103 protein-coding genes and 7 pseudogenes (2 of these 110 cut by a window edge) are annotated in these 110,510 nt (G+C 72.7%); 46 read left to right on the top strand and 64 right to left on the bottom strand.

The window, feature by feature from the left end:
- From JNO44_RS37755 to JNO44_RS37715, 9 genes are all read right to left on the bottom strand, one after another.
- Positions 1–351: the 5' portion of an extensin gene (locus JNO44_RS37755; RefSeq protein ID WP_205368513.1), read on the bottom strand. Its footprint begins 525 nt before the window's first position; the window shows 351 of its 876 coding nt (coding positions 1–351); the start codon lies at positions 349–351; its stop codon lies beyond the left edge, outside the window.
- A gap of 3 nt (positions 352–354) precedes the next feature.
- Complete coding sequence (locus JNO44_RS37750; RefSeq protein ID WP_205368512.1) at positions 355–1,290, bottom strand: C40 family peptidase; 936 nt, start codon at positions 1,288–1,290, stop codon at positions 355–357.
- Complete coding sequence (locus JNO44_RS37745; protein WP_205368511.1) at positions 1,287–2,279, bottom strand: replication-relaxation family protein; 993 nt, start codon at positions 2,277–2,279, stop codon at positions 1,287–1,289. Before JNO44_RS37745 ends, JNO44_RS37750 begins: the two co-directional genes overlap by 4 nt.
- Before the next feature lie 36 nt (positions 2,280–2,315).
- A complete protein-coding gene (locus JNO44_RS37740) occupies positions 2,316–4,730 on the bottom strand; it encodes a type IV secretory system conjugative DNA transfer family protein (RefSeq protein ID WP_420882718.1) in 2,415 nt (804 codons plus the stop codon).
- Entirely contained in the window at positions 4,718–6,580 is a 1,863-nt protein-coding gene (locus JNO44_RS37735) for a VirB4 family type IV secretion system protein (protein ID WP_240167843.1), read from the bottom strand. The genes JNO44_RS37740 and JNO44_RS37735 overlap by 13 nt, the downstream gene beginning before the upstream one ends.
- Positions 6,580–7,527, bottom strand: coding sequence for a PrgI family protein (locus tag JNO44_RS37730; RefSeq protein WP_205368508.1), 948 nt, complete (start codon positions 7,525–7,527; stop codon positions 6,580–6,582). The genes JNO44_RS37735 and JNO44_RS37730 overlap by 1 nt, the downstream gene beginning before the upstream one ends.
- Positions 7,528–7,531: 4 nt before the next feature.
- A complete protein-coding gene (locus JNO44_RS37725) occupies positions 7,532–9,202 on the bottom strand; it encodes a TrbL/VirB6 family protein (protein ID WP_205368507.1) in 1,671 nt (556 codons plus the stop codon).
- 329 nt (positions 9,203–9,531) lie between these two features.
- Complete coding sequence (locus JNO44_RS37720; RefSeq protein WP_205371230.1) at positions 9,532–9,912, bottom strand: pilin; 381 nt, start codon at positions 9,910–9,912, stop codon at positions 9,532–9,534.
- Between the two features lie 346 nt (positions 9,913–10,258).
- The gene (locus JNO44_RS37715) at positions 10,259–11,080 is read right to left on the bottom strand and encodes a hypothetical protein (RefSeq protein ID WP_205368506.1); all 822 of its coding nucleotides are present in this window, start codon (positions 11,078–11,080) and stop codon (positions 10,259–10,261) included.
- Between the two features lie 1,148 nt (positions 11,081–12,228).
- Here JNO44_RS37715 and JNO44_RS37710 point away from each other — a divergent pair.
- From JNO44_RS37710 to JNO44_RS45370, 4 genes and pseudogenes are all read left to right on the top strand, one after another.
- A complete protein-coding gene (locus JNO44_RS37710; protein WP_205368505.1) occupies positions 12,229–12,885 on the top strand; it encodes a hypothetical protein in 657 nt (218 codons plus the stop codon).
- A gap of 16 nt (positions 12,886–12,901) precedes the next feature.
- Entirely contained in the window at positions 12,902–13,822 is a 921-nt protein-coding gene (locus JNO44_RS37705) for a TRM11 family SAM-dependent methyltransferase (RefSeq protein WP_240167842.1), read from the top strand.
- On the top strand, positions 13,819–14,025 hold the full coding sequence (locus JNO44_RS37700; protein WP_205368504.1) for a hypothetical protein: 207 nt from the start codon (positions 13,819–13,821) through the stop codon (positions 14,023–14,025). Before JNO44_RS37705 ends, JNO44_RS37700 begins: the two co-directional genes overlap by 4 nt.
- A gap of 392 nt (positions 14,026–14,417) precedes the next feature.
- Positions 14,418–15,365, top strand: a pseudogene (locus tag JNO44_RS45370) (recombinase family protein); the annotation flags it as partial.
- Between the two features lie 72 nt (positions 15,366–15,437).
- Here JNO44_RS45370 and JNO44_RS44130 read toward each other — a convergent pair.
- Positions 15,438–16,028, bottom strand: a complete 591-nt coding sequence (locus JNO44_RS44130) for a hypothetical protein (protein WP_240167840.1) — start codon at positions 16,026–16,028, stop codon at positions 15,438–15,440.
- A 52-nt stretch (positions 16,029–16,080) separates the two neighbouring features.
- Between JNO44_RS44130 and JNO44_RS44125 the strand changes: the two are divergent.
- Positions 16,081–16,377, top strand: a pseudogene (locus JNO44_RS44125) (DUF4442 domain-containing protein); the annotation flags it as partial.
- 314 nt (positions 16,378–16,691) lie between these two features.
- The gene (locus JNO44_RS37690; RefSeq protein ID WP_039630154.1) at positions 16,692–17,357 is read left to right on the top strand and encodes a DedA family protein; all 666 of its coding nucleotides are present in this window, start codon (positions 16,692–16,694) and stop codon (positions 17,355–17,357) included.
- Between the two features lie 134 nt (positions 17,358–17,491).
- On the opposite strand, the gene JNO44_RS37685 is transcribed toward JNO44_RS37690, so the two are convergent.
- Positions 17,492–17,701, bottom strand: a complete 210-nt coding sequence (locus JNO44_RS37685; protein WP_039630152.1) for a hypothetical protein — start codon at positions 17,699–17,701, stop codon at positions 17,492–17,494.
- 92 nt (positions 17,702–17,793) lie between these two features.
- The gene (locus JNO44_RS37680; RefSeq protein ID WP_205368502.1) at positions 17,794–19,725 is read right to left on the bottom strand and encodes an ATP-binding protein; all 1,932 of its coding nucleotides are present in this window, start codon (positions 19,723–19,725) and stop codon (positions 17,794–17,796) included.
- Positions 19,726–20,021: 296 nt separating this feature from the next.
- Between JNO44_RS37680 and JNO44_RS37675 the strand changes: the two genes are divergently transcribed.
- The 8 genes from JNO44_RS37675 to JNO44_RS37640 all read left to right on the top strand — a co-directional run bounded on the left by JNO44_RS37675 (position 20,022) and on the right by JNO44_RS37640 (position 27,857).
- Positions 20,022–21,035, top strand: coding sequence for an alpha/beta hydrolase (locus tag JNO44_RS37675; protein ID WP_205368501.1), 1,014 nt, complete (start codon positions 20,022–20,024; stop codon positions 21,033–21,035).
- Positions 21,036–21,739: 704 nt separating this feature from the next.
- Entirely contained in the window at positions 21,740–22,954 is a 1,215-nt protein-coding gene (locus JNO44_RS37670; RefSeq protein WP_205368500.1) for a sensor histidine kinase, read from the top strand.
- Positions 22,951–23,364, top strand: coding sequence for a roadblock/LC7 domain-containing protein (locus tag JNO44_RS37665; protein ID WP_205368499.1), 414 nt, complete (start codon positions 22,951–22,953; stop codon positions 23,362–23,364). The genes JNO44_RS37670 and JNO44_RS37665 overlap by 4 nt, the downstream gene beginning before the upstream one ends.
- Complete coding sequence (locus tag JNO44_RS37660; RefSeq protein ID WP_205368498.1) at positions 23,361–23,741, top strand: DUF742 domain-containing protein; 381 nt, start codon at positions 23,361–23,363, stop codon at positions 23,739–23,741. The genes JNO44_RS37665 and JNO44_RS37660 overlap by 4 nt, the downstream gene beginning before the upstream one ends.
- Complete coding sequence (locus tag JNO44_RS37655) at positions 23,716–24,306, top strand: GTP-binding protein (RefSeq protein WP_067344430.1); 591 nt, start codon at positions 23,716–23,718, stop codon at positions 24,304–24,306. Before JNO44_RS37660 ends, JNO44_RS37655 begins: the two co-directional genes overlap by 26 nt.
- Before the next feature lie 10 nt (positions 24,307–24,316).
- Positions 24,317–25,681: a cytochrome P450 gene (locus JNO44_RS37650; RefSeq protein WP_205368497.1), complete on the top strand. Its 1,365-nt coding sequence runs from the start codon at positions 24,317–24,319 to the stop codon at positions 25,679–25,681.
- A 222-nt stretch (positions 25,682–25,903) separates the two neighbouring features.
- Complete coding sequence (locus JNO44_RS37645) at positions 25,904–27,043, top strand: cytochrome P450 (protein ID WP_240167838.1); 1,140 nt, start codon at positions 25,904–25,906, stop codon at positions 27,041–27,043.
- A 49-nt stretch (positions 27,044–27,092) separates the two neighbouring features.
- Positions 27,093–27,857 carry an enoyl-CoA hydratase/isomerase family protein gene (locus tag JNO44_RS37640; protein ID WP_205368495.1) on the top strand — a complete coding sequence of 255 codons (765 nt, stop codon included), beginning with the start codon at positions 27,093–27,095 and terminating at the stop codon, positions 27,855–27,857.
- Positions 27,858–27,928: 71 nt separating this feature from the next.
- On the opposite strand, the gene JNO44_RS37635 is transcribed toward JNO44_RS37640, so the two are convergent.
- Positions 27,929–28,495 (bottom strand): gamma carbonic anhydrase family protein, encoded by a 567-nt coding sequence (locus JNO44_RS37635; RefSeq protein WP_205368494.1) that lies wholly within the window; start codon positions 28,493–28,495, stop codon positions 27,929–27,931.
- Between the two features lie 141 nt (positions 28,496–28,636).
- Here JNO44_RS37635 and JNO44_RS37630 point away from each other — a divergent pair, with 141 nt between their 5' ends.
- Positions 28,637–29,380, top strand: a complete 744-nt coding sequence (locus JNO44_RS37630; RefSeq protein WP_205368493.1) for an acyltransferase — start codon at positions 28,637–28,639, stop codon at positions 29,378–29,380.
- A 114-nt stretch (positions 29,381–29,494) separates the two neighbouring features.
- On the opposite strand, the gene JNO44_RS37625 is transcribed toward JNO44_RS37630, so the two are convergent.
- Complete coding sequence (locus JNO44_RS37625; RefSeq protein WP_205368492.1) at positions 29,495–30,364, bottom strand: DMT family transporter; 870 nt, start codon at positions 30,362–30,364, stop codon at positions 29,495–29,497.
- 119 nt (positions 30,365–30,483) lie between these two features.
- Between JNO44_RS37625 and JNO44_RS37620 the strand changes: the two genes are divergently transcribed.
- Positions 30,484–31,056: a helix-turn-helix domain-containing protein gene (locus JNO44_RS37620; protein ID WP_205368491.1), complete on the top strand. Its 573-nt coding sequence runs from the start codon at positions 30,484–30,486 to the stop codon at positions 31,054–31,056.
- A 51-nt stretch (positions 31,057–31,107) separates the two neighbouring features.
- On the opposite strand, the gene JNO44_RS37615 is transcribed toward JNO44_RS37620, so the two are convergent.
- From JNO44_RS37615 to JNO44_RS37605, 3 genes are all read right to left on the bottom strand, one after another.
- Positions 31,108–31,623, bottom strand: coding sequence for a GNAT family N-acetyltransferase (locus JNO44_RS37615; RefSeq protein ID WP_205368490.1), 516 nt, complete (start codon positions 31,621–31,623; stop codon positions 31,108–31,110).
- Positions 31,624–31,660: 37 nt separating this feature from the next.
- Positions 31,661–32,068 carry a CoA-binding protein gene (locus JNO44_RS37610; RefSeq protein ID WP_205368489.1) on the bottom strand — a complete coding sequence of 136 codons (408 nt, stop codon included), beginning with the start codon at positions 32,066–32,068 and terminating at the stop codon, positions 31,661–31,663.
- A gap of 147 nt (positions 32,069–32,215) precedes the next feature.
- Positions 32,216–32,995: a type VII secretion system-associated protein gene (locus tag JNO44_RS37605; protein WP_205368488.1), complete on the bottom strand. Its 780-nt coding sequence runs from the start codon at positions 32,993–32,995 to the stop codon at positions 32,216–32,218.
- A 249-nt stretch (positions 32,996–33,244) separates the two neighbouring features.
- Between JNO44_RS37605 and JNO44_RS37600 the strand changes: the two genes are divergently transcribed.
- Both JNO44_RS37600 and JNO44_RS37595 read left to right on the top strand, forming a co-directional pair.
- On the top strand, positions 33,245–33,871 hold the full coding sequence (locus JNO44_RS37600) for a YigZ family protein (protein ID WP_205368487.1): 627 nt from the start codon (positions 33,245–33,247) through the stop codon (positions 33,869–33,871).
- Between the two features lie 147 nt (positions 33,872–34,018).
- Entirely contained in the window at positions 34,019–35,497 is a 1,479-nt protein-coding gene (locus JNO44_RS37595) for an APC family permease (RefSeq protein WP_205368486.1), read from the top strand.
- A gap of 34 nt (positions 35,498–35,531) precedes the next feature.
- On the opposite strand, the gene JNO44_RS37590 is transcribed toward JNO44_RS37595, so the two are convergent.
- On the bottom strand, positions 35,532–37,937 hold the full coding sequence (locus tag JNO44_RS37590; RefSeq protein WP_205368485.1) for a glycoside hydrolase family 65 protein: 2,406 nt from the start codon (positions 37,935–37,937) through the stop codon (positions 35,532–35,534).
- Complete coding sequence (locus JNO44_RS37585) at positions 37,934–38,698, bottom strand: HAD family hydrolase (protein ID WP_205368484.1); 765 nt, start codon at positions 38,696–38,698, stop codon at positions 37,934–37,936. The genes JNO44_RS37590 and JNO44_RS37585 overlap by 4 nt, the downstream gene beginning before the upstream one ends.
- A 188-nt stretch (positions 38,699–38,886) precedes the next feature.
- Here JNO44_RS37585 and JNO44_RS37580 point away from each other — a divergent pair, with 188 nt between their 5' ends.
- Complete coding sequence (locus JNO44_RS37580; protein WP_205368483.1) at positions 38,887–39,753, top strand: universal stress protein; 867 nt, start codon at positions 38,887–38,889, stop codon at positions 39,751–39,753.
- Positions 39,754–39,783: 30 nt separating this feature from the next.
- On the opposite strand, the gene JNO44_RS37575 is transcribed toward JNO44_RS37580, so the two are convergent.
- The 3 genes from JNO44_RS37575 to JNO44_RS37565 all read right to left on the bottom strand — a co-directional run bounded on the left by JNO44_RS37575 (position 39,784) and on the right by JNO44_RS37565 (position 42,514).
- Positions 39,784–41,145, bottom strand: a complete 1,362-nt coding sequence (locus tag JNO44_RS37575) for a nicotinate phosphoribosyltransferase (protein ID WP_205368482.1) — start codon at positions 41,143–41,145, stop codon at positions 39,784–39,786.
- 76 nt (positions 41,146–41,221) lie between these two features.
- Positions 41,222–41,521, bottom strand: coding sequence for a DUF1876 domain-containing protein (locus JNO44_RS37570; RefSeq protein WP_205368481.1), 300 nt, complete (start codon positions 41,519–41,521; stop codon positions 41,222–41,224).
- Positions 41,522–41,644: 123 nt separating this feature from the next.
- Positions 41,645–42,514 carry a universal stress protein gene (locus tag JNO44_RS37565; protein ID WP_205368480.1) on the bottom strand — a complete coding sequence of 290 codons (870 nt, stop codon included), beginning with the start codon at positions 42,512–42,514 and terminating at the stop codon, positions 41,645–41,647.
- Positions 42,515–42,849: 335 nt separating this feature from the next.
- Between JNO44_RS37565 and JNO44_RS37560 the strand changes: the two genes are divergently transcribed.
- The 4 genes and pseudogenes from JNO44_RS37560 (at position 42,850) to JNO44_RS37545 (ending at position 48,489) form a co-directional block, all read left to right on the top strand.
- Entirely contained in the window at positions 42,850–43,083 is a 234-nt protein-coding gene (locus tag JNO44_RS37560; protein ID WP_205368479.1) for a hypothetical protein, read from the top strand.
- A 9-nt stretch (positions 43,084–43,092) separates the two neighbouring features.
- Positions 43,093–43,924 (top strand): annotated as a pseudogene (locus tag JNO44_RS37555) (hypothetical protein).
- 222 nt (positions 43,925–44,146) lie between these two features.
- A complete protein-coding gene (locus JNO44_RS37550) occupies positions 44,147–45,313 on the top strand; it encodes an exonuclease SbcCD subunit D (RefSeq protein ID WP_205368478.1) in 1,167 nt (388 codons plus the stop codon).
- A complete protein-coding gene (locus JNO44_RS37545; RefSeq protein ID WP_205368477.1) occupies positions 45,310–48,489 on the top strand; it encodes an AAA family ATPase in 3,180 nt (1,059 codons plus the stop codon). Before JNO44_RS37550 ends, JNO44_RS37545 begins: the two co-directional genes overlap by 4 nt.
- A 39-nt stretch (positions 48,490–48,528) precedes the next feature.
- Here JNO44_RS37545 and JNO44_RS37540 read toward each other — a convergent pair whose 3' ends face one another.
- From JNO44_RS37540 to JNO44_RS37520, 5 genes and pseudogenes are all read right to left on the bottom strand, one after another.
- Positions 48,529–48,975 (bottom strand): Lrp/AsnC family transcriptional regulator, encoded by a 447-nt coding sequence (locus JNO44_RS37540; RefSeq protein WP_102925228.1) that lies wholly within the window; start codon positions 48,973–48,975, stop codon positions 48,529–48,531.
- A gap of 74 nt (positions 48,976–49,049) precedes the next feature.
- Positions 49,050–49,409: pseudogene (locus JNO44_RS37535) on the bottom strand (ATP-grasp domain-containing protein); the annotation flags it as partial.
- 51 nt (positions 49,410–49,460) lie between these two features.
- On the bottom strand, positions 49,461–51,155 hold the full coding sequence (locus JNO44_RS37530) for a DUF885 domain-containing protein (RefSeq protein WP_205368476.1): 1,695 nt from the start codon (positions 51,153–51,155) through the stop codon (positions 49,461–49,463).
- A gap of 98 nt (positions 51,156–51,253) precedes the next feature.
- Positions 51,254–52,666 (bottom strand): GNAT family N-acetyltransferase, encoded by a 1,413-nt coding sequence (locus JNO44_RS37525; protein ID WP_205368475.1) that lies wholly within the window; start codon positions 52,664–52,666, stop codon positions 51,254–51,256.
- 83 nt (positions 52,667–52,749) lie between these two features.
- Complete coding sequence (locus JNO44_RS37520; RefSeq protein WP_205368474.1) at positions 52,750–54,354, bottom strand: alkaline phosphatase D family protein; 1,605 nt, start codon at positions 54,352–54,354, stop codon at positions 52,750–52,752.
- 210 nt (positions 54,355–54,564) lie between these two features.
- Here JNO44_RS37520 and JNO44_RS37515 point away from each other — a divergent pair, with 210 nt between their 5' ends.
- From JNO44_RS37515 to JNO44_RS37505, 3 genes are all read left to right on the top strand, one after another.
- Positions 54,565–54,987, top strand: coding sequence for a VOC family protein (locus JNO44_RS37515; protein WP_205368473.1), 423 nt, complete (start codon positions 54,565–54,567; stop codon positions 54,985–54,987).
- A gap of 214 nt (positions 54,988–55,201) precedes the next feature.
- Complete coding sequence (locus tag JNO44_RS37510) at positions 55,202–56,101, top strand: RNA polymerase sigma-70 factor (RefSeq protein ID WP_235096194.1); 900 nt, start codon at positions 55,202–55,204, stop codon at positions 56,099–56,101.
- Positions 56,102–56,546: 445 nt separating this feature from the next.
- Positions 56,547–57,284: a GntR family transcriptional regulator gene (locus tag JNO44_RS37505; RefSeq protein WP_235095227.1), complete on the top strand. Its 738-nt coding sequence runs from the start codon at positions 56,547–56,549 to the stop codon at positions 57,282–57,284.
- A gap of 85 nt (positions 57,285–57,369) precedes the next feature.
- Here JNO44_RS37505 and JNO44_RS37500 read toward each other — a convergent pair whose 3' ends face one another.
- Entirely contained in the window at positions 57,370–58,527 is a 1,158-nt protein-coding gene (locus JNO44_RS37500) for an ROK family transcriptional regulator (protein ID WP_205368470.1), read from the bottom strand.
- Between the two features lie 160 nt (positions 58,528–58,687).
- On the opposite strand from JNO44_RS37500, the gene JNO44_RS37495 reads away from it, so the two are divergent.
- The gene (locus JNO44_RS37495) at positions 58,688–59,287 is read left to right on the top strand and encodes a hypothetical protein (RefSeq protein ID WP_235095228.1); all 600 of its coding nucleotides are present in this window, start codon (positions 58,688–58,690) and stop codon (positions 59,285–59,287) included.
- A gap of 106 nt (positions 59,288–59,393) precedes the next feature.
- Here JNO44_RS37495 and mug read toward each other — a convergent pair whose 3' ends face one another.
- The 5 genes from mug to JNO44_RS37470 all read right to left on the bottom strand — a co-directional run bounded on the left by mug (position 59,394) and on the right by JNO44_RS37470 (position 64,495).
- Positions 59,394–59,942 (bottom strand): G/U mismatch-specific DNA glycosylase, encoded by a 549-nt coding sequence (mug, locus tag JNO44_RS37490; RefSeq protein ID WP_205368469.1) that lies wholly within the window; start codon positions 59,940–59,942, stop codon positions 59,394–59,396.
- Between the two features lie 12 nt (positions 59,943–59,954).
- Positions 59,955–61,388: an adenylosuccinate lyase gene (gene purB / locus JNO44_RS37485; protein ID WP_039630089.1), complete on the bottom strand. Its 1,434-nt coding sequence runs from the start codon at positions 61,386–61,388 to the stop codon at positions 59,955–59,957.
- A gap of 106 nt (positions 61,389–61,494) precedes the next feature.
- Positions 61,495–61,653: a hypothetical protein gene (locus tag JNO44_RS37480; protein WP_205368468.1), complete on the bottom strand. Its 159-nt coding sequence runs from the start codon at positions 61,651–61,653 to the stop codon at positions 61,495–61,497.
- 608 nt (positions 61,654–62,261) lie between these two features.
- A complete protein-coding gene (locus tag JNO44_RS37475) occupies positions 62,262–63,542 on the bottom strand; it encodes a methyltransferase family protein (RefSeq protein WP_205368467.1) in 1,281 nt (426 codons plus the stop codon).
- Entirely contained in the window at positions 63,539–64,495 is a 957-nt protein-coding gene (locus tag JNO44_RS37470) for a hypothetical protein (RefSeq protein ID WP_205368466.1), read from the bottom strand. Before JNO44_RS37470 ends, JNO44_RS37475 begins: the two co-directional genes overlap by 4 nt.
- An 84-nt stretch (positions 64,496–64,579) precedes the next feature.
- Here JNO44_RS37470 and JNO44_RS37465 point away from each other — a divergent pair, with 84 nt between their 5' ends.
- Positions 64,580–65,284 carry a TetR/AcrR family transcriptional regulator gene (locus JNO44_RS37465; RefSeq protein ID WP_205368465.1) on the top strand — a complete coding sequence of 235 codons (705 nt, stop codon included), beginning with the start codon at positions 64,580–64,582 and terminating at the stop codon, positions 65,282–65,284.
- A gap of 162 nt (positions 65,285–65,446) precedes the next feature.
- On the opposite strand, the gene JNO44_RS37460 is transcribed toward JNO44_RS37465, so the two are convergent.
- From JNO44_RS37460 to JNO44_RS37450, 3 genes are all read right to left on the bottom strand, one after another.
- On the bottom strand, positions 65,447–67,831 hold the full coding sequence (locus JNO44_RS37460; protein WP_205368464.1) for an ATP-binding cassette domain-containing protein: 2,385 nt from the start codon (positions 67,829–67,831) through the stop codon (positions 65,447–65,449).
- Between the two features lie 162 nt (positions 67,832–67,993).
- Positions 67,994–68,404: a VOC family protein gene (locus tag JNO44_RS37455; RefSeq protein WP_039630081.1), complete on the bottom strand. Its 411-nt coding sequence runs from the start codon at positions 68,402–68,404 to the stop codon at positions 67,994–67,996.
- 10 nt (positions 68,405–68,414) lie between these two features.
- The gene (locus JNO44_RS37450; protein WP_205368463.1) at positions 68,415–68,858 is read right to left on the bottom strand and encodes a helix-turn-helix transcriptional regulator; all 444 of its coding nucleotides are present in this window, start codon (positions 68,856–68,858) and stop codon (positions 68,415–68,417) included.
- Positions 68,859–69,079: 221 nt separating this feature from the next.
- Here JNO44_RS37450 and JNO44_RS37445 point away from each other — a divergent pair, with 221 nt between their 5' ends.
- Entirely contained in the window at positions 69,080–70,156 is a 1,077-nt protein-coding gene (locus JNO44_RS37445) for a hypothetical protein (protein ID WP_205368462.1), read from the top strand.
- Between the two features lie 39 nt (positions 70,157–70,195).
- On the opposite strand, the gene JNO44_RS37440 is transcribed toward JNO44_RS37445, so the two are convergent.
- Positions 70,196–71,032 (bottom strand): SGNH/GDSL hydrolase family protein, encoded by an 837-nt coding sequence (locus JNO44_RS37440; RefSeq protein WP_205368461.1) that lies wholly within the window; start codon positions 71,030–71,032, stop codon positions 70,196–70,198.
- An 89-nt stretch (positions 71,033–71,121) separates the two neighbouring features.
- Here JNO44_RS37440 and JNO44_RS37435 point away from each other — a divergent pair, with 89 nt between their 5' ends.
- Positions 71,122–71,745 carry a TetR/AcrR family transcriptional regulator gene (locus tag JNO44_RS37435; protein WP_205368460.1) on the top strand — a complete coding sequence of 208 codons (624 nt, stop codon included), beginning with the start codon at positions 71,122–71,124 and terminating at the stop codon, positions 71,743–71,745.
- Here JNO44_RS37435 and JNO44_RS37430 read toward each other — a convergent pair.
- From JNO44_RS37430 to JNO44_RS37400, 7 genes are all read right to left on the bottom strand, one after another.
- Positions 71,720–72,961 carry an FAD-dependent oxidoreductase gene (locus JNO44_RS37430; RefSeq protein ID WP_205368459.1) on the bottom strand — a complete coding sequence of 414 codons (1,242 nt, stop codon included), beginning with the start codon at positions 72,959–72,961 and terminating at the stop codon, positions 71,720–71,722. The genes JNO44_RS37435 and JNO44_RS37430 overlap by 26 nt on opposite strands.
- Positions 72,962–73,136: 175 nt before the next feature.
- On the bottom strand, positions 73,137–74,156 hold the full coding sequence (locus JNO44_RS37425; protein ID WP_205368458.1) for a hemolysin family protein: 1,020 nt from the start codon (positions 74,154–74,156) through the stop codon (positions 73,137–73,139).
- Positions 74,153–75,490, bottom strand: a complete 1,338-nt coding sequence (locus tag JNO44_RS37420) for a hemolysin family protein (protein ID WP_205368457.1) — start codon at positions 75,488–75,490, stop codon at positions 74,153–74,155. Before JNO44_RS37420 ends, JNO44_RS37425 begins: the two co-directional genes overlap by 4 nt.
- Before the next feature lie 265 nt (positions 75,491–75,755).
- A complete protein-coding gene (locus JNO44_RS37415) occupies positions 75,756–76,181 on the bottom strand; it encodes a GNAT family N-acetyltransferase (protein WP_205368456.1) in 426 nt (141 codons plus the stop codon).
- Between the two features lie 72 nt (positions 76,182–76,253).
- Positions 76,254–77,144, bottom strand: coding sequence for an LLM class F420-dependent oxidoreductase (locus JNO44_RS37410; RefSeq protein WP_205368455.1), 891 nt, complete (start codon positions 77,142–77,144; stop codon positions 76,254–76,256).
- A 148-nt stretch (positions 77,145–77,292) separates the two neighbouring features.
- Positions 77,293–77,709, bottom strand: a complete 417-nt coding sequence (locus tag JNO44_RS37405; RefSeq protein WP_205368454.1) for a phage tail protein — start codon at positions 77,707–77,709, stop codon at positions 77,293–77,295.
- Between the two features lie 202 nt (positions 77,710–77,911).
- The gene (locus JNO44_RS37400; RefSeq protein ID WP_205368453.1) at positions 77,912–78,607 is read right to left on the bottom strand and encodes a GntR family transcriptional regulator; all 696 of its coding nucleotides are present in this window, start codon (positions 78,605–78,607) and stop codon (positions 77,912–77,914) included.
- A 215-nt stretch (positions 78,608–78,822) separates the two neighbouring features.
- Here JNO44_RS37400 and JNO44_RS44120 point away from each other — a divergent pair.
- Positions 78,823–79,623, top strand: a pseudogene (locus JNO44_RS44120) (multidrug resistance efflux transporter family protein); the annotation flags it as partial.
- A 9-nt stretch (positions 79,624–79,632) separates the two neighbouring features.
- Here JNO44_RS44120 and JNO44_RS37395 read toward each other — a convergent pair.
- Positions 79,633–81,114, bottom strand: a complete 1,482-nt coding sequence (locus tag JNO44_RS37395) for an APC family permease (protein ID WP_205368452.1) — start codon at positions 81,112–81,114, stop codon at positions 79,633–79,635.
- A 195-nt stretch (positions 81,115–81,309) separates the two neighbouring features.
- On the opposite strand from JNO44_RS37395, the gene JNO44_RS37390 reads away from it, so the two are divergent.
- Entirely contained in the window at positions 81,310–81,597 is a 288-nt protein-coding gene (locus tag JNO44_RS37390) for a hypothetical protein (protein WP_205368451.1), read from the top strand.
- Complete coding sequence (locus JNO44_RS37385; RefSeq protein ID WP_205368450.1) at positions 81,594–81,965, top strand: fic family toxin-antitoxin system, toxin component; 372 nt, start codon at positions 81,594–81,596, stop codon at positions 81,963–81,965. Before JNO44_RS37390 ends, JNO44_RS37385 begins: the two co-directional genes overlap by 4 nt.
- Before the next feature lie 102 nt (positions 81,966–82,067).
- Here JNO44_RS37385 and bioD read toward each other — a convergent pair whose 3' ends face one another.
- The 3 genes from bioD to bioB all read right to left on the bottom strand — a co-directional run bounded on the left by bioD (position 82,068) and on the right by bioB (position 85,345).
- Positions 82,068–82,802 (bottom strand): dethiobiotin synthase, encoded by a 735-nt coding sequence (bioD, locus tag JNO44_RS37380; RefSeq protein ID WP_205368449.1) that lies wholly within the window; start codon positions 82,800–82,802, stop codon positions 82,068–82,070.
- Positions 82,803–82,887: 85 nt separating this feature from the next.
- Complete coding sequence (locus JNO44_RS37375) at positions 82,888–84,192, bottom strand: adenosylmethionine--8-amino-7-oxononanoate transaminase (protein WP_205368448.1); 1,305 nt, start codon at positions 84,190–84,192, stop codon at positions 82,888–82,890.
- On the bottom strand, positions 84,185–85,345 hold the full coding sequence (gene bioB, locus JNO44_RS37370; protein WP_205368447.1) for a biotin synthase BioB: 1,161 nt from the start codon (positions 85,343–85,345) through the stop codon (positions 84,185–84,187). The genes JNO44_RS37375 and bioB overlap by 8 nt, the downstream gene beginning before the upstream one ends.
- Before the next feature lie 229 nt (positions 85,346–85,574).
- On the opposite strand from bioB, the gene JNO44_RS37365 reads away from it, so the two are divergent.
- Both JNO44_RS37365 and JNO44_RS37360 read left to right on the top strand, forming a co-directional pair.
- The gene (locus JNO44_RS37365; RefSeq protein WP_235095240.1) at positions 85,575–86,789 is read left to right on the top strand and encodes an 8-amino-7-oxononanoate synthase; all 1,215 of its coding nucleotides are present in this window, start codon (positions 85,575–85,577) and stop codon (positions 86,787–86,789) included.
- 276 nt (positions 86,790–87,065) lie between these two features.
- Positions 87,066–87,488: pseudogene (locus JNO44_RS37360) on the top strand (ATP-binding protein); the annotation flags it as partial.
- Between the two features lie 156 nt (positions 87,489–87,644).
- On the opposite strand, the gene JNO44_RS37355 reads toward JNO44_RS37360, so the two are convergent.
- The 3 genes from JNO44_RS37355 to JNO44_RS37345 all read right to left on the bottom strand — a co-directional run bounded on the left by JNO44_RS37355 (position 87,645) and on the right by JNO44_RS37345 (position 89,481).
- Positions 87,645–88,118 (bottom strand): C40 family peptidase, encoded by a 474-nt coding sequence (locus JNO44_RS37355; RefSeq protein WP_205368446.1) that lies wholly within the window; start codon positions 88,116–88,118, stop codon positions 87,645–87,647.
- A 413-nt stretch (positions 88,119–88,531) separates the two neighbouring features.
- The gene (locus JNO44_RS37350; protein WP_205371214.1) at positions 88,532–88,840 is read right to left on the bottom strand and encodes a hypothetical protein; all 309 of its coding nucleotides are present in this window, start codon (positions 88,838–88,840) and stop codon (positions 88,532–88,534) included.
- Positions 88,841–88,845: 5 nt separating this feature from the next.
- Positions 88,846–89,481 (bottom strand): ATP-dependent Clp protease proteolytic subunit, encoded by a 636-nt coding sequence (locus tag JNO44_RS37345; protein WP_205371212.1) that lies wholly within the window; start codon positions 89,479–89,481, stop codon positions 88,846–88,848.
- A gap of 58 nt (positions 89,482–89,539) precedes the next feature.
- On the opposite strand from JNO44_RS37345, the gene JNO44_RS37340 reads away from it, so the two are divergent.
- A complete protein-coding gene (locus JNO44_RS37340; RefSeq protein ID WP_102925207.1) occupies positions 89,540–89,854 on the top strand; it encodes a type II toxin-antitoxin system Phd/YefM family antitoxin in 315 nt (104 codons plus the stop codon).
- A gap of 55 nt (positions 89,855–89,909) precedes the next feature.
- Here the strand turns inward: JNO44_RS37340 and JNO44_RS37335 are convergent, their stop codons facing one another.
- Positions 89,910–90,857, bottom strand: a complete 948-nt coding sequence (locus JNO44_RS37335) for a M28 family metallopeptidase (protein ID WP_205368445.1) — start codon at positions 90,855–90,857, stop codon at positions 89,910–89,912.
- Positions 90,858–91,389: 532 nt separating this feature from the next.
- Here JNO44_RS37335 and JNO44_RS37330 point away from each other — a divergent pair.
- From JNO44_RS37330 to JNO44_RS37305, 6 genes and pseudogenes are all read left to right on the top strand, one after another.
- A complete protein-coding gene (locus tag JNO44_RS37330; protein WP_039629940.1) occupies positions 91,390–91,692 on the top strand; it encodes an urease subunit gamma in 303 nt (100 codons plus the stop codon).
- A 17-nt stretch (positions 91,693–91,709) separates the two neighbouring features.
- A pseudogene (locus tag JNO44_RS37325) lies at positions 91,710–92,015 on the top strand (urease subunit beta); the annotation flags it as partial.
- Positions 92,016–92,130: 115 nt separating this feature from the next.
- Positions 92,131–93,852 (top strand): urease subunit alpha, encoded by a 1,722-nt coding sequence (locus JNO44_RS37320; RefSeq protein ID WP_205368444.1) that lies wholly within the window; start codon positions 92,131–92,133, stop codon positions 93,850–93,852.
- A 147-nt stretch (positions 93,853–93,999) separates the two neighbouring features.
- Positions 94,000–94,674 (top strand): urease accessory protein UreF, encoded by a 675-nt coding sequence (locus JNO44_RS37315; RefSeq protein ID WP_205368443.1) that lies wholly within the window; start codon positions 94,000–94,002, stop codon positions 94,672–94,674.
- Between the two features lie 58 nt (positions 94,675–94,732).
- Positions 94,733–95,428, top strand: a complete 696-nt coding sequence (gene ureG / locus JNO44_RS37310; RefSeq protein WP_073449168.1) for an urease accessory protein UreG — start codon at positions 94,733–94,735, stop codon at positions 95,426–95,428.
- Positions 95,425–96,276, top strand: a complete 852-nt coding sequence (locus JNO44_RS37305; protein WP_205368442.1) for an urease accessory protein UreD — start codon at positions 95,425–95,427, stop codon at positions 96,274–96,276. The genes ureG and JNO44_RS37305 overlap by 4 nt, the downstream gene beginning before the upstream one ends.
- 6 nt (positions 96,277–96,282) lie before the next feature.
- On the opposite strand, the gene JNO44_RS37300 is transcribed toward JNO44_RS37305, so the two are convergent.
- The 4 genes from JNO44_RS37300 to JNO44_RS37285 all read right to left on the bottom strand — a co-directional run bounded on the left by JNO44_RS37300 (position 96,283) and on the right by JNO44_RS37285 (position 98,582).
- Positions 96,283–96,657: a roadblock/LC7 domain-containing protein gene (locus JNO44_RS37300; protein WP_205368441.1), complete on the bottom strand. Its 375-nt coding sequence runs from the start codon at positions 96,655–96,657 to the stop codon at positions 96,283–96,285.
- Between the two features lie 157 nt (positions 96,658–96,814).
- Complete coding sequence (locus JNO44_RS37295; protein WP_205368440.1) at positions 96,815–97,240, bottom strand: roadblock/LC7 domain-containing protein; 426 nt, start codon at positions 97,238–97,240, stop codon at positions 96,815–96,817.
- A 70-nt stretch (positions 97,241–97,310) separates the two neighbouring features.
- Positions 97,311–98,189 carry a hypothetical protein gene (locus JNO44_RS37290; RefSeq protein ID WP_205368439.1) on the bottom strand — a complete coding sequence of 293 codons (879 nt, stop codon included), beginning with the start codon at positions 98,187–98,189 and terminating at the stop codon, positions 97,311–97,313.
- Positions 98,190–98,198: 9 nt separating this feature from the next.
- Positions 98,199–98,582 carry a hypothetical protein gene (locus tag JNO44_RS37285; protein ID WP_205368438.1) on the bottom strand — a complete coding sequence of 128 codons (384 nt, stop codon included), beginning with the start codon at positions 98,580–98,582 and terminating at the stop codon, positions 98,199–98,201.
- A 484-nt stretch (positions 98,583–99,066) separates the two neighbouring features.
- Here JNO44_RS37285 and JNO44_RS37280 point away from each other — a divergent pair, with 484 nt between their 5' ends.
- The gene (locus tag JNO44_RS37280; RefSeq protein WP_205368437.1) at positions 99,067–100,674 is read left to right on the top strand and encodes an alpha/beta hydrolase; all 1,608 of its coding nucleotides are present in this window, start codon (positions 99,067–99,069) and stop codon (positions 100,672–100,674) included.
- A 67-nt stretch (positions 100,675–100,741) separates the two neighbouring features.
- Here the strand turns inward: JNO44_RS37280 and JNO44_RS37275 are convergent, their stop codons facing one another.
- Positions 100,742–101,239, bottom strand: coding sequence for a YbaK/EbsC family protein (locus JNO44_RS37275; RefSeq protein ID WP_205368436.1), 498 nt, complete (start codon positions 101,237–101,239; stop codon positions 100,742–100,744).
- A 274-nt stretch (positions 101,240–101,513) separates the two neighbouring features.
- A complete protein-coding gene (locus JNO44_RS37270) occupies positions 101,514–102,236 on the bottom strand; it encodes a lysophospholipid acyltransferase family protein (protein WP_205368435.1) in 723 nt (240 codons plus the stop codon).
- Positions 102,237–102,538: 302 nt separating this feature from the next.
- On the opposite strand from JNO44_RS37270, the gene JNO44_RS37265 reads away from it, so the two are divergent.
- Positions 102,539–102,952 (top strand): SSI family serine proteinase inhibitor, encoded by a 414-nt coding sequence (locus JNO44_RS37265; protein ID WP_205371211.1) that lies wholly within the window; start codon positions 102,539–102,541, stop codon positions 102,950–102,952.
- Positions 102,953–103,004: 52 nt separating this feature from the next.
- Here the strand turns inward: JNO44_RS37265 and JNO44_RS37260 are convergent, their stop codons facing one another.
- From JNO44_RS37260 to JNO44_RS37240, 5 genes are all read right to left on the bottom strand, one after another.
- Positions 103,005–103,163: a hypothetical protein gene (locus tag JNO44_RS37260; RefSeq protein WP_039629920.1), complete on the bottom strand. Its 159-nt coding sequence runs from the start codon at positions 103,161–103,163 to the stop codon at positions 103,005–103,007.
- 152 nt (positions 103,164–103,315) lie between these two features.
- Positions 103,316–104,275: a cytochrome c oxidase assembly protein gene (locus JNO44_RS37255; RefSeq protein WP_205368434.1), complete on the bottom strand. Its 960-nt coding sequence runs from the start codon at positions 104,273–104,275 to the stop codon at positions 103,316–103,318.
- Positions 104,276–104,391: 116 nt separating this feature from the next.
- Positions 104,392–105,417 (bottom strand): 6-phosphofructokinase, encoded by a 1,026-nt coding sequence (locus JNO44_RS37250; protein WP_067344266.1) that lies wholly within the window; start codon positions 105,415–105,417, stop codon positions 104,392–104,394.
- 186 nt (positions 105,418–105,603) lie between these two features.
- Complete coding sequence (locus tag JNO44_RS37245; protein WP_039629914.1) at positions 105,604–106,332, bottom strand: type 1 glutamine amidotransferase; 729 nt, start codon at positions 106,330–106,332, stop codon at positions 105,604–105,606.
- A gap of 38 nt (positions 106,333–106,370) precedes the next feature.
- Positions 106,371–107,609: a MurT ligase domain-containing protein gene (locus JNO44_RS37240; RefSeq protein WP_039629912.1), complete on the bottom strand. Its 1,239-nt coding sequence runs from the start codon at positions 107,607–107,609 to the stop codon at positions 106,371–106,373.
- Between the two features lie 188 nt (positions 107,610–107,797).
- Here JNO44_RS37240 and def point away from each other — a divergent pair, with 188 nt between their 5' ends.
- Positions 107,798–108,367: a peptide deformylase gene (gene def / locus JNO44_RS37235; protein WP_205368433.1), complete on the top strand. Its 570-nt coding sequence runs from the start codon at positions 107,798–107,800 to the stop codon at positions 108,365–108,367.
- A 16-nt stretch (positions 108,368–108,383) separates the two neighbouring features.
- On the opposite strand, the gene JNO44_RS37230 is transcribed toward def, so the two are convergent.
- Positions 108,384–109,085, bottom strand: a complete 702-nt coding sequence (locus tag JNO44_RS37230) for a TetR/AcrR family transcriptional regulator (RefSeq protein WP_235095246.1) — start codon at positions 109,083–109,085, stop codon at positions 108,384–108,386.
- Positions 109,086–109,262: 177 nt separating this feature from the next.
- Here JNO44_RS37230 and JNO44_RS37225 point away from each other — a divergent pair, with 177 nt between their 5' ends.
- Positions 109,263–110,510 carry the 5' portion of an acyl-CoA dehydrogenase family protein gene (locus JNO44_RS37225; RefSeq protein ID WP_205368432.1) on the top strand. Its footprint extends 3 nt past the window's final position, so the window shows 1,248 of its 1,251 coding nt (coding positions 1–1,248); its start codon is at positions 109,263–109,265; the stop codon falls past the right edge of the window.

Raw genomic sequence — 110,510 nt, 5'->3', positions numbered from 1 at the left:
GGCTGCGGGGTCGGCGTGGTGGGGCCAGCCGATCTGCCCGTCAGGCCAGAGGCTTTCCCACGTGTTCATCAGCGCGGCGGTGGAGCCGGCGCTCCAGCGCAGGGTGGTGGACCAGGCCGGTGGGGTGATGCCCCAGGCGGCCAGGCGCGCGTCGACGTAGAGGACACCGGCCAGCGCCGTGCCGATCATCGGATCGAGGAGGACGGCGATCGGCAGGGGAACGTCGCGACTGGTGGCGAATCGGGTGACGTTGACCGTGGTGAAGGCCAGTGCCAGGACTCCGACGACGCACAGGACGCGGGTCATGGAGCGCAGGAGGCGAACGGCTTCGCGGGCGGCGATCTGTCTCACCGGTCACCGCCCCTTTGTGTGCGTCGCGGGCCTGGTTGCTCCTTGGAAGGCACGGGTGTTGGTGTGTGCGGGCCCTTGGCGGACGCCGGCTCCGGGGTGCGGGGCATCGATCGCTTCTCCACCGCCGGTGTAGAGCTTTACGTGGGTGATGTGGTGAGGGTTGGCGCCGAAGAACAGCAGGTCGCCTGGTGCGAGTTGCGTTCCCTTCGGGAGATAGGGACCGGCGTCGTATTGAGCTTGTGCGACGCGGGGCAGGTGGATGTTCGCGGCTTCGTAGGCGGTCTGGGTGAGGCCGGAGCAGTCGAAGCCTCCGTCGGAGGGGCCATTGCCACCCCATACGTACGGGGTGCCGAGCTGGGCGCGGGCGAAGGCAACCGCCTTGGCAGCAGCTCCGGTTGCCAGGGGTGTGGCAGCCGTATATCTGCGGGCGGTGGTGAGGACCGCGCTGACGTAGGTGTGGGAGTGGTTGTAGGCGAAGACGGCGGCCTGGAGGTCTTTGCCGTTCTTCGCGCCGTTGGCGCACAGTAGTCGTGCGGCGGCGTAGACGGCGTCGGCCGGGTCCCAGGGGGTGGGTGGCTGTTTGCCTCCGGGCGGTACGGGGTGCGCGTACGCCTGGAACGTGGCCGGCAAGAATTGCATCGGTCCGACGGCGCCTGCGGTCGAGACCATGGTGGGGTGGCGGGCGTGATCGGTCTCGACCTTGCCGATCGCGGCCAGGAGGGACCAGGACAGGCCGGGGCAGGCGAGGGCGGCGCGCTGGTAGAGGGCGAGCATGCGGGACGGAATGTCGTTCAGAGCGTGCCCGCTCGGGGCGGCTGACACGCTGCTGTCTGTGGAGAGGCCGCCGAACACTGCGGCGATGGTCAGGGCGGCGAGCAGCGGCAGAGCCACGACGGTGCACCCGATGCCGGTCGCCGCTTTCGTCAGCAGGGAACTCACGATTGGGCCTGGGGAACGGCGGGTGGCAGCGGGGAGATGGGGAGGGTGAGTGCGTTGTCGGCGGCGGTGGGTTCCAGGCCGGAGGCAGGGCTGAGGCCGGGCCATTGGTTCGCGAGATCAGTGAGGGTGAGGCGGCGGGCGCCTGGCTGGAGGGGAGTCCACCAAGGTCCCCAGGGGCGCACTGTGGTGAAGTCGGCGGATGAGGTCGCCACGTGCAGGTTCAGTTCGCGGGCGGACTGGGCCAGGCGGTTGCGGAGGGCTTGGTCCCGGGACTGGGTGCGGGTGTGGATCAGCAGTGCAGGGTGGGTGTTGGTGGCGGTGACGAAGGCGGCATAGCCGGTGAGTTTGGCTTCGACGCGGGCGAGGGGTTGGCTGCCGGTGTCGTATTCGAGAAAGAACGGCAGGAGGCGGTCGCCGTCGTGCCAGTGGGCGTAGGCGTCGGGGCGGATCAGATCGCTCCAGCGCCGGGCCGCGGAGCGTTCGGACAGCCAGACGGGAAGTCCAGTGTCGGGGGTGGTGCGGGTGTGGGCGGCGAGGTGGGTGAGGAGGTCGTTGACGCCGAGGTCGTGGCCGAGGGAGGGGGAGTAGGCGATGCGGCCGGTGTGGGTGGGACGCCAGCCGAGGGCGGCGGTGTCGAGTCCGGCGTGTGCGGCCAGCAGGGCGGCTCCGGCAGGACCGAGGGTGTAGTGCTCGGGGGCGGAGCCGGTGGCGGTCAGGGGGCGGAAGGAGTCCAGGATGGCGTGCTGGTGGAGGGCGCGCAGGCGGCGTTGGGCGGAGCGCAGTGAGGTGTAGGCGAGGCGGGCGATTTGGTGGGTGGTCAGGACGCGGTGTTCGTGGAGCATCTGGACCAGCCAGAGGTCTCGGTTGGTGAGGATGTGGGAGAGGGCCGCGATGTTGGTGTGGTGGTGGTTCGGGCGGCGGCGGGTGGTGGCGGCGCGGGCGGTGTAGCGGGAGCCGGGGCCGGAGGTGGGGCGTGGGAGTGCGGGCATGGCAAGTCACCACCAAGGCTTCGTGTTTCGGTTTGGTCAGGGGCGGGTGGCGGGACGGGGTCCGTTGCGGCCGTCGGCGGCTGCGCGGAGGTCTGCGGCTCGGCCGGGGACCGGGGGCGGTAGGGGGCGGGTGGTGAGGGTGAAGGCGGCCGATTCCGCGCCAATGGTGAGGAGGTGGGCGGCGGCTTGGTAGGGGCCGAGGTGGGCGAGGTCGTGGGCGGCCAGCGCGGGGAGGGTGTGGCGTTCCAGGGCGTTTGCGTCTTCGGGGGAGGCGTTGAAGAAGACTTTGTTGCGGGCGTTGGCGGAGATGCCTTCACGCAGGTCACGTGGGAGTTGGGCGAGGTGCTGGTGGGCCAGGAGCATGGACAGGCGGTAGCCGCGGGCCTCGGCGAGCATGTCCTCCAGTGGATACGGGAGGGTGAGGAAGTTGTGTGCTTCATCGACGTTCAAGGTGGCGTCGATCCGCTGGTGCTCGGGCATACGGGCGCGGGCTGCGGCGGCTTGCCAGGCGCCGGCGACGATGAAGGAGCCGAGCAGGCGGACGGTCTCCTCACCGAGGGCGCCTTTGGGGAGGCGGGCCAGCAGGATGCCGCCGTTGAGAACCTCGGTGAGGTCGAAGGTGGAGGGGCCGGCGGCAATCGCGCGGCGGGCGAAGTCGCGCAGCAGGAAGGCGCGCAGCTTGTTCATCACGGGGCCGACGACGGCGGCGCGGGAGGGTTCGGACATCGACTCGTACCAGGCCCAGAAACCCCGTAGGACCGGGTCTTTGAGGGTGGGGATGATGCGCAGGCGGTAGGCGGATTCGCCCAGGAGGCGGGGGATGTCGGCGAGGGTGACCAGTTGGCCTGTGTGGTTGCGGTGTTTGAGGAGGGTCAGGCAGGCGGCGCGCATGAGGTCGTCGGTGCGCGGTCCCCAGAAGGCGGTGAAGATCCGGCGGAAGATGCCGGTGATGTTGTCGACGACGACGTCGATGTCGGTGCCGTCCAGGACGTTCAGGCACGGCGGTCTGTGGGGGGCGTCGGGGTCGATGAGGACCAGGCGGTCGGCGCAGGTGTCGGGCAGGCGGTCCAATAGGTCGGTGACCAGGTCGCCTTTGGGGTCGATGACGATGACTCCGCGGTGATGGTGTACGTCGTCGAGGACGAGGTTGGCGATGAGGGTGGATTTGCCGGAGCCTGTTGCGCCCATGACGTGGAGGTGGTGGCGGGCGTCGGCGACGGCGAGACCTACGCTTCGGCGGGCGCCGGTGTCCGAGCGGCCCAGCGGCTTGACCCCCTTGCCGGGTGCGGGTTCGGGGATTTGCGGTGGTGGGAGGACGGAGCGGGCGCCGGCCCGTTGCAGGCCGGGGGCGTCGGCATCGGAGGGGAGGTGGGCGAGGGCGGCCAGTTCCGGCACCGACAGCAGTGCGGAGCGGGAAGAGGGGAACTGCCGGGCGGCGAGGTGAGATTCGGGGTGCCGGAGGCGGGTGCGGGTGAGGTAGTTGCGGTCGGCGAACAGACCGAAGGCGGACGCCAGTGCATGAGCCCGCCCCCGCGCCACATCACCGGCCCGATCCTGCTTGACGGCGCAGGTGGCGGCGTAGGTAAGGGCGCATTGCCACTGGGGGCCGGAGAGTTTCGCCGCCGACTGACGCACGACCAAGCCGTGTTCCGGGTCCTGCTTGCCGGTGGCAGAGGGCTGGGGGCGGTGGAGAAGGAGCGCCGCGAGGGCGGGCAAGCGGGCTGGGGTATGGCCGGCCTTGAGGCGTCGGGCCTGGCGGCGGGCGCGGCGCAGTGCGCTGCCGGTGGCTGGCCGGGCCAGGACCTGTACGCAGGCAGTCTCTCCTTCGGTCATCCCGGTGGCGGCTTGTAGCAGTGGGCGGAGGGGGTCGGTGGGGTGGTCAGTGCGTAGCGGCAGGACGTCGGGGCGGGCCGATCGCAGGCGGCCGGCAGTGAGGGGGTGACCTGGCGGGAGGAGGGGGGTGGGTTCGGTGACGCGGGTGTGGGCGCCCGGCCAAGCGGCCTCGACTGCACGGCGGACGAGGCCCAGTGGAATGGTGCCGGGGACCCATAGGCGGATGCGCAGTCCGGTGTGGGACCAGGTGTATTCGAAGGCCAGGTGGGGCTGCCCGGTGGTGATGCGACGCCACCACGGGCGAAGGAGGCCCGACAGCTGGGCCCACAGGACTTCGCCGCCCTTGGGGGCGACGTGGGGCGGCGCGAGGATGTCCACGCAGCGAGCGCCCTCGGTCAGGCGGCACTGACGCCACCGATGCAGGCGGTGGCGCAGTACGTAGCCGCCGGCCACGGCGACCGCGGCGCAGGGGGCAAGGAGCGGCGTCTGCGTCCCGAGCCAGGCGATGAATTCGCGGCTTGTGCATGACCAGAAGCCGCTGGGATCGGTGAGGAAGTCCACCAGCGGTCCGCCCGGCTGGTTCAGGGGCGTCAATGTAAATGTCGTCACGGGGCCCACTCCCCGCCCTCGCTGCCAAGCGTCTCATCGTTGAAGCAGCCATTGGCCTGGGGAGCGTCATCGTGGTTCTGGGCGGCGAGATCGCCAGGGTCAGTGGTGATCACCTCGTGTTCGCCGGGAGCCGCGACGCTGATCAGGGCAACCTTGTGGCGCCGGTCGCCGGTCAGGAGCAGGGCTTCGCCACGGCCGGCTGAGAGGAGGAACTCCCGCTCGCCGTGGCAGAGATGGAAGTTCTCGCTGATCACCTCGATGGCTTGTGGGGCTTGGCGGAGCAGGGTCTGGGTGGCGGCGTTGGAGACGATGGCGCGGCCCAGCGGGGAGGCGAGGACGTCGTCGGCATCCTGGGTGACCACCGCCAGGCCCGTCCAGTACTTGCGGGCGGCCTTGGCCATGCGGAACAGGAAGCGGGCGCCGGCCTCGTCGCGCATGAGCAGCCATGCCTCGTCCACCACGACCAGGTGGCGGCCGGCGCCCGGGCGGGAGGTGACCTGCCGCCAGATGGCGTCCAAGGCCAGCAGCATCGCCGGGGTCTTGACCTCGTCCGGGAGTCGGCGCAGGGCGAAGACGATGAGGTGCCCGGTAGTGGAGACGGTGCTGGGGCCGTTGAACAGCTGGGCGTGCGAGCCGGTGGTGTACGGGGTCAGCCGGTCAGCGAGAGCGGTTGCGGTGTCGGTGTCGACCTCGGCCAGGGTGGTTGCCAGGTCGGCGAGCGTGGGCGGGGTGCGCTGCCAGGTGCGCGGGTCCGCGGTGATCCCGGTGCTCGTATATGCGGCAAGGATTGCCTTGTCCAGCACCGCCTTCTCGGCAGCGGACAGGTCGGTGCTCAGCAGGGCGGCGAGGAAGGTATGCAGGAACAGCACCCGCCGCGTCAGGACATCTTCGCCATCGGGTGTGGATGGTGGGAGGTCGAAGGGGTTGAGACGTACGCCGTCGGCGCCGAGGGCGACCACGCGTCCGCCGACGGTTTCGGCGAGGCGGACGTACTCGTCCTCCGGGTCAATCACCGACGCGGTGACGCCGGTGAACAGCAGCCGCAGCAACTCCAGTTTGGTCAGATAGGACTTGCCGGCGCCGGAGCGGGCCAGAGTGATGGAGTTGAAGTTCTCCTGCGCGAAGCGGTCCCACAGCACCGGCGCGCCGGAGACCACGTTCAGGCCGTACAACACCCCTGACTCTCCGCCCTCCGCGCTGGTGGGGAGAGGGAGGTCGGGGCTGGTGAGGGGGAAGCACGCGGCCAGGGCGGCGGTGTCGAACGTCCGGCGGATCTTGAGGGTGTCGAGGCCGAGCGGGAGGGTGGCCAGCCAGCCGGGCAGCGCCCGGTAGGTGGTCGGCGCCACCGTCATCAGCAGGGACTCGGCGATGGCTCGAACAGCGGCGGCCTGATCGGCGAGGGTTTCTTCATCCGGGGCGTGGACGGTGAGGTAGAGGGCGAGGTGGAAGAGTTTCCCTTCGCCGCGGGCGATGCGGTAGGCCAGCTCCGCGGCGTCCGCGGCTGCAGCCTCGACCTCGGGGTCGTCCAGGTGTCCCTTGGAGAAGCCGGTGCGGCGGCCGGATTCGAGGCGGGCGCGCTGCTTCTTCAGTCCGGCTGCGGCCACCGGGTTGGGGACGGGCTCGATGTGTAGGGCGATGTCGAGGTGGCCGGGGAAGTTCAGAAGCGGGGCGAGCCAGCCGGGGGTGACCTCGGCCGGGTAGCCGGTGACGACCAGCGTGGTAGCCAGGTGGGCACCGATGGCGAGGGCTCGGGCGTGGACCTCAAGGGACTCGGGGCCGGCCACGTCCAGCAGCGACCCGACGTCAGTCACCGGGGCTGAAGCGTGGGGACGACGTCGGCTCGGGAGAAGTCGTGGCATCACAGGTCACCTTCCGGTCGGCCATCGGGTGGTGCGGGGGTGTCGGGGTTGCAGGCCGCGCTCACCAGGTCGGTGGTCCGCCGGCTGTCCAGGGGCGTGACAGTGATCTCCGCTGGCGCGAGGGCGCGGGCGGCCTCCTCCAGGCGCTGCCGAGCCCGCCCCTCACCTCCGCTGCGCCGCACCTCGTGCGCCGCAGGGTCTTCGCGGGCGACGAGCAGGATCTGCCGGCCCAGGAGGTCTCGGTTCAATGAGAGGTCGGCGAGGAAGTCGGCGTGGTCGCGGGCGGCTCGTTCCAGCGCCGGGTGCGGCAGCGCGGCGGCATGATGCTGCAGGCGCTCGATGGCTGGGGAGAGGTCAAACTGGTGGCAGCGCACCAGCAGTTGCGTCGGGCCGGTCAGAGAGTTGAGCCACCGGGCGAACGCCGCGCTCAGACCCTGCTGCTCGGATGCCGAACGCAACTCGAAGTTGACCGTTGAGCACTCCGCGACGGCTGCCTTGCCTTCGTCTCCCAAATCGAGCACTCCACCTGTGGTGACACCGTCGCAGGGCATGCGCATCGCGGTGGGAGGCGGTCCCGCGCTCTGCAGCCAGCGGCTGGGAACGACGCCTGGGAGTGGTGGAACGCCTTCCGGAGCGTGCACACGGCGTTTGGGCGTACGGGCGTGCTGGGCGGCAGCGACGAGGAAGCGGTCGAGGCCGATGCCCTCCCGTCGGCCGAGGGCGAGAGTGGCCGCCGCCCCGGCGATCGGAATCACCAGAGCCGCGTAGGCAAGTGGGGTGATGAGAGGGCGGGTGGCCCACCAGCCGCCGTACAACACCACCGCCGTGACGGTGAGGATCGCGGACTGTCGGGCGGTGAAGGGGCCCAGGATCCGGTCCGGGCGGGAGATGTCAGCGGGGATCCGCGTGGCATACGGCGCAGCCGTCGGGTCGTCGGGTCCTGCCATGGGATTACCTCCGAGGTGGTTCGAGGGGCAGGCGTAGTTGCATGGGGCGCGGTGGGCGCAGGCGGACGCGTTCGGCGGGGACGGGGAGAGCCAGCTGCCGGGTCCGCGGCGGCAAAGCCGAGCTGATGGTCGGCGGCGTGGGGAGCCGGGGGCGGGAGGCCGGCGGAGAGGTGGGAGTGCGCTGGGCTCTGCTCGGCAGCCCCATCTGGGCGGGCCGGGACGGCCGTGTCGGGACGCGTTCGGCAGGGATGGGAAAGGTGAGTTGGCGTTGCCGACGAACCGGGACGGCGTGGGGCAGGGCGCGGGGGCCTCTTGAGCCGGGAGCGGTGGCGATGGTGGTGGTGCTTGGGCTGCGACGCCGGGACGCCTGACCGGCTGGCACCCTGGTCATGGGGCTGAGGGAACCGATGGCGGCGGGCGCGGTGCCCATCCGCCCGGTGGGGCCTGCCCGACGGGCTCCCTCCGCCGCAGGGGCATCAGGCCCGGCCCGGCCGTCAACAGGCCCACCGGACCTCGCGGTAGACGATCTGACAGCGGCGCGGCCTGGGGCTAGAGGTGCCTGGCCGCGGCCCCGCACGCCTCCTCCGCCACGTCCCGGGCCAGGACGAGAGGGGCGACTGCCTCCTCCACCGCCGCGCCCACCGCTGCCTCCCGGACCGCCACGCCCTGGCCGGAACCCGGTTCCCCCACTGCCCCCTGTGCCTCCGGGGCGACGTCGCAGCAGGCGCGTGGCGGGGAGGTAGTGGTCCATGAGCCGGTACATCGCCAGGTGCTTGAGCACCCGCACCCCAGCCGGCGCATGCGGCTGGTGAACCGGCGTCCCCCGCAGCACGACCTGCAGCGTCCAGCCCGGAATCTTGAACAGCACCCAGAACAAGCCCAGCCCGGCCAGCAACGTGCCCAACTGATCGGACTTCGGAATCCCCAACGTCGACGCCCCGGGCGCGAAGAACAGCTTGAGGGCAAGGACGAACGTCACCGACTGCGCGACCTGAATGACCAAGCAGCCGGCCAACGCCCGCCACCACAACCGAGCCACCGGATCGGTCACCGGATGCGCATGACACGCCAAGGCCAGCGGCGCGCCCACGGCCAGCAGGGCCATCACCGCGACCCGCACCATGAAACCGATCGACACGGCCAGCACCAGCGCGACCACCGCGATCGCCAGCAAGATCAGGTACAACTTCAGCCCGGCCGCACCGAAGAGCGCGAACGGCAGGACCCGTTCGACCATGCCCTGCCCAGCATCGGCCAGATCGGTAGCCATGATCGCGTGGGCGAGCGCGTTGGCCAGGCCGATCGCCTTCCCCATCACGGTCAACGAGGTGGTGGCCGCAACCATCCCCACCAGCAGCCGCGGCAGGATCTGTTTGAGGGCATAGCGGGACTGGACGGTCTCGTAGCCCATGACGGTGATGCCGCCCGCGGTCACGAACAGTACGTAGATCCCGGCGGTGATCCCCAGCATGGCGGTCCACAACCGTTTGATGTCGGCGTGCTGGGTGACGTCGGGGGTGGCCAGCAGGGTGTCGGCGAGGAACTCGCGGAGCGGCTTCATGACCTGCTCGATCAGCGTGCCGAGGAACGAGGTGATCGCGTTCACGATCAGGCCGGGGATGTCGGTCAGTGCGTCCCAGCCGGAGGAGGTGTCCTTGACGCACTCCTTGCCCATGGCCTCACAGGCCGGAGGCGTAGGCCCCGGAGCCGGCCCAGGGGACGGCGGCCGCGAAGGCTGCGAGGACGGGCGCCCCGGGGCCGGAGTCGGCCCTGGTTTTGGAGCGGGCGGGGGCGATGAGGGCTGCTTGGGATGCGGAGTGGCAGCGGGGCCGGGTGCAGGTTGAGGTTCAGGTTGGGGTGGATCGGGAGTTGCCGGCGCCCAAGGCACGGCAATCGCTTCAGGCGCCGCTTGGGCGAAGGCCGGCTGAGCAGACAACGGGCCCAGGGCGAGGAGAACGAGGCCGAAGAACATGGGCAGCGAGGGGAGGTAGCGTCTGCGGTGGGTCACTGCCCGCCTCCGCCGCCCGCACCGACGATGCCCTGCAGCACGGTCACCAGGGCCGGGGCCAGGACCGCCAGGGCGTAGCCGATGGCGGCGGCCTTCAAGGCCCGCTTGGCGGCTTCGACTTCGCCCGGATCACCCCCTGCCGCCAGGTAGCGCAGCCCGCCGAAGGTGAGGAACAGGGTGGCGAGCCCGGCGAGGATGCCGGTGATCCAGTTCCGCAGATTGTTGATCACAGTCGGGATGGTCGCGACCGCCCACCCCTGCGACCCATCCACCAACAGCACGACGAGCGCGACTGCGGTGGTGAAGCCGAACCGGGCCGCCCAGCGGCCCCCGTGGCGCAGCAGGCGTCGGCACGGCCGGCGGATCGTTGCGAACATCACGGACGCCTCCAACGGCAGCTGGGGAAACGGAAAAGCGCGAGACAGGTCGGCGGCGCAGGTCATACCGCCGTGTACGGTGCTGTGCGGTGGGGTGAGCACAGATCCCGCTGTCCGGGGCCGTCCTCCTTCAAGGAGCGGCGGGAACGGGGCTCGGGTGTCAGCACGAGACGGACGTGCTCACCCCACCGGCGGCAACAGACCCCGTCAGCAACCGTGACGGTGCCTGGCTGAGTGCCACCGCCACATCCATGGCGCGGATCCGACGGTGACGCTCACTTGTAAAAGAGACTCAGGGCAGCGAAATTGACATCCGCCGCTGGAAAAGTCTCCGAACAGCCGACAGTCACCGCTCGCGCGACTGGTGGCGCAGATACGCGGCCAGATGCTGCTCGGCCGCGGCGCGGTGACGGTAGAGCTGACGGCAACTCACCTCTCGCTCAGCGGCGAGGCGTTGCATCGGCTCACCCTCCAGACGCGTACGGGCGATCAGCTGCGCCTCGGCGATGGTCACCGCACGGGCCCTGACTGCGAGGGCAAGCACCGTGTACTCGTCCTCCGCCTCACCACTTCCGGCTTCACTCGCGAGGGCTGGTGATGCGGCCGGGTCACCACCTTGGCCAAGGCGGCTTGCGCTGGCCTCCTCCGGCCCGGTTTCCCGCTGGGCGCGGCGGCGTGCGGCGTACTCCAGGCGATGCACCGCCCGGTCGGCCGCAGCGAACAACGCCCACCCCACACCAGAGCCATCGGCGTCCACGGCGTACAGGGCGGTGGTCACCGCAGCGAGCGCCTCCTGCTCCAGCTCTGCACGCTCCAGGTGATCACAGCGCCCCAGGCGGGCCAGCATCCGGTGCAACACCGGCACGGTCATGCCCAGGGCCACCGTGTCCCACGGCGCACCGAGCTGTCGGGCGCGGCGGACCACTTCACGCCAGGCCCGCTCATGCAGCACCTTCGGCGTACCGGGGTGGGCAAGGCGAGTGCGGACCTGGTCGACGGGCAGCACGGACTGCTCCGGCTCCTCGCAGACCAGGTGCGCGGGCAGCATCAGCGGCTCGGCCGCCGTGGCGAGGGCAAGGAAGGACCCCTCCAGCGTCTGAAGCGGCGAAAGGCCGCCAGGACGAGGGCAAGCGGAGTGGCGACGGGAGGGACGGGAGAGGTGGTGCATCTGAGCTCCTGGTGGGAGTGGCGGACAACATCTGCCGCCACCCCTGTCACCACCCCGTGCCGCCAACGGACCACCCGCGCGCCACCCCCGCGCGACACCCGGACCAATGGTCCGGGCTGTGCGATACCCCGCAGCTAGCCCGCCCCGATGACCAGCACCGCGCCTGCACCTTCGCCACCCGGAATCGAACAAAAAGAAATTTCCAAGCCGTACCAGCCGAACCCCTGCACCCCCCGCGCTATGGCCCGGCACTGGCTCACCACTGGCTCGCTGCGCCACAGCCTCGGAATACTTGAACGGGCCAGGGACGAGCCGTAGCTGGCGCTTGAGGGTGCCACTCCGAGAGGAAGCCAGGAATCCCGCCACGGCACGTTGGCCCGATGCGCTGACGGCAGCGGATCGCCGTCATCAGCCGCGGCCGACGTCCCCGTGGAGACTCCGTGGGTGGTCCTCTGCGGGCACGACGGGAATCGGCTGCGTGGGGTGTGCTGACAGCAGTTCAGTTCATGGACGGCTTCGTCCGTCTTCGTGCAGCGTCCCCGCGTTCGCTGGCGGAGGAATGCTGGGGCGTTCCTGTGGCACGAGACCCGGCTCAACCCGGACGACCCGACCACTCAACCGAGTCCTCAGCCCTCAGGCTCGGAGGCTACGCGGCCGAGCCGTTCCAGCGGGCGGCCACCACCGAGCGCCTGCACGGAGCCTTCGACCAACTCGTCAGCCCGAGCTGGTGGATACCACGCGCCGATCGGGACACACCTTCCCCATCCGCTTCCCGCACTCAGACGCCCCGGACGACGCGGCTGGCGCATGGACGCCAGCTACACCTGAAGAGGAAGCGGGATAATTGCCGTTGCGCCATTTGATACCGAACAAAGAAAATTTTTCGTGCTGTCCCAACCCGGCTGTCGGGTGGCTGGAGGGGTGGCTCGGCACTGGCTCGCCGATGGCTCGGCACTGGCTCGTTGCGCATCTGAACTGGGCAAATGCCACCAGATGAACGGGTCGGGTCCATGACGGCACGGGCAGCCTGCTGCCGCAGCAGTGAATCGAACGTTCCTGCCGTGGATGACAATTCCGGCCGGTCGTTTCTCTTTACTTCATGTCAGCACCAGACGGATTCGATCCCACTTCCCGGGTGCCACTCACCGATGCGCACCACTTCGCCCCGCACCCCGCACACCACCCGGCCTCGCGCCCCCCGCCCCTTGCCGACCACCATCTGGCTCCCCGCCCCCGACGAACCACAGGCCGCCCCCACCCCCGGCACCGTCCTCCCCGACTGGGCCATCGAGCGAGTCCGGACCGTGTTCACCACCCGGGCCGATCAACGGCCCGCGCCCCTGCTGAAGATCTCCGTACGGGACACCGAGTCGGGTATGGACGCCCGTATCCCCGTCCTCACCTACACCGACGGCGCCCCCAGCAGACTGTCGCTGCTGCTGGCCGAACTCCACCCCGACGTTCTCCCGGACCCCACCAACGTTCCGGTATGCGGCGGTGTAAGGGAGATGCCTGGCGGGATGGAGGACGGCTGGCCCGGGTTCTTCCACCGCGCCCACCGCCTCCTGCCCGCCGACGGCCTGCTCCTGCTGGCCACTCGTCAGCGCCGAGACGAGGGCATTCTCACCGACCCGCTCGGCTCCCTCATCGCCTGCGCCCGCACCGCCGGCTTCCGGTACCTCCAGCACGTCATCGTCGCGCATGCCCACCCCGCCGACGACCGCCTCATCCCCACCCCACCCACCGATGCCAGCCCCGGGGTGGCCCACAGCGACCTGATCGCCCTGGCCGCCATCCACGCCTGAGCCAAGGAGATCTCTCATGACGCGCTCTTCCTCGGTGTGGAACACCGCCCCTACCTCCGCCCCCGCCCAGCGCAAAGGCCGCTACGTTGCCGGCTCGGCGGCGCACCCGGCCAAGATGCACCCCGGCATCGCTACGCACGCCATCCGCACGTACACCCGCCCCGGTGATCTGGTCCTGGACCCGATGTGCGGCATTGGCACCACCCTCGTTGAAGCCCTCCACCTCGGCCGCAACGCCCTCGGCGTCGAATACGAACCGCAGTGGGCAACCCTCGCCTCCCTCAACGCCCGCACCGCCGCACAAGAAAGCGGCACGGGCACCGGCATCGTCCGATGCGGCGACGCCCGACGCCTCACCAACCTCACCCCCGCCGCCATGCGCGGCGAGGTAGACCTCGTGGTCACCTCACCCCCATACGGACCGAGCGTCCATGGTCAGGTCCGCTCCTCCCGCGAGACCGGCGAACCCGGTGTCGTCAAGAAGGACTTCCGCTACGGACACGACCGCGCCAACCTCGCCCACGTCTCCACCGCACACCTCCTGGAAGCCTTCACCACGATCCTCGCCCAGTGCCGCACCATGCTCCGCCTCGGCGGCATGGCGGTCGTCACCACCCGCCCTTGGCGCGAACGCGGCGAACTCATCGACCTGCCCTCCGCCGTGCTGGCTGCTGGCAAAGCCGCCGGCCTCGTCCCCGCCGAACGCTGCGTCGCCCTCCTCGCCGGCATCCGCGACGGCCGCCTCGTCACCCGCCCCTCGTTCTTCCAGATGAAGAACGTCCGCGACGCCCGCCGCCAGGGCATCCCCCTCTCGGTGGTGCAACACGAGGACGTGCTCATCTTCACCAAACTCGGAAGCTCATCGACAGGGAAGGTCCGGCACCGACCGGAGCCAGACACTCACGGCCGCTACTGCGCCCGGAGGGAGGCTCGATGACACCCATGGCTCCCGAACCCTGTTACCGGGACGAGAACATGAGCAAGCCCGACGCCGTGCCCGAACCGGTGCGCGATCGGCTCTCGTATCCCGCCGCATTGGCGGCTTGTGGACTCGTCGGTGAGGCCCTCCTCGTGGACGTCGGCGAGGGCCACCGCAGCGTGGCTCTCTCGCGGCTGGCTGCCTCTCGGCAGCGGTGGTGAGCCGGCCATCCGAGGGCCGTGGCAGCACAAGCAGCCACGGCCCTCACCTGGGCGCCGAGACAGAACGTCCACGGCCGTCGGCGACACCGCGGGTGGTTTCTGGCAAAAGACCACAACGGAAAGCACCAAAAGCGAATGTGATCCGAGTGCTGCTTCCTGCGGAGCCGCCATCGATTACCCCCTGTGCTGCAGGCATTCTGCTGCGCATCATTCTTGAGGAATATCGGCGTGAGCAGATTACTCAAGAGGCGTCGACCGGTTGGCTTGGAAGGAGATGAGAGGCCACTTCCCGGCGTTGCTGGCGCTCTGCATGAGATTCAGCTACGACAGGGACACCCGATGTTCCCGCCCACGGTCATTCCATCGCATGGCCGGACAACTTTGGAGCCATCATGGTTAATTTCGCCTTCGCTGGGCGCGTTTCCAGAGAGGACCTGCAAGACCCTGACGCCTCACGCGCCTGGCAGCGTCACCGAGCCGAAGCCCTCATCTCATCGGTGAACGGGGTGATCACAGACGAGTATTTCGACATCGGTCAGACTCGCGCCCTGCCGTGGCAGCGCCGACCGCGAGCCACCGCGTTGCTGAGTGAGCTGAAGAATCCTCACCGCGGTTTTGATGCAGTCGTCATCGGTGAACCGCAGCGCATGTTCTATGGGAATCAGTTCAGCCTGATCTTCCCGCTCTTCCAGCATTACGGGGTGCCGCTCTGGGTTCCCGAGGTCGGCGGCGCGGTCGACCCTGGTTCCGACGCGCATGACCTGCTGATGTCCATCTACGGTGGCACATCCAAAGCCGAGCGTAATCGCATCAAAATCCGAGTGCGTGCGACGATGGAGGCACTGACCGCCACCGAAGGACGGTTCCTAGGTGGTCGTCCCCCCTACGGGTACCGTCTGGTAGACGCAGGTCCACATCCGAATCCGGCGAGAGCTGCCGACGGAAAGCGGCTCCGCCGACTGGAGCCTGATACTGCGACAGCACCGGTGGTCAAGAGGATCTATCGAGAGTATCTCGCCGGCAAGGGGTTGCACGCCATCGCTGAGGCGTTGATCCGCGACGGTATCCCATGCCCATCCCGATACGACGTTGACCGTAATCGGCACCGGAGTTCGGCCGCGTGGTCGAAGAATACGGTGAAGAAAATCTTGGTGAACCCTCGATACACGGGACATCAGGTCTGGAACCGTCATCGGAAAGACGAAGTTCTGATCGACGTCGAGGATGTCACTCTGGGGCATCGAAACAAACTCATCGCTAATGCGCCCGACAAGTGGATTTACTCGATGGAGCGGATGCATGAGCCTCTGGTGCCGAAAGGGATCTTTGAGGAAGTACAACAAAGAATGGTAAACCGTCGAGACGGTGCCGTTGCCGAACGAAGCCCACGTGCGAGCTCTCGCCCTTATGTCCTACGTGGAATGTTGCGCTGCAGGATCTGTAAGCGCAAAATGCTGGGAGCTGCCAGTCATGGTCGGCTGTACTACCGTTGCGTCTATCCAGGAGAGTACGCCAAAGCCACTGGGGTGGATCACCCTCTGTCGATCCACTTGAGGGAAGAACTGATCGTACCGCCGCTCGATACCTGGATTTCGACAGCTTTCGAGGAGCCCCGGCTCAGCGAGACTCTCGGCGAGATGGTGCGGGCACAGCGGACATTGGCCGAAGATTCGGTAGTCGCCGACGAGGCTAGGCGCACGATCCATGTCATCGAGCAGAAACTCGCCCAGTACCGGGCTGCGCTCGATGCCGGGGCGGACCCAACGGTCGTCGCCGAATGGATCGCCGAAGCACAACGAGACAAGCGCCTGGCGGACCAGCGGTTGGCGCGACGGCTTGACCCGACAGCAGAGCGTCTGACGGTTGAGGAACTCCGCCGGATCGTAGCCGATCTCGGCGACATCAAGGGCCGACTCTGCCGCGCTGATCCTTCTCGGAAAGAGGAGCTGTATCGGGAGCTGGGACTGGAGCTGTACTACGACGCCAGGACACGTGTGCTCCACGTTGAGTCACGTCCGGCGCCCGCGTCCCTCGTGTGGTTAAGGACACATCCCCGGCGCGATGTTCACGCTGGCCGAGTCCGCCAGTGGCGCGATCGTGATGACGGCCTTCGGCGATCAGCTCGGCCGCGCCGTGCCGTTGGCCGTGGGTGCCGAGATCGGCTACAAGAAGCTCGCCATGGGGGCGGTCACCGCCACCGCCGAGCTGGGCCGCCCGATATCCGAGGTGATCGCCGAGCTGGACGCCGGGGGGCGCCCGGAGTTCCCGGTGAAGGTCGAGATCACCCGCGACAAGGACGGCGCGATCACCGGCGAGATGACGATCGTGTGGACGCTCCGCCCCAATCAGTGAGGCTGCTGAGCGAGGCTGCGGCCCGACGGTGACCGTGGGTGAGCGGATGGGGCCACCCCGCTGAGGCCCTCCGCCTCGGCCGTTTCGGGTCGGAGCGGAACTTTGACCGGTGTTGAGGCGTCTCCATAGGTGTCGTCGCGAAAGCCACCGCTCGTTCGGGGATTCGTGATCCTCGTTCGGGGATTCATGATCGGGACGATCCGGTCGAGTACGCTTCCCCGGCGCGCCGATGCGGCGCGCCAGGGAAACGACCGACCGGTGCCGCGGCACCGGGCAACGGCCCATGGGGCCCTACATCAGCGGAGGAAGCGGCCTTGCACATCCAGGAGTGGCTGGCGACGGTACCCGCCGTGAGCGTCTACCTCCTTGTGGGGTTGGTCATCGGGCTGGAGAGCCTGGGCATTCCGCTGCCCGGTGAGATCGTCCTCGTCAGCGCGTCGATCCTGGCCGCGACCCAGGACCACATCAACCCCTATGTGCTGGGTGCCTGTGCCTCCGCCGGCGCGATCATCGGTGACTCCATCGGCTACATGATCGGTCGCAAGGGCGGCAAGCCGTTGCTGGCCTGGGCCGGCCGGAAGTTCCCCAAGCACTTCGGTCCGGACCATGTCGCCATGGCGGAGGCGAAGTTCGAGAAGTGGGGCATGTGGGCCGTGTTCTTCGGCCGCTTCATCGCGCTGCTGCGGATCTTCGCCGGTCCGCTCGCGGGCGTGCTGAAGATGCCGTACTGGAAGTTCCTGATCGCCAACATCCTCGGCGGCATCATCTGGGCCGGCGGTACGACCGCGTTGATCTACACCGTCGGCATCGTCGCCGAGCCCTGGCTCAAGCGCTTCTCGGTGTGGGGCCTGGTCGCCGCGGTGCTGTTCGGCATCGGGTCGTTCCTGCTGATGAAGCACCGGGCGAAGAAGGCGGCCGCGGCGCGCGAGGCGGCGGCGGTCGAGGCCCAGGCCCCGGTCGCCGCGACCACGCGCGACTGAGCCGGCGGCCGGCGCACGCACACGGCGCCCCGGATGTCCTGACGTGGACGTCCGGGGCGCCGCGCTTTTCCCGTGCTCGGCCCGGGGGACGGAAGGGGATCCCGTTGTTGTGGCACCCGCCCGCTGGGTGCCCGCTACGGCATCTGCCAGGTGTCCGGCCCGCCGTCGCGCCACTCGATGACGCCGGTGTCCTCCCAGACGAAGCGTGCGGTGGAGAATCCGGCCCGGCGAAGGATCGCGGCCACGTCGCCGGGGCGCAGTGCCCGGCCCAGATCGTGTCCGTGGAGCGTGACGCGGCGGCCGCCGGTGGACGGCGGATGCACGATGACGGGGGCACGCTTCATGCCTCCAGGATGCGACGGCCCCGGCGGCTTCGCATCCCGAGCGCAGTTGCCGCGTCACGTACGGTTCCGGTCCCGAGGTCGATGGCGTGGGCTCACGGCCCGGTGCGCGGCCGGGAGAAGAACGGACGGTCGTCGGGGTCGGGGTCGGCACGGCGCCACCAGCGCGGCTCGCCGCCGGTCGGGCGCACCGGGGCGGCGGTGCGGACGCCGCGGCGCAGCCCGGCCAGCATGGTGCGGGCGCCCACGATGAAGAGCGGGTCGCCGATCAGCTTCTTGGCGACCAGGGCCTTGCGGCAGGCCCGGAGCGCGGCGGCCGGGTCGCCGTGGGTGCGTTCGATCAGCGCGCGGGCGTAGAGGATCGTGGAGTGCAGCCAGAAGTCGCTGTCGGCGTGGCGGGATTCCCAGGCGCGGCGGGCCGCGGTCCGGGCCCGGGACGCGTCGAGCGGGGCGAGGGCGAGGGCGAGCAGGGCCCAGCTGTGGGCGGGGCCGGGGCCGAACCACGGGTCGCGGGAGGAGTGTCGGGCGGCCTCTTCCAGACAGGCCACGGCGGTCGCGGTGTCCTCGCGGTGGAGCGCGAGGACCGCGTGTGCGTGGGCGATACGGGCCAGGCCGTCGGCGTCCGCGTGCATCACGGCTGCCTGCCACGCCTGGGCGAGCAGGGGTCCCGCGGCGGCGGGGGCGTTCTCCTGGGCCGCGAGGTAGCCGGCGAGCCACAGGGCGCGGGCCCGGAGCGCGGTGTCCTCCTGGGCGAGCGGGAGCAGTCGGTCCAGGTGGGCGCGGCCTTCGCGGCGGAAGCCGCAGGCCGCCCACTGGAACCACAGGGAGACCGCGATGTCCAGGGCGCCGAGTGCGTCCTCGGCATCCAACGGGGGCCGGGTCAGCGCCGCGTCGAGGTGGTGCTGCTCGTCCTCGACGAGGCGGACGGCGAGTTGCTGGCCGGTGCCCTGCCAGGTGATCTGGGCCTCGGCCGCGAGGGCAGCGCACCCCTGCCGGAACCGGCGCAGGGCCCCGGCCTCGTCGCCGGCCTCGCGCAGTCGGAGCCGCCCGAAGTCGCGGGCGCCGCGCGGAAGCCGGTAGCGGGGCGGCAGCGCGGTACCGGAGCCGGGGGCGCCCGCGGCGTCGCGTACGCATTCGAGGACGGAGGCGGTGCGCAGGCGTTCCAGGGCGTCGCCGACGGCGGCTGCAGAAACGTCACTGCTGGCACAGACGCACTGCGCGAGCCAGGGGTCGAAGTCGCCGGGGAGGGCCGAGAGGCGGGCCCAGACCCGGCGGTCGAGAGGGGAGCAGAGGGCGTAGCCGGCGGCGTGCGCGGCGTGCAGCGAGGTGTGGCGGGTGGTGGGGGAGGGGCCGGAGAAGTGCAGTGGGCCGTCCGCGTCCAGCCGGGCGGCGAGTTGGGCCAGCGTCGTCCGGTCCAGCTGCCGGGCGGCCAGTTCGATCGCCAGCGGGCAGCCCTCCAGCGCCCGGCACACCGCGACCAGCAGCTCCGGGGCGGCGGGGCCGGTGCGCGCGGCGAGGAGTTCGACGGCCGGTCCGGCGATGCCCTCGCCGAGGGTCACCGGCAGCGGGGCGAGGCCGACGGTCCGTTCGCCGGGCAGCCCCAGCGGGCGGCGGGCCGTCGCCATGATCCGCAGTGCGGGTTCGGTCCGCAGCAGCCGGCGGACCAGGGCCGCGCAGGCGTGGAGCAGCGGGTCGCAGTCGTCGAGGAGGACGATCATGCGGTGGGCGCGGCAGTGCCGGGCGAGTTCTTCGACGGTGCCTGCCGGCGGGAGGCCGGCCGTGCGACGGAGGGCGCCGGTCAGCTCGTCCGCGGTCAGTCCGTCCCAGCAGGCGATCCGGACGACGGTGCCCGGGTGGGCCGCGGGGTGCTCCTGGAGGACGGCCCGGGCCAGCAGGCTCTTGCCCACCCCGGCCGGTCCGGTGAGCGTGACCGGCCCGGGCCCGCCCAGCAGCCCGGTCACCTGCTCGTGCTCAACTGCCCGCCCCACTACGGCGGGCAGCGGCTCGTGATCGGCCCACGCGGTCATCGGTCATCCCCAACCACGGCACAGCGCCGTGCACTTCCCTAGGAACGACCCACGATGCCAGAGCTGACCGTGGGGCAAACAGCGGATGGGCTGCACCGTTAGGGGGAAACGTGTTCGGCGCGCTTGACGTGGGTGTTCGTCTTCATGGTGATACAGATCGGTAAACCCCAGGTCACGAAGGGCGGGGGCGGCGTTCGGCAGCGGCCGGGTCGATCTTAAAGTGGTGCCTTTCGACCGGTTTCGCGGTGGCACCGTGGTGTCCCGGCCGGCCCCAAGTGCCTGAGGAGATCGTTCCGATGAAGTCCCTGCGCGTCCGAGCTGCGGTGAGTGTGGTGGCCTTGGGGCTGCTGGCCGGATGCGGCGGGCCGGGGCAGGACGTCGTGGACGCGTCGAACGTGCCCCGGCTGCGGGCCCGTACCGCGGACGCGCTCAACGGTCGGCCGCAGGTGGTGATGCCGCGGGGCCCCCGCTCGGTGTTCACCACCTACCGCGCGACCGGGGAAGACGGCACCAAGGTGGTGCACACCAAGTGGCACGGGCGGGTGTCCGGCTACACCGGGGACATGTGGGCCTGGGTGCCGCCGCAGTACAACCAGGCCAAGTACGCCCGGAGCGGCTTCCCGGTGCTGATCGCGCTGCCTGGTGCCTGGGGGTATCCGTCCAACTACTGGACGGATGCGCCGTTCGCGCTGGAGGAGCGGCTGTCGGAGTGGGCGAAGGAGGGCAAGACGCTGCCCTTCATCCTGGTGATGCCGGTGCTCAATCCCCGCAAGACGTACTACGACGGCAGCGACATCCCGGGGCAGCCGAAGATGGGGAGCTGGCTGACGCGGGACGTGCCGGAGTTCGCCCGGACCAACTTCCGTACGTATGCGACGCGGGACGGCTGGGCCTTCATGGGCTCCTCGTCGGGCGGGTTCGCGGCGTTGAAGGCGGTGCTCAAGGAGCCGCAGCGGTTCAAGGCGGCGATCGTCAACGGTCCCGACACCGCTCCGGACTCGCCGCTGTGGAAGGGGCACCCGGCCGAGAAGCTGGCGAACGACCCGCGGCATCTGGCGCGGCAGTTGGCGGCGCGCGGCGGGCCGCCGGTCTACCTGGCCTTCGAGCTCGGGAGCAAGGAGGACGCGGTGCCCGATGTGAAGCGGTTCATCAGCGGTTACACCGGCGGGGTCCGCGGGCCGATCCACTCCACGCTCTTCGAAATACCGGATGGTGTGCACAGCGGTCACACCTACATCAAGCGGATGCCCGAGTCGCTGCACTGGATCAGCGAGCAGATGCAGGGGCCGGTGGCGGCACCGTCCGTCTGACGGTCCGTCGGCCGCGGTGCGCGGCGGGCCCGTTGGTGGGCGGCGCGACCGGGGTGGTGCCGAGGTCCGAGGACGCGCCGGTCGGCCTCGGGCCGTTTGACGCCGCCGTTGACGCCGTGCGGGACGCGGTGTGTTGACGGCGGCCGCGGCCTGCGCGCGGAGGGGCCGCTGCGCGCCGCTCCTCGCGGGACGCCGGCCCGCGGGTGACGGTGCGGGGTGCGGGCGCGGCGACAAGATCGCCTGCGTGCACGGTGTTCTGAATCAGCGATCCGGCCTGCGGTTTCGTGGTGTGTTGCGTTCGTTGCCGGGCGGTGGCGAAGTGCTAGCGGGTCGTCAGGAAGCGACCCAACCGGTTGCGCTCGGGAGCGGCGCCGGGAGCCAATGGCCCCAAAGGGAACCTTTGTTGAATCTCCGTCAGGTGTCAGAAGGTTACGGATCGCTGTTGGACTACCGTCGATGGCGTGATGCTAAGATCATCGCACTTGCCAACCGGGTAGTCACCTGCTATGGCAAAAGTGAATTCCGCGTATCAGCCTGAGAAAAACGCCACCCCGGGGAGAGCTATGCCATTATCCGGGCCTTCAGAGGCTTTCTGGCAGGCGACTGTGCGCGGCCGTTCGTCGAGTGTCTGGGGCCGCGTTTGAATATCCACACGGCAGCCGGGCACACGGCACCTGGTGGCTTCGTCATCCGAAGAGAGACCTATGACGCAATATCTCCAGGACCCAGCGCTTTGGGCATTGGTCGCTGGTACCCCTGTCGCCGCTACCGCGATTATTCGTGGCCGAAAAAAGATATCGGAGCTTAGAAAAGAAAAGCTTGAACTGAAGCAGCACTACGCCCAACTGGAAGAGCACTATGCGGAGGCCGTGGAGGAGGCCAAGGATCGCGCCGAAGAGGCCACCAAGAACACTCTGAAGGCCGCCATGCGGACCCTCCAGGGTCTGGCGAGCGAGCAGCAGCTGACGATCTCCAAACTTCAGGAGACATACGGCGAGCATAGGATTCTCCAGGATCTGCTCGATATCGACCACATGAACTCGCAGTTCGCGCGGCGCGCTCAGTCGATCGCCGTGCTCTGTGATGGATGGCTCGGTCGGCGCCGTAATGACGCTTCGCTCTACGACGTAGTCCGCAGTGCAAAGGGACGCATTCGTCACTTCACTCGCGTCGAGATCCGCTCGCAGAGCAATTTCGCCATCGTGAGCCGCGCCGTCGAACCGGTGGCGCTGGTCCTCGCGGAATTGCTGGACAACGCCACCAGCTATTCCGCGCCGGAAACGGTGATCGAAATCAACATCCGCCCGGTACCCAAGGGCGTGTGCATCGTCGTCGACGACGCCGGTGTCGGCATGAACGAGGAGGAAAAGGCTCGGGCCGGCCAGCTGCTTTCCGGCGGCAATGCGGCCAGCGTTTCCAGTCTCGGCAACCCGCCGCAGTTCGGTTTCACGGTCATCGGTGTGCTCGCCGCCCGCTACGGCTTCACGGTCTCGGTCGACTCCACCTCGCCGTACGGCGGTGTGCGCGCGGTCGTCCTGCTCCCCGACGAGTTGCTCACGTCCCTGCACGAACCCGAGGAGGCTCCTGCCGTGGCTGCCGCGTCCACCCCGTTGCCGCCCGAGAATCCTCCTGGTCAGCAGGGCGCCCCGCTCCCGGGGCGGCACCGCGCGACGGCACCGCCGCCGAGCTTCGGCGACTCCGGAGCGGACGCTCCGGCGGCGTCCGAGACGACCGCCGGCGGACTGCCGAAGCGCCGCCGCCGTGGCGCTATTTCGATCGTGCCGCCGGCGGCCGAGAGCACCCCCACTCCGGCTCGCGACAGCGCCCGGACCGCGTCCGCCATGGGCGCGTTCCAGCGCGGTACGCAATCGGGCCGTCGTTCCACCCAAGCAAGCAGTGAAGGGCATGAGGTTCCGTGAACTACGATCTGTCGTGGATGCTTGACAGTGCGCTGGAATTGCCTGAAGCACAGCATGCGATCCTCGTCTCCGCCGACGGCCTGCTGATGGCCCGTTCGAAGGAGGTCGGCCGGGACCACGCCGATACCGTGGCCGCCGCGATGAGTGGTATGCAGTCGCTGAGCCGAACGGTCGCTGATTTCTGCAACAGCACCGGTCCCGGGGTACGCCCGCAGTGGCGGCAGACGCTGGTGGAATTCGACCACGGCTGGGTCTTCCTCATCTCGGCCGGCGAGGGTGCCTATCTCGCGGTGTCGGCGTCGCCCGACGTCGACATGGGGGAGATCTCGTTCCGGATGCAGCAACTGGTCGGCCAGCTCGGCAAGGCACTGACCAGTCCTCCGCGTGAGAGGGCCGATATCCAACCATGACGACCGATGACGAGCCGGAGCTGGTACACGAGGCAGCGGAATTAGTACGGCCGTACGTCATCACCAACGGCCGGGACCTTGTCGACGACAGCGCCTTCTCGCTGCTGACACTGGTCACCGTCGCTCAGGAACCACCCCGGACCAAGCCGCTCGACCCGGAGAAGCAGAGCCTGTTGGAGCTGTGCGCCGGGGGTTTTCTGTCGATCGCCGAGATAGCCGGGCACGCCGGGCTGCCGGTGGGCGTCGTCAAAATTCTGGTGTCCGATCTCACGGAGGAGGGCCATCTCTATGTGCGCGCGCCCATCCCCAGCGCTCAGCTTGTCGAACGGCAAATCCTGGAGGAGGTGCTGAATGGGCTCCAGGCTCGCTTTGGATGACGGGGTGTACCTGCGGAACTCGGTGCAGACCGCGGCGAAGATCCTCGTCGTCGGGCACTTCGCGGTGGGTAAGACCACGTTCATCGGAACCCTGTCGGAGATCCCGCCGCTGCGCACCGAAGAGGTCATGACGCAGGCCAGCGCGGGCATCGACGACCTGAGGGCGGTGCCGGAGAAGACCACGACGACCGTCGCGATGGACTTCGGCCGGCTGACGCTGAGCGAACGACTGGTCCTGTACCTGTTCGGAACTCCCGGTCAGCAGCGTTTCGTTCAGGTATGGGAGGACATGACGCGCGGGGCCCTCGGGGCGCTGATCCTGGTCGACCCGCAGCGACTTGAGGAGTCCTTCCCTGTCATGGACCTGGTGGAACACTACGGCATCCCGTACGCGATCGCGGTGAACCGTTTCGACGGGACTCCGGAGCATTCGTTCGACGAGATCCGGGAGGCGCTCGATCTGCTCCCGGAGACGCCGGTCGTCCATTGCGATGCGCGTGACCAGAAATCGTCGGCAGATTCTCTGATCACGCTGGTCCGCTATCTCCAGTCCCGCCTCAACTAGGAGTGCATTGATGCAATCTCAACCGGAATTCCAGACTCCACCGCCAGGTTGCCCGGCGCATGCAGATGGCATGAGCACGTCCCTGCACGGCCCGGAATTCGCCGCCGCCCCGCACGCGGTCTACACACGGCTGCGACAGTACGGTGCGACCGCCCCGGTCGAACTGGCCCCCGGCGTCGAGGCGGAACTCGTCACGGACTACGCCACCGCGCTGCAGATCCTGCAGAACCCGGACACCTTCGCCCGTGACCCGCGCCGCTGGCGCGCGCTCAACGAGGGCCGGGTGCCCCTGGACAGCCCTGTGCTGCCGATGATGATGTACCGGCCGAACAGCATGTTCTCGGACGGGGCCACTCATCTGCGGCTGCGTCAGGTGGTCACGGACAGCCTCGCCAAGGTCGATATGCACCGGGTCGCCCGGCACGTCGACCGGGTCGCGGCCTACCTCGTCGACCAGTTCAGCATCCGCGGCAAGGCCGATCTCATCGGCGACTTCGCGCAGGTCGTGCCGCTGCTGGTCTTCAACGACCTGTTCGGTTGCCCCGCGGAGCTCGGCGACCGGCTGATCGTCGCGATCTCCAGCCTGTTCGACGGCATCGACGTGGAGCGGGCCAACGAGGAGATGGCCGGGGCGCTGTTCGAGCTGGTCGCGCTGAAGCGGGCGCTGCCGGACGAGGACATGACGTCCTGGATGATGCAGCACCCTGCCAAGCTGACGGACGAGGAGATGGTCCATCAGCTGGCGCTGCTCATCGGGGCGGGCACCGAGCCGGTGCAGAACATCATCGGCAGTTCGCTGCTGCAGCTGCTGTCCGAGGAGCAGTTCGCCGACGGTCAGCACGGTGGGGGCGTGCTGGTCGAGGACGCCATCAACGAGGTGCTCTGGAACAGCCCGCCCATCGCCAACTACGCCGCGCACTACCCGACCCGCGACGTGGAGGTCTCCGGGAGCAGGCTGTCGGCCGGGTCGCCGGTGCTCATCAGCTTCGCGGCGGCCAACGCCGACCCGACCCTGTCGGCCAGTCGGCAGACCTTCAGCAAGCGGGCCCACCTCGCGTGGGGTGCCGGGCCGCACGCCTGCCCGGCCAAGGATCCCGCGCTGCTGATCTCCATCCGGGCGATCGAGAAGCTGCTGAACACCCTGCCCGACATCGAGCTGGGGGTTCCGCAGGAGACGCTGACCTGGCGGCCGGGTCCGTTCCACCGCGCGCTCAATGCACTGCCGGCCCGGTTCACCCCGATACGGGCGGACCGGCGTTCCTCCGCGGCCCACCCCGCACAGCAGGCCGCGCAGCCCGACGGTTCCGCCCAGGAGCAGGGCAAGCGCAGGAAGAACGGTTGGTGGAGTGGATTCCTGAACTGGTGGAAGGTGTGAGCTTTGTGACAGCGTAGATGTTCAATCCTCGCATAAACGTTCACGCGGAGGGGTATGCAGCGCTGGCGATTACTGTGTGATCTTCTGGAAAGGGAGTCGCCCGTGGAGCCCGCCCTGGCTACCACCTCCGTCGACCGACGCAGTGTGGTTGCGCTTTTCTCTCGACTGCGTTCGGCGCGAGGGCAAGCGAATCCGTTGCCGTTCTACACGCAACTCCGGGCCATGGGAGAAATGGTTCCGGCGCCGTGGGGCGGGCACGTGGCGACCTCGTACCGGCTCTGCCACCAGGTGTTGCGGAGCCGGGACTGGCGCGTCCCGGACAGCGGCTGGCGGGCCGCTCAGGTCGATGCGGCGCGGTGGCACGCGCCTGCTTCGCGGCAGATGGGTGCCACGATGCCGATGCTCAACCCGCCGCATCACACGCGGATGCGGCGGCCGTTGGGAAATGTTTTCGACCGCACCTCGCTGCAGCGCATGCAGAAGTCGGTCAAAAAGAACGCGGACCGGCTGCTCGACAATTTCTTCGAGGAACTCCACGGCGGCACCGCCGATTTCTGCGCGATGGTCGGCGACGAACTGCCGATTATCACTGTCGGTGAATGGCTGGGGCTGCCTTCCGCGGATTTCCCGCTGCTCCGTACGCTCACGCACGACCAGGTGCACACTCAGGAACTCTTCCCCTCGCCGAGTCAGCTCGCCATTTCCGATTCGGCCACCCGGAGTTTGCGTGAGTACTTCACCGGTCTGATACGAGAACGTCGAAAATCCGCGGGAGACGATCCGGTGTCGTCCTGGATCCGGATGTGGGACGAGTTCGAGGCCGACCAGGACGCCGCCGACGAGGCCGTCTACGCCCTGGCGCTCTTCATGGTCCTGGCGGCGCTGGAGACCACCTCGCACCTGCTGACGAGCCTGGCGTGGCTCCTCCTGGAGCACCCTCGGCAGCTGGACTGGCTGCGCATCAACCCCGAGCACATACCGGGCGCGATCGACGAGACGCTGCGCTACGACGCCCCGATCCACATGATCAGCCGGATCGCCCCCGAGGACACCGAGCTCGCCGGAGTACCCGTCCGCCAGGGCGAGATGGTGCAACTCATGGTGGGAGCCGCACACCACGACCCGGAGCAGTACGCCGCTCCCGAGGTCTTCGACATCCGGCGCAAGGCGCCGCACTTGAGCTTCGGCGGTGGCATCCACTACTGCCTCGGCAACGCACTGGCCCGTATGGAGGCCGATTGCGTCCTGTCTTCGCTGCTGCGGGGCCTGCCCGGCCAGGGGCTGCAGGTCGCCGGCACCCCCACCTGGGCGCCGCGGGTGGCCTTCCGCCGACTGATGGAACTCCCGGTCGTCCGTGCCTGATCGAGGGCATCCCCCGCAGGCAGCGTGGCTCAACGAACAAGGAACAACCATGATGCACGACTTCAAGACCCTCCTCGTGACGCATGAGGGACCCGTGCTCCGGGTCAGACTCAACAGCCCCGAGACCGGCAACGCCGTCTCCGGGCTCATCCTCGACGAACTCCTCACCGTGCTCGGCGCGTTGGACGACGAGACCGGCATACGGGTGCTGATCCTCTCCGGTGAGGGCGACGACTTCTGCCTGGGCGGCGACCGCAGCGAGTTCCCGGAACTGCTCGCGGAGGACAGGGGCGGTCTGGCGCTGCGCGCGCTCGGCAACAAGGCCCGCCGGGTGTGCGACGCGCTGGCGACCACCGACGTGGTGACCATCGCCCGCCTCCACGGCGCAGTGGTCGGAGCCGGCGTGGGCCTGGCGATCTTCTGCGACCTGCGGGCGGGCGCCGACACCTGCCGCTTCCGACTGCCGGAACTCGGCCTCGGAGTACCGCCGGCCTGGGGCGGCATCATGCCGCGGCTGCTGAACGAGGTGGGTGCCGCCAGGGTCCGCGAACTGATCCTCACCGCGAGCAACTTCGACGCCGCGACCGCCCGGGAACTCTCCATCCTGCACACCGTCGTCCCCGAGGACGAGCTGGACGCGGCCGTCGCCCGCTGGACCAGGCCGCTGGTCCGCCGGTCGCCCACGGCGCTGCGCACCGCCAAGGTCATGATGAACGCCTACGGGAACGCCAACCGCCTCGCGGACGCCACGCTCTTCGACGCGGAGCTGCTCTCCTCCGCGCTGAGCCTCGGCCAGCAGGCCCGGCGGGGCTGAACCCCGCGAAACGGGGAGGCGGACCCGTCGGTGCGGCCCCGACCGGGCCGCACCTCGCGCATCCGGGCCCGTCAGGCCGTCGACTCCCCGGCATCGGCACCGTCCGCGGCGACCGGGACCGCCGCGCGGTGGCGGGCGGTCAGCTCCAGGTACATCGCGGCGTTGAGCTTGATGGACTCCCGCTCCTCCGCGGTCAGTTCGCGCTTGACCTTGGCCGGCACGCCGGCGACCAGCGAGCCCGGCGGCACCCGCATCCCCTGCGGGACCAGCGCCTGGGCCGCGATCAGCGAACCCGCGCCGATGTGTGCCCCGTTCAGCACCGTGGCACCCATGCCCACCAGCACGTCGTCCTCGACGGTGCAGCCGTGCAGCACGGCGTTGTGGCCGACCGAGACCCGCTCGCCGACGGTCACCGGGAAGCCCGGGTCCACGTGCACCGTGCAGTTGTCCTGGATGTTGCTGTCGGCGCCCAGGACGATGGGGCCGCAGTCGGCGCGCAGCACCGCGTGGTACCAGACGCTGGCCCCCGCGGCCAGGGTGACGTCGCCGACGACGACGGACGTGGGCGCGGTGTACGCCCCGGGGTCGATGCTCGGCGCCTCGCCGCCCACTGCCGCGATCACTGCTCGTTCCGCCATCTGCGCTTCTCCTCGCCGGTTGAGTGCCGCGCCACCAGCACCGTAGACGAACCGGCCGCCGGGTGGACGGGGCGGCGGGTGGGGTGAAGATCACAGCCCGGCGCGCGGTCGGTGGCCGGGCGCGCTGAGTACGGTGTGCGGGTGCCGATAAACCAGAACGTGTTCTCGTCCCTGACGGCCTGGCGGCGCCGGGCGGTGTCCAGCGCCGTTCACCGCGGGGCGCGTTGGGTGCGGGAGACCGGGGCCGTCACGGCCGAGCGCCCGGGCCCGTACCGCTTCCGCCGGATCGGCACCGGCACCCGGCTGGCGTTCCCGCAGGGCACGGTCTTCGGCGACCCGTGGATCGAGCTCGGCGCGTACTGCATCATCGGCCAGGACGTCACCCTCACCGCGGGCATGATGCCCGATCTGGATCTGGGTGCGGAGCCGATCCTGACGTTGGGCAACGGCGTGGTGCTGGGCCGCGGCAGCCATGTGATCGCGGACGTCCGGTTGACCATCGGCGACGACTGCTTCTTCGGCCCCGGCGTCTACGTCACCACCACCAACCACAGTTACGACGACCCCGAGACGCCGGTCGGCAAGCAGTGGCCGCGCAGCGAGCCGGTCGCCATAGGGTCGGGCGGCTGGATCGGCACCGGTGCGGTCATCCTCCCCGGCGCGCGGCTGGGGCGGAACGTGGTGGTCGCGGCCGGGTCGGTGGTCCGGGGCGAGGTCCCCGACCACGCGGTGGTGGCCGGGGCGCCCGCCAGGATCGTCCGCCGCTGGGAGCCGGGCGCGGGCTGGCAGCCACCGCTGCGGACACCGGCGCCGGTGCCGATCCCCGAGGGCGTCACGCCGGAGCAACTGGTGGCGCTGGGGGAGTGGGAGAAGGCGGAGAGCTAGGGGCGCCTGCCATCACATTTCCGCCTGCCGTAGGTCGTCCGGCGTCTGCCTCTTGTGGGGTCTTGTGGGGGGCTCGTGCGGTTGGTGGCTGTGCGGTTGTCCGGATGTTCCTCGTCAGCCGTGGGTCGCGAGCAGGACCGAGCCGACCAGGGCGAGGGAGGCCCCGGCGGTCTGGACGGCGCGCATCCGTTCCTTGAGGACGCCGAGGGCCGCCAGCGTGGTGACGACCGGGTACAAGGAGGCCAGCACCGCCGCCATGGTGACCGGGCCGTGCTGGGCGGCTATGGCGTAGGTGCCGTTGGCGGCGACGTCGGCGATGCCGATGAAGGCGAGGGCGGGGAGCGCCCCGCGCAGGACGGGCAGCCCGCCCTCGGGCAGTGCCGGGACGCCGCGCCGGACCGCGGCGAACAGGGCCGCCCCGCCGACCGCCACATTGCACACCCGCTGGACGAACAGGGCGAGGAAGAGCCCGGTCACGGTCGAGGACGCCTCGGCGATCAGTGCCATCACCGCGCCGAAGCCGAGCGCGGAGAACAGGGTGAGCGCGATCGTCCGACGGGCCACGGACGTGCCGCCGAGCCGGGGCCCGCCGGCCAGCAGGACACCGATCACCGCGACGACGATGCCCGCGGCCTGGAGGAGTCCCGGCCGTTCGCCCGCGACGATGCCGACGCCGAGCGGGACCAGGACGGTGCCGACCGAGCCGAGCGGGGAGACCACGCCCATCGGGCCGAGGGCGAGTGCGCGGTAGAAGCAGAGCATCGCGGCGGGGCCGACGACGCCGGCTCCGACGGCGAACCACAGTTGCGGACCGGCCTCCCGCCAGCCGCCGGTGGCCAGCACGATGCCGCCCAGCACCAGGGCGGCCAGCGTCTGCGAGACCACCACGACGGTCAGGGCGGGCAGGCGCCGGGTGAGCAATCCGCCGCCGAAGTCGGCGAGCCCCCAGAGGAGGCAGGTGGCCAGGGCGAAGGCCGCGGTCATGGAGAAACCTCGCAGTACAGTGAAGCGGACGCTGAAGTACACCACACCGTAGTGCAATAAATTGAACCGCGGTAGCGAATATATTGACCTGCCGCCCCGACCACCGACTTGGACGGACCGTGACGGACCTCGACCAGCTCACGCAGGCGCTCGCCCGCAACCTCAAACGCTGGCGCACCGAGCGCGGCTACACCCTCGATGCGCTGGCGGCCCGCGCCGGAGTCAGCCGCGGCATGATCATCCAGATCGAGCAGGCCCGGACGAACCCGAGCGTGGGCACCACCGTGAAGATCGCCGACGCGCTCGGCGTCAGCATCACCACGCTCCTCGACTACGAACAGGGCCCGCAGGTGCGGATCGTGGCACCGGGTCAGGCGGTCCGGATGTGGTCCACGGAAGCCGGCAGCTACACCTCACTCCTCGTGGGCGGCGAGGCGCCCGGCCCGTTCGAGATGTGGGACTGGCGGCTGATGCCGGGCGACGAGAGCGCCTCCGACCCACATCCGCCGGGCACCGTCGAGCTGTTGCACGTCCGGTCCGGCACCCTCAGCCTGATCGTCGACGGCGCGACGCACGAGGTGCCCGCCGGGGCCTCGGCGACCTTCGAGGCCAAGGTCCCGCACGGCTACCGCAACGACGGCACGGAGCCGGTGGAGATGACCATGTCGGTGATCATCCAGGCGGCCCGCTGAGGCCGCCGGGCCCGCTCGGGCGGTGGCATCCGGCCGCGCGGCGCCGGCCGTTCAGCCCGCTGCGGCGCCCGGCCTCCGGCGCAGGTCCAGGGAGAGCGGCGTGGCGTGCTCGGCGAAGCCCAGGCTGCGGTAGAGCGGCGCGGCGGCGTCCGTGGCGTGCAGGTCGACCCGGTCGATGTCGTGCCGCGCGAACCACGCCAGCAGCGCCTCGGTCGTCGCCCGGGCGTAGCCCCGGCCCCGATACCGGGGATCCGTGCAGACGTTGAAGACGAAGCCGACGCGGCCCGTCGGATGGGCCGGGGACGGCAGCCGCTCGTCGATCCGGCCGAGCGCGCACGCCGCGAGATGCGGCGCGGCTGCCCCGGACCCGGTCCCGGCGGGCTCCCCGTCCAGCACGAAACCGATCAGCCGGGCCTGTGGGTCGACCAGCTGCCGGCGCGCCACGATCTCCGCGTCCCGCTCCCAACTGCCGGGCTCGTCACGGCCGTTCATGGCCAGATACATCAGCCGGCGCAGCCGGACCAGCTCGGCGGCGTCCTCCGGGCGGGCGGCACGTGGCGTGATCATGCCGGCATGCTAGGGCACGCCCTGGGGCACCCCGCGTTCAGGCCAAACGAGGTATCTCGATCGCCGGGCAGCGGTTCATCACCATGGCGAGGCCGGCGGCGCGGGTGCGGTGGGCGGCGGCGTCGTCGATGACGCCGAGCTGGAACCAGACGGCCTGGGCGCCGACGGCGACGGCCTCGTCGGCGACGGCACCGGCGAGTTCGCTGCGCACGAAGACGTCCACCACGTCGATCTTGAAGGGGACGGCCTCCAGGGTCGGGTACCCCACCTCCCCGTGCACGGTCTCGGCCTTGGGGTGCACCGGCACGATCCGCTTGCCGTAGCGCTGGAGGGTCTCGGCGACGCCGTAGGCGGCGCGCTGCTGGTTGGCGGACAGCCCCACCACCGCCCAGGTGTCCCCGAGCTCGGTGAGGATCCTGCGGATGGTCGCCTGGTCGGCGTGCATGGGCGTCTCCTGTCGTCCCTGGTCCCGGTCTGCCACAACGGGCGGCGGGCTCCGAACATTCCGGACGCGCCGCGATGCGTTCGGCCGGGAGACAGCGAGACGCCCCGCCCGAAGGGGAAGACGGGCGGGGCGGGTTCAGGGGGCGGGTCAGCCGGTGCCGCGGGCCAGGCCGGCGCCGACGACGTTGCCGGTCGCCGCGGAGCGGGCCGGCTTGCCGATCGCCCGGCCGCCGGTCACCGGCTCGGGTGCGCCGGCGCCGGTCCCCGGCCGCAGCGCGGTGGCGGGGGCGGCCTCCCGGGTGCGCTGCCCGGCCTCGGCGCCGCCCGCGGCGGCCAGCGCGGCACGCAGCTGCTCGGGCTCCACGACCATGCTCACCGGGCCGGACGGATTGACGTAGAGGGTGTGGCCGGGCGGCAGTTGCTCGACGAGTTCGGCCGCCGGCCGCTGGTCGTAGCACAGCCGGCCGGCCGATTCCAGGTGGGCGACGGAGGTGTAGACGGGGACGACCGGGGCGCCCTCGGGGGACGCCGCGGCCAGGGGCGCGCCGGTCGTGGTGACCAGGAAGGAGAGCTCCGCCCGCGCCAGCTCCTCGTAGACCGCCTGCTCCGGGCCGTATCCGGTGGCCGACAGCTGCACCGCGCGGTCCACGGCGTCGGTGGGGTCCGCCCAGTCCAGCATCTGCGGCGACGGGCGGTACTCCGGGTTGTCCCGCCACTCCGCGATCTCGCCGTCCGGGCCGGACCGCCATTGCCCGACCACCGCCCACAGCGGTGGTGCGTCCTCGCCGGACCAGGTCAGGTCCACCATGGCCAGCCAGTGGTCCGGTGCCTGGCGGGCCGCCTCGACGACCTCCGGGGGCGGCGCCGGCATCTCCTCGCCGGTCACCGGAGCGCCGGCCGTCATCGCCGCCTGTGTGCTGTCGTCCATGAAGCCCTCCGCCGAGCCGCCGTTCCGTTCCCGCCGGGCCCCGTGGCTCCGTGCGGCGCCGGGTCCCGCTTGGGCCACAGTGCCCATGGGCACGGCGGACGTCTTCCCGACGCACCGTGCGGACGGCCCGGGTACGCCGCCCGGCGGTGCGCACTGCGCCCGTACGGCGGACACCGCAGCGCGGCGCGGGGTGCCGGGTGGCGGGACCGCCCCGTCCGGCGGCGGTGGAGAAGGTTCTAGGCTGGTCGGATGCAGGAGCAGTACCGGACGCTGGCCCGTGAGGGTGTCCACGAGATCGAGATCAACAAGTCCCGCTTCCTCTGTGCGCTCGCGCCGGTCGCGACGGAGGAGGAGGCCCAGGACTTCATCGCGCGCATCCGCAAGGAGCACCCGACCGCCCGGCACCATTGCTTCGCGTACGTCCTGGGGGCCGACGGCGGGGTGCAGAAGGCCAGCGATGACGGTGAACCGGGCGGTACGGCCGGGGTGCCGATGCTGCAGATGCTGGTGCGGCGGGAGGTGCGCTATGTGGTCGCGGTGGTCACGCGGTACTTCGGCGGCATCAAACTGGGGGCGGGCGGTCTGATCCGCGCCTACGGGGGCGTGGTCGGCGAGGCGCTGGACGCGCTGGGCACGGTCACCCGGCAGCGGTTCCGACTGGTGACGGTCACCGTGGACCACCAGCGCGCGGGCCGACTGGAGAACGACCTGCGCACCACGGGGCGGGCGGTGCGCGAGGTGACCTACGGAGCCGAGGTCCACATCGAGGTGGGGCTGCCGGAGGCGGACCTGGCGGGCTTCCGGGCCTGGCTGGCGGACACCACGGCCGGGACGGCCCGGTTGGAGCTCGGCGGGGAGGCGTACGGGGAGGTGTAGGCGGCGGGTCGGCCGCCCGGTGGCCGTCGCCGGGGTGCGACGGGTTCGGTCCGGGCCGGTGCGCGGCGGTGGCCGGCGTGTCAGCCTGGGGCCCCGCGGAACGGGCCGCGGCCGGCGGGTGCGCCGGCAGGGGAAGGGGCTTGAAGGGTGTCGGACCTGCTGGGGGAACGGGCGGGTTTCGTCCGCCGGATCGGGCTGTTGCAGGCCATCGCGATCAACATGAGCCAGATGTGCGGCATCGGGCCGTTCGTGACGATCCCGTTGATGGTGACGGCGTTCGGCGGGCCGCAGGCGGTGATCGGGTTCGTGGCGGGTGCGGTGCTGGCGCTGGCGGACGGTCTGGTGTGGGCGGAGTTGGGTGCGTCGCTGCCGGGGGCGGGCGGCAGTTATGTGTATCTGCGGCAGGCGTTCCAGTACCGGACCGGGAAGCTGATGCCGTTTCTGTTCGTGTGGACGGCGATGCTGTTCATCCCGCTCGGGATGTCCACCGGCGTGATCGGCTTCGTGCAGTACCTGGGCTATCTGTGGCCGGGGATGAGCCAGGCGCAGGGGGACGCGGTCGGACTGGCCGTCACGGTCGGCATCGTGGTGCTGCTCTGGCGCCGGGTGGAGCGCATCGCCCGGCTCACCGTCGTGCTGTGGACGGTGATGATCGCCGCCGTCGGCCTGGTCGTCCTCGCGGCGTTCACCCACTTCAGCCCGGAGCGGGCCTTCACCTACCCCGCGCACGCGGTGGAACTGGCGGCCAGTCACTTCTGGGTGGGGTTCGCCGGCGGACTCACCATCGGCATCTACGACTACCTCGGCTACAACACCACCGCCTACATGGGCGCCGAGATCAAGCGGCCCGGCCGCACCCTGCCGCGGGCCATCCTCTTCTCCATCCTCGGCATCATGGCGATCTACCTGCTGCTCCAGATCGGCACCCTCGGCGTCGTCGACTGGCGCGAGATGCTCGACCCGCACAGCACCGCCGGCTCCTCGGTCGCCTCCGCCGTCCTGGAACGCGCCTGGGGCCGGACCGCCGCCGAAGCCGTCACCGTGCTCATCCTCGTCACCGCCGTCACCTCCGTCATGACCGGGCTGCTGGGCGGCTCCCGGGTCCCCTACGACGCCGCCCGGGACCGGGTGTTCTTCCGCCCGTACGGCACGCTGCACCCCCGCCACCGCTTCCCCGTCCTGGGGCTGCTGACCATGGGCGGCATCATGGCGGCGGGCTTCCTCCTGGGCCGGCACACCGACCTGACGACCGTCATCCAGCTGCTCACCACGGTGATGGTGCTGGTGCAGTCGCTGGCCCAGATCGCGGCGGTCACCGTGCTGCGGCGCCGGCAGCCGGCGCTGCGCCGCCCCTACCGGATGTGGCTCTACCCGCTGCCGAGCCTGATCGCGCTGGTCGGCTGGCTGGTGATCTACGGCTACGCGGACCGCAACGCCCCCGGCCGACACCCCGTCGAATGGTCGCTGGCCTGGGTCGCGGCGGGGTTGGTGGCGTTCCTGGGATGGGCCCGCCACGAGCGGGAGTGGCCGTTCGGGCCGAAGCGGATCAGCGAGGAGTATCTGCGCGGGGCGGCTCCGGACGCGGCGGCGGCCGGGGCGGGAACTCCGCTGCCCCAGCCCGATTGACCGCACCGCCGGGCCGCGGTGGTCGACGGTCGGGTCAGCCGTCGGGGAGGTCGATGCGGCGGGTCGTTCCCGGGGCGACGGTGAACGGCCGGCCGCGCAGCCGGACCCGGACCGCGGCGTGCGCGGACTCCGGCACGGTGATCCGCACCCGATCGGTGCGGATCCGCAGGTCGATGTCCCGGTGGCGGCGGTAGCGGATCCGCACGCCGAACTTGGAGAGCTGGGGGAGCGGCGCCGGATCCAGCCACAGGGCGCGCTCCCGGGTCTCCAGGCCGGTCATCCCGCGCTGCACGAAATCGAGGGTGCCGGCCATCGCGCCCAGGTGGATGCCCTCCGCGGTGGTGCCGCCCTGGACGTCCGCGATGTCGCCGGTGAGCGCCTCCGCGCAGTACGTCCAGGCGTCGTCCCGGCGCACCCGCGCCAGCACCCAGGCGTGGACCACGGCGCTCAGCGTCGAGCCGTGGCAGGTGCGGTGCAGATAGTGGTCGACGGTCGCCCGCCAGACGTCGTCGTCGAGGAGATAGCCCAACTGGCCGAGTATGCCGGCCAGTTCGGAGGGCGAGAAGAGATAGCCCAGCATCAGCACATCGGCCTGTTTGGACGCCTGGTAGCGGTTGACGGTGTCGCCCTCCGCCTCCAGGATCCGGTCCAGCCGCCGGATGTCGCCGTAGCGGGCGCGGTAGCCCGCCCAGTCGAGCTCGGCCAGCTGCCCGTAGCCCGCGAACTGGCTGATCACGCCCCGGTGGAACGGCACGTACAGCCGGTGCGCGAGGTCGTCCCAGTGCTGCCGCTCGTCGTGGGACAGCTCCAGCCGTTCGAACAGCGGCCGCCGGCGCCCCTCCGGCAGCGTCCGGCACAGGTCCAGCGCCCGGGTCAGCACCCAGGCCGCGGTGACGTTGGTGTAGGCGTTGTCGTCCAGGCCCGGCCGGTCGGCTTCCGGATAGCCGTCGTGGTACTCGTCCGGACCGACCACCCCGCGGATGCGGTAGCGCTCCAGCGCCGGGTCCCAGTCCGCGCTCGCCGCCCAGAAGCGGGCGACCTCCAGCAGCATCTCCGCGCCCTTGGTGTGCAGGAACGCGGTGTCGCCGCTGGCCTGCCAGTACTGCCACACGTTGTAGGCGATCGCCGAGCCGACATGGTGCTGGAGGTGCGAATGGTCCGGCAGCCAGCGGCCCGAGCGCGGATTGAGGTGCAGCCGCTGGGTCTCCTCGCGGCCGTCGCTGCCGCTCTGCCACGGGTACATCGCGCCCGCCCGGCCCGCCTCGCGCGCCGCCCGGCGGGCCGCCGGCAGCCGCCGGTGCCGGTAGTCCAGCAGCGCCCGGGACACCTCCGGGAAGTGCAGGTTCAAGAACGGCAGCACGAACAGCTCGTCCCAGAAGACATGCCCCCGGTACGCCTCGCCGTGCAGGCCGCGCGCCGGCACCCCGACGTCGAGTCGCGCGGTGTGCGGGGAGAGGGTCTGCAGCACGTGGAAGACGTGCAGCCGCAGGATTCGGCCGGCCTCGCCCGGGACGTCCAGCCGCACCTGCCGCCACAGGTGCTGCCAGGCGCGGTGGTGCGAGGCCAGCAGCCGGGGGACGGCCGGGGCGCGGCGGACCGTCTCCAGGGCGGCCGGGAGCGGTGCCGTGCGGGCCTGGTCCCGGGAGGTGTGCAGCGCCACCGTCTTGTCGACGGTCGCCGGGGTGCCCGGCCGGACCGGGACGGTGAGCACCCGCCGGGCCGTGCGGGCCGCGAGGGCGGTGCGGGCGGTGCCGCCGCGCGGCGCGGCGCGGATCCGGGCGGCCAGCGCGACGGTGATGCCGGAGGCGACGGTCCGGCAGCGCAGCCAGTACACGCCGTCGTCGGCGGAACCGGTCTCCCAGTCGGTGAGATGGGTGTCGGCCAGCTCGCGGTACCGGGCCACCCCGGTGTTGCGGACGTCGCCGTCCAGCCCCGCCTCGACCTCCACCTCCCCGGCCCAGCCCTCGGCGGTGAACACCGCGCGCTGGACGGCGAGATCGGGCTCGGCCATGTGCACCAGACGGCGTTCGGTGACGGTCAGCCGCCGCCCGGCGCCGTCCTCGTAGGACGACCAGCGGGTCAGCGTGCCGCGGCGCAGGTCCAGCGTCCGGCGGTGGCCGGTGAGCTGCGGGTGGTCGGGCGAGAGCCAGGGGCCGGGTCCGGCGGCGTCCGCGGGGCGGATGCGGTAGCGCAGCGGCAGCCAGTCGGGCAGGTTGACCAGGTCCTCGTTCTCCACCCGGCGGCCGGCGACGGTGGAGGTCAGCCGGTTGTAGACGCCGGCCGCGTAGGTGCCCGGGTAGTGCGCGGGGCCGCGCGGCGCCTCCGGGGCGGCGCCGCGGGTGGCGAACCGGCCGTTGCCCAGCGTGCACAGCGCCTCCCGCAGCCGCTCCTCCTCGGGGTCGTACCCCTCGTACGTCCAGGTCCAGGCCGGCGCCGTCATGGGGCCGTCCCGGGGGCCAGCAGATCGCCGGGGTCGGCGACCACCACATCGGCGCCGTGGCGGCGCAGCGCGGCCGCGTGCCCCGGGGTGCCGCTCCGGTCGACGCCCACGACCAGGCCGAATCCGCCGCGCCGGCCGGCTTCGACCCCGGCGGTGGCGTCCTCCACCACGGCCGCCTCCCGGGGCGGGACGGCCAGCCGCCGGGCCGCCTCCGCGAACAGCGCCGGGTCCGGTTTGCCCGGCAGCCCCAGCCGCGCCGCCTCGTTGCCGTCCACCACCGCCCGGAACAGCCCGAGCAGTCCCGCCCGGGTCAGCAGCTCGGTGGCGTGCCGGGACGCGGACACCGCGGCACACGGGATCCCCTCCCCGCGCAGCGCGTGCACCAGCCGCACACTGCCCGGCCACACGACGGCCCCGCGCTCCCGCAGCAGTGCCCGGAACACCTCGTCCTTACGGGCCGCGACGGCCGCCACGGTGCTGGTGCCCGGTGCGTCACCGGGGGAGCCGGGCGGCAGCGCCAGCCCCCGGGAGGCCAGGAACGCGGCGGCGCCGTCCAGCCGAGACCGGCCGTCCACGTGCCGGAGGTAGTCGTCGACCGGGTCGAAGGGCCGCTGCCCGCCCGCGGCCGCCAGACAGGCGTCGAACGCCTCCTGCCAGGCCGCGGCGTGGATCCGCGCGGAGTCGGTGAGCACCCCGTCGGTGTCGAAGACCACGGCCCGCACCGGACGCAGACACGCGGCCAGCGGTGACGCGGCGGACATGACGGGTCCCTTCGGCATTCCTTCATCACACTCGCCCCTCCATGGCACCACGGCATCCGGTCCGGGGCCGCTCGGATGCGCCCGCGGGCCCTGGCGCGCCCCCGGTGCCGGGGCACACGATGGAAGTGGGCCACCCGGCGCCCGCCCCGGCACGGCCACGGCCCGAGCGACGGAAGGCGGTGGGGACCATGGAACTCCCCTTGGTCGTAGGCGTCGACGGATCGGACGCCGGGCTGCGCGCCCTGGACTGGGCGGTGGACGAGGCGGCGCTGCACGGACTGCCGCTGCGCCTGGTCTACGCGTCCCGGTGGGAGCGGTACGAGGGTGTGGCGCCGCAGGAGAGCGCCCCCGAGGAGCAGGCGATGGCCGACCGGGTCGTCGCCTCCGCCGCCGACCGCGCCGCCCGCCGCAACCCCGAGGTCGAGGTCACGGTCCAGGTCCTGGCCGACGACGCGGTCACCGCGCTGCTCCGCGAGGCCCCCTATGCCTCCGCGGTGGTCCTCGGCTCCAAGGGGCGCGGGGAGTTCGCCGATCTGCTGCTGGGTTCGGTGAGCCTGTCGGTGGCGGCCCGCGCCGGGCATCCGGTGGTGGTGGTCCGCGGCGACCGGGCCGGCCTGGAGAGCGGCCACGACCGGGTGCTGCTCGGCGTCGGCGACACCGCCAAGGGCTCCCCGGCCGTCCGGTTCGCCTTCCGGGAGGCCGAGGCCCGGGGCTGCGCCCTCGACGCGATCCGTGCCTGGCGCTGCCCCGCCTACGAGACCGCGGACCGCGACCGGCGCGCCGCAGGACCCGAGCACCACTACGAGCAGCAGGCGTCGGCGCTGGTCGACGCGGCGGTGGCGGAAGAGGCCGAGGCGCACCCGACGGTGCACGTCCGCCGCACCACCGTCGAGGGCCCGGCGCACAAGGTGCTGGTCCGGCGGTCCGCCGCCGCGGACCTGCTGGTGCTGGGGGCCCGCCACCGGCACGGCCACTTCGGGTTGCAGCTCGGCCGGGTCGGGCATGCCGCGCTGCACCACTCCGCCTGCCCGGTCGTGGTGGTCCCGCGCGGCTGACGCCGCGGCCCCACCCGCGTGCCCCGGGCGTCAGGCGAAGTGGTCGTACGGCGCCAGCACCGCCCGCTCGATCCGTCGCCGCACGTGCCCGGCGAGGGTGGCCAGTGGCGTGGAGGTCGACGGCGCGACCGGGACCGGCGACCGGATGGCCCGGGCCGACGCCGGCAGCTCCGCGAGGTCCGCGGTCAGCCGGGCCCGGGCGTCCGCCAGCGGGGTCCGCGGCGCACAGCGCACCCCGTCGCGCATCAGCGTCTTCAGCAGCGCCACGCTGCCGGCCGGCGCCGGCTCCTCGGCCAGGCCGATCACATCGCGGCAGCCCGGGTGCCGGAAGACCTGTTTCCGGCCCGGCGCGGTGACCTTCTCCGACGACAGCTTCATCACCGGCCGCCCGTCGTAGGCGACGAGCTTGTACGCCGAGTCGAGAGACGGCGCGTCGGCGCTCACCCCGACCCGGGTGCCCACCGCGAACACGTCGATCGGCGCCCCGGCACGCACCAGGTCGTCCACCGCGAACTCGTCCAGTCCGCCGCTGGCCACGATCCGCACCCCCGGCAGCTCCGCCCGGTCCAGCATCGCCCGGGCCCGGACCGCCAGCGCCCCCAGATCGCCGCTGTCCAGCCGGATCGCCGACCCCTCGGCGCGGCCCAGGGCGTGCAGCACCCGGGCCGCCGCGGCCACCCCGGAATCGACGTCGTAGGTGTCCACCAGGAACGTCACCGGCCCCGGGTGGGCCCGCGCGAAGGCGGTGAAGGCGGCCTCCTCGTCCTCGAACACCTCGATGTAGGAGTGCGCCATGGTGCCCACCACCGGCAGGCGTTCGGCGTGCGCCGCCGCCACGTTGCTGGTCCCCGCGAAACCCGCCATCGCCGCCAGCCGGGCCGTGCGCAGGCCCGCCTCCACCCCGTGCGTCCGCCGCAGCGAGAAGTCCACCACCGGCCGGCCGCGGGCCGCCAGGACGCACCGCGTGCACTTGGCGGCGATGGCGGTCTGGTGGGTGAGCCGGTTCAGGACGAGGGTCTCGACCAGCTGGGCCTGCGGCAGCGGCGCGGTGATCTCCAGCAGCGGCTCACCGGCCAGCACCACCCGGCCCTCCGGCACCGCCCGGACCTCCCCGGCGAACCGCAGGCCCAGCAGCGGCGCCAGGTCCGTGGTGGGCCGGTGCAGCGCCTCGGCGAACACCTCGATGTCGTCCGGCCCGATCCGGAAGCGGGAGAGGTGGTCGAGCACCTCCTCCACCCCCGCGGCGACCAGGAACCCCCGGTCGGCGGGGAGCTCCCGGACGAAGCAGCTGAAGGTGGCCGGCCGGGTCAGGCCCTCGCGCAGATACGACAGGGCCATGGTCACTTCGTACAGGTCGGTCGTGGTCGGACCGACCGTCGTCGCATCCGGCATCGCCGGCTCCTTCCCGGGCCGGGCCGCGCCGGTGGACCTGGGGCCGTGCGGCTCGGCGGTCGGCCCGCGGGCGGTCTCAGGCCAGCTCGTCCGTCCAGCCGTAGAGGGTGCGCCGCTCGTGTCCCGGCGGCGCGGCGCCGACGCCCGCCAGGTCGTGGTCGGCCAGCCGGATCAGCTGGCCGGCGAGGTCCTTCATCGCCCGCCCGGCCGCCAACTCGTCCCCGATCACCGGGACGTCCGGGTCCTCGGGATTGCACCGGGCCCGGCCGTGCCCGGTGAGCGACCGGGTCCCGGTGTCCAGCTCCACCCGCGCCCGTGTCGTCCCGTCCTCCTCCGTGACGATCAGCCGGACCGGCCACTGGGTGCTCTTCGCCATGGCTCACCTCCGCGGTGTCCTGCGGGGGCCGTGCCGGACCGCGCCACGGGCCCGCCCGGCGCCCGACGCCCCTGCCACCATTGTTGGGAGAAACCGCCCGGGGCGCCTGTCCGTGCGGGCCGCTCACTCGTGCGGCACGATCGCGACCGGGCAGGGCGCGTGGTGCACCGCGGCCTGGACCACATGGCCGATCCTCGGGGCCGGGAAGCGCAGTTTGTGCCGGCGGCCGACGACCAGCAGCGCGGCGTCCGCGGCGTCCCGCAGCACCGCCCGGGTCGGGCTCTCCACCTCCACCCGACCGTCCACGGCGACCTCGGGGAACCTCTCCTGCCACGGCCGCAGCGCGGCCAGCAGCTCCTGCCGGGCGTCCGTGGCCGCCTGCTGCGCGGCGACCGGCTCGACCCCGCCGCCCCGGTTGTAGGCGTACGACGGCAGGCGCCGTCCGTGCACCACGCGCAGCGGGACGCCCCGCCGGGCCGCGCTCTCGAACGCGAACGCCAGCAGTGCCTCGCAGGGCTCGTGCAGGCTCAGCCCGGCCGTGACCGGGGCGTCCGGGGCCGGCTCCGAGGCGCCCGGGCGGGCCCGGACCAGCACCGTGGGGGTGCGGGTGTGCGTCACCACCTGGAGGCCCATCTCGCCCATCGTGTACCGGGCCAGCGCGCCCAGGTCCCGCGAGCCCAGGACCAGCAGCGACGACTGGTCGGCCGCCTCCTCCAGGGCGGCCAGCGGGTCCTTGGCCACCAGGGCCTCGTCCACCGGGAGGTCCGGGTGGCGGTCCCGGACGGCGTCCCGGGCGTCCCCGACGATCCGGTGCGGCCAGTAGTTCTGGTCGTCCTCGGGGGCCGTCCCCGGCTCCGGCTCGGGTGCCAGCAGCACCCAGGCGTGCAGCAGCCGCAGCCGGGCCCGCCGCAGCTCCGCCTCGCGCGCCGCCCACAACACGGCGGCCGTCGCCTCGGGGGTCCCGTCGACGCCCACGGTGACCACGTCCTGCATGACCTCACCTCGCTCCGGTCCGCGCACCGCTGACGGGGACAGCGGCGTGCCGCCCTTCCAGTCTCCGTCGGACCGGCGGCCGGCACCGGCCGGACGCCGGTCCGAGGGGGACCGGGTGGGCGTCGGAGGTGTACCGGCTCGTCGTGCGGTGGGGGGCGCGGGCGTCTGAGCGCGGGTTCTCGGGGCCGCTGTCAGGTCAGTGGCCGGGTGTCGCGGCAGAGGTTGCCGGTGGGCCCGTCCGCGCCCGGGGGCGCCGCCCACACGACACCGCGTGCGCTGTCAGCGGCGGGACGCGCATTGCCCTCGTCGCCGCGCTCGGGACGGGTGAGGATCACGTGGCGGCCGAGTTCGGCGAGCTGGCGGGCGACCGCGAAGCCGAGGCCGATCGGGCGGACTGGAACGCTGTTCGTCGCGCAGGGGACAGGGTTCGTTCATCGGGTGCGCTCGGGGCATGCCTCCGACTCCTCAGCAACGGCGCGCCGCGCGGCACCATCAGCCCGTTCCCGAGGGGAGCGCACCGCCGCCTGTGCGCCGAGATCGACCTGCCCGAGCCGGACCCCGCCGCCTGACGCGAGCAGATCACCGGCGTCTTCACGGTCCCGCTGGACCACGCCGCCCCCGACGGCCCCACCCTCCAGGTCTTCGCCCGTGAGGTCGCCGACCCGTCCCGCGCCCATGAGGACCTGCCGTGGTTGCTGTACCTCCAGGGCGGACGTGGCGGCAAGTACCCCCGCCCGTTGGGCACTTCGCCCGGCTGGCCGGCGCACGCGTCAGGACGCACCGGGTGCTCCTCCTCGACCAGCGCGGCACCGGCCGCTCCACCCCGCTCACCGCCCGGGCCGCCGCCCGCTTCCCGGACGACGCCCGCCGGCTGCGCCGAATCGCCGACCTCCTCGCGGCCCAGGACGTCCGACTGCCCGACGGGGACCGACTCACCGTCCGTCGCCTGCGCACCCTCGGCCTCGTCCTCGGCACGGGCGAGGGCTTCGAGCGCCTGCACGCGCTCCTGGACGAAGCGCAGGACGGCGACGCCGCACTCACCGACACCTTCCTCTACCAGGTCCCATGGCCCTGACCGGCTGCACCGACAACCCGCTCTACGCGGTCCTCCAGGAGAGCCTCTACGGACAGGGCGCCGGGCCCACCGGCTGGGCCGCCGCCCGGCTCGCCGAACGCACCGACTGGCCGCCGCTGTACCACCCGGCCCGCCTCGCCGCCAACACCGTCCCGCTCGCCGCGGTCGTCTACCACGACGACACGTACGTCGACGCCGGCCTGTCCCTGGACACCGCCCGGACGATCGGCACCGCCCGGGTCTGGGCCACCAACGAGTGGGAGCACGACGGGCTCGCCGCCTCCGGCGACCGGGTCCTGGCCCGCCTGATGGACCTGGCGGCCGGCCGTGCCTGACCCCACCGGCCGCGGCACCCCTGGCCGAGGCCGGTGACGGCGGCGGGGAGCACAGCGGCTAGGGTCTGTCCGGTGGGTCATGTCCGGGGTCCCGGCACTGACCCGTCGGACGGGCCCTGGGCCGGGTCCGCGGCATCCCGCCGTTCGCCCCGAGGGCGGGCCGGGGCCGGCCGCGGAGGGCGCACAAGGAGCGGAGAACATGCAGGTCGGAGCGGTGCCGCGGTGAGATTTCTGCATACCTCCGACTGGCACCTGGGCCGGTCCTTCCACCGTGTGAACCTGCTCGCCGCCCAGCGCGCGTTCCTCGACCACCTCGTCGAGACGGTGCGCGCCCGCGACGTCCAGGCGGTGCTGGTCGCCGGTGACGTCTACGACCGCGCGGTGCCGCCACTGGCCGCCGTCGAACTCTTCGACGACGCCCTGCACCGGCTGGCCGGGCTCGGCGTGCCGACCGTCATGATCTCCGGGAACCACGACTCCGCCCGCCGGCTCGGCGTCGGCTCCGGACTGCTCCGCCAGGCCGGCATCCACCTGCACACCGACCCCGCCGACTGCGCCACCCCCGTCCTCCTGGAGGACCCGCACGGCCCGGTCGCCTGCTACGGGCTGCCGTACCTCGAACCGGCCATGGTGCGCGACACCCTCGGTGCCCCGCGCGCCGACCATGCCGCGGTGCTCGGCGCGGCCATGGACCGGGTCCGCGCCGACCTCGCCACCCGGCCCGCCGGCACCCGCTCGGTGGTGCTCGCGCACGCCTTCGTCACCGGCGGCGCCGCCAGCGACAGCGAGCGGGACATCACCGTCGGCGGGGTCGCCTCCGTCCCCGCCGCGGTCTTCGACGGCGTGCACTACGCGGCGCTGGGCCATCTGCACGGCAGCCAGACCCTCACCGAGCGGATCCGCTACTCCGGCTCGCCGCTCGCCTACTCCTTCTCCGAGGCCGACCATCGCAAGTCGTCCTGGCTGATCGACCTCGACGCGGACGGCGCCGTGCGGGCCGAGCGGGTGGACTGCCCGGTGCCGCGCCCGCTGGCCCGCATCCGGGGCCCGCTGGAGCAGCTGCTCGACGACCCCGCGCTGGCCCGGCACGAGGACTCCTGGGTCGAGGCCACGCTCACCGACAACTCCCGCCCGGCCGAGCCGATGGCCCGACTCGGCAAGCGCTTCCCGCACACCCTCAGCCTGGTCTTCGACCCCGACGAGGCCCCGGCCCGCCCCTCGGCCTCCTACGCCCAGCGGCTGCGCGGCCGCAGCGACCAGGAGATCGCCGAGGACTTCGTCGCCCACGTCCGCGCCGGCCGCGGCGCCGACGACGCCGAACGGGCCGAACTGCGCTCGGCCATCGACGAGGTACGGACCACCGACGCGGCCGCGGAGGTGGCGCGATGAGGCTGCACCGGCTGACCCTGACCGCCTTCGGCCCGTTCGCCGGCACCCACACCGTCGACTTCGACCGGCTCGCGCAGGACGGCCTCTTTCTCCTGCACGGCCCGACCGGCGCGGGCAAGACCTCCGTACTGGACGCGGTCTGCTTCGCGCTCTACGGATCGGTGCCGGGCACCCGGCAGAGCGGCCAGGCGCTCCGCAGCGACCTGGCGGACCCCGCCACGCCCACCGAGGTCGTCCTCGAACTGACCGTCGCCGGGCGGAGGTTGGAGCTCACCCGGCTGCCCGAGCAGCCCCGCCCCAAGAAGCGCGGCACCGGGACGACCAAGGAGAAGGCGCAAAGTCGCCTGCGGGAGTTCGCCGCCGCCCCGGACGGCGACCCGGCCGCCGGCGAGTGGCGCGCGCTCAGCCGCTCCCACCAGGAGATCGGCGAGGAGATCGGGCAGCTGCTCGGCATGAGCAAGGAGCAGTTCTGCCAGGTGGCGCTGCTGCCCCAGGGCGACTTCGCGCGCTTCCTGCGGGCGGACGCGGAAGCCCGCGCGCGGCTGCTCGGCCGGCTCTTCGACACCGGGCGGTTCGCCGCGCTGGAGGACCAGCTCACCGCCCGCCGCAAGGCCGCCGCCGACCGTGTCGCGACCGGCGACGAACGGCTGCTCGCCCTCGCCCACCGGATCGCCCAGGCGGCCGGCGACCTCCCGGACCTGGCCGACCCCGCCGTCCCGGCACCGTTCCCCCAGCTCTCGACTCCGTTCGAGCAGGGGAGGCCCCCTTCCCGGGTCGCCGTGCCCGCCCAGACCGGGCCCGCCGGGCGCGGCGCCCGGACCACCCGCGGCACCGCACCGGCCCGCCCGGTCGACGCGGACGGTGCCGTCGCGCTCGGCCCCGGCGAACCCGGCTTCGCCGACGCGGTACTGGCCCGCGCCGCCGTCGCCCGGGTCGGCGCCCGCGAGCGCCTGGAGAACGCGCAGGCCGCGGTGGCCGCCGCCGAGGCCGCCGAGGACACCGCGGCCGGGCGGCTGGAGCAGGCCCGGGAGCGGGACCGGCTCCAGCGGCGGTACGCCGACGCCCGGCAGCGCGCCGACCGGCTCGCCGCCCGCAGCGACGAACACGACCGGATCCGCGGGCAGTTGGAGCGAGCCGGGGCTGCCGCCGAGGTGGCTCCCGTCCTCGCCCTCCGGGACGCCGCCTGGCGGGCGCTGACCGCCGCCCAGGACGCCGAACGGCGCCACCGCGCCCCGCTGCCGCCCGTCCTCGCGGACGCAGGGGGCGACCAACTCGCCGTGGAAGAGCGGGAGTTGCGATCCACCCTCGGCTCCCTCGGAGCCGCCCGGCGGGCCGAGCGCCGCGCCGCCGACCTCGTCCGGGAACGCGCCGACCTCGACCGCGAGGCCCGCGCGGACGAGCAGACGCTGCTGGACGCCGCCGAATGGCTCGCCGGCTGGGACGCCGCCCGCGCGGCCCACCAGCGCCGCATCGACGACGCCCAGGCGGCCGCCCAGCGCGCCGAACAGCTCGCCGGACAGCTCGACCCGGCCACCCAGCGCCTCGCCGCCGCCCGCCGCCGCGACCGGCTGGCCGCCGAACTCGTCGAGGCCGAGCAGCGGGTGCTGGCCGCGCGGGAGCGCGCCGCGACCGCCCACGAGCACTGGCTGGACCTCAAGGACCGGCGGCTGCGCGGCATCGCCGCCGAACTCGCCGCCAACCTGACGGATGGTCAGGCGTGTGCGGTGTGCGGGTCCACCGCACACCCGGCCCCGGCGCGGGCCGGCGCCGGCCACGTCGACCGGGCGGCCGAGGAGGCCGCGCAGGCCGACCACCGCCGCGCCGAGGACGCCCGCCGGCACACGGAGGACCGCCGCCAGTCCGTCAAGGAGGCACTGGCCGCCGCCACCGCGGCGGCCGGCGACACCCCGACCGCCGAACTCGCCGACCAGGTCGAGCGGTTGACGCAGGAGGCGGCCGGCGCCCACACCGCCGGCGCCCCACTGCACGCCGCCCGCGAGGCGTTGGCCCGCGCCGAGCGGGAGTACGAGCGCCGCCGGGACGACCGGCAGCGGGCCGAGCGCCGGGCCGCCGCCCGCACCTCGCACCGCGAGGCCCTGGACCGCGAGCGGACCGCACTGGAGGCCGAGCTGGCCGAGGCCCGCGGCGACTGCGCCAGCGTCGCCGACCGGGCCGCCCGGCTGGAGCGGCAGGCCACCCTGCTCGCCGCCGCGGCCGAGGCGTCCCGCACCGCAGCGGCCTGCGCCGAGCACCTCAAGGAGGCCGACGCCAGGCTCGCCGACGCCGCCTACCGCGCCGGCTTCGCCACGCCCCAGGACGCCGCCGACGCGCTGCTCCCGGACGCCGTACGCCGGGCACTCCAGCAGCGCCACGACGACGCGCGGGCCGAGGCCGCGGCCGTCGCCGCCGAACTGGACCGCCCCGAACTCCGCGCCGCCGCGGCGCTGCCCCCCGCCGACCCGGACGCGGCCCGCACCGCCCACCAGGCCGCCGCCACCCGGCTGCGCACCGCCACCACCGCCCTCGCCGCCGCCCGGGAGCGCTGCGCCGCCCTCGACCGGCTCTCCGCCGACGCCGCGACCGACGCCCGGGAGCTGGCCCCGCTGCGCGCCGCCTACGACCGGATCGCCCGCCTCGCCACGCTCGCCGCGGGCACCTCCGCCGAGAACGAACGCCGGATGCGGCTGGAGTCCTACGTCCTGGCCGCCCGCCTCGAACAGGTCGCGGCCGCCGCCACCGCCCGACTGCACCGGATGTCCGGCGGCCGCTACACCCTGGTGCACTCCGACGAGCGCGCCGGCGGCGCCCGGCGCTCCGGCCTCGGTCTGCACGTCATCGACGCCTGGACGGGCCAGGAGCGGGACACCGCCAGCCTCTCCGGCGGCGAGACCTTCTTCGCCTCGCTCGCCCTGGCGCTCGGTCTCGCCGACGTCGTCACCGACGAGGCGGGCGGCACCCGCCTGGACACCCTCTTCATCGACGAGGGCTTCGGCAGCCTCGACGAGCAGACCCTCGACGAGGTCCTCGACGTCCTCGACGGCCTGCGCGAACGCGACCGCAGCGTCGGCATCGTCAGCCACGTCCCCGACCTCAAGGCCCGCATCCCCGCCCAACTGGAGGTCGTCAAGAACCGCACGGGCTCCAGCGTCCGCCACCGGGTACCGGCCGGGCCCTGACGGCCCGGACCGGCAGGCGGTCGGGCGCGCACCGTGGGCTCAGGCGCTCACCGGCCGTGGGGGCAGGGGGGAGGAGTAGACCACGCTGGTGGCCACCTCGCCGAGTGTGCCGATTCGGCCCGACACCTCCTCCAGGTGCTTCATCGACCGCGCCGCGACCTTGATGAACAGGCTGTTCTCGCCCGTGACGTGGTGTGCCTCCAGGATCTCCGGCAGGTCCGCCGCCAGGTCCCGGAACGACTGTCCGGTCTCGCCGGAGTGCCGCAGCCGGACGAACGCCAGCACCGGCAGCCCGATCCGCTCCGGATCGATCACCGCCGCGTACCCGGAGATCACCCCGGCCTCCTCCAGGCGCCGCACCCGTGCCGAGACCGCGCGCGGTGACATGTTCACCGCCCGCGCCAGCTCGGCGTGGCCCGCGCGCCCGTCGTGCTGGAGGACGTCGAGGATGCGCCGGTCGGCGGCATCAGGGGAGTATCCGGTCATCCACGCTGTCTAGCAGGGGAGCCGCCGGCAGAGCAAGGGTTTCCCGGGTACCGATCGGGAGGGCCCGCGGCCGGTCAGGGGTGTCGGTGCGGGTCCGGCGGGGCCGCCGCCAGTGCCCGGTACAGCGGACCCGGGTCCGCCCCCGCGGGCAGCCCGCTGACCTGGCCGTCGCCCACCTCCACCACCCGCCACGCGCCGTCGGAGCGCAGCGCGAGGTCGGTGGTGACGAAGCGCAGGCCCGACCGCCGCACCGCGGTGGGCCCCGACGGTCGGCCGGGGGCGCAGGGAAGCCAGGCGCTGGCCGGGGTGAGCGGCTCGAACGCGCCGTACCAGCCGGGGAGTTCGTGGGCGGTGCGGTAGGCGGCGGGGGAGGTCAGCAGGTGGCAGTCGCGGGCGGCCAGTGCCGCGGCCAGCTCGGCGTAGCGGTCGGCGGGGGCGGCCGGCCACAACGGGATGGTGGCCGGCCGCGGGAGCGTGTGTCCCGGTCAGAGCGCCGAGAGCTCGGTCAGCAGGTCGTCCAGGCCGAGCGAGCCCTGGGACAGCGCCGCCATGTGCCACGCCTTCAGGTCGAAGTCCGCGCCGTGCCGGGCCCGGGCGGCCTCCCGCCCCTGGAGCCAGACGCGCTCGCCGAGCTTGTAGCCGATCGCCTGGCCGGCCATGCCCTGGTAGCGGATGATCTCGCTCTCGACGAAGTCGGCCGGGCGGCTGCTGTGCGCGGCCATGAACGCGTGCGCCAGCTGCGGCGTCCAGCGCTCGCCGGGGTGGAACGGGGAGTCGGCCGGGATCTCCAGCTCCAGGTGCATCCCGATGTCGATGATGACCCGGATCGCCCGCATCATCTGCGCGTCCAGGTAGCCCAGCCGCCGCTCCGGCGTGGTCAGGAAGCCCAGCTCGTCCATCAGGCGCTCGGCGTACAGCGCCCAGCCCTCGGCGTTGGCGCTGACGATGCCGACGGTCGTCTGGTAGCGCGAGAGGTCGTCCGCGACGTGGACCCACTGCGCCAGCTGGAGGTGATGGCCGGGCACGCCCTCGTGGTACCAGGTGGAGACCAGGTCGTACGCGGGGAAGCGGGTCTCGCCCATGGTCGGGAGCCAGGTGCGGCCGGGGCGGGAGAAGTCCAGCGACGGCTGGGTGTAGTACGGGGCGGCGGCGCTGCCCGCCGGGGCGATCCGGGACTCCACCCGGCGGACCCGCTCGGCGAGTTCGAAGTGGGTGCCGTCCAGTGCGTCGATGGCCTCGTCCATCAGCGACTGGAGCCACTGCCGGGTCTCCTCGACGCCCTCGACCGCCTCACCGTGCTCGTCGCACCACGCCAGCGCCTCCCACGGGGTCTTGGCGCCGGGCAGCACCTTCTCGGCCTCGGTCTCCATCTCGGCCAGCAGCCGGTGGAACTCGGACCAGCCGTACGCGTACGCCTCTTCCGGGTCGGTGTCGGCGCCGTTGTAGTAGCGGGCGAGCCGGGCGTACCGCTCGCGGCCCACCACGTCCGACGCGCCCTCGATCGCCGGGGCGTAGACGTCCCGGAACCAGTCGCGCAGCTCCACCAGGGCGCCGGTGGCCACCTCGGCGGCGGTGTCCAGTTCGGTGCGCAGGGACTCCGGGCCGGGGGCGGTGAAGTCGGCGAACCAGCTGCGGTCGGTGCCGATCCACTCGCCGAGCTGACCGATGACGGTGGTGACCTGGAGCGGACCGGCGGGGAGGTGCTGGTCCAGGCCGGCCTGGAGGGCGGCGCGGTAGCCGGCCAGCGCGGCCGGCACCGCGCGCAGCCGCTGGGCGATCGCCGCCCAGTCCGACTCGGTGTCGGCGGGCGTGAGGGTGAGGGCCTCCCGCACGTGGTGCAGCGGCGAACTGAGGTTGCTGACCTGGCGCAGCCCCTCGCCGGCGTCGTGGACCGCGAGCTCCGCGGCGAGCCGTTCGCGCAGCAGCCGTGCGCAGACCTTCTCGGCGGCGCTGTCCGCGCCCGGCCGCGCCTCGGCCTCGGCGAGCCTGTCCAGGGTCGTACGGGCGAGCCGGGCCACCGCCTCCTGGCCCTCGGGCGAGAAGTCGGGGAGCTTGCCGGAGCTCTCGGCGACACCGAGGTAGGTGCCGGTGATCGGGTCCAGTTCGACGAGGGCGTCGACGTAGGCGTCGGCGACCTGGCGGGGCAGCGGACCGCCCGCGGGGGAAGTGGTGTTGGACATGCGGGCCATCCTCGTACGGATCGGCCCGCCGCGTCACCAACATTCCGGCGGACGTTCCTGTCACGGCCGGTGCCGGGCGGGCCGTGCCCGCGCCGGGCTCAGCCGTGCCGGGAGCCGTCCCGCAGCCGGAGTTCCGTACGGTCCTCCCGGAGCGCGGGGACGCCCGTCGGGCGCGCGGTGATCACCAGCGTGCCCTCCTCGATCTGGTAGTCGAGCGGCAGCCCCAGGCCGCGCATCGCCGCGACCATGCCGGTGTTGGACGCCTGGGTGATCGCGTAGACGCTCTCGTTGCCGGCCTCGGCCGCCATCGCGACCAGTCGCCGCAGCAGCTCGGCGCCGATGCCGCGCTGCTGCCAGGCGTCCTCGACCAGCAGCGCCACCTCGGTCTCCTCGCCGTCCCACAGCAGGTGGCCCAGGGCCACCAGGCGACCGGAGGCCGTCTCCACGGCGAGCGTGCGGCCGAACCGCGGGCTGAGCAGGTGGCCCAGATAGCGGTCGGCGTCCCCGACCGGGCCGTGGTAGCGCTGCGCCAGGGTCCGGTCCGAGCAGCGCTGGTGCATGGCCCGGGCGGCGGCCAGATCGTCGGTGTCGGCGCGACGGACGGTGATCGCGTTGCCCTCGGGCAGGGTGAGCACATCACGCCGCGGCGGCACGCGCTGGCCGAGCCGGGCGTCCAGCTCGACCAGCGCCCGCACCCGGGCGAACTCGGTGGGGGTGAACGGCAACTGCGGCCTTTCGATGGTGAGCGAGCCCCCGGAGGGGTCGCGGAACTTCATGGTGTGCTCCTCCAACACGCCCTCGGCGGGCACCTCTTCGGCCAACGGCTGGCCGGTCAGCGACCGGGCGGGCACCGAGTGGATGGTGCAGCGGCCCAGCAACTGCCGCAGCGCCAGGGGGAGCTCGGCGGAGTCCAGGGCCGTGCGGGTGGCCAGGCTCAGCATCCGGGTCGGCGCGTCGACCAGGTCGTGTGCGTCGGCCCGCTCCAGCCAGCTGTGCGCGCCGCCGGCGCCGGCGACCGTACGGGTCAGCTGCGCGGGCGCCAGGCCGGCCGGGGCGCGCAGCAGGAACTCGTCGACCGTCCCGTCGGACAGCGGGTGGGTCTGGAGGCTGAGGATGTCCACCCGCAGCGCGGCCAGCGCGGTGGACAGGGCGGCGAGGCTGCCCGGCTCGTCCCGGACGGTGGTCCGCAGCCGCCACAGCACCGTCTCGCGGGCGCCGTTCTCGGGGGCCGGCGCGGCGGACCGGGCGGCGCCGTCGGTCGCCGTGGTATCCGGTGGTGGTGGGGCGTGTTCATGGCGACGTGCCCACCAGATGTGGAAGCCCGTCGTGGCCAGCAGGGCGACCGCCATGGTGCACAGCAGCACGGGGCCCGACGGGCCGTGGGCGATGGTGTTGGCGACGGCGTCGGCCACCGCCACGGCCGTGAACAGGGCGGCGAGCTCGACGACGTCCCGGCGCCAGTGGTGGCGCCGGGCGGAGCGGGCGGAACGGGCGGTGGTCGTCTCGGTCATGCGGACAGCCTCGCCGACGGGTGTTGCCTGGTCGCCAACACCTTGTGTCGCACGGGTAAAAGACGCAATTGGCGCATTGGCCTCTACTGTCCTACCCGTCCCGGTTGCAGCGTCTTGGTAAACAAGACCTCTCCACCCTCCTGACGCAGCCGCACCGTCAGCTCCCCGCTTCCCCCGTCGATATCGACCTCGCCGAAGTACTGCGCACTCTCCGCCGGGGAGACGTTCGCACGGTCCGGTGCCTTGATGAACGGCTGCTCGGGCCCGAAGGTTCCATCGAGTTTCACGGCCGGGAAACCGCCCGCGTGCAGCGGCCCGGACACGAATTCCCAGAACGGCTCGAAGTCCTGGAACGCCGCCCGCTCGGGCGTGTAGTGCTGCGCCGAGGTGTAGTGCACGTCCGCGGTCAGCCACAGGGTGCCGGTGACCCGCTGGTGCTTGATGTGCCGCAGCAGCTCGGCGATCTGCAGCTCCCGTCCCAGGGGCGCCCCGGGATCGCCCTGCGCCACCGCCTCGAAGTTCGCCGGGCCGTCGGTGACGACCAGCCCCAGCGGCATGTCCGAGGCGATCACCTTCCACACCGCCCGCGAGCGCGACAGCTCCCGCTTGAGCCAGCGCAGCTGCTCGGCGCCCAGGATGCCCTGTGGGTCGTCGGTCTGCCGGTCGGGGGAGTTGGCGTTGCGGTAGCGCCGCATGTCCAGCACGAAGACGTCCAGCAGCGGACCGTGCCGCAGCACGCGGTACACCCGGCCTCGGGCGTCCGGCCGCAGCGTCCGGATCGGGAAGTACTCGCTGAACGCGCGCAGCGCCCGCGCGGACAGCACGTCGACGTCCTTGACGCGGTACCGGTCGTCCTCCAGCAGCTGGCCCGGGTACCAGTTGTTGTGCACCTCGTGGTCGTCCCACTGGGTGATCGTGGGCACCTGGGCGTTGAACCGGCGCAGGTTCTCGTCCAGCAGGTTGTAGCGGAACGCGCCCCGGAACTCCGCCAGCGTCTCGGCGACCTTGGACTTCTCCTCCGTCGTGACGTTCCGCCAGATCCGCCCGTCCGGCAGCGTCACCCGCTCCTGGATCGGGTTGTCGGCGTAGATGTTGTCGCCGCTGCACAGGAAGAAGTCCGGGTTGCGGCGCCGCATGTCCTCGTAGACCCGGTAGCCGCCGCGCTCGGGGTTGATGCCCCAGCCCTGCCCGGCCAGATCGCCCGACCACAGGAACCGCACGCCCTCCTGCCGCCCACCACGGCCCCGGCTCTCGGGCGCCGTGCGGAACGTGCCGGCCACCGGCTCCCCGGCGCGCTCCGGGTGGTCCGGATCGGCCAGCAGCACCCGGTAGTGGATCTGCTCACCGGCCGGCAGCCCGTGCAGCGCGGTCACTCCGGTGAAGTCCGTACCGGGCCCCAGCAGCGGCCCGTGCCACGTACGGGCGCCCCGGAACGACTCGGTGGCCGCGGTCTGCACCACCATCCGGGCCGGCCGGTCGGACCGCACCCACACCAGGCCCGACGACGCGGTCACGTCCCCGGCCTGCACTCCCCAGGAGGCGCGCGGCCGCCCACCGTGCACCAGTGCCGGGGCGGCCGCCGCCGACGCGGCCCCGGTCACCGCGGGAAGCGCCAGCGCCGCGGACCCCGCCGCCGCGCCCTGAAGGAGCGACCGCCGCCCGAAGCCGCCGCCGGAACCCTGCGCCATCTCGCACCTCCGTGATGCGTCCGATCTCGTCACGCCCTGTTCGTATCGCCACCCGATGCCGGAGGGGCGAACTCCCGGTGAACACCCGCCCTCAGGGCCGCGGACCGGGACCAGCGTCGCAGGACCCATGACCGATCGCCAGGAACCGGCCCGGACCCCTACGGTCCGATGACACGCCGCCGCACGGCGGCCCCATGGAAGGCGACACCCATGCCGGCCCTCGGCTCCGCACCCCTCCGTCTCGCCCGCCCGTCCCACGACCTGGCCGCCGCCGGCCACTTCTGGCGCGACGGGCTGGGCCTGCACGAGCTCTACCGCCACACCTCTCAGGAGGGCGAGCACTCCCTGTTGATGCTGGGGTGGCCGGACGCCACCTGGCACCTGGAACTGACCCTGGACCCCACGGGAGCGCTGCGCCCGGCACCCACACCGGACGACCTCCTCGTCCTCTATCTGGGCGGGCCGGTCCCCGACGACCTGGTCACCCGCCTGGAGCGCTGCGGCGGCACCCGCGTCCCCGCCCACAACCCCTACTGGGACGAGTGGGGTGTCACCATCGAGGACCCCGACGGCTACCGGTTGGTCCTGTCCACCCGCGACTGGAGCAACGCGCCAGCCCGCTCCGCGTCCTGAAAGCCCCCCTCGGGCGGTGTGTTGACGGACAGCAGGACCGCCCCAGACGCGCCGCCGCAACGGCACCGGCCCCGCAGCACCGCCCCGAGGGCGACCCCACCGGCCTCTCCCGCGCCACGCCCGGCGCCGGGTGAGACGAAGCCAACACCCGCAAAGCGCCCGTCGGATGGCGTTCGCGCTGGACAACCCACCGCCCGCCCGCTGGGATGGAACGGTGCCGACCGATCCCGCCACCGACGCCACCGCGGTCTTCGAAGCCCATCGCCCGCTCCTCCAGGGCGTGGCCTACCGCATGCTCGGAAGGGTGGCCGACGCCGAGGACGTCGTTCAGGACGCCTGGCTGCGCTGGGCGGACGCCGACCGGACCGAGGTGCGCGAACCGCGCGCCTACCTCGTCCGGATCACCACCCGGCTGGCCATCGACCGGCTCCGTCAGGTCCAGTCGCGCCGCGAGTCCTACGTGGGGCCCTGGCTGCCCGAGCCGCTCCCCACCGACTTCCTGGCACCCGGCCGGCCCGCCCCGGACACCGCGGAGCGGGCGGTGTTCGCCGAGACCGTCACCCTCGCCGTCCTCGTCGTCATGGAGGCGCTCTCCCCGTTGGAGCGCGCGGTGTTCGTCCTGCGCGAGGCGTTCGGCTATCCGTACGCGGAGATCGCCGCCGCCCTGGAGCGCAGCGAGGCGGCGGTGCGTCAACTGGCCGGCCGGGCCCGGCGCCACGTGGAGGAGCGCCGACCGCGCTTCGACGTCGACCCGGACCGGCAGCGCGAGTTGACCGAGCGGTTCCTGTCCGCCGCGGCCGGGGGCGACCTCGACGGGCTGCTGAGCCTCCTCGCGGCGGACGCCAGGCTGGTCGGGGACAGCGGCGGCAAGGCCAAGGCCCCGCTGCGGATCATCGAGGCCCCCGACAAGATCGCCCGGTTCTTCATCGGCATTGTTCGGACCTCGCCGGCGGGCCTGGAGCTCCGCTTCCTCGAACTCAACGGCGGCATCGCGCTGCTGACGCACTTCGACGGAACCCCGGACTCGGTCTTCCAGCTCGACATCCGGGACGGCCGGATCCAGACGCTCTACGTCGTGCGCAACCCGGACAAGCTGGCGTCACTGGCCCACTAGGTCATCCGACCGCCCCTCCAACTCCCGCCCCGCGGCGACGAGTTCCCTCCATGCCGGATGCCGTGCCCGATGCCGTACCGGATGCCGTGCCGGCAACCCCGGGAACGCGTGTCGCTCGACGCGTCCGGCGCCGGGACGTGGACGGGCGGGGCGCACGGCGGCAGGACGGTGGCCGGGCAGTGGCCGGGGGCGCCGCCGTGTGCGGGCGGAATCGGATGGTTGATTGGTCTTGACCAAGGGTGGGGTCGGTCATATCGTCGGGATACTGCAACAACCTTTAATAAAGAAGCGCTCAATATTCGGCCCGGTGCGGGTCGAGAAGTCCTGGTCCGTCCGCGGGTCAGGCGATACCGGCCCGGGCGCGGGCCGCAGAACTTCGGGGGCCCGCTCGCGGGCCGCACATCACCGGGTCCGGATGCGGGCCCGCGGCCTGGGGGTAGGGACCATGAAGCTCGAAACGGCTCCGGAGCCCAAGTACTGGCATCTCAAGACCGTGCTCAGCGACGCGCTGGACACCGAGTTCACGGTCGGTGAGATCCTGCCCAACGAGCGGGACCTGGCGGCGCGGTTCGGCGTCGCCCGGGCCACGTTGCGGCAGGCGCTCGAACAGCTGGAGCTGGAGGGCAGGCTCCAGCGCCGCCGTGGTGTCGGCACGACCGTCGCCCCGCCCCGGGTCGGCGTCGCCGTCGATCCCACCCGGCACACCTGGCCCGGCGCCGCCGGCGACGACTGGCAGGCCGTCGCCGCCAGCGAGACCGACACGGTGCCGGCCGCGGTTGCCCGACTGCTGGAGACCGCCCCCGGCGAGGCGGTCCACGTCGTGCGCCGCAGCCGGGTCTCGGCCGGCCAGCCGGTCGCCACCGAACTTCTCTACGTACGGTCCGACGCGGTCTCCGACTGCGTCGACGTGGTCGCCTCCGACCCCGCCGCCGGCGCCCGCGCCGTGCTCCGGGCCCTCCAGGCGCTCGACCTGGACGGCCAGGACCGCACCGTCGAACTGGGCTCGGCCCGCGCCGAGGACGCCAAGCAGCTGGACCGGCTGCCCGGATCCCCGGTCCTCGTCGTCACCACCCGCTACGTCTCCCAGGGCCGGGCCACCGCCGTCGCGGTCTCCACCTACCGCGCCGACACCTGCCGGCTCACCTTCGGCGAGCGCGAGGCGGAGCCGCTGCTCGCCGGCTGAGCGGCGACACCACCGCGCGGGGCCCGCACCGGGGCGATTCCGGTGCGGGCCCCGCCGTCGTGCCGTCCGGTCCGGGGCGCGTCGTTCACCGCCGCCCCGTCATAGTCCCCTCCACCGCGAAGAGTTCGCCCTCCACGTGGTCCAGGGCCAGCCGCAGCGCGCCGGTGGTGATCGCGGCCGGGCCCAGCTGCGACAGCACGACCTCCGGCGGCCGCAGGCAGTAGCGCGCCAACTCCCGGCGCAGCGGCTCCAACACCCCCGCCAGCCCGGATGCCCAGCCGCCGATCACCACCAACTCCGGGTCGAGGGCCAGCACCAGCGCGGCGACGTCGTGCACCAGCCGCCGGATGAAGCGGTCCACCGCCTCCCGCGCCTGTCCGTCCCCGTCCCGGGCCGCCGCGAACACCGCCGCGACCTGCGCCTCGTCCAGCGGATGCAGCGGCTCACCGGTCGTGGACAGCAGCGTCTCCGGCGTGGCCTCCCGGCCCAACAGATGCAGCGCGCCGATCTCCCCGGCCGCGCCGCCGAACCCCCGGTGCAGCCGCCCGCCGATCAGCGACCCGGCACCGGGGCTCAGCCCGGCCAGGACGAACACCACATCGCCGGAGCCGGTCGCCGCGCCCTGCCAGTGCTCGGCCACCGCCGCCGCGTTGGCGTCGTTCTCCACCAGCACCGGGCAGCGGAACGACCGCCGCAGCCGCTCGCCGAGCGGCAGTCCGGTCCAGCCGGGCAGTGCGGTGCCGAGTCGTACGGTGCCGTCCGCCTCCACGATGCCTGGACCGGCCACCCCGACCGCCCGCAGCGAACTGCGCGCCACGCCCGCGCGGCGCAGCAGGTCGGCCACCATGGCCCGCACCCGCTCCAGTCGCTCGTCGGCCGGTGCGTGCTCCGTCACCTCGCGCTGCGCCGAGCCCCGCACCTGCCCGCCGAGGTCGGACAGCAGCGCCGCGACCCGGTGCGGTCCGATCTCGATGCCCAGCAGATGGCCGGCCTCGGTAAGGAAGCGGAATCGGCGGGCGGGGCGCCCCTGGCGTCGGGTCTCGCCCTCCTCGGCGGGTGCCTCGGCCACCAGCCCGGTCTCGATCAGCCCCTCGATCACGCCCTCGACGGTCGGCCGGGACAGGCCGGTCACCTGGACGAGATCGGTGAGCGTGGGGGAGTCCGCGGCGCGCAGTGCATGCAGCACCACCGCGGAGTTGATCCGTCGCAGCAGAGAAGGGTCCCCGCCGGTGAGCCGACCCAACGTCCGTCTCCTCGCCTCGCCTGTCTGGCGGATCGTAGCCGGTCAGCGGGTGTGCGGCGAGCCCCGAGGGGCCGGTGGACGCTGAACGGGGGCGGCCCGGCGGCGGCTCCGCGGAGCGCGCGCACGGCCAATTGTCAGACCCTGGAGGTTTACTGACGGTATGACGCCCGAATCGAACCGCGGCCCGCGGCCGAAGCCGACGCCCCCGCAGCTTCCGACCGTCCCGACCCTCCCGACCGCTTCGGCGGCAGCGATGCCGTCGCGGGGCCCCGCGCCCCCGGTGCCGGCTGGGCCGCCCGGGCCCGAGCCGCCCGGCGGGCGGCCCGCCGCGCTCGCCCGGCTCGATGCCTTATGTGCCCTTCCCTTCCCGGAGCGGAGGGAGCACCCCGCGTCGGGCACCAGCGGACCGGGCTTCCATGTGGCGCGACTCTGGGCGAGCGGCCCGCTGTGGGACGTGGATCCGGCGGATGCCGCGGCGGCCCGCGACCAGTGCGTCGAGGAACTCGCGGCGCTCGTCGCGCTGGTCTCCGCGCGGCGCGGCGAGCCCGTCGTGCACGACCTGGCGGAGGCGCTGGAGCGGAGCGCCATGGGGCTGCCCGTCCCGCCACCGCTGGAGTTGCTGAGCGCGCTGGTGCCGCGGGTGTACGCCTGGCCGGACGACGGCCGTTGGATCGCGGTCGGTGCCGGGCGACCGGAGTTCGGGCAGCCGTGCCAGGTGGTGGGCGTCATAGCGGAGGGGCCGCTGCCGGGAGGCGGATAGCCATGCGGTCGGGGAACGTCCGCCGGTGCGCTCGGATGCCCGTCGGCCCGTCGGCCCGTCGGCCGGTCCGTCCGTCGGCTCGCCGTGGTGCGCCGTCCGCCGCCGGTCAGGACTCGGCGAACGCCGCCGCGCGCAGCCGCCCGTACTCCTCCGCCATGGTCGCCAGTGTCCAATGGGCGTTCAGGCCACTGGGGTTGGGCAGTGCCCAGATGCGGGTGGCGCCCAGGGTGCGCTCCTGGGGGCCGATCGCGGCGCGCTTGTCGTCGAAGGCGACGCGGTAGGCGGTGACGCCGGCGACCGCCAGCCAGCGCGGTCGGAGCCGGGCCACCTTCTCGGCCAGCAGCCGCCCGCCCTCGCGGTACTCCTGCGCGGTCAGCTCGTCGGCGCGCGCAGTCGGCCGGGCCGCGACGTTGGTGATGCCCAGCCCGTGGTCGAGCAGTTCGCCCTGTTCGGCGGGGCGGAGCTGCCGGGGGGTGAAGCCGGCGGCGTGCAGGACGGGCCAGAAGCGGTTGCCGGGGCGGGCGAAGTGGTGCCCGGTGACGGCCGTCATCAGCCCGGGGTTGATCCCGCAGAACAGCACCCGCAGGTCGCTCGCGACCACGTCCGGGACGACGCGGTCGCGAGCGGCCTCCAGTTCCTCAGGGGTGAAGCGCACGTCAGCCCCGGGTCAGAGGATCGCGCCGGGGGCGTAGGCGGCGGCCTCGGGGTGCTGCTTGGCGATCTCCTCGATCCGGGCGACGACGGCGGCCACCTGGTCGCCGGCCGCACCGGTGAAGGACAGCTTGTCGGCCATCAGCTCCGCCAGCTGGGCCTTGTCCAGCGGGATCCGGCTGTCGGCGGCCAGCTTGTCCAGCAGCTCGTTGCGCTCCGCGCCCTGCTCGCGCATCGCCAGCGCCGAGGCGACCGCGTTCTCCTTGATCGCCTCGTGCGCCTCCTCGCGGCCCACGCCGGCCCGCACCGCGCCCATCAGGACCTTGGTCGTGGCGAGGAAGGGGAGATAGCGGTCCAGCTCGCGGGCGACCACGGCGGGGAAGGCGCCGAACTCGTCGAGCACGGTCAGGAAGGTCTCCAGCAGGCCGTCCAGCGCGAAGAAGGCGTCCGGCAGCGCGACCCGCCGGACCACCGAGCAGGAGACGTCGCCCTCGTTCCACTGGTCGCCGGCCAGCTCGCCGGCCATGGAGGCGTAGCCGCGCAGGATCACCATCAGGCCGTTGACGCGCTCGCAGGAGCGGGTGTTCATCTTGTGCGGCATCGCCGAGGAGCCGACCTGGCCGGGCTTGAAGCCCTCGGTGACCAGTTCGTGCCCGGCCATCAGCCGGATCGTCTTGGCCAGCGACGACGGCGCGGCGGCCAGCTGCACCAGCGAGGTGACCACCTCGTAGTCGAGCGACCGCGGGTAGACCTGTCCGACGGAGGTGAACGCCTGGCCGAAGCCGAGGTGGCCGGCGATCCGCTGCTCCAGCTCGGCGAGCTTGGCGGCGTCCCCGCCGAGCAGGTCGAGCATGTCCTGGGCGGTGCCGACCGGGCCCTTGATGCCGCGCAGCGGGTAGCGGGAGAGCAGCTCCTCCACCCGTGCGAAGGCGACCAGCAGTTCGTCGGCGGCGGTCGCGAAGCGCTTGCCGAGGGTGGTGGCCTGCGCGGCGACGTTGTGCGAGCGACCGGCCATGACCAGCTCGGAGTGCTGGCCGGCCAGCGACCCCAGGCGGGTCAGCACCGCGACGGCGCGGTCCCGCACCAGTTCCAGCGACAGCCGCACCTGGAGCTGCTCGACGTTCTCGGTCAGATCCCGGGAGGTCATGCCCTTGTGGATCTGCTCGTGCCCGGCCAGGGCGTTGAACTCCTCGATCCGGGCCTTGACGTCGTGCCGGGTGACCTTCTCGCGCTCGGCGATCGAGGCCAGGTCGACGGTCTCCAGTACCCGCTCGTAGTCGGTCAGTGCCTGCTCGGGGACGGCCACCCCCAGGTCCTTCTGGGCGCGCAGCACCGCCAGCCACAGCTTCCGCTCCAGCTTGACCTTGTACTCGGGGGACCACAGCACGGCCAGCTCCGCAGAGGCGTAGCGGCCGGCCAGAACATTGGGGATGCGAGGCTTCGCAGACACAGCAGTCACGTGGCCAGAGTCTACTGGTGATTTGCGCAGGCCAGCGCGCTGGTCCCGGCTGTGCTTTCCTACAGTCCCCGCCCGGTCCTCGTCGTCCGGTGCCCGCTCAGTCCTCGTCGTCCTCCGCCCGGCGCTCGCCCTCCGCCTGGGACGGCTGGGTGCGCATCGTCTCGGGGTGCCGCGGCTCGGCCGGATCCTTGTCCTCCTCCAGCCGCTCGCCCTCGGCCTGCGACGGAGTCGTGTACTCGTTGTAGTACTGGCTCATGGCCGCCTCCGCACGATCGGAACGTCTACGGACAAAACGAGCGTAACGCCTGGCCCGGCCGCAGGCTCGGGCTGTTCGCGGGGGCGGCCGGCCGCCGCGCCCGGCGCCGCCGAGGGGATCCCTCCGGCCGGGAGCGCCCCCGTCGCCCCTCCCCGATCTCCGCCGGTCGCGTCGGTGCGCACCCGGCGGTCCGCTCAAGTGGGCTGTGCGATGGGGGAGTTGGCGCCGATCGCGCCGCCGCCGTGCGCCCCGTCGGTGCCGTCGCCCGGCTCGGCCCGGTCCGTTTCCGCTGTCTCCGCCGCGTCCGTGTCGCCCGCCGCGCTCGCGCGGAGCGGGGACGGGGGCGATCACCGCGGTGCCCACGGTGTCGGCGCCGACCGGGTGGAGGTCGCCCGGGCCGTCACGGGCCGCATCCGGCACAGCCACACCTACGGGTCGCACTCCCGCTCCTCTCACAGGATGAAGCCGTGGGAGGTGGTGCTCGTCCTCGTCGTCTTCCTGGGCCTCTTCGGCTACCTGGCCCACCTCGCCGTCAAGAAGGTGCGCACGCGCCTCCGGTAGGGGTCCGCCCCGGTGGGGCGTCCGCCGTGGCGGCGGCCCGCCGCGCGCTACCGGGTGGCGGTGCGGGGCAGTTGCGGGATGTCGCGCGGGCCCGCCCCGAACGCGTCGGCGCACAGCTGGACGAACCACCGCAGCCCCGGGACCACCAGCAGCCAGCCCAGCACCGCCCAGCCCAGGTGCAGATGGTTGAGCATCCGGCCGAGCGCGGCGATGCCCTCGGCCCGGACGGCGCCGTCGTCCGTCTCGTAGGTCATCCGACGCAGGCGCCGCGGGTGCCGCTCGGCCGGTACGAGGACCAGCGCCACCGGCCGCCGGCGGGCGATCCAGCGCCCGAACTGGCTGCACGGGCCGCAGCTTTCCGAGACGTACAGCCGGGCGGGGGCGCTGCCGGGCCAGGGCCGGAGCCTGGGCCGCCAGGCGGGCACCCCGGCCCGGTAGGCGACCCAGGGCGCGCCGTAGCTCTCCCGCATCCGGCCGCCCTCGTGCCAGGCGGCGAGCCCGGCGCCGTAGGCGAAGGCCGCGGCGGCCCCGGCGAGCACCCGTGCGTCGCGCGTCAGCAGCCCGAGCAGGGCGTAGAACAGCACGACCGACAGCTGCATCGGGTTGCGGACGTAGGCGTACGGGCCGCTGGTGACCAGCCGGCGCGGCGGGTCGTAGGGCAGCGGGGTGCCGCCGCCGCGCTGGACGAACTCGCGCACCGCGACCACCCCGAGCAGCAGCGGCACGGCGAGCAGCTGCCCGGCGATCGCCCAGCCCACCCGGCCGCCGGGCAGCACGGGCCGGACGAGCCCGAGCGGCACGGCGAACATCAGCGCACCGCTGAGCAGCATCTGGGCGCCCGCGCGCAGGGCCAGGCGTCGGTCGCGCACCGTCCAGCGGGCGAGCAGCAGCCCGGGGACGAGCACCAGCGCCACGGCGAGCGCCTCGCCGGCGAGCCAGTGCGGGCCGAGCCGCACGACGGGGGCGGCGAGCGGCATCGCCGCCAGGTCGAACCAGGCCAGCCCCGCGGCGAGCAGCGGCAGCCCGATCCGGTCCGCGCCGGCGACGACGGGGAGCGTGCCCCACAGCAGCGCCCAGCCGAGGAGGAGGTCGAGCGGGAGCCCGGCGACCGAGCCGCCGTCGACGTGGAAGGTCCACCAGGCGCGATCGACGGCGAGGAGGTTGACCGCGGGGAGCCAGACCGCGGTCCAGGCGGTCGCCAGGATCGCGGCGGCGATCGTCCGCCGGTCCGGTGGCCGCCGGAGCAGGGCGGCACCGGTGGCGAGGAGCGGGCCGAACAGGCAGGCGGCGCGGATGAGCGCCGGATCGGCGCCGGGGAGGGCGGTCATCGCGCGCTCGTACCGGCCGGCGCGGTGGTGTGGGAGAAGGTGTCGGAGAGGTAGGCCGCCGCCTGCTCCATCCCGTACTGCTGGATCGGGCCGAAGTACCAACCGGGGTCGAAGGTGCGGCGGTAGTGCAGGGTCCAGGTGACCTCGGTGCGGCCGGCGGCGGACGGCCGCCAGGTCACCTCGGCCGAACGCAGGTCGAGCCAGCGGGCGAGCGTGGTGTCGTGCGTGACGACGAAGCGGACGTGGCCCGGGGTGTGCGCGGCGACGACCAGGCGCATGGAGCGCGGTGTGGGGTGCGACCCGATGCCAAGGGACCGGTGCGGGTTGAAGGCGACCTCCCGGTGGGCGCCGACTCCCAGGCCCGCGCCTTCGGAGTGCTGCGGCCGGGGGAAGGGGATCTGCAGGAACACCGGCTCGGGCGCCGCGAAACGGGGCGGCGCGGCGAGGGTCCGCTCGAACTGCGCGGGGCTCGTCGCGACGGTGCGGGTGACGGTGGCGGTCCCGTCCCGGGGGAGTTCGTAGGCGCCGGTGCCCTCCAGTGCCAGGAGCGCGATGAGCGGCACGGTCGCGAAGGCGTGCGTGCGCCCGCCCTGGCCCTTGCGCGCCCTGCGCCGGGCAAGGTCCACGGGCGCGGCGATGATCACGGCCAGCAGGTAGAACAGCGGCGCCGCCATGACCAGGCAAATGATGCCCTCGTCCAGCAGCGGGCCGGCGAGCGCCAGGCCGACGGTCACCGCGGCGAGGGCGGTGCCGGTGACGCTCTTGGGCCGGGCGCCGACGGCCACCGCGAGGGCGATGAACGCGGGCAGGCCCACGTAGAAGAGCGCGGTCTGCTCCAAGTTCCCGGCGTGCAGCACCTTGTAGAGCAGCATCGCCGCGAACAGCACCACCAGCACCCCGACCAGTTGTCGTCGGGCCCGCGTCATGGGCGCGCGCTTCGGTGTCCCGTCCATCGTCCCCATCCCGCCTTTCGTTCATCAACTGATTTAACCACTCGATTAAACCCTATGATGAAGACTTCAGTGAGAGGACGGTCGATGACGGCGGACAGCAACGGCGGCGAGGGCCCCGCGGGAACGACGGGCGCCGGGGGCGCGAAGCGGGGGAAGGGCGCCAAGGGAGCCGGCGGCGCCGGGGAGACCAAGGACCGGTTGATCGAGGCGGCCACCGCCGTCCTGAAGAGCCAGGGCTACGCGGGCACCAGCGCCCGGACCATCGCCAAGGAGGCCGGCGTCAACTCGGCGCTCGTCTTCTACCACTTCGGAGGCGTCGATCCGCTGCTGCTCGCGGCGCTCGACCGTTCCTCCGCCGAGCGGATGGCCCTGCACCGCGCCACGGTCGCCGACGTGCGCACCCTGGAGGAACTGGCCGACGCCGCCACCCGCGTCTACCGGGACGACCTCGACGGCGGCCACATCACGCTCTTCTCCGAGCTGGTGGCCGCCGCGGTGGCCAAGCCCGAGCTGCGCGAACCGCTGTCGGAGCGCGCCGAGCCGTGGCTGGCGTTCATCGAGGCGACCCTCGACCGCGTCATCGGCGGCACCCCACTGGCCCGCCTCACCCCGCCCCGCGACCTGGCCAACGCGGCGATCACCTTCTACCTCGGCGTCAACCTCTTCACCGTCCTGGACGCCGACCGGTCGCGTACGGATTCGGTGTTCGCGATGGCCCGACGCCTCGCCCCGCGCGCCAAGTTGCTCACCCTGCGGATGCCGCGACGCCGGTCACGGGGCGATGCCTAGGCCCGGCCCGACGGGGCATGGCCGGGTCCGCCGCGTCCCACCTGTTGTTCCGGTTGTTCCGGTTGTTCCGGTTGTTCCGGTTGTTCCGGCGCACGAAGCCGCGGCCGGCCCCCGGGTGGGGATCCGGTCGCGGCCCGGGTCGGGTCCGTGCCGTCGTCTCGGTCAGGCGCCGACGTACTCGGCGAGGTGCTCGCCGGTGGTGGTGGACCGGGTGGCGACGAGGTCGGCGGGGGTGCCCTCGAAGACGATGCGCCCGCCGTCGTGTCCCGCGCCCGGGCCGAGGTCGACGATCCAGTCGGCGTGCGCCATGACGGCCTGGTGGTGCTCGACGACGATGACCGACTTGCCGGAGTCCACCAGCCGGTCGAGCAGGCCGAGCAGCTGCTCGACGTCGGCGAGGTGCAGACCGGCGGTCGGCTCGTCGAGGACGTAGACACCGCCCTTGTCGGCCATGTGCGTGGCCAGCTTCAGCCGCTGCCGCTCGCCGCCGGACAGCGTGGTGAGCGGCTGCCCCAGGGTGAGGTAGCCGAGCCCGACGTCCGCGAGCCGTTCGAGGATCTTGTGCGCGGCCGGGGTGCGCTCCTCGCCCCCGGCGAAGAACTCCAGGGCCTCGGCCACCGGCATCGCGAGCACCTCGGAGATGTCCCGGCCGCCGAGCCGGTACTCCAGGACCGAGGCGTCGAACCGCTTGCCCTCGCAGTCCTCGCAGGTGCTGGAGACCCCGGGCATCATCGCCAGGTCGGTGTAGATGACGCCCGCGCCGTTGCAGGTGGGGCAGGCGCCCTCGGAGTTGGCGCTGAACAGCGCGGGCTTGACGCCGTTGGCCTTGGCGAACGCCTTGCGGATCGGGTCGAGCAGCCCCGTGTACGTCGCCGGGTTGCTGCGCCGCGAACCGCGGATCGGGCTCTGGTCGACCGAGACGACGCCGAGGTCCGCGGGGATCGACCCGTGGACCAGCGAGCTCTTGCCGGACCCCGCGACGCCGGTGATCACGGCGAGCACGCCGAGCGGGATGTCCACGTCGACGTCCTGGAGGTTGTTGGCGCGCGCGCCGCGGATCTGCAGGGTGCCGGCCGGCTCACGCACCGCGTCCTTGAGCGCGGCGCGGTCGCCGAGGTGGCGCCCGGTGACGGTGTCGCTGTCGCGCAGCCCGTCGACGGTGCCCTCGAAGCAGACGGTGCCGCCCGCCGTCCCGGCGCCGGGGCCGAGGTCGACGACGTGGTCGGCGATCTCGATGACCTCCGGCTTGTGCTCCACGACGAGCACCGTGTTGCCCTTGTCCCGCAGCCGCAGCAGCAGGCCGTTCATCCGCTGGATGTCGTGCGGGTGCAGGCCCGCGGTCGGCTCGTCGAAGACGTAGGTGACGTCGGTGAGCGAGGAGCCGAGGTGGCGGATCATCTTGACGCGCTGCGCCTCACCGCCGGAGAGCGTGCCCGCGGGCCGGTCCAGCGCGAGATAGCCGAGGCCGATCTCCACGAACGAGTCGAGGGTGTGCTGGAGCGCGGTGAGCAGCGGGGCGACGGACGGCTCCTTGAGGCCGCGCACCCAGTCGGCCAGGTCCCGGATCTCCATCCGGCAGGCGTCCGCGAGCGAGATCTTCTTGATCTTCGAGGCGCGGGCGTGCTCGGCGAGCCGGGTGCCGTCGCAGTCCGGGCAGGTGGTGAAGGTGACCGCACGGTCCACGAACGCCCGGATGTGCGGCTGCATCGCCTCCTTGTCCTTGGACAGCATCGACTTCTGGACGCGTGGGATCAGCCCCTCGTAGGTCATGTTGATGCCCGCGATCTTCATCCGGGTCGGCTCGCGGTGCAGCAGATCGTGCAGTTCCTTCTTGGTGAACTTGCGGATCGGCTTGTCCGGGTCGAAGAAGCCCGACTCCGCGTACAGCCGGGAGTTCCAGCCGCCGCCGGTGTAGCCGGGGATGGTGAAGGCGCCCTCGTTGATCGACTTGGTGGCGTCGTAGAGCTGGGTCAGGTCGAGGTCGGAGACGGCACCGCGGCCCTCGCAGCGCGGGCACATGCCGCCGACCCTGTTGAAGGTGACCTTCTCCGCCTTCTTCGCGCTCCCCACCTTGATCGCGCCGGCCGCGGAGACCGAGGGCACGTTGAAGGCGAACGCCCCGGGCGGGCCGACATAGGGCTTGCCGAGCCGGCTGAACAGGATCCGCAGCATCGCGTTGGCGTCGGTGGCGGTGCCGACCGTGGAGCGCGGGTCGGCGCCCATCCGCTGCTGGTCGACGCTGATCGCGGTGGTCAGCCCGTCGAGGACGTCCACCTCCGGCCGGGCCAGCGTCGGCATGAAGCCCTGCACGAACGCGCTGTAGGTCTCGTTGATCAGCCGCTGCGACTCCGCGGCGATCGTGTCGAAGACCAGCGAGCTCTTGCCCGAGCCCGAGACACCGGTGAACACCGTCAGCCGACGCTTGGGCAGCTCGATGCTGACGTCCTTGAGGTTGTTCTCGCGCGCGCCGTGCACGCGGATCAGGTCGTGGCTGTCGGCATCGTGCAGCACGGGCGGCTGCGCGGCCTTCCTCGTGACCTTGCTCATCGTGTCTCCATCTGCGAGGCGCAGCCGCCTTCGCGGTATCGCTCGGTAGGTGTTGCGCGGGAAAGTGGGAAAGCGGGAAGGCGGGAAGGCGTCACCGGGGCCCGGGAGGACCGCCGCGACCAGGCCCGCACCGGCGGGTCGCGGCGGCGGCCGCCCGGCGGCTCAGCGCAGCTCGTTGACCCGGATCAGGTTGCCCGCGGGATCGCGGAAGGCGCAGTCGCGCACCCCGTAGGGCTGCTCGGTCGGCTCCTGGACGACCTCGGCGTCGCCGGACTGCAGCCGCTCGAAAGTGGCGTCGAGGTCCTTGGTGGCCAGGACGATGATGCCGTAGGTGCCCTTGGCCATCATCTCGGTGATGGTGCGGCGCTCTTCGTCGGTGACGCCGGGGTCGGCGGCCGGCGGGTGCAGCACGATCGAGGTGTCGGGCTGACCGGCGGGGCCGACCGTGATCCAGCGCATCGTGCCGCTGCCGACGTCGTTGCGGACCTCGAAGCCGAGGGTGTCGCGGTAGAAGGCCAGGGAGGCTTCCGGGTCGTCGTGCGGGAGGAAACTGGCGTGAATGGTGATGTCCATGCCCGCCAGGCTAGGTCTGGCCGGTCGGCGGCGCTTCTCGATTCCTGACCGGTCTGGTCACCTGTTTCGCCACGCACGCCGGCATCCCCGCCGTCGCGCGCGCCGCCTCGCGCCGGTAGGTGCTGGGCGGCATGCCGACCAGCTCGGTGAAGCGCGTGCTGAAGGTGCCCAGGGATGCGCAGCCGACCGTGAAGCAGACCTCAGTGACGCTGAGGTCGCCGCGGCGCAGCAGCGCCATCGCGCGCTCGATGCGCCGGGTCATCAGGTAGGAGTACGGCGATTCGCCGTAGGCCAGGCGGAACTGGCGACTGAGGTGCCCCGCCGACATGTTCACGCCACGTGCGAGCGCCTCGACGTCCAGCGGCTGCGCGTACTCCCGGTCGATCCGGTCCCGGACGCGACGCAGCCGCGCCAGATCGCTCAGCCGCTGGCTCGCGGCGGGTCTGCTGTTCACCGGCGAAATCGTGCCACCTCGGGTCGGGGTTGCCCAGCCGACCGGGAGGCCGCCCGGCGGGGCCGGGTGCGGGCCGCGGGAGCGCCGCGCCGCAGCGGGACATCCGGACATCCGGTTCGCCACGGGTTACCCAGGGACATCCGGGCGCAGGATGCCGAGCAGAATGTGCGCGGGGCCCGACGATCAACGGGGGCCGCGAGCGGTCGGAGGGGGAGTCGAGGATGACGGATCGGACGGAAGGGGCGCGCCGCCGCTGGCGGGCGCGGCTTCCCGTGGGCATCGGCGTGCTGCTCGTGCTGGTGTCGGCCGGGCTGTTCGCCGTGGTGCCCCTCGCGGAGGCGAGCAACCGGGCGTACGCCGGGGCGTCCGCCTGCCCGGCCGGCACCCGGTCGGCCTCCTGCACGACGACGGCGCCGGCGGTCGTCAAGGGCGCGGTGTACGAGCACAGCGGCAAGAGCGTCCGGTACTGGCTGCTTCTCACCGAGCGCGGCACGGGCATCGCGCGGCGGGTGCGGATGCCCCGGCCGTCGCCGGTGTTCGACGCCGTGCACGCGGGGGACACGGTGGCGTTGACGTACTGGCGGGGCGAGGTCCGCGCGGTGCGGTTCGGGGCCGCGACCCAGGAGGCGTGGACGTCACCGGCCGACGACGGTCGGCTGCCGGCCGCGCTCGGCTTCGTGGCGCTGCCCTTCGGACTGGGCGCGCTGCTGCTGGGTCGGTGGCGCCGGCGCCACCCGTCCACCGCGGCCCATGCCGCTCCGTGGCAGCTCACCGCGGCGCTGGTGGTGCTCCTCGTGCTGGGCGTGCTCGGCGCCACGACGAGCTTCCTGGCGGACGCGGTGCGGGACGCGTTCCTGCTGGTGGCGGGCGCCGCGGTGCCCGTCGCGCTGCTGGCCGTGCTGTTCGCGCGGTGGATGGCGGGGCGGATGCGCCGCGCCGCGGACACCAGTGACATCGTCCCGGTTCCGCCCACCGGGAGGCGGTGCGTGCGCGCGAGCGTGTACGGGGACGTGCCCTACAGCGTCGCCGGCTTCGACCACCTGGTGGTGGGGGACGGGCGCCCGGCGGCCACCCCGGACCCCGACGGACGCGTCGCCCGCCGGACGCTCCCGGAGACGCTGACCGTGCGGTGCGTCCGCTCGCTCGGCCCCGACGACCCCGCATTCTGGCCGACCGCCTACAAGTACGACTGCGCCGTCATCGAATGCCGGGACGGCGACCGCACGGTCCTGATCGCCGGCCGGCGGCGCGACGCCGCCCTGATCCTCGGCGCGCTGACCACCGCCGTACCGGGCTGACGAGCGCACCACTTCTGACGTGACGTCAGGTGCGGCGGGTCACGCCCCGACCTGGCGCCAGCCCGTCACGGGGCCGGGGTTCGCGTCGTCCGCGGGGCCTATCCAGAAGGCTCGGCCCGACTCGGCGCTGAACTGGGCGCCCGTGCGGCCGTCGCCCGTGGAGCGCCCGGTGAGCCGGCGGCCGATCCACGGCACCAGATGTTCACGGGCGAACCGCAGGTCGGCGGTGCGCCGGGCGGTCCAGCGCGGCGGCGCCTCGGCCGGCAGCGGCGCGTCCCAGTCCGCCTCGGCGGGCAGCCCCAGCGCCTGCCAGACCGCCTCGGCGGCCCGGCGGTGCCCCTCGGCGTTCAGGTGCAGCCGGTCCTCGGCCCACAGTCGCGGATCGGCCAGCGCCCGGGAGCCGTAGAGGTCCACCACCACGGCGCCGTGCCGGCTCGCCAGCTCGTCGATCGTCGCGAAGAGCTCCTCCATCCGCGGACGGAAGCGCTCCAGCACCGGCCCGCGGCGGCCCGGGCTGCGCATCAGCACCAGCTGCCCGCCGCCGCGCGCCAGCAGGTCCGCGCACTCCCGGAGCCGCGCGCACACCCGCGCCACGTCGCAGTGGGGACGCAGTACGTCGTTGAGCCCGCCGACCAGCGTCACCAGGTCCGCGCCCATCGAGGCGGCGGGGCCGCACTGCTCGTCGGCGATCTGGTCGATGAGCTTGCCGCGCACGGCGAGGTTGGCGTACCGGAAGCCGGGCGCCCGCGCCGCGAGCCGGGCGGCGAGCAGATCCGCCCAGCCGCGGTAGGAGCCGTCCGGGAGGGTGTCCGACATGCCCTCGGTGAAGCTGTCGCCGACCGCGACGAAACTGTTGTATGGCACATTCGTCTCCATGGCGCGGTGATCCTATCCCGCGGTGTACGGTCGATGGCGGCCGGAGTCCGGACCGTGCACAGACAGCGAAAGACAGAGGTGGGCGTGGGATGAGTCCTCGGCGGAGCGCGGATCCCGAGGCGGCGACGTTCACCGAGCGGGCCCGCCGGCAACAGCTGATCGACTGCACCATCGAGCTGATCTCCACCCGCGGCTACCCGTCGACCTCGCTGTCCGCGATCGCCGAGCGGGCCGGGGTCTCCAAGGCGGCGGTGCTCTACCACTTCTCCTCGAAGGACAACCTCACCCAGGCGGCGCTGACCCAGGTGCTGGACCAGTTCGGCGGCTACGTCCGGGAGCGGGTCGCGCAGGCCGCGGACCCGCTGGCGGCGCTCCTCGCCTACGTCCACGCGATGATCGCCTACCAGCGGGACCACCGCCGCCAGGTCCGGGTGATCACCGAGATGCTGCTCGACGACCACGGCGGCACCCGCCTGAAGGCACCGGGGTCGCACGACACCTACGGCCGCTGGCAGACCCTCGCCGCGCTCCTGGCGGACGGTCAGGAGGCGGGCGTGCTGCGGGAGTTCGACACCCGCACGATGTCGCTGGCGATCGGCGGCGCGATCGACGGGGTGATCGGGCACTGGCTCGCCCACCCGGACCTCGATCTGGACGCCGCCGCCGCCGAGTTGGAGACCTTCACCCTCAACGCCGTGGTGCGCCGGGCCTGACCTTGGCGAACTCCGGGGTCGGCTCGGGTCGGAAGCCGATGCCGCCGAGGTAGCCGGTGGCGGTCCGCAGCGCCGGCACCCGCCGCAGCAATCGCATCGGCACCGGCAGCCGGTCCCCGTGCAGCGTTCCGTCGAGCGCGGCGCGGATCATGGCGTGCTCGCCCTGCTGTGACTTCTGGACCAGCGCCATCGGCCACTCCCGCCGCCGCTGCACCCGGGCCAGATCGTCGCTGCCGACCGTCCCGCGGCGCAGCGGACCGGCCAGGATCCGGGCGGCGGCCACCGCGTCCTGGAGGGCGAGGTTGACCCCGACCCCGCCGACCGGCGACATGGTGTGCGCGGCGTCCCCCAGGCAGAGCAGGCCGGGCCGGTGCCAGCGCCGCAGCCGCCCGAACGTGACCTCCAGCAGCTTGACCTCGTCCCAGGAGCCGATGGTGCCGGTGACCTCGTCGTCCCAGTCGAACAGCGTGCCCAGCCGGTCCCGCAGCCACTGGATGTCATGGCGGCGCATGGCGGCGTCCTGGCCCTTGTCGATCAGGTAGGACGTCTGGAAGTAGCTGCCGCGGTCCATGGTGACCGCGGCCTGGCCGCCGCCGAACCGGCCGAAGACCCGGCTCTCCTTGAGGGCGTCGGCCGGGGCGTCCACCCGGATCTGCCAGACGTCCATCGGGACGTCGAAGTACTGCTGCCGCATCCCGGCCTGCTCCCGGATCAGCGAGTCCCGGCCGTCGCATGCGAAGGTCAGGTCCGCGGCCAGCTCCCCGGGCTCGCCGTGTTCGTCGACGTAGTGCACTCCGGTCACCCGGCCGCCGTGGGTGCGCAGTCCGGTGGCCCGGGTGCGCATCCGCAGGCTGAAGGAGGGCTCCTGGGCGGCCGCGCCGGCGATCAGGTTGAGGAAGTCCCACTGCGGGACCATGGCGAAGTACTTGTGCCGGCCGGGGATGCGCCGCATGTCGGCCAACACCACGGTGGTGTCGCCGATCTGGATCCGCATCTCCTCCAGCTTCGGGAACGGCAGCTGGGCGAACTTCGCGCCGAGGCCGAGGTCGTCGAGCAGGTTCAGGGTGGACGGGTGGACGGTGTCGCCGCGGAAGTCGCGCAGGAAGTCCCCGTGCTTCTCCAGGACGGTCACCTCGATGCCGGCCCTGGCCAGCAGCAGCCCGAGCATCATGCCGGCCGGGCCGCCGCCCACCACGCAGCAGGTCGTGCGTTCCATGGTGTTTCCCCCTCGTCACGTGCGCGTACGGATGCGTGACCGGGCCGCCGCGGCGGGGTGGGCCGCACGCGACTGACCGATCGGTTAGTAATCTAACCGATCGGTCAGTGCCGGGGTTCTCGGGGGTGCCCACCGTTCGGGCCGGGCCGTCACCGGCCCCGGCCCGGCGCGGGGATCAGGCCGCGGGCCGCTGCAGCACCAGCTCCCTCAGCACGTCCTCCATCGTCACCAGCCCGGCCAGCTTGCCGTCGTCGCCGATCACCGCCGCCAGGTGCGTACGGGAGCCGCGCATCGCGGTCAGCACGTCGTCCAGCGGGGTCGCCGCCCGGACCCTGGCGATCGGGCGCAGCGCCGACACCGGGAACGGCGCGCTGCGCGGAGCCGCGTCCAAGGCGTCCTTGACGTGCAGATAGCCCAGGATCCGCCGGGTGTCGTCGACGACCGGGAACCGCGAGAAGCCGGACTCGGCGGCCAGGTGCTCCAGCTCCTCGGCGGTGGTCCCGATGCGCGCCGAGACCACCTCGCCCACCGGCAGCACCACGTCCCGCACCGGGCGGCGGCCCAGCTCCAGGGCGTCCCGGAGCCGCTCCTGGGCCCGCTCGTCGAGCAGTCCGGCGGCCCGCGAGTCCTCGACCAGCTGGGCCAACTGGGCGTCCGAGAAGGTCGCCGCGACCTCGTCCTTGACCTCCACCCGCAACAGCCTGAGCAGGCCGTTGGCCAGCGCGTTGATGGCGAAGATCACCGGGCGCAGGGCCCGGGTCAGCGCCACCAGTGGCGGGCCGAGCAGCAGCGCGCTGCGCACCGGCTCGGCCAGCGCCACGTTCTTCGGGACCATCTCGCCGAAGAGCATGTGGAGATAGGTCGCCACGGCCAGCGCGATCACGAACGAGATCGGGTGGATCAGCGCGTGCGGGATCCCCACCGCGTCGAAGCCCGGTTCGAGGAGGTGCGCGATGGCCGGTTCGGCGACCGCGCCCAGCACCAGCGTGCACAGCGTGATGCCCAGCTGCGCCGCGGCCAGCAGCGCCGAGACGTGCTGCAGGCCCCACAGCACGCTGCCCGCCCGACGGTCCCCGGCCTCCGCGTACGGCTCGATCTGGCTGCGGCGCACCGAGATCAGCGCGAACTCGGCGCCCACGAAGAAGGCGTTGACGACCAGCGTCAACAGCCCCACGAACAACTGGAGTGCGGTCATCGGCCGGCCTCCTCGCCGTCCGGGACACCGGCCGGCGGGGCGTGCAGCAGCACCCGCGCCGCGCGGTGGCCGGCGGCGTCCAGCACGTCCATCGTCCAGCCGGCCACCGCCACGGTGTCGCCGCGCTCGGGGATCCGCCCCAGCTCGGTGGCGATCAGCCCGGCCAGGGTCTCGTACGGGCCCTCCGGCAGACGCAGCCCGATCCGCGCCAGTTGGTCGGAGCGGGCCGCGCCGTCCGCGTGGTAGACCGCCCGTCCGTCGGCGTCGGTACCGGCCGGTGCCAGGTCCGGGAGCTCCAGCGGGTCGTGCTCGTCGCGGACCTCGCCGACCACCTCCTCGACGATGTCCTCCAGGGTGGCGACCCCGGCCGTGCCGCCGTACTCGTCGATGACCACGGCCATCGTCCGCCGGCCGGACAGTCGGTCCAGCAGCCGGTCCACGGTCAGCGTCTCGGGCACCAGCAGCGGCTCGCGCAGCAGCTCGGAGACCGGGCGACGGGGCCGCAGATGGGCCGGCACGGCCAGCACGTCCTTGATGTGCGCCACACCCACCACGCTGTCGAGGTTGCCGCGGTAGACCGGGAAGCGGGACAGCCCGGTGGCCCGGGTCGCATTGGCCACGTCCTCGGCCGTGGACTGCACCTCCAGCGCCACCACCTGCACCCGCGGCGTCATCACGTTCTCCGCCGTCAGATCGGCGAGGTTGAGCGTCCGGACGAACAGCTCGGCGGTGTCCGCCTCCAGCGCGCCCTCCTTGGCGGAGTGCCGGGCCAGCGCCACCAGCTCCTGCGGGCCGCGGGCGGACGCCAGCTCCTCGGCCGGCTCCAGGCCCAGCCGGCGCACGGTCCGGTTGGCGGTGTTGTTCAGATGCGTGATCAGCGGTTTGAAGGCGGCGCTGAAGCCGCGCTGGGCGGTGGCCACCCGTTTGGCGACGGCCAGCGGGCTGGAGATCGCCCAGTTCTTGGGGACCAGTTCGCCGACGACCATCAGGACGACGGTGGACAGCGCGGTCCCGAGGACCAGCGCGACCGAGTCCGCGGCGGAGCCCGGCAGCCCGATGGCGGTCAGCGGCCCCTCCAGCACGGTCGCGATCGCCGGCTTGGAGAGCATGCCGATGATCAGGCCCGTCACGGTGATGCCGAGCTGGGCGCCGGACAGCTGGAAGGTCAGTCCGCGCACCGCCTTCAGGGCGCTGTCGGCGCCGCGCTCGCCGCGGGCGGCGGCGCGCTCCAGATCGCCGCGCTCGACCGTCGTCAGCGAGAACTCCGCGGCGACGAAGACGCCGCACGCCAGGGTCAGCAGGAGTGCCACGGCCAGCAGGAGCAGGTCGGTCATCGGGTCACCTCCGTCCCATGGTCGGACACGTTCGGGAGGTTCGCGCCCCGTCGGGAGGACGCATGACGACGAGGAGGTTCGGCCATGGCCGGACGCTCACACACCTTTCGTAGCGGAGGGTTTCGCGGGAGTCCGTGCTCCCGGAAACCCATGGTAAAGGATTGGCAAAGCGGTGGGGTGGGGAGGAACCGGCGGGTGGGGAGAAGGATGAGGAGCCCGTCCCCGGTGGCGGGGCGGGCTCCTCGGAAGCGGCAGTCGGGGGCGGTCAGGCGTCCAGCGGCTTGACCCAGCGGCTCCACTGCGGCTCCGGCGCGTACCCGGCGGCCCGCCAGGCGTGGTGCGCCAGGTCGTTGCGGTCCAGCACCATCGCGTCCCCGCGCCGCCCGCCGAGCGCGCCGAACCGCTCCTCGGCCGCCGTCAGCAGCGCGCCGCCGATCCCGCGCCGGCGGTGGTCCGGATGGACCGCCAGCCGGTACAGATGGCACCGCCAGCCGTCGAAGCCGGCGATCACCGTGCCCACCAGCTCGCCGCCCCGCTCGGCGAGCAGCAGCGCCTCCGGGTCGCGCGCCACCAGGCGCGCCACGCCGTCGCCGTCGTCGCTGATGCTGGTGCCCTCGGCGGCCACCTTCCAGAAGGCCAGGACGGCGTCGAGATCGGCCGGACCGCCGGCCCTGATGTGGATATCAGTCATGGCGGGATCCCATCACCGGCCCGCCGTCCTGTCGATCGGATTCCGCGCCGCGGACCGGCGCCGGCCCTCCGGTCAGCTGCCCTTGAGCTCCTCGACGACCGGCGCGAACGCCTCCAGGAACGGGTCCAGGACGGTGATGTACGAGAAGCCGTACCGCTCCCGGCGCTCGCGCAGCTGGTCGGCCATCTGCGCCGGCGTCCCGATCAGCAGCGTCGGCACCTCCAGCGCCTGTTCCTCGTCCACCCCGACCGAGTGCCCGGCGAACTCCCGGGCGGCGGCCCGCCGGTCGTCGGTGACCAGCACCTGCTGGACGAGGATGTTCAGCTCGGCGGGCTCGGCGCGGTCCGCGGCGTACTCCTGGTACGCGGCCACCGAGGCGGCCAGCTTCTCGGCCGGCAGCAGCTCCAGCGTGCCCTCCGGCTTGCCCGGTGCCTGGCGTCCGCCGGTGAACGCCGCGATCTCCGCGTGCCGCGCCGCGAGTCGCAGCATCCGCGGGCCGTTGCCGCCGATCAGCAGCGGCGGGCGGGGCCGCTGGGCGGCCCGGGGCAGGTGCTCGGGGTCGCCGAGCAGCCGGTCCAGCTCGGTGATCGTGCGCTCCAGGTGGTCCACCCGCTGACCGGGCGTCCCGAAGGGCAGTCCGGCCGCGTCGTGTTCGGCCTTGACGTACCCGGTGCCCAGGCCCAGCTCCAGCCGTCCGCCGGTCAGCGCGTCGGTGGTGGCGACCTCGCGGGCCAGCAGGGCCGGGTTCCAGAATCCGGCGTTCAGGACGAAGGTGCCCACCCGCGGGCGCTCGGTCGCCTCGGCCGCGGCCACCAGTGCGGGGAACGGCGACGGCCACCCCAGATGGTCCGGGACGAGCAGCACGTCATAGCCCAACTCCTCGGCCCGGCGGCACTTTTCGCGCCAGGCCGGGCCGGTGTCGAGGGTGAGCATATTGACGCCGAAGCGGAACGGACGTGGCATGTGGGCCCCCTTGAGACGTGATCACCGTCAAATCGTTTACGTGCCACGGGACATGCAACCACGGTCGGTCCGGTGCCGCGTGCGCGAGAGCCCCGGCCCGTGGCGGGCGGCACCGGGACTCCCGGCCGGCCGGACCGCCGGCGGCCGGTCAGCCCGAGACGGTCAGCTCCTCGTACGCCAGGGTCACCGACTCCTCGGCCGGGCCGGCGTCCGTCCCGTCGTCGGGGGTCTGCCACGCGGTCGGGACGGCGCCGGCGAGGCGGTAGCGGCGCAGCGGGGTGCGGTCGGCGGCGTAGTGGACCACCGTGACCGCCTGCCGGGACCGGTCGGCGGCCCGCTCCACCAGGCATCTGGTGAGCCAGTCGGTGAAGGCGGCGCTCTTGTCCGGGCCGCGCACGATGGTGACTTCGCCCGGCCGGCCCGCGCCGTCCAGTGGGCCCCCGCAGGGCGGCGCGGTGCCGAACGCCGGACCGGACACCGAGCGGACCGTCTCGACCTGGAACGCGCCGAGTTCGACGGTGACGGCGGCCGGCAGCCGGGCCTCCGGAGTGTCTTCGATGGGCATGTCTTCCTCCGCGCGCAAGGACGGGGCCGGCCGGCCCCGTGTCGGTAGCCCGACCGTTCCCCCGGCCGATGCGGGCGCATTCCGGAGCTCGCTCGAACGGCGGCAGGAAGAACGATTCGGCTCGCTCGAACGGGGTGGCCGCAATCCGACCGTGACGCGGGCCGGTCCGGCGGCACCCCGTGACGGCGCACGCTCCGCCGTGCTACGGAGTCCTCGACGGCGGCTGGTGGGTCTGTGCCGCCGCGGCCTCCTCCTCCGCGACGGCCTCCGCATCGAGCCCGCCCCAGATCTCGCCCGACAGCGCCACCGCGGTCCCGGTGTCGCCCGCCGCACAGGCGTCGATCAGCGCGTCGTGGCGGGCGGCGGAGGCGCGCGCCGCGGCGCTGGAGAAGCGGCGGCGCTCCAGCCGGCGCAGCAGCGGGGTGTACCGGCGCACGGTCTCGGCCAGCGCCTCGTTGCCGCACACCTCGATGGGCACGGCGTGCAGCGCGTCGTCGGCGGCGAGGGCGGCGGCGGGGTCCTCCTCGTCCAGGGCGCGGACGAACGCGGCGTTGGCCGCCCGCATCCGCGCCAGGTCCTCCCCGGTCAGGCGGGGCACCGCCGTGCGCACCGCGAGTGCGTGCATGGCCTGGACGACGGCGAGGGCGTCCCGGATCTCCTGGGCCACGACCGGGGCCACCCGGGTGTAGCTCTGCGGTTTGGACACCACCAGCCGTTCGGCGGTGAGGCGGGCGAGCGCCTGGCGTACGGGGGCGCGGGAGAGGCCCAGGCGCTCGGCGAGCTCGCCGTCGTGGAGTTTCTGCCCGGGCGGGAGCTCGCCGGCGACGATCGCCTCCAGCAGGGCGTCGTACGCCTCGTCGCGCAGCAGCCTTCTCGGCACCGGTCCCAGTGCGGTCACCCCCCGATCCTAAGCGGCCGACCCCGGCTCCCGGGACCGGATGGGGGAGCACTAACATTTCAGATGTCAGTTCTCGATGTCATGTCCTCCGCCGACCCCGTCGGCAGGGGAGAACCGCAGGTCATGTCCGCCGAAGGGCGTGCTGTAACGCCGTTACGGAAGGGAGAACCGTGCCGATATCCGCGCGCGGCGCACGGAGCGGCGTCGTCCTCCCCATGGGCCTCGGCGTCCTCGCCGCCGCCTGCTTCGCCACCACCTTCGTGCTCAACCGGATGATGAGCGTGGCCGGCGGCTCCTGGATGTGGAGCGCCAGCCTGCGCTACCTGTTCATGACCGTCCCGCTGCTCGCGCTGGTGGCGGTGCGCGGCGGGCTCCCCGCAGTGCTGCGCAGCCTGCGGGCCCGGCCGGGGGTCTGGCTGGGCTGGTCCACGGTCGGCTTCGGGCTCTTCTACGCGCCGCTGACCTGGGCCGGGGAACACGGCGCCGGATGGCTGGTCGCCGCCACCTGGCAGCTGGTGATCGTCGCCGGCATCGCCCTCGGGGCGCTCGGCGGCGGCCGGGTCCCGCTGCGCACCCTGGGCGTCTCCGCGCTCATCGTGGTGGGGGTCGTCCTCACCCAGCTCCAGCACTCCGGCGGCACCGGCGCCGGGGACGCGCTGCGGGTGGTGCTGCCCGTCCTCGTCGCCGCCGTCGCCTACCCGCTCGGCAACCGCCGGCTGCTCGGGCTCGACGGCCTGGACGGGGTGCAGCGGACGCTCGCCATGACGCTGGGGTCGCTACCGCTCTGGCTGGCGCTGGCCGGCACCGCGGCGGTCACCCAAGGCCCGCCGTCCGGCGGCCAGTTGACCCGGTCGCTGGTGGTCGCGCTGCTCTCCGGCGTGCTGGCCACCACCCTCTTCTTCCGCGCCACCGACCGGGTGCGGCACCAGCCCGCGGCACTCGGCGCGGTCGAGGCGACCCAGGCGGCCGAGGTGCCGTTCACCCTGCTCGGGGAGGCACTGCTGACCGGGGTCGCGCCGCTCGCGCTATCCGGCTGGGCCGGACTGGCGCTGATCGTCGCCGGGCTGTGCGCACATGCGCTGGGTCACGTACCCCGCGCCGGCGACCGCCAGCAGCAGTCCGACGGTGCCCAGGGTGAACGTCTCGAAGGTGGACCGGGAGACGCCCCACACCGCCCGGAAGCTGTAGGGGATGCCGACCGCGGCCTCCAGCGTGCCGGGGAACAGCGCCACCCATGAGCCCAGCAGGATCCAGGCGTAGACCACCAGCGCCGCGACGGTGAAGCCCGCAGTGCCGAACGGGACCCGGTAGGGCCGGGGCACCTCGCCGTGCCGCAGCCGGAGCGCCAACAGCGCCGGGATCACCGTGAGGTACGACAGCAGCAGCGTGGTGATCGCCACGGCCAGCACCACACCGAAGACGTCCGAGGCGTCGCCGTGCGCCAGGTGCATGGCGGCGACCATGAAGGCGGTGGCGGTGACCCCGGAGAGCAGGTTCATCCGGACCGGGGTGCCCAGCCGCGGATGGAAGGCACCCAACGCCCGGGTGAAGAAGCCGCCGTCGGCCGCCGCCATCGCCTGCATCCGGTCGGCGACGATCATCCAGGCGCTGCCCTGGGTCAGCAGGGCCACCGCGAACAGCACCGCGGCCCCCGTCAACAGCGGCCCGCGCCAGCTCCCGTAGATCCCGAAGACCAGCTCCGCGGCGTCCATGAAACCGCCGACCCCGGTGACCTGGCCCGGTGGTGCGGCGGACAGGATCGCCGCCACCGGCAGCAGGTAGCAGGCGGCGGCGATGGCGCCGGACACCCCGATCGCCACCGGCACGTCGTGCTGCGCGTCGAGCATCTCGTCGCCCGCCGCGTTGGGTGCCTCGAACCCGACGTAGGCGAAGAGCAGCACCGGGACCAGCGCCAGGAATCCGGCGGCGGTCGGCGTGAAGTGCGCCTCCGTCAGGCCGCGGAAGCCGTGCCGGATGCCGTAGGCCACCGCCGTGGCGGTGAAGAAGGCCAGGGCCAGGACCTTCGCCGCGGCCCCCGCCGTGGTGATCCACTTGCCGCGGCGCAGCGAGACCACCGCGGTGAGGATGGCCGCCCAGATGAAGACCAGCTTGAAGACGTAGTCGGCGGTGGTCCCGGAACCCAGCGGGAAGACGTAGCCGTTCCACGCCCGGGCGGCGAGGAACGCCAGCGAACCGCCCAGCCAGACCGGGTTGGTGACCCAGTAGAACATCGTCGTCAGCGCCGCCGGCAGCCGTCCGAACGCCACGTCCACCCACACATAGGGGCCGCCCTCCTGCGGGAAGGCGGCGCCGGTCTCCGCGAACAGCAGGGCGTACGGCAGCAGGAACGACACCGCGAGCACCGCGATCCAGGTGATGGCCTGCCCGCCGCCCGCCGCGATCTGCCCGATCACGTCGAACGAGACCACCGCGGCGACGCCCATCGCCATGATGTCGAACCGGCGCAGACTGCGCCGCAGGTGCGGGACGGGGGCGGGGACGGACACGGCGGCGCTCCTTCAGGGGCGGGACGGCCGGACGGTGCGCGCGCCCGCCGGTTCACATCGTGCGGCATCCGTCCGGGCCGCCCGGCGGTGGCACGGCGGACGGGGCACCCCGGTCGCCCCGATGGCCCGTGGCCCGGCGCGCGCCCGCGGCGCCGGCCCTTGCCGGTGCTAGCGCCTGCGCGCTAGCATGGAGGCGTGGCGAAAACGCAGTTGAACGTCCGGGTGGACGAGGCCACCGCCGAAGCGGCGCGGGAGCGCGCTCTGCAGCGGGGAGTCAGCGTGAACCGCTATATCGAGGAGTTGGTCCTCAAGGACGCCGGCGAGGTCGGCCAGACCTTCGTCGAGGCCGCCGCGGACTTCATGAAGCAGTACGAGCGGGTCTTCGCCGAGGAGTTCGGCCTCGATCCGGGCCCGGACCGCCCCCGCCCCGCCCCCGGGCACCGGGACGCCCACCACCGGGAAGGACTGCCGGGCACAACGTGACACTGCGCATCGATCTCGCCTGGCTCCTCCTGATCGCCGAACAGCACACGCCCGGAGACCCGCAGGTCACCGACTGGGGCGCGCTGATGGCCGCGATCGGCCGCCACGAGGCGGAGATATTCGGCGTCCCCGTCTACCCCGAGCCCCAGGACCGCGCCGCCGCCCTCCTCCAACTGCTGCTCCACGTCCCGGCGTTGGAGCGCTCCAACGCGATGTTCGCGACCGCCGTCGCCTACGGCTTCCTGGTCGCCAGCGGCCTGAAGGTCGCCACCTCCCCCGAACAGGTCCGCGACCTGGCCCGCATGGTCAAGGACGGCACCGCGGACGTCCGCGCCATCGCCGACGAACTGCGCACCTGGACGGCCTGACCCGGGCCGTCCGATCCGAAGGCCCCGATCCCGGCGCGCGCAGCGCGGGAAGCGGGGGCCTTCCGGGTGCCGGCCGACGCGGCACGGGCCGGGGTGAGCGGCCTACGACGCGAGGGCGGCCGGCGCGAGCGCGGCGACGTCGGCGGGGCCGAAGGCGCCCGAGCCCCCCAGCTCCGGTGCCAGCCAGCCGGGGGCGGCGGCCTGGAAGGCGTCCGGCGGCAGCGCGCCGGAGCCCTCCGGGATCAGGCCGAGGAGCGGGGCGTCCGCGGCCTGCGGCAGGTCGCCGAGGTTGCAGCGGGCCGCGAGGTCCGGCTCGGCCGGCCAGCTGCCGACGACCACACCGGTGCAGTCCAGGCCGTGCGAGCGCAGGGCCAGCGCGGTCAGCGCCGTGGCGTTGAGGGTGCCGAGCCCGGCCTGGACGACCACCAGGACCGGGGCGCCGGCCATCCGCGCGGCGTCGGCGAGGGTGTTCCCCTCGTCGTCGAAGCGGACCAGCAGACCGCCGGCGCCCTCGACCAGGACCAGGTCGTGCGAGGCGGCCAGTTTCGCGGCGGCCTCGGCGATCTCCTGCGGGCGCACCGGCGGCAGACCGGCCCGCAGGGCCGCGGTGGCGGGCGCCAACGGCTCGGGGAACCGGGCGAGTTCGCAGACGGCGACCGCGCCGGCCAGCCGCCCCGCCTCGGCCGCGTCCCCCGGCTCGTCCACCGCGAGGCCGGTCTGGGCGGCCTTGAGGACCGCGACCGAGCGGCCCCGGCGCAGCGTCGCCGCGGCGATCGCGGCGGTGGTCACGGTCTTGCCGATCTCGGTACCCGTACCGGTCACGAACAGCACCGACATGTGGTGTGCCTCCGAACTCTTCGCTGATGGTGGTGAGGAGGGCGCTGCGGGGCGGGGGCGGGCCGGCTCCGCCCCGCAGCGGGGATCAGCCCTCGCGCGCCGCCGCGCGTACCGCGGCGCAGATCCGCGCCACGTCCTCGTCACCGGTGATGTACGGCGGCATGGTGTAGATCAGGTCCCGGAACGGACGCAGCCACACGCCCTCCCGGACGGCGGCCCGGGTCGCGGCGGCCATGTCCACCGGGTGGTCGAGCTGGACCACGCCGATCGCGCCCAGCACGCGCACGTCGCGCACCCCCGGCATCTCCCGGGCGGGCGCCAGTCCCTCCCGGAGCCCGGCCTCGATCCGCTTGACCTCCTGTGCCCAGTCCTGGGACAGCAGCAGCTCGATGGATGCCTCGGCGACCGCGGCGGCCAGCGGATTGCCCATGAAGGTGGGGCCGTGCGCCAGCACCGGCAGTTCGCCGCGGGAGATCCCCTCGGCGACCTCCGCGGTGCACAGCGTCGCCGCGAGGGTCAGATAACCACCGGTCAGGGCCTTGCCCACGCACATCACGTCCGGCGCGACCCCGGCGTGATCGGCCGCGAAGAGCGCGCCGGTGCGGCCGAAGCCGGTGGCGATCTCGTCGAACACCAACAGCACGCCGTGGGCGTCGCAGGCTTCCCGCAGCACCCGCAGATAGCCGGGGGAGTGGAACGCCATCCCGCCCGCGCCCTGCACCACCGGCTCGACGATGACCGCCGCCAACTCGTCGGCGTGCCGGCCGATCAGCTCCCGCAGGTGCGCCGCGTACCCGGTGTCCGGCGGGGCGTCGAAGCCGGCCGGTGGCGTGTCGGCGAAGACCTGCCGGGGCAGCACGCCCTGCCAGAGGTCGTGCATCCCGCCGTCCGGATCGCAGACCGACATCGGCTGCCAGGTGTCACCGTGGTAGCCGCCGCGCCAGGTCAGCAGCCGCTGCTTCTCCGGCCTGCCCACCGAGCGCCAGTACTGGAGGCACATCTTGACGGCCACCTCCACCGACACCGAACCGGAGTCGGCGAGGAAGACGTGCTGCAGCGGTTCGGGGGTGATGTCCACCAGCCGCTTGGCGAGCCGGACCGCGGGTTCGTGGGTGAGCCCGCCGAACATCACATGGCTCATCCGCGCCAACTGGCCGCGGGCCGCGTCGTTGAGCACCGGGTGGTTGTAGCCGTGCACTGCCGACCACCAGGACGACATCCCGTCCACCAGCTCGGTCCGCCCCTCGGCGGGCCGGCCGAGCCGGAGCCGGACGCCGGCGGCCGACTCGACCAGCAGCGGCTCGCTCCGGCCGGGCATCGGCCCGTACGGGTGCCAGACGTGCTGCCGGTCGAGCGCCAGCAGGGTGTCGGGGGCGAGCGGCTCAGGCATTGGGGGGCAGGTCGGTGCCGGCGCCGCGGCGGCGCACCGCGACCAGATCGCGGCGGGTCTCCTCGGAGGGGGCCGGCACGGTGGCCGACTCCGCGTCCGTGTCCGCCGGGGCCGCCGCGTCCGCCGGCTCCGTGGCGTCCGCGGTGTCCCTGCGGTGGGCCGGCAGCGTGGTGGTGTCCGTGCCCTCCACCTCGAACCCGGCGTCCGCGATCATCGCCAGGTCGTCCTTGCCCGCCTGGCCCTCGCTGGTCAGGTAGTCGCCCAGGAAGATGGAGTTGACCAAGTGCAGGGCGAGCGGCTGCATGCTGCGCAGATGCACCTCGCGACCGCCCGCCAGCCGGACCTCCACGTCCGGGCAGACGAACCGCACCATCGCCAGGATGCGCAGGCAGCGCTGCGGGGTGAGGTTCCACTCCTTGGCCAGCGGGGTGCCCTCGAACGGGATCAGGAAGTTGACCGGCACCGAGTCGGGGTCCAGCTCGCGCAGCGCGAAGACCACGTCGACCAGGTCGGCGTCGGTCTCGCCCATGCCGGCGATCAGCCCGGAGCAGGCGGACATCCCCGCCGCCTGGGCCTGCTGGACGGTCTCGACCCGGTCGGAGAAGTCGTGCGTGGTGCAGATGTCGCCGTAGGTGGCTTCCGAGGTGTTGAGGTTGTGGTTGTAGGCGTCCGCGCCCGCCGCGCGCAGCCGTTCCGCCTGGCCGTCGTTGAGGAGCCCCAGGCAGGCGCAGACCTCGACGCCCTCGTTCTGCTCCTTGATGGTGGCGATGGTCTCCGAGACCCGGTCCACGTCCTTGTCCGTGGGCCCCCGGCCACTGGCGACCAGGCAGACCCGCTTGGCGCCGCCGGCCACCCCGGCCGCGGCCGCCTTGGAGGCGTCGTCGGGCTTGAGCCAGGTGTACTTGAGGATCTCCGCCTTCGAGCCCAGCCGCTGGGAGCAGTACGAGCAGTCCTCCGGGCACAGGCCCGACTTGAGGTTGACCAGGTAGTTGAGCTTGACCCGCCGCCCGAACCACGTGCGGCGCACCTTGCCCGCCGCGGCCACCACGTCGAGCAGTTCGTCGTCGGACGTCGCCAGTACGGCGAGCGCCTCGTCACGGGTCGGCACCTCGCGCCGCAGTCCCTTGTCCACCAGTGTGTTCAGCAGGTCCATGGCGATGATCCTGGCGTACGCCCCGGCCCCCGGCCAAGGAGGATTCCCACAATGCCCGTCGATCGGGGTGTGTGTATCACCACACCGTCTGTGTGCGGAACGACCGCTAACGTCTATCGGCAGCCCACAATCGAAGCTCCGCAAGCCCGTTGCCGGGATCCGTTCCGCACGCCCGCGCGCCGGGCCCGGGACCGGGTTCGTCCGCCGGGCCGACAGACGAAGGACGCCGATGCTCCAGGACCCTGCCCCGCCGCTGCTGCGCGACACCCCGGACGCGCCGCCCGCCGCGGTCCCCCGGCCGGCCTCCGGCGTGGCGTTCGACTGGATCGACGCCGCCGGCGCCGCCCGCCGCCGCGCCGGCCTGGTCCGCACCCTGCGGCCCCGGCCGGCCGACTCCCCGCTGCTCGACCTGGCCGGCAACGACTACCTCGGACTGGCCCGGCACCCGGAGGTGACGCAGGGCGCGGCCGCGGCCGCCGGCCGGTGGGGCGCCGGCGCGACCGGCTCGCGACTGGTCACCGGCAGCACCGAACTGCACGCCCAACTGGAGTGCGAGCTGGCCGAGTTCTGCGGTTTCGAGGCGGCGCTGGTGCTGTCCTCCGGGTACACCGCCAACCTCGCCGCGGTCACCGCGCTCACCGCCGCCGGCACCCTGGTCGTCTCGGACGCCGGCAACCACGCCTCCCTCATCGACGGCTGCCGACTCTCCCGGGCCCGCACCGAGGTGGTCCCGCACGCCGATCCGGCGGCCGTCCGCACCGCGTTGGCCGGTCACCACGGCCGGGCGCTGGCCGTCACCGACGCGGTCTTCTCGGTCGACGGCGACGCCGCGCCGCTGCCCGCGCTCGCCGACGCCTGCCGGACCCGGGACGCCGCGCTGCTGGTCGACGACGCGCACGGGCTCGGCGTGTTGGGCGACGGGGGCCGCGGCGCGCTGCGGGCCGCCGGCCTGGCCGGGGACGCCGACGTGGTGGCGACCGTGACACTCTCCAAGTCCCTCGGCTCCCAGGGCGGTGCCGTGCTCGGCCCGGCCCGGGTCGTCGAGCACCTGGTCAACACCGCCCGCTCGTTCATCTTCGACACCGGGCTGGCACCGGCCGCGGCCGGTGGCGCGCTCGCGGCCCTCCGGCTGCTGCGCCGGGAGCCGCACCGCCCCGCGCGCGTCCGGGAGGTGGCGCGGGACCTGCACGCCCGGCTCACCGCGGCGGGCCTGACGGCGGTCCGCCCGGACGCCGCGGTGATCTCCGTCCGCGCCCCCTCCCCGGAGGCGGCGGTCCGCTGGGCCGCGGACTGCCGGGCGGCCGGGCTCGCGGTCGGCTGCTTCCGCCCGCCGTCCGTGCCCGACGGGATCTCCCGGCTGCGCCTGACCGCCCGCGCGGACCTGACGGACACCCAGATCGCCACCGCGGCGCACACCATCGTGGCGACCGCGCCGGTCGTCTGACGACGTCGCCCGGCGACGGCGGCGCCGCGCACGACGGGCCGCGGCGCCGCCCCGGAGACCTCATACACCCCAAGCGCCCTCCGCCGCAGCAGCGTTCACCGCATCGGGCGAGAGAACGGCGATAGAACTCTGTATGTCTTGGGCGATCGCCCGCCACACGGGCAGCATGGGTGGCAGTCTGGCGCAGAGCACACAACCGAGGTCGTCGGCCCCGGTCGGCAACCCGGCAGCACGCCGGCCGGAGCCGCGCCTCGGTGGGAAAGGGACGGCGTCGTCATGGCAGACCACCAGCAATCCACCCGCACTCTGCCGAGCCTCCCCGCCTCGGTGGCCGCCGCCCGCGGACATGTGCGGGACGTCCTCGCCCGATGGGGTCTGCCGCCCGGATCGGCGGCCGCCGACGATCTGCTGCTGATCGTCTCCGAACTCGCCACCAACGCCGTCCAGCACACCCGCGGCCAGTCCCCGGCCTTCACCGTCGCCCTCCGCCTCGACCGCGAGGAGCGGCTGTGTCTGGGCGTCACCGACGCCCATCCCCGCCCGCCGCGCCGGCTGCCCGCCGCGGTGCAGCAGGACAACGGCCGCGGCCTGGTCATCATCCGCTCCCTGGCCGCCGAGCGCGGCGGCCGGCTCTGGGTCGAGCCCGTGGCGTCCGGCGGCAAGACGGTCTGGGTGACGGTGCCGTGGCCGACCGCGGCACCCTGCCGGGTCGACGCCAGCCGACCGCCGCTCCCGGCGTTTCCGCGTCCCCGTGCGGCGGCCCGGAGACGCCGCCGTACGGTCGGGCCGATGCGCCGGCCGCCGCCAAGTCGCCCGGCCCCGTGTCAAGTGACGGGGCGTCGGCGCGCCGGCCGGTCAGGGCACCCGCCCGTACCAGACCGAGCGGCTCCAGATCCGTTCCAGCCGCACCACCGCGCCGGCCTTGGGCGCGTGCCAGATCCGGTCGTCGCCCGCGTAGATGCCGACGTGGTAGACCCCGCTGCCGGAGTGGAAGAAGACCAGGTCGCCGCCCTTGCGGGAGGAACGCGACACATGCTCGGTGTGCCGGTACTGGGCGGCTGCGGTGCGGGGCAGGGTCCGTCCGGCCCGCCGGTAGGAGTAGCGCGTCAGCCCCGAGCAGTCGAAGCTGTCCGGCCCCTGTGCCCCCCACTTGTAGGGGGAGCCCTCCTTGGAGGCGGCGATCTGCAGGGCCTTGGCGGAAACGGAGGCTAATGACGGCTCCGCGGCCACGCCGGGGGCCGGTGCGGGGCCGCCCAGGGTGATCAGGGTCAGAGCGGAGACGGTGCCGGCACGCGCCAGCAGATGCGGCATCTGCACGCGCCTGGTCATGCGCAACCCTTCGTCAGCCGGTGATCCGGACGACGGCGGGATCAGCTGCCCGTCCGGACCGCCCCGTCGCTGTGGCGGGGGCTTGTCGTCGAAGGGATCGTCACGCACCACCCACCCGATTTCCGAGCCGAAAATGCCCTATGTGACATTGGTCACGTCTGAGCCGAATGGGTGGATTTGCATATCGCGGGCCGGTAACGGCCGCGGAGCCGGGGCCGTCACCAGCGTCGAAACCCAAGGGATGCGGGAATTTCCGGCGACCTGCGCAATTCCTCGCCCCCTTACAACAGCCGTGCACGCTACGCCGTCTGCGCACTTTCGAGCCGTACGTGTCCCGGACACGCGGGGCGCGACCCCCGTAACGCGCCCCGCGTCAGGGCCCGTACGGCTCCCGCGGGCGCCGGCGGAGCGGGTCAGGCGCCGTCCTGCGGCGGCACGGTCACCCGCCGCGCCCGCCGCTCCCCGTCCAGCACCCGCAGCGCCCGGCCCAGGGCCTCGGTGTGCAGTTCGCTCTCCCCCCGGTCGTGCATCAGGGCCAGTGCGTCCCGCAGCTCGGTGGACTTGGCGACCAGGGCCTGGGCCGCGCGCAGACCGCCGTAGGTGCTGGTGCCGCGGGCCGGGTTGATCCGGCCCAGCAGATCCAGGACCTCCAGATAGCGGTCGATCACCTGTCCCTCGGCCCGGGTCAGGGCGGGCAGCGGCGGCAGTTGCGGTGGCCACATCGCGGTCACCGCCCGACGAGCTGCGGCGCGGACCGCTTGCGACCGCGGGTCAACCCGTCGACCAGGCCGTACTCCTGGGCGGTCGGCGCGTCGAAGAAGGTCTCCCGCTCCAGGTCCGCGGCGATCCGCTCCCGGGGCTGTCCGGTGTGCTCGGCCAGCATCCGCTCCAGCTTGTCGCGGGTGCGCAGCAGTTCCTCGGCCCGGATCCGGAGGTCGTCGGTCTGGCCCTGGACCGGTTCGTCGAGCGACGGCTGGTGGATCACCATCCGCGCGTGCGGCAGCGCCAGTCGCTTCCCCGGGGTGCCGGCGGCCAGCAGTACCGCCGCCGTCGTGGCCGCCTGGCCCAGGCAGACGGTCTCCACGTCGCACGAGACGTAGCGCATCGTGTCGTAGATCGCGCACATCGCGGTGAACGAGCCGCCGGGGGAGTTGATGTAGAGCGAGATGTCCTGGTCCGGCGCGGCGTGCTCAAGGTGGACGAACTGGGCCATCACGTCGTTGGCGGAGGCGTCGTCGATGGGGGTCCCCAGGAAGACGATCCGCTCGCTGAGCAGCTTGGAGTACGGGTCCAGCGTCCGGGTCCCGTAGCTGGTGCGCTCGGTGAACTCGGGCAGGACATAGCGAGCCGTCGGCCGCAGCATGACTGCTCCCTTCATCTGTAAAAAATGTACAGGACGTACGTCCAGTTAGAATGGGAGCATGGCCTACGAAATTCCGGTGACGCAAGCCCGGGCCGAACTCGCGGATCTGATCAACCGCGTCGTCTATGGCGGCGAGCGAGTGGTCGTGACCCGCCACGGGAGGCCCCTCGTTGCGCTGGTGTCCGCCGCTGACCTGGAACGACTCGAAGAACTGGGGCGGCAGGAGGCGGACGCCGAAGGGGTGGAAGTGATCAGCACGGTCTCGTCCGTGCGTTCCCTGCCGTCCGCTCCGGGCGAACGGCGGCGCTTCGGCATCGCGGCGGAACACCGCGACCCGGCCGCCGGGGATCGGCGACCGGGTCGGGAGAGGTGACCGCGGGGGCGGAGGGCGGCCGCGCGCAGGGGCGGCCGTCACTGCCGTCGCGGCGTCAGGAGCTGAGCTGCCAGATGGCGTTGGCGATGGCGTCGGTGTGGTTGTGCAGCGCGGTGTCGTCGATGTTCTTGCTGGTGTCGCAGGAGCGGTGGTAGCAGGCGTCGAACGCCTTGCCCGCGGTCCCGCCCCACGCCTTGGCCTGGGCGGCGGTCTTGATGTAGTCGGCGCCCGAGAAGAGCCCGCCGACCGGGACGCCGGCGTCCTTGAAGGGTGCGTGGTCGGAGCGGCCGTCGCCCTCGGTCTCCGGCTCGGTGGCGATGTTCTTCGCGGCGAACCAGTCCTTGAAGACCTTCTCCAGCTTGGCGTCGTCGTCGTAGACGAAGTAGCCCGGGTTCGGCGAGCCGATCATGTCGAAGTTCAGGTAGGCGGAGATCTTCGAGGTGCCGGCGCCGAGGGTGTCGATGTAGTGGCGGGAGCCGACCATGCCGTCCTCCTCGTCGCCCCACCAGGCGAACCGCAGGTGCTTGGTGGGCTTGAGGTGCTCCCGGGAGACGGCGAGGGCGACCTCCAGGATGCCGGCCGAGCCGGAGCCGTTGTCGTTGATGCCCGGGCCCGCCTCGACCGAGTCCAGGTGCGAGCCGGCCATCACCGTGGAGTCCTCGGCGCCGCCGGGCCAGTCCGCGATCAGGTTGGAGCCCTTGGCGCCGCCGCTGTTGAACTCCTGGACCGTGGTGGTGAAGCCGGCCGCGTCCAGCTTCCCCTTGATGTAGTCGATCGACGCCTGGTAGCCGGCCTGTCCGTGGGCGCGGTTGCCCCCGTTGGCGTCGGCTATGGACTGGAGCTGGTCCAGATGTGCCTTGATGCCGGCCACCGGGATGTCCGGCGCGGCCTGGATGTGGGGGGAGGTGGCCTGGGCGACCGCCGCGGTGCCCAGGAGGGCGGCGACGGCGGTGCAGGTGCCGGCGGCGAGCGCCGCGCGGCGGATACGGGAAGAGCGAATCACGGGGGGCTCCGATGCTGTTGTGGGGGTTGGTGCGCAGCGGAATTCTTGACAAGAGCATGAGGATTACGACCGCGTTTGAAACCTGTCAAGACCGGATAGTGAACGCGCGGGTTCGTGCATCGGAATGGATGCCGGCTTTGTGGAGATTCTTCCGGATGGTCATGTGCGCTTCCGTCGGATTTCCGTATTCCGGAAGGGGGTTGGGGATGTGGAATGTGCCACCCCGGCTCCATGCCCCCCTCGGCCTCCGGCGTGGAAGTCGCCGCCGTGAAGCAGGCCGCGCGGTCGGTGGTGCGCAGGGATTTCCGGCGTGTTACGCCAGGCGTGACGCGGGTCGTGCAATGCGACGTCCGCTGTAACGCCGTCGAAATCTCGCCTAACTAGGCTTCCATCATGAGGAAGTTGATGGTCAATTGCTGAAAGCCGGTTTGCTCCGCCTTTAAACATTGTGTGGTACATCTAACTGCGCAGGTGTGCTCGCGCCTGTGGCCTGGGCAAATGCGCCCGGGTGAAAACCTGTGAGGTGGAACGTATGCAACTGACCCCGCATGAGCAGGAACGGTTGTTGATTCATGTGGCGGCAGACGTGGCCGAAAAGCGGCGGTCCCGGGGTGTGAAGCTCAACCACCCGGAAGCCATCGCCCTGTTGACGGTGCACATCCTCGAAGGGGCGCGGGACGGTCGTACCGTCGCCGAGCTCATGTCCTCCGGGCGCAAGGTGCTCACGCGCGACGACGTCATGGAAGGCGTCCCGGAGATGATCCACGACGTCCAGGTCGAGGCCACCTTCCCCGACGGCACCAAGCTCGTCACCGTTCACGAACCCATCAACTGACCGCGGGAGAGCAGAAAATGATCCCGGGACAGATCCTCTACGCCGACGAGCCGGTGCGCCTCAACGACGGCCTCCCCCTCACGCGCATGACCGTCCTCAACTCCGCCGACCGCCCTGTTCAGGTCGGCTCCCACTACCACTTCGCCGAGGCCAACCCCGGCCTCGACTTCGACCGCGCGGCCGCGCACGGCAAGCGGCTGAACGTCGCGGCCGGCTCCGCCGTGCGCTTCGAGCCCGGCATCCCCACCGAGGTCGAGCTGGTCCCCATCGGGGGCAAGCGGATCGTCGCGGGGCTGCGCGGACAGACCGGAGGACCGCTCGACGCGGGCGACGGGCGGGAGGCCGCCGGGCCGCAGCCGTGGAACGACCTGCATCGCGGCCGAGCGGGCGGAGACGGGGATGCCCCCGGACGGATTCTCGGGGAGAACGGAGTCGAAGGTGCCTGAACTGACCCGCCAGGAATACGCCGACCTGTTCGGCCCGACGGTCGGCGACCGGATCCGGCTCGCCGACACCGACCTGGTCATCGAGATCTCCGAGGACCGCTCCGGCGGCCCCGGCCGGGCCGGCGACGAGGCGGTCTTCGGCGGCGGCAAGGTGATCCGCGAGTCGATGGGCCAGTCCCGCGTCACCCGCGCTGAGGGCGCGCCGGACACCGTGATCACCGGTGCCGTGGTGCTCGACCACTGGGGCATCGTCAAGACCGACGTCGGCATCCGCGACGGCCGGATCGTCGCGCTGGGCAAGGCCGGCAACCCCGACACCATGGACGGCGTCCACCCCGACCTGGTGATCGGCCCGGAGACCGAGGTCATCGCCGGCAACGGCAAGATCCTCACCGCCGGCGGCATCGACACCCACGTCCACTTCATCTGCCCCCAGCAGGCGGACGAGGCGCTGGCCTCGGGCATCACCACCATGATCGGCGGCGGCACCGGCCCCGCCGAGGGCAGCAAGGCCACCACCATCACCCCCGGTGCCTGGCACATCGCCCGGCTCTTCGAGTCGATGGACAACCTGCCGGTCAACGTCGGCCTGCTCGGCAAGGGCAACACCATGTCCCTGCCGTCGATGCGCGACCAGCTGCGCGCCGGCATCCTCGGCTTCAAGATCCACGAGGACTGGGGCGCCACCCCCGCCGTCCTCGACGCCTGTCTGACGGTGTGCGAGGAGAGCGGCGCCCAGCTCGCGATCCACACCGACACCCTCAACGAGGCCGGATTCCTCGGCGACACCATCGCCGCCATCGCCGGCCGCTCCATCCACGCGTTCCACGTCGAGGGCGCCGGCGGCGGCCACGCCCCCGACATGATCGCGATGGTCTCCGAGCCCAACGTGCTGCCCGCGTCCACCAACCCCACGCGGCCGCACACCGTCAACACCGTCGAAGAACACCTCGACATGCTGATGGTCTGTCACCACCTCAACCCCGCGGTCCCGGAGGACCTGGCCTTCGCCGAGTCCCGGATCCGGCCCTCCACCATCGCCGCCGAGGACATCCTGCACGACCTCGGCGCCATCTCGATCATGTCCTCCGACGCCCAGGCCATGGGCCGGATCGGCGAGGTCGTGATGCGGACCTGGCAGACCGCGCACGTCATGAAGCGTCGCCGGGGCGCACTGCCCGGCGACGGCCACGCGGACAACCACCGCGCCCGGCGCTACGTCGCGAAGTACACCATCAACGCGGCCATCGCCCAGGGCATCGACCACCTCGTCGGCTCGGTCGAGAGCGGCAAGCTCGCCGACCTCGTCCTGTGGGACCCGGCGTTCTTCGGCGTCAAGCCGCAGCTGGTCATCAAGGGCGGCCAGATCGCCTACGCGCAGATGGGGGACGCCAACGCGTCCATCCCCACCCCGCAGCCGGTGCTGCCCCGCCCGATGTTCGGCGCCTTCGGCAAGGCCCCGGGCAGCAACTCGGTCAACTTCGTCTCCCAGCAGGCACTGGAGGACAACCTCCCCGAGCGCCTCGCGCTGGCGAAGTCCTTCGAGGCCATCCGCTCCACCCGCGGTGTCAAGAAGGCCGACATGCGCAACAACGACGCCCTGCCGCGCGTCCATGTCGACCCCGACACCTTCACGGTGACCATCGACGGCGAGGTGGTCGAACCCGCCCCGGCCGCCGAACTCCCCATGGCCCAGCGGTACTTCCTCTTCTGACGTAGCGTCCATGCCGTCACCGAACGATCCGGAGCACCAACGATGAGCGAGCGTAGCGAGCGAGCCATTCAAAGGTGCGCGCTGAGTGAATGCGAAGCCGAGCGAAGCGTGGGGGCGCCGCCGGTCGAAGACTGGGGGAGTGTCGGCATGAGCCGCGCTGCGCTGCTCGTCCTCGCCGACGGCCGGTTCCCCGCCGGAGGGCACGCCCACTCGGGCGGCGCCGAACCGGCCGTCGCCGCGGGGCACATCAAGGACGCCGCCACCCTGGAGACCTTCTGCCGGGGGCGGCTGCACACCGCGGGGCTGGTCGCGGCGGGCCTGGCCGCCGCGGCCGCGGCCGGCCTGGACCCGCTCCTCCTGGACGACGCCGCGGACGCCCGCACACCGGTCCCGGCGCTGCGCCAGGTCGCCCGCCGGCTCGGCCGCCAGATGATGCGGGCCGCCCGCGCCACCTGGCCGAGTGCCGCGCTCGACGCGCTGGCCGCGGCCCGCCCGCGCGGTGCCCACCAGCCGGTCGTCCTCGGCCTGGCTGCCCGGTCCGCCGGGCTGACCCCGCTGGACGCCGCGTACGCCGTCGCCTACGAGAACATCAGCGGCCCGGCCACCGCGGTGGTCCGGCTGCTGAGCCTGGACCCGTTCGACGCCACCGCCGTCCTCGCCCGCCTCACCGACGACCTCGAACAGGTCGCGGAACAGGCCACCGAAGCCGCGCACCGCGCCGTCACCGAAGGTCTCGGCGCGCTGCCCGCCGCCTCCGCGCCGCTGCTCGACATCGCCGCGGAAGCACACGCGGCCTGGCCGGTACGGCTCTTCGCGTCCTGACCTTCCGCCCGCCCACCGTGCCGCGCACCCCGCGGCCGTTCGAACCACCGGAGTCACCATGCACCTCGATCATCAGGACGGCTTTCCCGAGCGGCACACCTACAGTGCGGCTGCTCCCGTGCGCGGCGACGGGACGCGGCGTGCGTTGCGGATCGGTCTGGGCGGTCCGGTCGGTACGGGTAAGACCGCGACCGTGGCCGCGTTGTGCCGGGTGTTGCGTGAGGAGTTCTCGATCGCCGTTGTCACCAACGACATCTACACGCGGGAGGATGCCGAGTTCCTGCGTCGTGAGGCGGTGTTGCCGACGGAGCGGATCGTGGCGGTGGAGACCGGGGCCTGCCCGCACACCGCGATCCGTGACGACATCTCCGCCAACCTGGAGGCGGTGGAGGATCTGGAGGAGAGTGTGGGTCCGTTGGACCTGGTGTTGGTGGAGTCCGGTGGTGACAACCTGACCGCGACGTTCTCCAAGGGGTTGGTCGATGCGCAGATCTTTGTGATCGACACCGCCGGTGGCGACGACATCCCGCGCAAGGGCGGGCCGGGTGTGACCACCGCCGACCTGCTGGTCGTCAACAAGACCGACCTCGCCCCGTATGTGGGGGTGGATCTCGACGGTATGGCTCGTGACGCCAAGGCGCAGCGCGGCGAACTCCCGGTCGCCTTCACGGCCCTGAAGCAGCCCGACGGCGTCAAGCCGGTCGCCGACTGGGTCCGGGCACAGCTGACGCACTGGACCACGGCCACCGCATGACCCGCACCGTGCCCCGTCCCGTCGCACCGCAGGCCCCCGCCGTCCCGGCGGCCGGCCTGCGGGCCACCGCCCGCATCGTCGCCCGGGCGGGCCATGGGGGTACCTCCCGCTCGAACGGAGCTGAGAGTGGGGGAGGTACGAGCCGACTGCCGGTGCTGGAGGGCGGTGGCCCGTTCGCGCTGCGCCGCGTCCAGTCGCACGCCGACCAGGCCCGGGTCTGCCTGGTCGGCGCCATGAGCGCGCCCCTCGGCGGCGACCGGCTGCGGATCGAGGCCACGGCCGAGGCCGGCGCCTCCCTGCGGATCACCGCGGCAGCGGCGACCGTCGCCCTGCCCGGCCGCACCGGCGAGCTCGCCACCTACGACGTCCACCTGACGGTGGGCGACGGTGCCCGGCTGGAATGGCTGCCGGAGCCGCTGATCTCCGCCGAGGGCAGCGACCTGCGGATGACCACCACGATCGACCTCGCCCCGACCGCCCGACTGGTGTTCCGCGAGGAGCAGATCCTGGGCCGCAGCGGCGAGCACACCGGCGCGCTGCGCAGTCGCCTGACGGTCCGTCAGGCCGGTCGGGTGCTCCTCGACCAGGAGACCGCCTATGGGCCCGGCGCCCCCGGCTGGGACACCTCCGCGGTCCTCGGCGGCCACCGTGCCGTCGGCCAGTTCCTGGTCGCCGGACCGGAGTTCACCGACCGGCCGGCCGAGGTCCGGCTGCTCGGCGGGGCGGCCGGCGACGGCGCGGCCCAGGGCGTCCTGGCCCCGCTCGCCGGGCCCGCCGCGCTGGCCACCGTGGTCGCCCCGGACGGCCTGTCGCTGAGGCGGCTGCTGGACCAGGCAGCGGCCGGCTGAGGAGGCTCACACCTCCAGATCGGCCTCCAGGCGGGCGAGGCGGTGGCGCGCCAGCGCGAGGTTGGCGCGCTTGCGGTCCAGTACCAGGTACAGAAAGAGACCGCTGCCGTTCTTGCCCGTCACCGGCCGGATGATGTGGTACTGCGAGGTCAGGGTGATCAGCATGTCCTCGATGGCGCCCTTGAGTTCCAACATGTCCATCGTGCGCAGCTTGGCGCGCACCACATCGGTGTTCCCGGCCGCCGCCACGTTGAGGTCGAAGTTCTGCGGATCGCCCAGGGTGGCCAGTGCCATTCCGCTGGTGTAGTCGACCAGGGCGACGCCTATCGCGCCTTCGATCGTCGACATCGCTTCGCCGAGCGCGGTTTCCATCTGCGTCATGAGGGGTCGGGCCTTTCCGTTCGGTGGTTTCGCTGGATTGTCGTCGCGGTGGATTGTGGTCTTCGGCCGACGGCCGCGAGCGGGTGCGCAACCGGCACTCAGCGGTCGGCGAGCGGCAACGAGCCGTCAACGGCCGTCGGTTCGGCGGGCGGGAGGGTCAATCGGCGATCGCCGCACGCTGGTTGGCTGGGCTGCCCGGCGGCGCGTCGAGCAGGGTCGCGATCCGCGCGGCGGTCCGCCGGGCCTGCAGGTGGAGCCGGCCGACGTTGGTTTCCGGGCCCGCCACGGCCGTGAGCACCGCGCGGTTTCCGGCCGCGTAGGCCGCGATGTAGCCGCGACTGCCCCGGGTGAGGGACTCCTCGAAGCCGCCCTGCCCGGTGGCGTCGGTCAGGCGCTTGGCGACGCCGATCGCGGCCGCGGTGAGCGCGGCCAGGCCGTCGGGCTCGATGTCCGGCAGATCATGGGCGATCACCATGCCGTCCGCACTCGCCACCATTCCGCCGTGCAGATGCCGTATGTGAGCGCGCAGCGCGCGCAATTCGTCCCGGATCCCGGAGGCGATCGCCTCGGTCTCGCTCGTCATCGGTCTTCTGACGCTCCTTCTCCTGGCACGCATTCCGAACACGTGCCTCATGGCCGGGATTCACAGGGGTTCACAGGTTTTCCTCCAGTGCGGTACGCAGACGGACGAGGAGGGCGACGTCCGGATCGGTGGTTTCCAGGGCGCCCGGGTCCGGCAGGTGCCACACCGGTGCGTCCGCCGCGGTGTCCCGTGCGCGCCGCTGGTGCGGAACGGCCCCGGGGCGCCGCCGCGGCAGCGCCGCCGGCGGGGGCAGCCGCACCCGTCCGGCCGCGGCCAGCCGCCGCACCTCCAACAGGGTCAGGAACGCCGAGTGGCCGAGCGCATGGGCGAGTTCACCGGGGGTGCGCTCGCCGTCGGCGTGCGCGAGCAGCCGCCGCTGCCGGCCGGTCAGCGGCGGGCGGTCCGGGGGCCCGGGGTGCTCCGGGGGGATCGGGACGACCGGCGCGCCGTCGGCCGCCGACCACGCGTCCAACCGGTCGAGCTGCGCCTGCCGGCGGGCCACCGCCGCCAGCAGCGCGGCGGCGTCGACCGGGCGGATCACGCCCAGCCAGTGCGCGTCCCCCCGCGCGAAGGAGGTGGCGCCGGCCTCCTGCGCCAGTACGAAGCAGGCCGCGTCCAGCAGTGCCGACAGCTGGCAGACCTCCAGTTCGCCGCGGGTCAACCAGCCTTGTTGGAGGAGGAATTGACCGCCGCGGTGGTGCGCTCCGGCCGCGCTCTCCGCGTGCCGCCAGCGTTCCGGGGGCACGCGGCCGGCGGTGGCGAGCCGGGCCCCGACGCCGGGGGCCGTCGGGCACTCGACGCAGTAGACCGCGCCCTGGTGGAGGTAGACGCAACCGGCCGGGCCGCGCAGGGCGCCGGTGGCGCGCTCGGCGGCGTACCGGTCGAGTGGGCCGGGCCGGCGGTCGTCACCGGCGCCGCGGCCCGAACGGGAGGGGGACGTCGAGTCCATGACGGGACGTCAGTCCGTCACCAGCTCCGCGGCCAGTTCTCGTAGCCGCAGTCGGGCGATGGCGAGATTGGCCCGGGTCCGGTCCAGCCACAGGTGGAGGCAGGTCTGGCTGTCGAAGGCGGTGGGCACCAGGCGGATCAGGTGGTAGCTGTTCCCCGCCGTGATGATCAGGTCCTCCAGCGGTTCCCCGTCCCCGCCCGCAGTGTCGAACGTGGCGTTCCGGGTCACCGCCTGGACCACTTCGGCGGTGTCCGCGGCGGCCGCGTCATGATCGCCGTGCGGGGCCCGCCCGGCCGTCCCCAGGGTCAGACCGCTGGTCCAGTCGGTCAGTCCGGCCCCGAGGACTCCGGGTATCCCCATCGCGCGGGCCAACACCTGGTCGATACCGGGCACCTGACGTCTCCCTCCGGCGAGCACGTTGCACCACGCAGCACACGGGCACAACACGGAGGCTCTCCCACGTGGCGGTGTGTGGGAGAGCCTGCACGGAAGGTTACTGAAGGCGGCGCCGCCTGCACCGGCATATGCAGAACGGCGGGGCCAATTGACCTGTTCTCGCCTCTCCTCGGCCCGTTGTCGGCGCTCTGTCGACCCGGGGCCCGCCGGCCGCCGCCGGCCCCCGTCCCGTCCACTCCCCGACGGCCGGCGTGCGCCCGCCGACCAGCACCGCGCCGCCGCCGGCGCACGCCGGGCGCGGCACCGGCGCCAGGACCGTCCGGCCGCCGGCGCGCCCGCCGCACAACCCCCCGTTTCCTACGGCTTGGTAAAGAAATTGTGGCCAAATCTGTTCAAGTGTGGTCCGTACACGACAGGATCACCCTGTAGCTCTGCGATCACCGCCACCACAAGTGGCGCTCCAAGCTGGGGGATCAACCACGTGAGACGAACAGTAGCGCTCGGCGCCGCCGGCACCTTGGTGACCGGTGCGCTCCTCGCCGGCGCGATAGCCACGCCCGCCACCGCCGGCGAGCGGCGGACGGGCGGCACGGCCGAGGCGCGCGGCGTCGCGCTGGCCGCCGCCCGTGCCGCCAAGGCAGGCATTGCATGGCAGGACTGTCCCGCCGACTGGGGGCTGAAGGCCCCGATCCAGTGCGGCTTTGTCACCGTCCCGCTCGACTACGCCAAGCCCGACGGCCGGACCATCAAGATCGCCGTCGACCGGGCCGTCGCCACCGGCGGCCCGCAGCAGCGCCAGGGTGCGCTCGTCTACAACCCCGGCGGGCCCGGCGGTTCGGGCATGCGCTTCCCGAGCCGCGTCACCACCAAGAACCCGCTGTGGGCCAAGACCGCCCAGGCGTACGACTTCGTGGGCTTCGACCCCCGGGGCGTGGGCCACTCCGCGCCGATCTCCTGCCAGGACCCGCAGGAGTTCACCAAGGCGCCCAAGGCCGACCCGGTGCCGGACAGCGAGGCCGACAAGCTCGCCCAGCGCAAGCTCGCCCACGCATACGCCCAGGGCTGCCTGGAGCGCACCGGCCGCGCGATGCTGTCGCAGATGACCACTGCGAACACCGCGCGCGACCTGGACGTGGTCCGCGCCGCGCTCGGCGAGAAGAAGCTCAACTACCTCGGCGTCTCCTACGGCACCTACCTGGGCGCCGTCTACGCCTCGCTCTTCCCGGACCACGTCCGCCGGATGCTCGTCGACAGCGTGGTCAACCCCTCGCGCGAGAAGATCTGGTACCAGGCCAACCTCGACCAGGACATCGCCTTCGAGACCCGTTGGGGCGACTGGAAGAAGTGGGTCGCCAAGAACGACGCCACGTACCACATCGGCGACACTCCGCAGAAGGTCCAGGCCGCCTGGGAGAAGCTGCGCGCCACCGCCAAGAAGAACCCCATCGGCGGCGTGGTCGGCCCGGCCGAGCTCACCGGCTTCTTCCAGAACGCCCCGTACTACGACGACTCGTGGGCCCAGGTCGCCGGGGTCTGGAGCGCGTACGCGGCCGGCAACGCCAAGCCGCTGATCGACGCGGCCGGTTCGCACCCCGACGACAAGGCCGGCAACATCAAGGCCGAGAACAGCAACGCCGTCTACACCGCCGTCGAGTGCACCGACGTCAAGTGGCCCACCAACTGGCGCACGTGGGACCGTGACAACACCCGCGTCAACCAGCGGGCACCGTTCATGACCTGGTCCAACGCCTGGATGAACCTGCCCTGCGCCACCTGGCCGGTCAAGCAGCAGACCCCGGTCGAGGTCAAGACCGGCAAGGGCCTGCCGCCGGTGCTGATCGTGCAGAGCACCCGTGACGCGGCGACCCCGTACGACGGCGCCGTCGAGCTGCACAAGCGGCTCGCGGGCTCCCGCCTGATCACCGAGCGGGACGCCGGTTCGCACGGCGTGACCGGCCTGGTCAACCCGTGCATCAACAACCGGGTCGACGCGTACTTCCTGAAGGGCACCACGGACCCCAAGGACGTCACCTGCGCGCCGCACGCCACGCCCGTCCCGGAGAAGCCGACCGCCAAGGCCGCCGGCTGATCCACCACCGGGGGCGGTCGGGAGAGGGAATTCCCGGCCGCCCCCGGCCCCTTTCCCGGCTGCCCGCTCAGCCCGCGATCGGCTCGACCCGCGGCTCCGCGATCGCCCTGTAGTCCTCGGTCGCGAGCGCCAGCGAGCGGTCCAGCCGCGCCGCGTTGAAGTAGATCTCCGGCTGCGCCAGCAGCGCCGGGTCGACGATCAGGGTCAGCTCCTCGTCGAAGGAGAACGGCAGGATCGTCCCCGAGACGCTCCGGGCCAGCCGCTCCGCGACCTCCGTGTTGGCGAACCCCGCGTACGAGCCGCCCAGCAGCGCCTTCACCGCGCCCAGATCCACCCGCCGGTCGCCCGGCACCACCGCCAGCACATACCGCTTGGTCTTCTTGTCCAGCTTCACCATCACCACGATGCACTTCGCGGCCTGCTCGACGGCGTTCCCGCGCAGCGCGCTGACGGCCTCCGTGGCCCCCTCCGCGGGGTGCTCGTAGATCCGGTAGCGCGCCCCGTGCTCGTCCAGCAGACCGATCAGCTTGCTGTAGGTCTCGTACTCGGTCTCGTGTTCGCTCACCGTTTGTGTCCGCACTCTCTCTTCGCACCGCACCAGGCGGGACCTCGCCGTCAGGCCGGGAACACCGCGCGAACCCCGCCCTGTTGGGGGAGTCCGTCCGACGGTCCGGCACTGGGACGACGATACGTCCGAACCACCCCGCGAAGCGGCCGTCGGCCGACAGGAGACCCCCGAACGCCCCTGCCATCGCGGCCGGTTCGTTGCGGAACGCCCCGCATCCCCAGGCACCGAGCACCAGTTGACGGCGCCCTCCCGCCGCCGCGGGCCCGGCGGCTCAGCTGTCGGTGCCGTGCCCCCGCCGCCCGCGCGCCCGCGCCGCGGCCTGCGCCGCGGCCTTGGCCTCCGTGGCGTACAGGTCCACGTACTCCTGACCGGAGAGCGTGAGGATGGCGTACATGATCTCGTCGGTGACGGCCCGCAGCGCGGTCCGCTCGTCCAGCAGACCCGCGTAGCGCGAGAAGTCCAGCGGCGGCCCGAAACGGACCGTGACCCGCATCGCCCGGGGCAGTCGCCGCCCGGTCGGCTGCGCCTCGAACGTCCCGATCATCGCGCACGGCACCACCGGCACCCCCGCCTTCAGGGCCAGCGCGGCCACCCCGGTGCGCCCCTTGTACAACCGCCCGTCGTGCGAGCGGGTGCCCTCCGGATAGATCCCCAGCAGCCGCCCCTTGCGCAGCACCGCCAGCCCCGACGAGAGCGCCGCCTCGGACGCCCGGCCCCCGGAGCGGTCCACCGGGATCTGCCCGACCCCGCGGAAGAACGCCGCGGTCAGCCGCCCCTTGAGACCGGCCCCGGTGAAGTATTCGGCCTTCGCCAGGAACGTCACCCGGCGCGGCACGATCGCCGGCATCACGAAGTGGTCCGCGAACGACAGGTGGTTGCCCGCGATGATCGCCGGGCCCTCCTCGGGCACCTGCGCCAGCCCCTCCACCCGCGGCCGGAAGAGCAGCCGCAACAGCGGCCCCAGCAGCACGTACTTCAGCACCTGATACAGCACCTTGGCCCCCTATCCCGTCCCCCGGACCGCCGGCGCGGCCGGATCGTGCCAGGTCACAGGGGGACGACCAGGGCCGTCAGTGTAGGCGCGGAACCCGTCGGTCGTAACCGTGCCGGCCCGTCACCGCACCATCGGGCCCCGCGGACCTGCAGGGCCGTCCGGGCGACCGCACGGCGTGGCCCCTTGTGCGCCGGGGCGCGGGGGAGTGGCCTGGGGGCCGTCGGGCGCCGTCCGCCGTCCAGGCGCCCGGCCCCGCCGGGCCACCGCCCCGAGCGTTCCAGGAGAATCCGATGCCCGTGAGGATGCCCGTGAGCCGCCGACGCCGAACCTCCCGCGCCGTCCTGGCGGCGGGCGTGACCGTGGCCCTGTGCACCGCTTTCGGCGTGGCATCGGCCCGCGCCACCGACCGGGACGTCTCCGACGGCCTGTTCCTGACCGTGTCCGGCGCCGGCGACACCTGGATCCACGGCGTACGGCTCTTCTGCCCGGACACCCGCGGCACCCATCCGCACGGCGCCGCCGCCTGCGCCGAGCTGGCCTTCGCCCACGGCGACCTCAACGCGCTGCGGGGCGACCCGCACATCTGCACCCGGGAGTACGACCCGGTCACCGTCGCCGCCTCCGGCCGCTGGCGCGGCAGGACCGTCACCTGGCACCGGCAGTTCCCCAACGCCTGCACGATGGACGCCGCCACCGGCCCGGTCTTCCGCTTCTGAACCCGCCCCGGCCGCCGCACCGCCGCCGGACGACGGGCCCCGGCCGCGCGGCTCAGGTCCCCCGCGCCGTCACCACTCCGACGGTCACCAGCGCCAGCACCACCCACAGGAACCACACCCAGCCGTTGCCGCCCAACGCCACGGTGTAGGCGGACGCCGCCACCAGCCCGCACACCGTGCAGACGGCCATCGCTCTGGCAGATCCGGGCATACCCGCAACCTCCTCACGCGGCGGCTCGGGGACACAACGCCACGGGCCGCGGCCAGGGAACCATCGTCCCCGGCCGCGGCCCGTGCCGCCAGATGACCGACCGCGCCACGGTGGCCGTTTCCGGCCGTCCGCGCCACGCGTGCGTCCCGCTCTCACCGCCCCCGGGCGTTGAGCGAGGCCAGATAGGCGTTGTAGTCCGCCAGGTCCTTGTCGCCGTTCCGATCCGCGGCCCGGTCCGCGCGCGCCGACTGGCGCTCCTCGGACTTGTACCACTGGTAGACCAGCGCGATCAGCACCACCACCGACGGGATCTCGCTGAACGCCCAGGCGATCCCGCCGGCCGCCTGCTGGTCGCCCAGCGCGTCGATGCCCAGCGTGGCCGGCGGGTGCAGGAAGGTGTCCACCATCGGCTCGGACGCCATCATCAGCGCGATGCCGAAGAACGCGTGGAACGGCATCCCGGCGAACAGCTCCAGCATCCGCATCACGTACCCCGGACGGTGCGGGCCCGGGTCCACGCCCATGATCGGCCAGAAGAAGACCAGCCCCACCGCCAGGAAGTGCACCATCATCGCGATGTGCCCGGTCCGGGACTGCATCAGGAAGTCGAACAGCGGGGTGAAGTACAGCGCGTAGAGGCTCGCGATGAACAGCGGGATGGTGAACGCCGGGTGCGTGATGATCCGCATGTAGCGGCTGTGCAGCAGCGCCACCAGCAGTTCGCGCGGCCCCTTGCGGCCGCGCCCGGCGGTCGGCAGGGCGCGCAGCGCCAGCGTCACCGGCGCCCCGAGCAGCAGCAGGATCGGTGACAGCATGCTGATGATCATGTGCTGGACCATGTGGACGCTGAACATCGCCATGCCGTAGTCGTTCAGCTTGGTGCACATCGTCACCGCCACCGTCAGCACGCCCAGCACCCAGGCGACGAGCCGGCCCATCGGCCACCCGTCCCCGCGCCGTCGCAGTCGGACGACCGCCCAGACGTACAGCGCCAGCCCCAGCAGACAGCCGACGAGGAAGAACGCGTCACCGCCGAACGCGAGGCCCCGCCCCAGCGTGAACGGCGGCAGATCCATGTTCATGCCGTCCATGCCGTGCCCGCTGTGATGCATCCGCTCGCTCCTGATTCGTACCAATGCTCCGGCGACAAGCGTAGAGGCGCCCCCGGCCGGCGGAGCGGCCGGGGGCGCCTCTACGGACGCGCGTCCCCGTGGGGACTACGGACGGGTCACAGCACGCACTCGGCCTCGTCGTAGCGCTCGGCGGGCACCGTCTTGAGGCTGGCGACCGCCTCGGCGAGCGGCACCAGCGTGATGTCCGTGCCGCGCAGCGCGGTCATCATCCCGAACTCCCCGCGGTGCGCGGCCTCCACCGCGTGCCAGCCGAACCGGGTGGCCAGCACCCGGTCGTACGCGGTCGGCGTACCGCCGCGCTGGACATGGCCGAGGATGACCGGCCGGGCCTCCTTGCCGAGCCGCCGCTCCAGCTCCACCGACAGCTGCCGGGCGACCCCGGCGAACCGCTCGTGCCCGTACACGTCGGTGTCGCCGACGTCGAATGCCATGGAGCCCGCGCGCGGCTTGGCGCCCTCCGCGACCACCACGATCGCGAACTTCTTGCCGGCCTCGAACCGTTGCGCGACCCGCGCGGTCAGCTCCTCGATGTCGAACGGCCGCTCCGGCACCACGATCGCGTGCGCGCCGGCCGCCATCCCCGAGTGCAGCGCGATCCAGCCGGTGTGCCGCCCCATCACCTCGACGATCATCACCCGCTGGTGCGACTCGGCGGTGGTCTTGAGCCGGTCCAGCGCCTCGGTCGCCACCCCCACCGCGGTGTCGAAGCCGAACGTCACGTCGGTGACGGCGATGTCGTTGTCGATGGTCTTGGGCACGCCGACGATCGGCAGCCCGGCGTCCGACAGCAGCCGGGCCGCCTTCAGCGTGCCCTCGCCGCCGATCGGGATGATCGCGTCCAGCCCCAGCTCGGCGACGTGGCCGCGGGCCCGCTCGACCCCGTCCCGCAGGTGGGCGGGCTGCACCCGCGACGACCCGAGGATGGTCCCGCCGCGCGCCAGGATGCCGCCGACGGCGTCCAGGTCGAGCTTGCGGTAATCGCACTCCAGCAGGCCCTTCCAGCCGTCCTTGAAGCCGATCACCTCATCGCCGTGGTCGGCGGTGGCTCGGTGGACGACGGACCGGATGACGGCGTTCAGACCGGGGCAGTCGCCCCCGGAGGTGAGGACACCAATACGCATTGCTCGTAGCAACCTCTACAACTCAACCGGACGCCCGGACGCCGTCGTCCGGTTGGATTCCGCCCAGCCTACAAGCGCACGGCACTCCGGCACACGAGCGCCCGGAGTGCGGACACCGGCGCACGGAAAACGGCCGGATCCGGGTCGGCTGACCCGGATCCGGCCGTTGTGGGCCCGTCGAAACCGTCAGGCGTTCTCGGTCGCCGCCGCGATCCGCTCCTGGCGCAGCGCCTCGTACCACCGGTCGTCGGCCGGCGGCAGCGCGTTGACGTCCAGCGCCAGCTTGATCAGCAGGTCCGCGATGTGCGGGTTGCGGGCCATCACCGGGCCGTGCATGTACGTCCCGAAGACGGTGTCGTTCCAGGCGCCCTCGTAGCCGTCACCGACGCCGTTGCCGTTGCCGAACCGGACCTTGGCGAACGGCCGGGCGCTCTGGCCCAGGTGCGTGACGCCCTGGTGGTTCTCGAAGCCGGTCAGCGGCGGCAGCCCCAACTTCGGGTCGATGTCGGCCAGTACGTCGCCGACGCACCGGTCGCCCTCGCCGCGGGTGCTCACCACGTCCAGCAGCCCCAGGCCCTGCTGCCGCTCACCGAGGTCGTTGATGAACTCGTGGCCCAGGATCTGGTAGCCGGCGCACACCGAGAAGACGATCGCGCCGTTGGAGACCGCGCGGTCCAGTCCGCCGTCGCGGATCAGCCGCTCGGCCGCCAGCCGCTGCGGCCGGTCCTCGCCGCCGCCGATCAGGTAGATGTCCCCGGAGGTGGGGATCTGCTGGTCGGACCGGACGTCCAGGCGCTGGACGTCCAGGCGGCGCTGGCGCGCCCGCCGCTCCACCACCAGGACGTTGCCCTGGTCGCCGTAGGTGCTCAGCAGGTCCGGGTAGATCCACACCACGCGCAGGCTGTTGTCACTCATGCTCGCTCGTCCTTGTCCGTGTTCTCTGTGGACCGCACTCAGTTGCCCACGCGGCGGCGCAGGTCCTGGAATGCCGTGTAGTTGGCGATGACCTCGATCCGGCCGGCCGGTGCCTGCCCCACCGCCTCGTCGAGGGTCTCGCACACCTGGAAGTCGAGCCCGGCGACCTCCAGGCGCACCGCCAGGTCCAGCTTGCGGTCGCCCAGCACGAAGATCGGGTGCCCGGCCAGCCGGGTGTAGTCCACGTCCCAGAGCCAGGAGGTGTCGGTGCCGTCCGCGCCGCGCGCGTTGACCGACATGATCACCGGGGTCGGCGGCCCGTCGATCAGCGAGAAGGTCTCCAGCCAGCCGGCCGGGTTCTTGGCCAGCAGCAGGCGCAGCTCCCGCTCCTGGAAGGTGACCACGTCGTAGCGGCCGGCCACGGCCTGCACCGAGAACATCCGCTCCAGGGCGACCTGCGGCGGCACCCCGAAGGCGGCCGCGACCGCGGCGGAGGTGGTGGCGTTGGCCTTGTTGGCGCGGCCCGGCAGCTGCAGCTTGATCGGCCAGGCGCTGCCGTGCGGGTCCAGGACGTGGTCGCCGGAGAGCGCCCAGCTGGGCATCGGCCGGCGGAAGCCGCACTCGGCGCAGAACCAGTCGTCGCCGGGCCGCTGCATCACGCCGCCGCAGGACGGGCACGACCAGGCGTCGTCCTTCCACTCCTGCCCGGCGGCGACCCACACCACGTTGGCGGACGCCGAGGCCGCCCACACGATCAGCGGGTCGTCGGCGTTGGCGATGATCAGGGCCTTGGAGCCGGACAGGCCCTCGCGCCAGCGCTCGGCCAGCATCCGGGTCTCGGCCGCCCGGTCGAGCTGGTCCCGGGAGAGGTTCAGTAGCGCTATGGCCTTGGGGGTGACGTCCCGAGCCACCGTGGCCAGGTACTTCTCGTCCACCTCGATGACGCCGAACTTGGCGTCCGAGCCGCCCGCCAGCGCCGAGGTGATCCCCGCGGGCATGTTCGCGCCCAGCGCATTGGAGACGACCGGGCCGCTGGCCCGCAGTGCCTCGGCGATCAGCCGGGTGGTGGTGGTCTTGCCGTTGGTGGCGGACACCAGGACCACGTCCAGGTGCCTGGCCAGCGAGGCCAGCAGGTCGGGGTCGAGCTTGAGCGCCACCCGGCCGCCGATCACCGATCCGCTGCCGCGGCCCGCCGCGCGCGACACCGCTGCTGCGGCCTTGCCGGCCGTCACGGCCAGTTTGGCCCGCGGCGACAGCGGCTCCGTGTTGCCTGCCATGGTCCTAGATCCTCCTTGCATCCGGCGCACTCCTGCCCTGGGGCTGCCGGGAGAACGCGCCTCCTCCAGCGGTCGCCGACCGGCCGGAGGGCTTCGGTCGGGGATCAGCCTATCGAGATCCGGCGGCCGGCCCGAACTCCGCCACCTGTGTGACGCGATCCGGAATGCCCGGCCCGTACCCTGGGCCCATGCGCCACCGCACCATCCCGGGCAGCTCCGGCCGCCCCCGCCCGCTGCGCCTGTACGGCGATCCGGTCCTCTCCCGCCCCTGTGCGGACGTCACCGTCTTCGACGGTGAACTGGCCGCGCTGGTCGAGGACATGTACGCGACAATGTACGCCGCCAACGGCGTGGGCCTGGCCGCCAACCAGATCGGCGTCCCGCTGCGGGTGTTCGTCTACGACTGCCCCGACGACGAGGACCGTCGGCACCTGGGGCACATCGTCAACCCCCGGCTGGTGGAGACGGACGGTCCGGTCGTCCGCGGTCCCGAGGGCTGTCTGTCGCTGCCCGGTATCGAGGCGGGCACGCCGCGTCACGATCACGCGATCGTCGAGGGCCTCGACCTCACCGGCGAGCCGGTGACGGTGACCGGCACCGGGTTCTTCGCCCGCTGCCTCCAACACGAGTGCGACCACCTCGGCGGCGGCCTCTACGTCGACCGGCTCACCGGCCTGCGGCGGCGCCGGGCGCTGCGCGCGGCGGCCCGGGCCCCCTGGGCGGCGGCGGGCGAGGAGCGGGCGGCGGCACCGGTCTGACGCCGCCCGTGGCCCCTCAGAATCCGGGGCCGTCCGCCAGGTCCTTGACGGTGGCCAACTGGCCCCACAGCAGGTCGGTGAGGTGGCGCACCAACTGCTCGCGGGGGCAGGGGCGTTCGCGCAGCCACCAGTCGCCGGCCGCGTGCATCATGCCGACGATGCCGTGCCCCCACACCCGGGCCCGCTCCTCGCTGTCCGGCCCCAGGTCGAGCCGTTCGGAGATGACCTTGGCCAGCTCCTCGCCGAGCCGGCGCAGCAGGGGGGCGGAGTGCCGGCCGACGTCGAAGCCGGACTCCGCGGGGTGGTCCTCGTCCGCCGGGTGCATCAGGAAGCGGTAGACCTGCGGCCGGGCCTCGATGGCGGCGAGATAGGCGTCGAGGGTGGCCTCGACCCGCTCCCGGCGCAGCATCTGGGCGTCCAGTGCGGCCCGGAGGTTGGCCAGCAGGGCGTCGGTGTGCCGGACGGCCAGGGCGCGGTAGAGGCCGCCCTTGTCGCCGAAGTGCCGGTAGAGGATCGGCTTGGTGATCCCGGCCTCGGCGGCGATCGCGTTCATCGACGCTTCCGGGCCGTCGCGCAGCACGATGCGTTCGGCGGCCTCCAGCAGTTCCCGTCGTCTGCGCTCGGTCGCGGTCTGCTGCCGTTCGGCGCCGTCCGCGGCGGCCTGTTGCGTGCCGGCCCGGTCCGCGCCGTTCTGTCCGGTGCTGTCGATGCTGTCCATGGTCGTGCTCCCCACCCTTGTGAATCCGTGGTGCTCGCGCAACGTAACACCCGGACTCGGTGACCCCGAACTCCGCGGCGAATTCGGCTCCTGAGAGGAGTTGACATCCATTACCGACGAGTAACAGACTCTGGTTACCAGAAGTAACGGCTGGCCGTACGCACCACTGGAGGGGACATGGCCGAGTTCACCATGGAACTCAACGACGAGCAGAAGGAAGTCCGTGACTGGATTCACGGCTTCGCCGCGGACGTCATGCGCCCCGCCGCCGCCGAGTGGGACGAGCGCGAGGAGACCCCCTGGCCGGTGATCCAGGAGGCCGCCAAGATCGGCCTGTACTCCCTCGACTTCTACGCCCAGCAGTTCTTCGACCCCACCGGCCTCGGCATCCCCATGACCATGGAGGAACTGTTCTGGGGCGACGCCGGCATCGCGCTGTCCATCGTGGGCACCGGCCTGGCCGCCGTCGGAGTGCTGGCCAACGGCACCGAGGAGCAGATCGGCACCTGGGTCCCGCAGATGTACGGCGACGCGCACGACGTCAAGGTCGCCGCCTTCTGCTCCTCCGAGCCGGACGCCGGCTCCGACGTCGCCTCGATGCGCACCCGCGCCGTCTACGACGAGGCCAAGGACGAGTGGGTGCTCAACGGCACCAAGACCTGGGCGACCAACGGCGGCATCGCCAACGTCCACGTGGTGGTCGCCGTCGTGGACCCGGAGCTGGGTTCCAAGGGCCACGCCTCCTTCATCGTCCCGCCGAACACCCCCGGCCTCTCCCAGGGCCAGAAGTTCAAGAAGCACGGCATCCGCGCCTCGCACACCGCCGAGGTGGTGCTGGAGAACGTCCGCGTCCCCGGCCACTGCCTGCTCGGCGGCAAGGGCAAGCTCGACGAGCGGCTGGCCCGCGCCCGCGAGCGCGCAAAGGGCGGCATGGGGGTCCCCCCGGCCGGAGGCTGGGGGAGGGTGAAGAACGCCGCGATGGCCACCTTCGAGGCGTCCCGCCCGGCCGTCGGCGCGATGGCCGTCGGCACCGCCCGCGCGGCGTACGAGGAGGCCCTGGAGTACGCCAGGACCCGCGAGCAGTTCGGCCGCCCGATCATCGACAACCAGGGCGTGGCCTTCCAACTGGCCGACATGCGCACCCAGATCGACGCCGCCCGCCTCCTGGTGTGGCGTGCCTCCTGGATGGCGGTCGCGGGCAAGAAGTTCGAGAGCGCCGAAGGCTCGATGTCGAAGCTCTTCGCCAGCGAGACCGCCAAGAAGGTGACCGCCCAGGCGATCCAGATCCTCGGCGGCAACGGCTTCACCCGCGAGTACCCGGTCGAGCGGATGCACCGCGACGCGGCGATCTACACCATCTTCGAGGGCACCAGCGAGATCCAGCGACTGGTCATCGCCCGCACGCTTTCGGGGATGCCGATCCGT

It is taken from the genome of Streptomyces noursei, from assembly GCF_016917755.1.
GTDB classification, from domain to species: domain Bacteria; phylum Actinomycetota; class Actinomycetes; order Streptomycetales; family Streptomycetaceae; genus Streptomyces; species Streptomyces yunnanensis.
Note: the sequence above shows the minus strand (reverse complement) of the source record. Positions and strands in the feature narration are given on the sequence as shown.

What these genes read in the sequence shown, in the direction of transcription:
- JNO44_RS37250 (WP_067344266.1), bottom strand. Translation starts at nt 105,417, where the DNA reads ATGCGTATTGGTGTCCTCACCTCCGGGGGCGACTGCCCCGGTCTGAAC.
- JNO44_RS37445 (WP_205368462.1), top strand. Translation starts at nt 69,080, where the DNA reads ATGACGGATCGGACGGAAGGGGCGCGCCGCCGCTGGCGGGCGCGGCTT.
- JNO44_RS37730 (WP_205368508.1), bottom strand. Translation starts at nt 7,527, where the DNA reads ATGGCAGGACCCGACGACCCGACGGCTGCGCCGTATGCCACGCGGATC.
- JNO44_RS37515 (WP_205368473.1), top strand. Translation starts at nt 54,565, where the DNA reads ATGCCGGCCCTCGGCTCCGCACCCCTCCGTCTCGCCCGCCCGTCCCAC.
- JNO44_RS37530 (WP_205368476.1), bottom strand. Translation starts at nt 51,155, where the DNA reads ATGTCCAACACCACTTCCCCCGCGGGCGGTCCGCTGCCCCGCCAGGTC.
- JNO44_RS37715 (WP_205368506.1), bottom strand. Translation starts at nt 11,080, where the DNA reads ATGCACCACCTCTCCCGTCCCTCCCGTCGCCACTCCGCTTGCCCTCGT.
- JNO44_RS37580 (WP_205368483.1), top strand. Translation starts at nt 38,887, where the DNA reads ATGGAACTCCCCTTGGTCGTAGGCGTCGACGGATCGGACGCCGGGCTG.
- JNO44_RS37635 (WP_205368494.1), bottom strand. Translation starts at nt 28,495, where the DNA reads ATGGCGGAACGAGCAGTGATCGCGGCAGTGGGCGGCGAGGCGCCGAGC.
- JNO44_RS37540 (WP_102925228.1), bottom strand. Translation starts at nt 48,975, where the DNA reads ATGACCGGATACTCCCCTGATGCCGCCGACCGGCGCATCCTCGACGTC.
- JNO44_RS37670 (WP_205368500.1), top strand. Translation starts at nt 21,740, where the DNA reads ATGACGCAATATCTCCAGGACCCAGCGCTTTGGGCATTGGTCGCTGGT.
- JNO44_RS37260 (WP_039629920.1), bottom strand. Translation starts at nt 103,163, where the DNA reads ATGCCCGGATCTGCCAGAGCGATGGCCGTCTGCACGGTGTGCGGGCTG.
- JNO44_RS37355 (WP_205368446.1), bottom strand. Translation starts at nt 88,118, where the DNA reads ATGACCAGGCGCGTGCAGATGCCGCATCTGCTGGCGCGTGCCGGCACC.
- JNO44_RS37255 (WP_205368434.1), bottom strand. Translation starts at nt 104,275, where the DNA reads ATGCATCACAGCGGGCACGGCATGGACGGCATGAACATGGATCTGCCG.
- JNO44_RS37605 (WP_205368488.1), bottom strand. Translation starts at nt 32,995, where the DNA reads ATGGACGACAGCACACAGGCGGCGATGACGGCCGGCGCTCCGGTGACC.
- bioD (WP_205368449.1), bottom strand. Translation starts at nt 82,802, where the DNA reads ATGTCGGTGCTGTTCGTGACCGGTACGGGTACCGAGATCGGCAAGACC.
- JNO44_RS37410 (WP_205368455.1), bottom strand. Translation starts at nt 77,144, where the DNA reads ATGCCACGTCCGTTCCGCTTCGGCGTCAATATGCTCACCCTCGACACC.
- JNO44_RS37475 (WP_205368467.1), bottom strand. Translation starts at nt 63,542, where the DNA reads ATGACCGCCCTCCCCGGCGCCGATCCGGCGCTCATCCGCGCCGCCTGC.
- JNO44_RS37545 (WP_205368477.1), top strand. Translation starts at nt 45,310, where the DNA reads ATGAGGCTGCACCGGCTGACCCTGACCGCCTTCGGCCCGTTCGCCGGC.
- JNO44_RS37420 (WP_205368457.1), bottom strand. Translation starts at nt 75,490, where the DNA reads ATGACCGACCTGCTCCTGCTGGCCGTGGCACTCCTGCTGACCCTGGCG.
- JNO44_RS37440 (WP_205368461.1), bottom strand. Translation starts at nt 71,032, where the DNA reads ATGGAGACGAATGTGCCATACAACAGTTTCGTCGCGGTCGGCGACAGC.
- JNO44_RS37460 (WP_205368464.1), bottom strand. Translation starts at nt 67,831, where the DNA reads ATGAGCAAGGTCACGAGGAAGGCCGCGCAGCCGCCCGTGCTGCACGAT.
- JNO44_RS37435 (WP_205368460.1), top strand. Translation starts at nt 71,122, where the DNA reads ATGAGTCCTCGGCGGAGCGCGGATCCCGAGGCGGCGACGTTCACCGAG.
- JNO44_RS37680 (WP_205368502.1), bottom strand. Translation starts at nt 19,725, where the DNA reads ATGACCGCGTGGGCCGATCACGAGCCGCTGCCCGCCGTAGTGGGGCGG.
- JNO44_RS37735 (WP_240167843.1), bottom strand. Translation starts at nt 6,580, where the DNA reads ATGCCACGACTTCTCCCGAGCCGACGTCGTCCCCACGCTTCAGCCCCG.
- JNO44_RS37340 (WP_102925207.1), top strand. Translation starts at nt 89,540, where the DNA reads ATGGCCTACGAAATTCCGGTGACGCAAGCCCGGGCCGAACTCGCGGAT.
- JNO44_RS37705 (WP_240167842.1), top strand. Translation starts at nt 12,902, where the DNA reads ATGACGCGCTCTTCCTCGGTGTGGAACACCGCCCCTACCTCCGCCCCC.
- JNO44_RS37685 (WP_039630152.1), bottom strand. Translation starts at nt 17,701, where the DNA reads ATGAAGCGTGCCCCCGTCATCGTGCATCCGCCGTCCACCGGCGGCCGC.
- JNO44_RS37230 (WP_235095246.1), bottom strand. Translation starts at nt 109,085, where the DNA reads ATGGACAGCATCGACAGCACCGGACAGAACGGCGCGGACCGGGCCGGC.
- JNO44_RS37350 (WP_205371214.1), bottom strand. Translation starts at nt 88,840, where the DNA reads ATGTGGCCACCGCAACTGCCGCCGCTGCCCGCCCTGACCCGGGCCGAG.
- JNO44_RS37710 (WP_205368505.1), top strand. Translation starts at nt 12,229, where the DNA reads ATGCGCACCACTTCGCCCCGCACCCCGCACACCACCCGGCCTCGCGCC.
- JNO44_RS37600 (WP_205368487.1), top strand. Translation starts at nt 33,245, where the DNA reads ATGCAGGAGCAGTACCGGACGCTGGCCCGTGAGGGTGTCCACGAGATC.
- JNO44_RS37300 (WP_205368441.1), bottom strand. Translation starts at nt 96,657, where the DNA reads ATGACGCAGATGGAAACCGCGCTCGGCGAAGCGATGTCGACGATCGAA.
- JNO44_RS37425 (WP_205368458.1), bottom strand. Translation starts at nt 74,156, where the DNA reads ATGACCGCACTCCAGTTGTTCGTGGGGCTGTTGACGCTGGTCGTCAAC.
- JNO44_RS37650 (WP_205368497.1), top strand. Translation starts at nt 24,317, where the DNA reads ATGCAATCTCAACCGGAATTCCAGACTCCACCGCCAGGTTGCCCGGCG.
- JNO44_RS37265 (WP_205371211.1), top strand. Translation starts at nt 102,539, where the DNA reads ATGCCCGTGAGCCGCCGACGCCGAACCTCCCGCGCCGTCCTGGCGGCG.
- JNO44_RS37590 (WP_205368485.1), bottom strand. Translation starts at nt 37,937, where the DNA reads ATGACGGCGCCGGCCTGGACCTGGACGTACGAGGGGTACGACCCCGAG.
- JNO44_RS37465 (WP_205368465.1), top strand. Translation starts at nt 64,580, where the DNA reads ATGACGGCGGACAGCAACGGCGGCGAGGGCCCCGCGGGAACGACGGGC.
- JNO44_RS37430 (WP_205368459.1), bottom strand. Translation starts at nt 72,961, where the DNA reads ATGGAACGCACGACCTGCTGCGTGGTGGGCGGCGGCCCGGCCGGCATG.
- JNO44_RS37245 (WP_039629914.1), bottom strand. Translation starts at nt 106,332, where the DNA reads ATGAGTGACAACAGCCTGCGCGTGGTGTGGATCTACCCGGACCTGCTG.
- JNO44_RS37570 (WP_205368481.1), bottom strand. Translation starts at nt 41,521, where the DNA reads ATGGCGAAGAGCACCCAGTGGCCGGTCCGGCTGATCGTCACGGAGGAG.
- JNO44_RS37330 (WP_039629940.1), top strand. Translation starts at nt 91,390, where the DNA reads ATGCAACTGACCCCGCATGAGCAGGAACGGTTGTTGATTCATGTGGCG.
- JNO44_RS37640 (WP_205368495.1), top strand. Translation starts at nt 27,093, where the DNA reads ATGATGCACGACTTCAAGACCCTCCTCGTGACGCATGAGGGACCCGTG.
- JNO44_RS37415 (WP_205368456.1), bottom strand. Translation starts at nt 76,181, where the DNA reads ATGACTGATATCCACATCAGGGCCGGCGGTCCGGCCGATCTCGACGCC.
- JNO44_RS37365 (WP_235095240.1), top strand. Translation starts at nt 85,575, where the DNA reads ATGCTCCAGGACCCTGCCCCGCCGCTGCTGCGCGACACCCCGGACGCG.
- JNO44_RS37315 (WP_205368443.1), top strand. Translation starts at nt 94,000, where the DNA reads ATGAGCCGCGCTGCGCTGCTCGTCCTCGCCGACGGCCGGTTCCCCGCC.
- JNO44_RS37565 (WP_205368480.1), bottom strand. Translation starts at nt 42,514, where the DNA reads ATGCAGGACGTGGTCACCGTGGGCGTCGACGGGACCCCCGAGGCGACG.
- JNO44_RS37720 (WP_205371230.1), bottom strand. Translation starts at nt 9,912, where the DNA reads ATGTTCGCAACGATCCGCCGGCCGTGCCGACGCCTGCTGCGCCACGGG.
- JNO44_RS37700 (WP_205368504.1), top strand. Translation starts at nt 13,819, where the DNA reads ATGACACCCATGGCTCCCGAACCCTGTTACCGGGACGAGAACATGAGC.
- JNO44_RS37480 (WP_205368468.1), bottom strand. Translation starts at nt 61,653, where the DNA reads ATGAGCCAGTACTACAACGAGTACACGACTCCGTCGCAGGCCGAGGGC.
- JNO44_RS37645 (WP_240167838.1), top strand. Translation starts at nt 25,904, where the DNA reads ATGGGAGAAATGGTTCCGGCGCCGTGGGGCGGGCACGTGGCGACCTCG.
- JNO44_RS37295 (WP_205368440.1), bottom strand. Translation starts at nt 97,240, where the DNA reads ATGACGAGCGAGACCGAGGCGATCGCCTCCGGGATCCGGGACGAATTG.
- JNO44_RS37660 (WP_205368498.1), top strand. Translation starts at nt 23,361, where the DNA reads ATGACGACCGATGACGAGCCGGAGCTGGTACACGAGGCAGCGGAATTA.
- JNO44_RS37675 (WP_205368501.1), top strand. Translation starts at nt 20,022, where the DNA reads ATGAAGTCCCTGCGCGTCCGAGCTGCGGTGAGTGTGGTGGCCTTGGGG.
- JNO44_RS37405 (WP_205368454.1), bottom strand. Translation starts at nt 77,709, where the DNA reads ATGCCCATCGAAGACACTCCGGAGGCCCGGCTGCCGGCCGCCGTCACC.
- JNO44_RS37520 (WP_205368474.1), bottom strand. Translation starts at nt 54,354, where the DNA reads ATGGCGCAGGGTTCCGGCGGCGGCTTCGGGCGGCGGTCGCTCCTTCAG.
- JNO44_RS37575 (WP_205368482.1), bottom strand. Translation starts at nt 41,145, where the DNA reads ATGCCGGATGCGACGACGGTCGGTCCGACCACGACCGACCTGTACGAA.
- JNO44_RS37305 (WP_205368442.1), top strand. Translation starts at nt 95,425, where the DNA reads ATGACCCGCACCGTGCCCCGTCCCGTCGCACCGCAGGCCCCCGCCGTC.
- JNO44_RS37495 (WP_235095228.1), top strand. Translation starts at nt 58,688, where the DNA reads ATGACGCCCGAATCGAACCGCGGCCCGCGGCCGAAGCCGACGCCCCCG.
- ureG (WP_073449168.1), top strand. Translation starts at nt 94,733, where the DNA reads ATGCACCTCGATCATCAGGACGGCTTTCCCGAGCGGCACACCTACAGT.
- JNO44_RS37290 (WP_205368439.1), bottom strand. Translation starts at nt 98,189, where the DNA reads ATGGACTCGACGTCCCCCTCCCGTTCGGGCCGCGGCGCCGGTGACGAC.
- JNO44_RS37375 (WP_205368448.1), bottom strand. Translation starts at nt 84,192, where the DNA reads ATGCCTGAGCCGCTCGCCCCCGACACCCTGCTGGCGCTCGACCGGCAG.
- JNO44_RS37240 (WP_039629912.1), bottom strand. Translation starts at nt 107,609, where the DNA reads ATGGCAGGCAACACGGAGCCGCTGTCGCCGCGGGCCAAACTGGCCGTG.
- def (WP_205368433.1), top strand. Translation starts at nt 107,798, where the DNA reads ATGCGCCACCGCACCATCCCGGGCAGCTCCGGCCGCCCCCGCCCGCTG.
- JNO44_RS37505 (WP_235095227.1), top strand. Translation starts at nt 56,547, where the DNA reads ATGAAGCTCGAAACGGCTCCGGAGCCCAAGTACTGGCATCTCAAGACC.
- JNO44_RS37725 (WP_205368507.1), bottom strand. Translation starts at nt 9,202, where the DNA reads ATGGGCAAGGAGTGCGTCAAGGACACCTCCTCCGGCTGGGACGCACTG.
- JNO44_RS37615 (WP_205368490.1), bottom strand. Translation starts at nt 31,623, where the DNA reads ATGATCACGCCACGTGCCGCCCGCCCGGAGGACGCCGCCGAGCTGGTC.
- JNO44_RS37625 (WP_205368492.1), bottom strand. Translation starts at nt 30,364, where the DNA reads ATGACCGCGGCCTTCGCCCTGGCCACCTGCCTCCTCTGGGGGCTCGCC.
- JNO44_RS37525 (WP_205368475.1), bottom strand. Translation starts at nt 52,666, where the DNA reads ATGACCGAGACGACCACCGCCCGTTCCGCCCGCTCCGCCCGGCGCCAC.
- JNO44_RS37455 (WP_039630081.1), bottom strand. Translation starts at nt 68,404, where the DNA reads ATGGACATCACCATTCACGCCAGTTTCCTCCCGCACGACGACCCGGAA.
- JNO44_RS37745 (WP_205368511.1), bottom strand. Translation starts at nt 2,279, where the DNA reads ATGCCCGCACTCCCACGCCCCACCTCCGGCCCCGGCTCCCGCTACACC.
- JNO44_RS37585 (WP_205368484.1), bottom strand. Translation starts at nt 38,698, where the DNA reads ATGTCCGCCGCGTCACCGCTGGCCGCGTGTCTGCGTCCGGTGCGGGCC.
- JNO44_RS37655 (WP_067344430.1), top strand. Translation starts at nt 23,716, where the DNA reads ATGGGCTCCAGGCTCGCTTTGGATGACGGGGTGTACCTGCGGAACTCG.
- JNO44_RS37470 (WP_205368466.1), bottom strand. Translation starts at nt 64,495, where the DNA reads ATGGACGGGACACCGAAGCGCGCGCCCATGACGCGGGCCCGACGACAA.
- bioB (WP_205368447.1), bottom strand. Translation starts at nt 85,345, where the DNA reads ATGGACCTGCTGAACACACTGGTGGACAAGGGACTGCGGCGCGAGGTG.
- JNO44_RS37345 (WP_205371212.1), bottom strand. Translation starts at nt 89,481, where the DNA reads ATGCTGCGGCCGACGGCTCGCTATGTCCTGCCCGAGTTCACCGAGCGC.
- JNO44_RS37610 (WP_205368489.1), bottom strand. Translation starts at nt 32,068, where the DNA reads ATGCACGCCGACCAGGCGACCATCCGCAGGATCCTCACCGAGCTCGGG.